The organism is Saccharothrix sp. NRRL B-16314, from assembly GCF_000716595.1.
GTDB lineage: Bacteria > Actinomycetota > Actinomycetes > Mycobacteriales > Pseudonocardiaceae > Actinosynnema.
Map to the genome: position 1 here is coordinate 57,672 of NZ_JNXC01000011.1, position 111,309 is coordinate 168,980.

At 71.6% G+C, this 111,309-nt stretch carries 97 protein-coding genes, 1 pseudogene and 1 riboswitch (1 of these 99 cut by a window edge); of the genes and pseudogenes, 59 read left to right on the forward strand and 39 right to left on the reverse strand.

Annotated elements, in window-relative coordinates:
• Nucleotides 1-579 carry the 5' portion of an MFS transporter gene (locus OQ02_RS18240; protein ID WP_051772487.1) on the reverse strand. It extends 867 nt beyond the left edge of the window, so the window shows 579 of its 1,446 coding nt (coding positions 1-579); its start codon is at nucleotides 577-579; the stop codon falls past the left edge of the window.
• A 156-nt stretch (nucleotides 580-735) separates the two neighbouring features.
• Here OQ02_RS18240 and OQ02_RS18245 point away from each other — a divergent pair, with 156 nt between their 5' ends.
• Entirely contained in the window at nucleotides 736-1,737 is a 1,002-nt protein-coding gene (locus OQ02_RS18245) for a LysR family transcriptional regulator (RefSeq protein ID WP_063747099.1), read from the forward strand.
• On the opposite strand, the gene OQ02_RS18250 is transcribed toward OQ02_RS18245, so the two are convergent.
• On the reverse strand, nucleotides 1,675-2,313 hold the full coding sequence (locus tag OQ02_RS18250; RefSeq protein ID WP_033439677.1) for a ThuA domain-containing protein: 639 nt from the start codon (nucleotides 2,311-2,313) through the stop codon (nucleotides 1,675-1,677). The two genes, OQ02_RS18245 and OQ02_RS18250, sit on opposite strands and share 63 nt — an antisense overlap.
• A 68-nt stretch (nucleotides 2,314-2,381) precedes the next feature.
• Between OQ02_RS18250 and OQ02_RS18255 the strand changes: the two genes are divergently transcribed.
• Entirely contained in the window at nucleotides 2,382-2,678 is a 297-nt protein-coding gene (locus OQ02_RS18255) for an ArsR/SmtB family transcription factor (protein ID WP_033439678.1), read from the forward strand.
• On the forward strand, nucleotides 2,675-3,064 hold the full coding sequence (locus OQ02_RS18260) for a VOC family protein (RefSeq protein ID WP_033439679.1): 390 nt from the start codon (nucleotides 2,675-2,677) through the stop codon (nucleotides 3,062-3,064). The genes OQ02_RS18255 and OQ02_RS18260 overlap by 4 nt, the downstream gene beginning before the upstream one ends.
• 69 nt (nucleotides 3,065-3,133) lie before the next feature.
• Here the strand turns inward: OQ02_RS18260 and OQ02_RS18265 are convergent, their stop codons facing one another.
• Nucleotides 3,134-3,775, reverse strand: a complete 642-nt coding sequence (locus tag OQ02_RS18265; RefSeq protein ID WP_033439680.1) for a TetR family transcriptional regulator — start codon at nucleotides 3,773-3,775, stop codon at nucleotides 3,134-3,136.
• 86 nt (nucleotides 3,776-3,861) lie between these two features.
• On the opposite strand from OQ02_RS18265, the gene OQ02_RS46935 reads away from it, so the two are divergent.
• From OQ02_RS46935 to OQ02_RS18290, 5 genes are all read left to right on the forward strand, one after another.
• On the forward strand, nucleotides 3,862-4,557 hold the full coding sequence (locus OQ02_RS46935) for an MSMEG_6728 family protein (protein WP_063747100.1): 696 nt from the start codon (nucleotides 3,862-3,864) through the stop codon (nucleotides 4,555-4,557).
• A gap of 101 nt (nucleotides 4,558-4,658) precedes the next feature.
• Complete coding sequence (locus OQ02_RS18275; RefSeq protein WP_051772488.1) at nucleotides 4,659-5,138, forward strand: DoxX family protein; 480 nt, start codon at nucleotides 4,659-4,661, stop codon at nucleotides 5,136-5,138.
• A gap of 109 nt (nucleotides 5,139-5,247) precedes the next feature.
• Nucleotides 5,248-6,087, forward strand: coding sequence for an SDR family oxidoreductase (locus OQ02_RS18280; protein WP_051772489.1), 840 nt, complete (start codon nucleotides 5,248-5,250; stop codon nucleotides 6,085-6,087).
• A 134-nt stretch (nucleotides 6,088-6,221) separates the two neighbouring features.
• Nucleotides 6,222-6,650, forward strand: coding sequence for a YciI family protein (locus tag OQ02_RS18285; protein ID WP_033439682.1), 429 nt, complete (start codon nucleotides 6,222-6,224; stop codon nucleotides 6,648-6,650).
• Nucleotides 6,651-6,716: 66 nt separating this feature from the next.
• Nucleotides 6,717-7,958, forward strand: a complete 1,242-nt coding sequence (locus tag OQ02_RS18290) for an RNA polymerase sigma factor (RefSeq protein ID WP_033439683.1) — start codon at nucleotides 6,717-6,719, stop codon at nucleotides 7,956-7,958.
• On the opposite strand, the gene OQ02_RS18295 is transcribed toward OQ02_RS18290, so the two are convergent.
• Nucleotides 7,955-8,413, reverse strand: a complete 459-nt coding sequence (locus OQ02_RS18295) for an SRPBCC family protein (RefSeq protein WP_033439684.1) — start codon at nucleotides 8,411-8,413, stop codon at nucleotides 7,955-7,957. The genes OQ02_RS18290 and OQ02_RS18295 overlap by 4 nt on opposite strands.
• Nucleotides 8,410-8,706, reverse strand: coding sequence for an ArsR/SmtB family transcription factor (locus OQ02_RS18300; RefSeq protein WP_156077122.1), 297 nt, complete (start codon nucleotides 8,704-8,706; stop codon nucleotides 8,410-8,412). Before OQ02_RS18300 ends, OQ02_RS18295 begins: the two co-directional genes overlap by 4 nt.
• A 176-nt stretch (nucleotides 8,707-8,882) precedes the next feature.
• Here OQ02_RS18300 and OQ02_RS18305 point away from each other — a divergent pair, with 176 nt between their 5' ends.
• Nucleotides 8,883-9,260 carry a hypothetical protein gene (locus OQ02_RS18305; protein ID WP_231500098.1) on the forward strand — a complete coding sequence of 126 codons (378 nt, stop codon included), beginning with the start codon at nucleotides 8,883-8,885 and terminating at the stop codon, nucleotides 9,258-9,260.
• A 78-nt stretch (nucleotides 9,261-9,338) separates the two neighbouring features.
• Complete coding sequence (locus OQ02_RS18310; RefSeq protein ID WP_051772490.1) at nucleotides 9,339-10,562, forward strand: MFS transporter; 1,224 nt, start codon at nucleotides 9,339-9,341, stop codon at nucleotides 10,560-10,562.
• A 33-nt stretch (nucleotides 10,563-10,595) separates the two neighbouring features.
• Here the strand turns inward: OQ02_RS18310 and OQ02_RS18315 are convergent, their stop codons facing one another.
• A complete protein-coding gene (locus OQ02_RS18315; RefSeq protein ID WP_156077123.1) occupies nucleotides 10,596-11,261 on the reverse strand; it encodes a helix-turn-helix domain-containing protein in 666 nt (221 codons plus the stop codon).
• Between the two features lie 60 nt (nucleotides 11,262-11,321).
• On the opposite strand from OQ02_RS18315, the gene OQ02_RS18320 reads away from it, so the two are divergent.
• On the forward strand, nucleotides 11,322-12,086 hold the full coding sequence (locus OQ02_RS18320; RefSeq protein ID WP_033439688.1) for an NAD(P)H-binding protein: 765 nt from the start codon (nucleotides 11,322-11,324) through the stop codon (nucleotides 12,084-12,086).
• Between the two features lie 5 nt (nucleotides 12,087-12,091).
• Here the strand turns inward: OQ02_RS18320 and OQ02_RS46715 are convergent, their stop codons facing one another.
• A complete protein-coding gene (locus OQ02_RS46715; RefSeq protein WP_033439689.1) occupies nucleotides 12,092-14,758 on the reverse strand; it encodes an ATP-binding protein in 2,667 nt (888 codons plus the stop codon).
• A gap of 408 nt (nucleotides 14,759-15,166) precedes the next feature.
• On the opposite strand from OQ02_RS46715, the gene OQ02_RS18330 reads away from it, so the two are divergent.
• On the forward strand, nucleotides 15,167-15,688 hold the full coding sequence (locus tag OQ02_RS18330; protein ID WP_156077124.1) for a hypothetical protein: 522 nt from the start codon (nucleotides 15,167-15,169) through the stop codon (nucleotides 15,686-15,688).
• Nucleotides 15,689-15,760: 72 nt separating this feature from the next.
• Nucleotides 15,761-17,020, forward strand: a complete 1,260-nt coding sequence (locus OQ02_RS18335; protein WP_033439691.1) for a PepSY-associated TM helix domain-containing protein — start codon at nucleotides 15,761-15,763, stop codon at nucleotides 17,018-17,020.
• A 223-nt stretch (nucleotides 17,021-17,243) separates the two neighbouring features.
• Here OQ02_RS18335 and OQ02_RS18340 read toward each other — a convergent pair whose 3' ends face one another.
• A complete protein-coding gene (locus OQ02_RS18340; protein ID WP_051772503.1) occupies nucleotides 17,244-18,533 on the reverse strand; it encodes an isocitrate lyase/PEP mutase family protein in 1,290 nt (429 codons plus the stop codon).
• Between the two features lie 64 nt (nucleotides 18,534-18,597).
• Here OQ02_RS18340 and OQ02_RS18345 point away from each other — a divergent pair, with 64 nt between their 5' ends.
• Nucleotides 18,598-19,275, forward strand: coding sequence for a winged helix-turn-helix domain-containing protein (locus OQ02_RS18345; protein WP_033439692.1), 678 nt, complete (start codon nucleotides 18,598-18,600; stop codon nucleotides 19,273-19,275).
• On the opposite strand, the gene OQ02_RS40175 is transcribed toward OQ02_RS18345, so the two are convergent.
• Nucleotides 19,264-20,223, reverse strand: a complete 960-nt coding sequence (locus OQ02_RS40175; protein ID WP_156077125.1) for an alpha/beta fold hydrolase — start codon at nucleotides 20,221-20,223, stop codon at nucleotides 19,264-19,266. The genes OQ02_RS18345 and OQ02_RS40175 overlap by 12 nt on opposite strands.
• A gap of 126 nt (nucleotides 20,224-20,349) precedes the next feature.
• Here OQ02_RS40175 and OQ02_RS18355 point away from each other — a divergent pair, with 126 nt between their 5' ends.
• Nucleotides 20,350-21,339 (forward strand): helix-turn-helix transcriptional regulator, encoded by a 990-nt coding sequence (locus OQ02_RS18355; RefSeq protein ID WP_033439693.1) that lies wholly within the window; start codon nucleotides 20,350-20,352, stop codon nucleotides 21,337-21,339.
• Between the two features lie 16 nt (nucleotides 21,340-21,355).
• Here OQ02_RS18355 and OQ02_RS18360 read toward each other — a convergent pair whose 3' ends face one another.
• Complete coding sequence (locus OQ02_RS18360) at nucleotides 21,356-22,108, reverse strand: PP2C family protein-serine/threonine phosphatase (protein WP_033439694.1); 753 nt, start codon at nucleotides 22,106-22,108, stop codon at nucleotides 21,356-21,358.
• A gap of 55 nt (nucleotides 22,109-22,163) precedes the next feature.
• On the reverse strand, nucleotides 22,164-23,204 hold the full coding sequence (locus OQ02_RS18365; protein ID WP_033439695.1) for an ROK family transcriptional regulator: 1,041 nt from the start codon (nucleotides 23,202-23,204) through the stop codon (nucleotides 22,164-22,166).
• Nucleotides 23,205-23,256: 52 nt separating this feature from the next.
• Here OQ02_RS18365 and OQ02_RS18370 point away from each other — a divergent pair, with 52 nt between their 5' ends.
• Complete coding sequence (locus tag OQ02_RS18370; protein ID WP_033439696.1) at nucleotides 23,257-24,276, forward strand: Gfo/Idh/MocA family protein; 1,020 nt, start codon at nucleotides 23,257-23,259, stop codon at nucleotides 24,274-24,276.
• Nucleotides 24,273-24,737, forward strand: coding sequence for a heme-degrading domain-containing protein (locus tag OQ02_RS18375; protein WP_033439697.1), 465 nt, complete (start codon nucleotides 24,273-24,275; stop codon nucleotides 24,735-24,737). The genes OQ02_RS18370 and OQ02_RS18375 overlap by 4 nt, the downstream gene beginning before the upstream one ends.
• Nucleotides 24,738-24,969: 232 nt before the next feature.
• Here OQ02_RS18375 and OQ02_RS18380 read toward each other — a convergent pair whose 3' ends face one another.
• Complete coding sequence (locus OQ02_RS18380; protein ID WP_033439698.1) at nucleotides 24,970-26,076, reverse strand: serine hydrolase domain-containing protein; 1,107 nt, start codon at nucleotides 26,074-26,076, stop codon at nucleotides 24,970-24,972.
• Between the two features lie 255 nt (nucleotides 26,077-26,331).
• On the opposite strand from OQ02_RS18380, the gene OQ02_RS18385 reads away from it, so the two are divergent.
• Nucleotides 26,332-27,957: a glycosyl hydrolase family 18 protein gene (locus tag OQ02_RS18385; RefSeq protein WP_033439699.1), complete on the forward strand. Its 1,626-nt coding sequence runs from the start codon at nucleotides 26,332-26,334 to the stop codon at nucleotides 27,955-27,957.
• A 213-nt stretch (nucleotides 27,958-28,170) separates the two neighbouring features.
• Here the strand turns inward: OQ02_RS18385 and rfbB are convergent, their stop codons facing one another.
• Entirely contained in the window at nucleotides 28,171-29,166 is a 996-nt protein-coding gene (gene rfbB / locus OQ02_RS18390; RefSeq protein ID WP_033439700.1) for a dTDP-glucose 4,6-dehydratase, read from the reverse strand.
• A 62-nt stretch (nucleotides 29,167-29,228) separates the two neighbouring features.
• The gene (locus OQ02_RS18395) at nucleotides 29,229-30,998 is read right to left on the reverse strand and encodes a M14 family zinc carboxypeptidase (RefSeq protein WP_063747102.1); all 1,770 of its coding nucleotides are present in this window, start codon (nucleotides 30,996-30,998) and stop codon (nucleotides 29,229-29,231) included.
• A gap of 162 nt (nucleotides 30,999-31,160) precedes the next feature.
• On the opposite strand from OQ02_RS18395, the gene OQ02_RS18400 reads away from it, so the two are divergent.
• Both OQ02_RS18400 and OQ02_RS18405 read left to right on the forward strand, forming a co-directional pair.
• Entirely contained in the window at nucleotides 31,161-31,403 is a 243-nt protein-coding gene (locus OQ02_RS18400) for a DUF2630 family protein (protein ID WP_033439701.1), read from the forward strand.
• Nucleotides 31,404-31,516: 113 nt separating this feature from the next.
• Nucleotides 31,517-32,356 carry a MerR family transcriptional regulator gene (locus OQ02_RS18405; RefSeq protein ID WP_033439702.1) on the forward strand — a complete coding sequence of 280 codons (840 nt, stop codon included), beginning with the start codon at nucleotides 31,517-31,519 and terminating at the stop codon, nucleotides 32,354-32,356.
• A 28-nt stretch (nucleotides 32,357-32,384) separates the two neighbouring features.
• On the opposite strand, the gene recD2 is transcribed toward OQ02_RS18405, so the two are convergent.
• Together recD2 and OQ02_RS18415 are read right to left on the reverse strand one after the other, a co-directional pair.
• A complete protein-coding gene (gene recD2, locus OQ02_RS18410; RefSeq protein ID WP_033439703.1) occupies nucleotides 32,385-34,553 on the reverse strand; it encodes an SF1B family DNA helicase RecD2 in 2,169 nt (722 codons plus the stop codon).
• 52 nt (nucleotides 34,554-34,605) lie between these two features.
• On the reverse strand, nucleotides 34,606-34,920 hold the full coding sequence (locus OQ02_RS18415; RefSeq protein WP_156077126.1) for a hypothetical protein: 315 nt from the start codon (nucleotides 34,918-34,920) through the stop codon (nucleotides 34,606-34,608).
• Nucleotides 34,921-35,052: 132 nt separating this feature from the next.
• Between OQ02_RS18415 and OQ02_RS18420 the strand changes: the two genes are divergently transcribed.
• From OQ02_RS18420 to OQ02_RS18440, 5 genes are all read left to right on the forward strand, one after another.
• Nucleotides 35,053-35,727 carry a response regulator transcription factor gene (locus tag OQ02_RS18420; protein WP_033439705.1) on the forward strand — a complete coding sequence of 225 codons (675 nt, stop codon included), beginning with the start codon at nucleotides 35,053-35,055 and terminating at the stop codon, nucleotides 35,725-35,727.
• Nucleotides 35,724-36,743, forward strand: a complete 1,020-nt coding sequence (locus OQ02_RS18425; protein WP_033439706.1) for a sensor histidine kinase — start codon at nucleotides 35,724-35,726, stop codon at nucleotides 36,741-36,743. Before OQ02_RS18420 ends, OQ02_RS18425 begins: the two co-directional genes overlap by 4 nt.
• 154 nt (nucleotides 36,744-36,897) lie before the next feature.
• On the forward strand, nucleotides 36,898-38,235 hold the full coding sequence (locus OQ02_RS18430; RefSeq protein ID WP_081915744.1) for a DUF4153 domain-containing protein: 1,338 nt from the start codon (nucleotides 36,898-36,900) through the stop codon (nucleotides 38,233-38,235).
• A gap of 158 nt (nucleotides 38,236-38,393) precedes the next feature.
• Nucleotides 38,394-39,533 carry a mechanosensitive ion channel family protein gene (locus tag OQ02_RS18435; RefSeq protein ID WP_033439707.1) on the forward strand — a complete coding sequence of 380 codons (1,140 nt, stop codon included), beginning with the start codon at nucleotides 38,394-38,396 and terminating at the stop codon, nucleotides 39,531-39,533.
• Between the two features lie 48 nt (nucleotides 39,534-39,581).
• A complete protein-coding gene (locus tag OQ02_RS18440) occupies nucleotides 39,582-39,989 on the forward strand; it encodes a hypothetical protein (RefSeq protein ID WP_156077127.1) in 408 nt (135 codons plus the stop codon).
• Nucleotides 39,990-40,058: 69 nt separating this feature from the next.
• Here OQ02_RS18440 and OQ02_RS18445 read toward each other — a convergent pair whose 3' ends face one another.
• On the reverse strand, nucleotides 40,059-43,304 hold the full coding sequence (locus tag OQ02_RS18445; protein WP_033439709.1) for a S8 family serine peptidase: 3,246 nt from the start codon (nucleotides 43,302-43,304) through the stop codon (nucleotides 40,059-40,061).
• Nucleotides 43,305-43,561: 257 nt separating this feature from the next.
• Between OQ02_RS18445 and OQ02_RS18450 the strand changes: the two genes are divergently transcribed.
• Nucleotides 43,562-44,392 carry a hypothetical protein gene (locus OQ02_RS18450; RefSeq protein WP_051772493.1) on the forward strand — a complete coding sequence of 277 codons (831 nt, stop codon included), beginning with the start codon at nucleotides 43,562-43,564 and terminating at the stop codon, nucleotides 44,390-44,392.
• Between the two features lie 298 nt (nucleotides 44,393-44,690).
• Here OQ02_RS18450 and OQ02_RS18455 read toward each other — a convergent pair whose 3' ends face one another.
• Nucleotides 44,691-45,164, reverse strand: coding sequence for a cupin domain-containing protein (locus tag OQ02_RS18455; protein WP_033439710.1), 474 nt, complete (start codon nucleotides 45,162-45,164; stop codon nucleotides 44,691-44,693).
• A 70-nt stretch (nucleotides 45,165-45,234) separates the two neighbouring features.
• Here OQ02_RS18455 and OQ02_RS18460 point away from each other — a divergent pair, with 70 nt between their 5' ends.
• Nucleotides 45,235-46,890 carry an FAD-binding dehydrogenase gene (locus OQ02_RS18460; protein ID WP_033439711.1) on the forward strand — a complete coding sequence of 552 codons (1,656 nt, stop codon included), beginning with the start codon at nucleotides 45,235-45,237 and terminating at the stop codon, nucleotides 46,888-46,890.
• 177 nt (nucleotides 46,891-47,067) lie between these two features.
• Nucleotides 47,068-47,730, forward strand: a complete 663-nt coding sequence (locus OQ02_RS41060; RefSeq protein WP_051772494.1) for a hypothetical protein — start codon at nucleotides 47,068-47,070, stop codon at nucleotides 47,728-47,730.
• A gap of 25 nt (nucleotides 47,731-47,755) precedes the next feature.
• Here the strand turns inward: OQ02_RS41060 and OQ02_RS18470 are convergent, their stop codons facing one another.
• Entirely contained in the window at nucleotides 47,756-48,709 is a 954-nt protein-coding gene (locus tag OQ02_RS18470) for a hypothetical protein (RefSeq protein ID WP_156077128.1), read from the reverse strand.
• A gap of 133 nt (nucleotides 48,710-48,842) precedes the next feature.
• Nucleotides 48,843-51,560 (reverse strand): AfsR/SARP family transcriptional regulator, encoded by a 2,718-nt coding sequence (locus OQ02_RS18475; protein WP_033439713.1) that lies wholly within the window; start codon nucleotides 51,558-51,560, stop codon nucleotides 48,843-48,845.
• 236 nt (nucleotides 51,561-51,796) lie between these two features.
• Between OQ02_RS18475 and OQ02_RS41065 the strand changes: the two genes are divergently transcribed.
• The 3 genes from OQ02_RS41065 to OQ02_RS18490 are packed head-to-tail and all read left to right on the forward strand — an operon-like array spanning nucleotide 51,797 to nucleotide 54,593.
• Nucleotides 51,797-52,144 carry a hypothetical protein gene (locus OQ02_RS41065; RefSeq protein ID WP_231500100.1) on the forward strand — a complete coding sequence of 116 codons (348 nt, stop codon included), beginning with the start codon at nucleotides 51,797-51,799 and terminating at the stop codon, nucleotides 52,142-52,144.
• A gap of 14 nt (nucleotides 52,145-52,158) precedes the next feature.
• Nucleotides 52,159-53,841, forward strand: coding sequence for a PPE domain-containing protein (locus OQ02_RS18485; RefSeq protein ID WP_033439714.1), 1,683 nt, complete (start codon nucleotides 52,159-52,161; stop codon nucleotides 53,839-53,841).
• Nucleotides 53,838-54,593, forward strand: coding sequence for an ESX secretion-associated protein EspG (locus OQ02_RS18490; RefSeq protein ID WP_033439715.1), 756 nt, complete (start codon nucleotides 53,838-53,840; stop codon nucleotides 54,591-54,593). The genes OQ02_RS18485 and OQ02_RS18490 overlap by 4 nt, the downstream gene beginning before the upstream one ends.
• 87 nt (nucleotides 54,594-54,680) lie before the next feature.
• Here OQ02_RS18490 and OQ02_RS18495 read toward each other — a convergent pair whose 3' ends face one another.
• A complete protein-coding gene (locus OQ02_RS18495) occupies nucleotides 54,681-55,547 on the reverse strand; it encodes an NAD(P)-dependent oxidoreductase (protein WP_033439716.1) in 867 nt (288 codons plus the stop codon).
• Nucleotides 55,548-55,774: 227 nt separating this feature from the next.
• Here OQ02_RS18495 and OQ02_RS18500 point away from each other — a divergent pair, with 227 nt between their 5' ends.
• Entirely contained in the window at nucleotides 55,775-57,877 is a 2,103-nt protein-coding gene (locus tag OQ02_RS18500; RefSeq protein ID WP_033439717.1) for a putative bifunctional diguanylate cyclase/phosphodiesterase, read from the forward strand.
• A 154-nt stretch (nucleotides 57,878-58,031) separates the two neighbouring features.
• Here the strand turns inward: OQ02_RS18500 and OQ02_RS18505 are convergent, their stop codons facing one another.
• On the reverse strand, nucleotides 58,032-59,261 hold the full coding sequence (locus tag OQ02_RS18505; RefSeq protein ID WP_033439718.1) for a class I SAM-dependent methyltransferase: 1,230 nt from the start codon (nucleotides 59,259-59,261) through the stop codon (nucleotides 58,032-58,034).
• Nucleotides 59,262-59,275: 14 nt separating this feature from the next.
• Entirely contained in the window at nucleotides 59,276-60,661 is a 1,386-nt protein-coding gene (locus OQ02_RS18510) for an FAD-binding oxidoreductase (RefSeq protein WP_231500101.1), read from the reverse strand.
• Between the two features lie 88 nt (nucleotides 60,662-60,749).
• Here OQ02_RS18510 and OQ02_RS18515 point away from each other — a divergent pair, with 88 nt between their 5' ends.
• Nucleotides 60,750-62,342 carry an acyl-CoA dehydrogenase family protein gene (locus OQ02_RS18515; protein WP_033439720.1) on the forward strand — a complete coding sequence of 531 codons (1,593 nt, stop codon included), beginning with the start codon at nucleotides 60,750-60,752 and terminating at the stop codon, nucleotides 62,340-62,342.
• A complete protein-coding gene (locus OQ02_RS18520) occupies nucleotides 62,339-63,094 on the forward strand; it encodes a crotonase/enoyl-CoA hydratase family protein (protein WP_033439721.1) in 756 nt (251 codons plus the stop codon). The genes OQ02_RS18515 and OQ02_RS18520 overlap by 4 nt, the downstream gene beginning before the upstream one ends.
• A 220-nt stretch (nucleotides 63,095-63,314) precedes the next feature.
• On the opposite strand, the gene OQ02_RS18525 is transcribed toward OQ02_RS18520, so the two are convergent.
• The 4 genes from OQ02_RS18525 to OQ02_RS18540 all read right to left on the reverse strand — a co-directional run bounded on the left by OQ02_RS18525 (nucleotide 63,315) and on the right by OQ02_RS18540 (nucleotide 68,942).
• Nucleotides 63,315-64,472 carry an acyl-CoA dehydrogenase family protein gene (locus OQ02_RS18525; protein ID WP_033439722.1) on the reverse strand — a complete coding sequence of 386 codons (1,158 nt, stop codon included), beginning with the start codon at nucleotides 64,470-64,472 and terminating at the stop codon, nucleotides 63,315-63,317.
• A gap of 3 nt (nucleotides 64,473-64,475) precedes the next feature.
• A complete protein-coding gene (locus OQ02_RS18530) occupies nucleotides 64,476-66,392 on the reverse strand; it encodes an acetyl-CoA carboxylase biotin carboxylase subunit (protein WP_033439723.1) in 1,917 nt (638 codons plus the stop codon).
• A 35-nt stretch (nucleotides 66,393-66,427) separates the two neighbouring features.
• Entirely contained in the window at nucleotides 66,428-68,032 is a 1,605-nt protein-coding gene (locus OQ02_RS18535; RefSeq protein ID WP_033439724.1) for a carboxyl transferase domain-containing protein, read from the reverse strand.
• A 121-nt stretch (nucleotides 68,033-68,153) separates the two neighbouring features.
• Nucleotides 68,154-68,942 carry an SGNH/GDSL hydrolase family protein gene (locus OQ02_RS18540; protein WP_033439725.1) on the reverse strand — a complete coding sequence of 263 codons (789 nt, stop codon included), beginning with the start codon at nucleotides 68,940-68,942 and terminating at the stop codon, nucleotides 68,154-68,156.
• 189 nt (nucleotides 68,943-69,131) lie between these two features.
• On the opposite strand from OQ02_RS18540, the gene OQ02_RS18545 reads away from it, so the two are divergent.
• Both OQ02_RS18545 and OQ02_RS18550 read left to right on the forward strand, forming a co-directional pair.
• Nucleotides 69,132-69,707, forward strand: a complete 576-nt coding sequence (locus OQ02_RS18545; protein WP_033439775.1) for an SACE_7040 family transcriptional regulator — start codon at nucleotides 69,132-69,134, stop codon at nucleotides 69,705-69,707.
• A gap of 179 nt (nucleotides 69,708-69,886) precedes the next feature.
• On the forward strand, nucleotides 69,887-72,052 hold the full coding sequence (locus tag OQ02_RS18550; RefSeq protein ID WP_033439726.1) for a phospholipase A2: 2,166 nt from the start codon (nucleotides 69,887-69,889) through the stop codon (nucleotides 72,050-72,052).
• Nucleotides 72,053-72,055: 3 nt separating this feature from the next.
• Here the strand turns inward: OQ02_RS18550 and OQ02_RS47155 are convergent.
• The 4 genes and pseudogenes from OQ02_RS47155 to OQ02_RS18565 all read right to left on the reverse strand — a co-directional run.
• A pseudogene (locus OQ02_RS47155) lies at nucleotides 72,056-72,913 on the reverse strand (acyltransferase family protein); the annotation flags it as partial.
• Entirely contained in the window at nucleotides 72,910-73,599 is a 690-nt protein-coding gene (locus OQ02_RS18555; RefSeq protein WP_033439727.1) for an alpha/beta hydrolase, read from the reverse strand. The pseudogene OQ02_RS47155 and the gene OQ02_RS18555, both read right to left, overlap by 4 nt.
• Nucleotides 73,600-73,651: 52 nt before the next feature.
• A complete protein-coding gene (locus OQ02_RS18560; protein WP_033439728.1) occupies nucleotides 73,652-74,299 on the reverse strand; it encodes a response regulator transcription factor in 648 nt (215 codons plus the stop codon).
• Nucleotides 74,296-75,420 (reverse strand): sensor histidine kinase, encoded by a 1,125-nt coding sequence (locus OQ02_RS18565; protein WP_033439729.1) that lies wholly within the window; start codon nucleotides 75,418-75,420, stop codon nucleotides 74,296-74,298. The genes OQ02_RS18560 and OQ02_RS18565 overlap by 4 nt, the downstream gene beginning before the upstream one ends.
• A gap of 209 nt (nucleotides 75,421-75,629) precedes the next feature.
• Here OQ02_RS18565 and OQ02_RS18570 point away from each other — a divergent pair, with 209 nt between their 5' ends.
• The 9 genes from OQ02_RS18570 (at nucleotide 75,630) to OQ02_RS18610 (ending at nucleotide 84,706) form a co-directional block, all read left to right on the forward strand.
• On the forward strand, nucleotides 75,630-76,130 hold the full coding sequence (locus tag OQ02_RS18570; RefSeq protein WP_033439730.1) for a hypothetical protein: 501 nt from the start codon (nucleotides 75,630-75,632) through the stop codon (nucleotides 76,128-76,130).
• Between the two features lie 130 nt (nucleotides 76,131-76,260).
• Complete coding sequence (locus tag OQ02_RS18575) at nucleotides 76,261-77,823, forward strand: cellulose binding domain-containing protein (RefSeq protein ID WP_197043389.1); 1,563 nt, start codon at nucleotides 76,261-76,263, stop codon at nucleotides 77,821-77,823.
• Nucleotides 77,824-77,965: 142 nt separating this feature from the next.
• A complete protein-coding gene (locus OQ02_RS18580) occupies nucleotides 77,966-78,985 on the forward strand; it encodes a Gfo/Idh/MocA family protein (protein ID WP_033439732.1) in 1,020 nt (339 codons plus the stop codon).
• A gap of 27 nt (nucleotides 78,986-79,012) precedes the next feature.
• Complete coding sequence (gene rdmE / locus OQ02_RS18585; RefSeq protein ID WP_051772498.1) at nucleotides 79,013-80,584, forward strand: aklavinone 12-hydroxylase RdmE; 1,572 nt, start codon at nucleotides 79,013-79,015, stop codon at nucleotides 80,582-80,584.
• Between the two features lie 42 nt (nucleotides 80,585-80,626).
• The gene (locus OQ02_RS18590; RefSeq protein ID WP_033439733.1) at nucleotides 80,627-80,980 is read left to right on the forward strand and encodes an SSI family serine proteinase inhibitor; all 354 of its coding nucleotides are present in this window, start codon (nucleotides 80,627-80,629) and stop codon (nucleotides 80,978-80,980) included.
• A 206-nt stretch (nucleotides 80,981-81,186) separates the two neighbouring features.
• Entirely contained in the window at nucleotides 81,187-83,106 is a 1,920-nt protein-coding gene (locus OQ02_RS18595; RefSeq protein WP_033439734.1) for an ABC1 kinase family protein, read from the forward strand.
• 31 nt (nucleotides 83,107-83,137) lie between these two features.
• A complete protein-coding gene (locus OQ02_RS18600) occupies nucleotides 83,138-83,917 on the forward strand; it encodes a hypothetical protein (protein WP_156077130.1) in 780 nt (259 codons plus the stop codon).
• Nucleotides 83,910-84,224, forward strand: a complete 315-nt coding sequence (locus OQ02_RS18605; protein ID WP_033439736.1) for a winged helix-turn-helix domain-containing protein — start codon at nucleotides 83,910-83,912, stop codon at nucleotides 84,222-84,224. The genes OQ02_RS18600 and OQ02_RS18605 overlap by 8 nt, the downstream gene beginning before the upstream one ends.
• Entirely contained in the window at nucleotides 84,221-84,706 is a 486-nt protein-coding gene (locus tag OQ02_RS18610; protein WP_033439737.1) for a glutathione peroxidase, read from the forward strand. The genes OQ02_RS18605 and OQ02_RS18610 overlap by 4 nt, the downstream gene beginning before the upstream one ends.
• A 212-nt stretch (nucleotides 84,707-84,918) precedes the next feature.
• Here the strand turns inward: OQ02_RS18610 and OQ02_RS18615 are convergent, their stop codons facing one another.
• Together OQ02_RS18615 and gcvH are read right to left on the reverse strand one after the other, a co-directional pair.
• The gene (locus OQ02_RS18615) at nucleotides 84,919-86,283 is read right to left on the reverse strand and encodes an L-serine ammonia-lyase (protein WP_033439738.1); all 1,365 of its coding nucleotides are present in this window, start codon (nucleotides 86,281-86,283) and stop codon (nucleotides 84,919-84,921) included.
• A gap of 2 nt (nucleotides 86,284-86,285) precedes the next feature.
• The gene (gcvH, locus tag OQ02_RS18620; RefSeq protein WP_033439739.1) at nucleotides 86,286-86,666 is read right to left on the reverse strand and encodes a glycine cleavage system protein GcvH; all 381 of its coding nucleotides are present in this window, start codon (nucleotides 86,664-86,666) and stop codon (nucleotides 86,286-86,288) included.
• 128 nt (nucleotides 86,667-86,794) lie between these two features.
• Nucleotides 86,795-86,890, reverse strand: a riboswitch (glycine riboswitch).
• Nucleotides 86,891-87,083: 193 nt separating this feature from the next.
• Here gcvH and ald point away from each other — a divergent pair.
• The 7 genes from ald to OQ02_RS18660 all read left to right on the forward strand — a co-directional run bounded on the left by ald (nucleotide 87,084) and on the right by OQ02_RS18660 (nucleotide 97,488).
• A complete protein-coding gene (gene ald, locus OQ02_RS18625; RefSeq protein WP_033439740.1) occupies nucleotides 87,084-88,190 on the forward strand; it encodes an alanine dehydrogenase in 1,107 nt (368 codons plus the stop codon).
• A 561-nt stretch (nucleotides 88,191-88,751) separates the two neighbouring features.
• Nucleotides 88,752-89,126 carry a hypothetical protein gene (locus tag OQ02_RS18635; protein ID WP_033439778.1) on the forward strand — a complete coding sequence of 125 codons (375 nt, stop codon included), beginning with the start codon at nucleotides 88,752-88,754 and terminating at the stop codon, nucleotides 89,124-89,126.
• A 48-nt stretch (nucleotides 89,127-89,174) separates the two neighbouring features.
• A complete protein-coding gene (locus tag OQ02_RS18640; protein ID WP_033439741.1) occupies nucleotides 89,175-90,452 on the forward strand; it encodes an ABC transporter ATP-binding protein in 1,278 nt (425 codons plus the stop codon).
• Nucleotides 90,452-91,324 carry an ABC transporter permease subunit gene (locus OQ02_RS18645; RefSeq protein ID WP_033439742.1) on the forward strand — a complete coding sequence of 291 codons (873 nt, stop codon included), beginning with the start codon at nucleotides 90,452-90,454 and terminating at the stop codon, nucleotides 91,322-91,324. Before OQ02_RS18640 ends, OQ02_RS18645 begins: the two co-directional genes overlap by 1 nt.
• A 97-nt stretch (nucleotides 91,325-91,421) precedes the next feature.
• Nucleotides 91,422-95,171, forward strand: coding sequence for an ABC transporter ATP-binding protein (locus OQ02_RS18650; protein ID WP_051772501.1), 3,750 nt, complete (start codon nucleotides 91,422-91,424; stop codon nucleotides 95,169-95,171).
• A 67-nt stretch (nucleotides 95,172-95,238) separates the two neighbouring features.
• Nucleotides 95,239-95,871: an acyl-CoA-like ligand-binding transcription factor gene (locus tag OQ02_RS18655; protein ID WP_033439743.1), complete on the forward strand. Its 633-nt coding sequence runs from the start codon at nucleotides 95,239-95,241 to the stop codon at nucleotides 95,869-95,871.
• Nucleotides 95,872-95,961: 90 nt separating this feature from the next.
• On the forward strand, nucleotides 95,962-97,488 hold the full coding sequence (locus tag OQ02_RS18660; protein WP_033439744.1) for an FAD-dependent monooxygenase: 1,527 nt from the start codon (nucleotides 95,962-95,964) through the stop codon (nucleotides 97,486-97,488).
• 75 nt (nucleotides 97,489-97,563) lie between these two features.
• Here OQ02_RS18660 and OQ02_RS18665 read toward each other — a convergent pair whose 3' ends face one another.
• Both OQ02_RS18665 and OQ02_RS18670 read right to left on the reverse strand, forming a co-directional pair.
• Nucleotides 97,564-98,049 carry an SRPBCC family protein gene (locus OQ02_RS18665; protein ID WP_033439745.1) on the reverse strand — a complete coding sequence of 162 codons (486 nt, stop codon included), beginning with the start codon at nucleotides 98,047-98,049 and terminating at the stop codon, nucleotides 97,564-97,566.
• On the reverse strand, nucleotides 98,046-98,411 hold the full coding sequence (locus tag OQ02_RS18670; RefSeq protein WP_033439746.1) for an ArsR/SmtB family transcription factor: 366 nt from the start codon (nucleotides 98,409-98,411) through the stop codon (nucleotides 98,046-98,048). Before OQ02_RS18670 ends, OQ02_RS18665 begins: the two co-directional genes overlap by 4 nt.
• A gap of 365 nt (nucleotides 98,412-98,776) precedes the next feature.
• Between OQ02_RS18670 and OQ02_RS18675 the strand changes: the two genes are divergently transcribed.
• The 4 genes from OQ02_RS18675 to OQ02_RS18690 all read left to right on the forward strand — a co-directional run bounded on the left by OQ02_RS18675 (nucleotide 98,777) and on the right by OQ02_RS18690 (nucleotide 104,522).
• Nucleotides 98,777-102,493: a multifunctional oxoglutarate decarboxylase/oxoglutarate dehydrogenase thiamine pyrophosphate-binding subunit/dihydrolipoyllysine-residue succinyltransferase subunit gene (locus OQ02_RS18675; protein WP_081915746.1), complete on the forward strand. Its 3,717-nt coding sequence runs from the start codon at nucleotides 98,777-98,779 to the stop codon at nucleotides 102,491-102,493.
• 72 nt (nucleotides 102,494-102,565) lie between these two features.
• Nucleotides 102,566-102,745, forward strand: a complete 180-nt coding sequence (locus OQ02_RS18680) for a DUF6104 family protein (protein ID WP_033439748.1) — start codon at nucleotides 102,566-102,568, stop codon at nucleotides 102,743-102,745.
• A 96-nt stretch (nucleotides 102,746-102,841) separates the two neighbouring features.
• The gene (locus OQ02_RS46940) at nucleotides 102,842-103,615 is read left to right on the forward strand and encodes a metalloregulator ArsR/SmtB family transcription factor (RefSeq protein ID WP_331281537.1); all 774 of its coding nucleotides are present in this window, start codon (nucleotides 102,842-102,844) and stop codon (nucleotides 103,613-103,615) included.
• 310 nt (nucleotides 103,616-103,925) lie between these two features.
• Nucleotides 103,926-104,522 carry a hypothetical protein gene (locus tag OQ02_RS18690; RefSeq protein WP_033439749.1) on the forward strand — a complete coding sequence of 199 codons (597 nt, stop codon included), beginning with the start codon at nucleotides 103,926-103,928 and terminating at the stop codon, nucleotides 104,520-104,522.
• Between the two features lie 234 nt (nucleotides 104,523-104,756).
• Here the strand turns inward: OQ02_RS18690 and OQ02_RS18695 are convergent, their stop codons facing one another.
• Entirely contained in the window at nucleotides 104,757-105,749 is a 993-nt protein-coding gene (locus OQ02_RS18695) for an aldo/keto reductase (RefSeq protein ID WP_033439750.1), read from the reverse strand.
• Nucleotides 105,750-105,911: 162 nt separating this feature from the next.
• On the opposite strand from OQ02_RS18695, the gene OQ02_RS18700 reads away from it, so the two are divergent.
• Nucleotides 105,912-107,300 (forward strand): O-antigen ligase family protein, encoded by a 1,389-nt coding sequence (locus OQ02_RS18700; protein ID WP_197043390.1) that lies wholly within the window; start codon nucleotides 105,912-105,914, stop codon nucleotides 107,298-107,300.
• Complete coding sequence (locus tag OQ02_RS18705) at nucleotides 107,297-107,746, forward strand: hypothetical protein (RefSeq protein WP_033439752.1); 450 nt, start codon at nucleotides 107,297-107,299, stop codon at nucleotides 107,744-107,746. Before OQ02_RS18700 ends, OQ02_RS18705 begins: the two co-directional genes overlap by 4 nt.
• Before the next feature lie 42 nt (nucleotides 107,747-107,788).
• Here OQ02_RS18705 and OQ02_RS18710 read toward each other — a convergent pair whose 3' ends face one another.
• Entirely contained in the window at nucleotides 107,789-108,685 is an 897-nt protein-coding gene (locus OQ02_RS18710) for a LysR family transcriptional regulator (RefSeq protein WP_033439753.1), read from the reverse strand.
• Between the two features lie 71 nt (nucleotides 108,686-108,756).
• On the opposite strand from OQ02_RS18710, the gene OQ02_RS18715 reads away from it, so the two are divergent.
• Nucleotides 108,757-109,659: a dihydrodipicolinate synthase family protein gene (locus OQ02_RS18715; RefSeq protein ID WP_033439781.1), complete on the forward strand. Its 903-nt coding sequence runs from the start codon at nucleotides 108,757-108,759 to the stop codon at nucleotides 109,657-109,659.
• Here OQ02_RS18715 and hutI read toward each other — a convergent pair.
• Nucleotides 109,619-110,767 (reverse strand): imidazolonepropionase, encoded by a 1,149-nt coding sequence (gene hutI / locus OQ02_RS18720; RefSeq protein ID WP_033439754.1) that lies wholly within the window; start codon nucleotides 110,765-110,767, stop codon nucleotides 109,619-109,621. The two genes, OQ02_RS18715 and hutI, sit on opposite strands and share 41 nt — an antisense overlap.
• Nucleotides 110,768-111,083: 316 nt before the next feature.
• The coding region (locus OQ02_RS47160; RefSeq protein WP_197043391.1) for an HNH endonuclease signature motif containing protein at nucleotides 111,084-111,309 on the reverse strand (226 nt) is incomplete at its 5' end.

Genomic DNA, 111,309 nt, shown 5'->3' on the forward strand with positions numbered 1-111,309 from the left:
CGCGAGCACGAGCGCGAGAACGCCGAGCGGCACGGTGACGAGGAAGATCGCGCGCCAGCCGAAGGCCGCGATCAGGACACCGCCGAGTGACGGCCCGAGCGCCGTGCCGACGGCCGACATGGTGCCGAGCAGCCCCATCACCCGACCGGTGCGGTTCGCGGGCACGGCCTCGCCGACGAACGCCGTGGTCAGCGCCATCATGCACGCGGCACCGGCGCCTTGGAGCGCCCGGCCGGCGATCAGCACCGGCAGGTTCGGGGCGAGACCGCACACCAGCGTCGCGAACGTGAACACGCCGACACCGACCAGCAGCAGCCGACGCCGCCCGGTGAGGTCGCCCAGCCGGCCGACGCCGACGATCGAGGCCGTCAGGACCAGCAGGTAGGCGATCACCACCCACTGGACCTCGTGGAAACCGGCGTCGAACGCCGTCGCCACGGCGGGCAGGCCGATGTTGGCGATGCTGATGCCCAGCGAGGGCAGCAGCACGGACAGCGACAGCGCGGTGAGCACCCAGGCCAGGGCCGGGCGGGGTGCGGGCGGCGCCGGTTCGGCGCTCGGAGGGGTTGTTGGTCTCAAGGCGGTGGCCGCTTCCTGGAGTCGACGCCGGTCGCGCGGTCGGCGCCGGTCGCCACCGAACGTAAGTCGCCCTCGGACCTGGCGGAAGGCGCAAGGATGGCAAGCCACTTGTGCACGGAACGCCATGTCACGGCCGATCCGTGAGATCGTGGGCGCATGGCGCGGCCCGATCTGAACCTGCTGGTCACCCTGGACGTCCTGCTCCAGGAGGGCAGCGTGACGCGGGCGGGGGAACGCCTCGCGCTGAGCCCGTCCGCGATGAGTCGTGCGCTCGCGCGGCTGCGTCGGGCCACCGGTGACCCGCTGCTGGTGCGGGCCGGCCGGGGGTTGGTGCCGACGCCACACGCGTTGGCGCTCCGCGACCGCGTGCGCGGCCTGGTCCAGGGAGCCGAAGAGGTGTTGCGGCCGGCCGAGAAGCTGGACCTGGCGACGTTGGCGCGGACGTTCGCGCTGCGCACCAGCGACGGGTTCGTGGAGAGGTTCGGGCCCGCGCTGGTGGCGGAGGTGGGTCGGGCGGCGCCCGGTGTGCGACTGCGGTTCCTCCGCAAGACCAAGAAGGACGTCGCGCCGCTGCGGGAGGGCGGGGTCGACCTGGAGACCGGTGTCATCGAGCACGCTCCCGCCCCGGACGTGGTGAGCGCGCCCCTGTTCACCGACCGGTTCGTCGGGGTGGTGCGGGACGGGCACCCGCTGGGCACGGGGAAGGTGACGGCGGCCCGGTACGCCGCCGCGCGCCACGTGCACGTCTCACGGCGGGGTCTGGTGGAAGGGCTGGTGGACGAGGCCTTCCACCCGACGGGCCACCGCCGGACGGTCGTGACGGTGGTCGACGGCTTCAGCGCCGCGCTGGCGCTGGCGAACGCGTCCGACCTGGTCGCCACCGTCCCGGACCGCCACACCGCGACCCTGCGGCACGGGATGCGGGCGTTCGAGCTGCCCTTCCAGCCGCCCGAGGTGGTGGTGTCGCTGCTGTGGCACGTCCGGCTCGACGCCGACCCGGCGCACCGGTGGCTGCGCGACCGGGTGCTCGACGTGTGCCGCCCCGACGAACCGGCCGACGTGCGCCCGGACGAACGGGAGGGCGCGGACCGGGCGTCAGCGCGCGGGGCGGGCGGCCCAGAGGAGGCCGCGCTCGACCAGGGTCCGCACGGGCGGTAGGGCCAGGTCGGCCGGGAAGTGGCCGATGGTGCAGGCGAAGACCCGACCCGCGCCCCAGCGCCTCGTCCACACCGCCGGCACGGTCAGTTGCGCGTGCCACGGTGACCCGGCGGCGAACGTGGTGGTCGCGTGGACGTCGTTCAGGTCGTCGGTCAGCACCCAGTACTGCTCGGTGCGCAGCGCGAAGCCGTCGAGGCCTTCCACGATCGGGTGAGTCGAGGTGATCTCGACCCGGTGGTCCACGAAGTCGCCGGGGTGGGCCACGAACTGCCCGCCCACCAACCGCATGTACTCGCGGGAGTGGCGGAACGAGTCGACCAGGCCACCGTGCCAGCCGGCCAGGCCCGTGCCCGAGCGGACCGCCGCGTCCAGGCAGGCGAACTGGTCGTCGGTCAGCTCGCCGTCGCTCCAGCACTGGAGGATCAGGTCGTAGGCGCCCAGATCGGCGTCGTAGACCTCCAGCGACTCGGACACGTCCACCGAGAACCCCTCCGCCCGGAGGAACGGCAGGAACGCGTCGGTCGCCTCCACCGGTGAGTGACCTTCCCAGCCACCGCGAACCACGAGTGCCTTCACGGGACATCACCTTAACGAGACCGCCCGCCGAGTTGACAGGCAAGTCCCCACTTGCCTATAACTGGGCCGTGGACGCAGACCCCGACCTGTTCAAGGCCATCGGTGACGCGACCCGGCGCGTGATCCTCGACGAGCTGACCGAAAAGGACGGTCAGACGCTGTTCGAGATCTGCGGCCGACTGACCATGAAGCACGGCCTCGGCTCGTCGCGCCAGGCCATCTCGCAGCACCTCGCGGTGCTCGAACAGGCCGGCCTGGTGCACACCCGGCGACAGGGCCGGTACAAGTTCCACCACATCGACACGAGCCCGCTGCGCTCGATCGTCGAGCGGTGGCCCATCCACGGAGAGGCACCGAACCCGTGATCCGCATCAACATCACCAGCGTGCTGGTCGACGACCAGGCCAAGGCGCTGGCCTTCTACACCGAGAAGCTCGGCTTCACCAAGAAGACCGACGTGCCCGCCGGTGGGGCCCGCTGGCTCACCGTGACCTCCCCCGCCGACCCCGACGGCGTCGAGCTGCTGCTCGAACCGGACGGCCACCCGGCGGCGCGCCCGTTCAAGGAGGCCCTGGTGGACGACGGCATCCCGTACACCTCGTTCGCCGTGGACGACGTGCACGCCGAGGTCGAGCGGCTCAAGGCGCTGGGCGTCGTGTTCACCCAGGACGCGACCGACATGGGACCGGTGGTCACCGCCGTCCTGGACGACACGTGCGGCAACCTGATCCAGATCGCCGCGATGAAGTAGTCGCCCGTCCGGGCGTCGGCGCCCGACCCCCGACCGCGGGGGTCGGGCAGCCGCCGAGCGCGTGAGCCCTCAGGCGCGCGCGACCAGGCCGGCCAGCTGGTTGACCAGGCCCTCGGTCAGACCCGTGCGGAACAGCTCGTCGGGCGGTGGTGCACCCATCTCGCGCATGACCTGCGCGACCGCGTCGGACGGGTTCGCGTGAGGCCACAGGCCGGCCGTCAGCACCAGCACCACCTGCGCGAAGTGCCGCGCGGCGTCCTCGTCCAGCACCGGCACGCGCGCCCGCACGAGGTCGGCCAGACGGGTGGTGTGCGAGATCGCGCGCTGTTTGAACACGCGCGCGAAGTCGACCGGGATGTTGCGCTCCAAGACCCCGGCCATCCCGCTGATCAGCTCGCACATCAGCCGCCGGCCGTGCAGCGAGGTCGCGATCGCGGTGGCCACCTCGACGGGGTCGGACGTCGACGCGGGCGCGCCTTCGACTTCGTCCAGCCAGGCGCCCCACTCCTCGTCCAGCACCTCCAGGAAGATCGCCTCCCGGCTGTCGAAGTACCGCAGCACGTTCGACTTCGCGAGCCCGACCCGATCGCTCAACTCCCGCAGGCTGATGTCGGCGACGGACCGCTCCCGCAACATCTCGCACGCCGTTTCGAGGATCGTGCGCCGCCGCTGCGCGACCTGCTCCGGCTTCCGGGCGCGCTTGAACTCCACCGCCGCAGGCTAACAACCCACCGGTCTCCTGCCTCCCGATCCGGGAACGGGTGCTTGACCGACGTCACGGCGGGTAAGCGGCTGGGGTGCAGACGTTCCTCCCGTGCGAGACCTTCGCCCGCAGCGCCGCCGTCCTCGACTCACGGCGGCTCGGCAAGCAGCGCGTCGAGACCTTGCAGATCCTGCGCGCCCTCGTGTGGCCCGAGTACGGCTGGAAGCGCCACCCGGCGGTCCTGATGTGGAGCGGCTTCACGCCCGCGCTGGTCGCCTACGGCGTGGCCGTGTGCGACGAGTGGCGACGCCGGGGCCACCGCGACGGCCTGCGCGCCGCGCTCCTCGACTTCACCGGCGGCCGGGAGCCGACGTGGTCGTGGTGCCTCGCCGAGGGCCTGCTCCCGCCCTGGCTCGGCGACCACGACCTGCACCTCAGCCACCGCTCCGCGCTCCTGCGCAAGGACCCCGACCACTACCGCCCGCTGTTCCCCGACGTCCCGGACGACCTCGACTACGTCTGGCCGCCGCCGGTGTTCCCGCTGGACGTCCCCGACACACCGGGGCTGGTCGCGTACCGGCTCGACCGCCCTCCGCTGCCCGACGACCACCCACCGCCGCCGCCGCTCGACCACCGCCCCGGCCCGTCGGTCGCCCGCGCGCCCACCGAGGCCGACCTGGCGGCCATGCGCGCCGAGGCGGCGGACCCGAGGCCGGTCCGGTTCTTCCGCCGCGGCCAACGCCTGCCGCCTCCGACCAGCCGTTTCACCCTCCGGCGACGGCTCCCCTGAAAACTTCCCCGAAGAACTTCCCCGGAAAATCCGGCGGACGTGTCGATCCAGCGGGGCCCCGTTCGACGCAGTGGTAAGACCACCGAGAAGGGGAGCCCGAGATGACCACCACCGACACCCGCCGCGCCGCCGCCACCACCGTCGACACCACCACCAAGCGCAACGACCTGGTCCTCGCCGCTTTCCGCGTCGTCGTGTCGTTCCTGTTCGGGTGCCACGGCCTGATGGGCCTCGGCTTCCTGGGCGGCATCGACGGGCAGGGCACCGCGGTCCCCTTCGGCTCGTGGCCGGGCTGGTACGGCAGCGTCATCGAGCTGGTCGGGGCGGTCCTGGTGCTGGTCGGCCTGGCCGCACGGCCGGCGGCGTTCGTGCTCTCCGGCGTGATGGCCTACGCGTACTTCACCGTGCACCAGCCCGAGGCGCTGCTCCCCGTGCACAACATGGGCGAGCTGGCCGCCGTCTACAGCTGGGTGTTCCTGCTGCTGGCCGCGTTCGGCCCCGGCGCCTTCACGGTCCAGCGCGCGCTGACCGGCCGGCGCGCGTCGACGGGCCGCGCCGCCCGCGAGCACGCCGACCGGTGACCACGCCGAAACCGGGACGACTTCCGATGGCGCGCCTCCACCAGGGAGGTGCGCCATCGGCGTGTCCGGGCACGTGTTCAGCCGCCGGCGCAGTGGGCACCCTCCCGGCATGGTGGAGCCCCCAGTCCGGTACCCAGGCCTGACCGACGACGTCCGACCCACCCCCGACCACGGTGAAGCGACCTACCGCGGCACGGGGCGACTGATCGACAAGAAAGCCGTCATCACCGGCGGCGACTCGGGCATCGGCCGGGCCGTCGCCCTCGCCTTCGCCCGTGAAGGCGCGGACGTGCTCATCTCCTACCTCGAAGCCGAGGAGAAGGACGCCCGCGACACCGCCCGGCTGATCGAGGACGCGGGCCGCACCGCCGTCACCGTGCCCGGCGACCTGGTGGAGGAGTCCCGGTGCTCGGACGTCGTGGCCCGCGCGGTCGAGGAGTTCGGCCGCGTCGACGTCCTGGTCAGCAACGCGGCCTACCAGATGGCGCAGGACGGCGGCCTGCTCGACATCACCACCGAGCAGTTCGACCGCGTCATGAAGACGAACGTGTACGCGATGTTCTGGCTGTGCAAGGCGGCCGTCCCGCACATGCCCGAGGGCTCCTCGATCATCACCACGTCGTCCATCCAGGGCTTCCAGCCCTCGTACCAGCTCCTCGACTACGCCACCACCAAGGCCGCGATCGTGAACTTCACCAAGGGCCTGGCGCAGAACCTGGTCGACCGGAAGATCCGGGTGAACTCGGTCGCGCCCGGTCCCGTGTGGACACCGCTCATCCCGGCCACCATGCCGCCGGAGAAGGTGGAGGACTTCGGCGAGCAGTCGCCGATGGGCCGCGCCGGGCAGCCCGCCGAGCTGGCGCCGCTCTACGTCTTCCTCGCCTCGTCCGATTCCAGCTACATCACCGGCGAGGTCATCGGCGTCACCGGCGGCTCCCCCATCACCTGAAACCGCTGGTCGACGGCCTGCGGAAAAATCTCGGAGAAAAGCCGGCCCGCGTGTCGATCCGCGTACCCCTCCGTTCGTCGCGTCAGTACGGGCCACGATGGACCGGCCACGACGAACCGACAGGGAGTACCGAGATGCGTTTCATGGTGATCGTGAAGGCCAACGAGGACAGCGAGGCCGGTGTCCAGCCGAGCGAGGAGATGCTCAAGCAGATGGGCGCCTTCAACGAGGAGCTGGTGAAGGCCGGCGTGATGCTCGCGGGCGAGGGCCTGCACCCCAGCTCCAAGGGCGCGCGCGTCCACTTCTCCGGTGACAAGCGGACGGTCGTCGACGGCCCGTTCACCGAGACCAAGGAGCTCATCGCGGGCTTCTGGCTGCTGGAGGTCAAGTCGCTGGAGGAGGCCGTCGAATGGGTGAAGCGGGTGCCGAACCCGACCGGCGAGGAGTCCCAGATCGAGATCCGGCAGGTCTTCACGGAGGACGACTTCGTGAACGCGTCGGAGGAGATGAAGGAGCGCGAGCGTCAGCTGCGCGCCGAGACCGAGGCCCGCGCCAACGGCTGAGGGCTCCGGGGGGAGCCGTTCCCGCTTGCCGACGCGCATCGGTAGCTGGTCTGATGCCAGACCGTGATGGCTACCGATGCGCGGCGTGCGGTCGAAGCGGTGTGGCGGATCGAGTCCGCCCGCCTGATCGCCGGGCTCGCGCGAATGGTGCGGGACGTCGGGCTGGCCGAGGAGCTGGCCCAGGACGCGATGGTCAGCGCGCTGGAGCAGTGGCCTGAGCACGGCATCCCGCGCAACCCCGGCGCGTGGCTGATGACCGCCGCGAAGAACCGGGCCGTCGACCTGATCCGCCGCAGGCAGAACTACCAGCGCAAGCTGGAGGAGATCGGCCGCGACACCGGGGGCGACCACGTGCCGGACGCCGCCGACCGGGTCGGTGAGATCGACGACGACCTGCTGCGGCTGGTGTTCACCGCGTGCCACCCGGTGCTGTCCACCGAGGCGCAGGTGGCGTTGACGCTGCGCATGCTGGGCGGGCTGACCACCGACGAGATCGCGCGCGCGTTCCTGGTTCCCGAGCCGACCGTGGCGCAGCGGATCGTGCGGGCGAAGAAGGCGCTGGCCAAGGCCGGTGTGCCGTTCGAGGTGCCGGCGGAGGACGAGCGGGACGCCCGGCTGTCGTCCGTGCTCGGCGTGATCTACCTGATCTTCAACGAGGGCTACTCGGCCACCGCGGGCGACGACTGGATGCGTCCGGCGCTGTGCGAGGACGCGCTCCGGCTGGCCCGCGTGCTGGCCGGCCTGATGCCGCGCGAACCCGAGGTGCACGGGCTGGTGGCGCTGCTGGAGATCCAGGCGTCCCGGGCGAAGGCCCGGGTCGGGCCGGGCGGCGAGCCCGTGCTGCTGCTGGAGCAGAACCGGGCGCGCTGGGACCAGCTGCTGATCCGCCGCGGCCTGGCGGCGTTGGCGAAGGCCGAGTCGTTGGGCGGCGCGGGCGGCCCTTACGCGGTGCAGGCGGCGATCGTCGCGTGCCACGCGCGTGCCCGCGTGCCGGAGGACACCGACTGGACCAAAATCGCCGGCCTGTACGAGGCGCTGTCGCTGGTCGCGCCGTCCCCGATCGTGGAGCTGAACCACGCGGTGGCGATCGGGATGGCGTTCGGGCCGGAGGTCGGGCTGGAACTGGTGGACGAGCTGGTGCGCGAGCCCGCGCTGAAGGGGTACCACCTGCTGCCGAGCGTGCGCGGCGACCTGCTGGCCAAGCTGGGTCGGCACGCCGAGGCGCGGGTGGAGTTCGAGCGGGCGGCCGGGCTCACCCGCAACGAACGGGAGCGCAAGCTGCTGCTCGACCGGGCCGCCGCCTGCTAGGAGCGCGCCGGGTCGAGCACGCGAGCGAGCTTGTCGAGGAGTTCGACGGTGCCCTGTTCGCGGTACTGGACCTTGTCGTGCCCGTCGAGGAACGCGCCGGACTCGGTGTAGACGAGCCGCGTGCCGTGGCCGGCGGGCTCGAACTCGACCGTCGCCACGGACACCGAGATGCGGGTGTCGTCCATGTGCATCTCGTAGGTCGTGACGATCCGCTCGTCCGGCACGATGTCCTGGTAGCGGGCCGCGTAGTGGAACTCCTTGCCGCCCGGCTGCCCGCCGCTGACCCGCTCCTCGCCGCCGACGCGGAAGTCCTGCTCCAGCGGCTTGCTCACCCACTCGTCCTGGCCGACGAACCAGCGCGCCTTCGCCTCGGGCGTCGACCAGGCCGCGAAGACCTTGGCGGGCGGTGCGTCGTAGGTGCGCTCCAACGTGAACGTCGCGTGTTCCACGGTCATGGCTGCTCCTTGAGGTAGTCGTCGAGCCGGTCGAGCCGGCGTTCCCAGGTCGTGCGGCGCTCGGTGATCCACTGCTCGGCCTGGCGCAGGGCCGTCGGCACGATGTGGCACGTCCGCACCCGTCCGACCTTCTCGCTCCGCACCAGGCCACTGGCCTCCAGCACCTGGAGGTGCTGCACCACGGCCGGGAGTGACATCTCCAACGGCTCGGCCAGCTCGCTGACCGACGCGGGGCCCAGGGTCAACCGCTCGACCATGGTCCGCCGACTCGGATCGGCGAGCGCGTGGAACATTTGGTTAAGCACCTTCTTAAGTATCCGCGCCCACGCCGGGTTGTCAACCGGGGCCGACAGGTCCGCCGCGACGCCGGACCGGGTCCTGCGGGTGAAAACCCGCTCGGCACGCGGACAGGGCGCGGGTACCGTCCGGGACCGGTCGACGGGTGATCAGGATCGGGGAGGTGGAGTCGGTGGCGCGCAAGACCCCGCAGGAGAAGAAGCGGCTGAGCTACGCCAAGGACTGCCGCAACGCGTACGGGGAGAACGACAAGAGCTCGCGCAAGAACATCCCGCGCAGCAGGCAGCGCGCGCACCGGGCCGACCGGCGGCGTGCCGACCAGGCCCTGCGCGCGGCGGTGGGCCCGGCGGACGAGGTGCGCGCCGACGGCGCCGAGCAGGCCGTCCGGACGCTGCGGCCCGCGTGGTTCCGGAAGTGCCCCGACGCGCCGCTGGGCGAGGTCGTGGAGAGCCGGTTGCGGCGGCGTGCGGCGTGCGGCATGGGCCAGGAAGCGCGGTCCGAGGCCCGTCTGGGGCGGCTGCACCGGCACCGGCGCCCGCTCCGCGCCTGACCGGAGGCGCACCCCGACGGGCAGCCGCTCGACCGGTGCGCACCCGGATCTGGGAAGGTGGATCACGGGGGGCACCGCATGAGCGACCGCGCGATCGAACTGTCACGCCACGGGGACTTCGTCCGCTTCTGGACCGCCGGCACGGTGTCCCTCGCGGGCACCCACGTCACCACGCTGGCGCTGCAGACCGTGGCCATCCTGACGCTGGGAGCGTCACTCACCGAAACGGGCGTGCTCGCGGCGTCCCGCTGGCTGCCCTACCTCTTGTTCGGCCTGGTCGCGGGGGTCGTGGTGGACCGCCGCCGCAGGCTGCCGATGCTCATCGGCACGGACCTCGCCCGCGCCGTCGTGCTCGCGCTGATCCCGCTGACGGCCTTCACCGGCACCCTGACCCTGCCGCTGCTGTTCGCCCTGGTGGCGGTCTTCGGGACGTTGTCCCTCTTCCACGACGCGGCGCACCAGTCGTTCCTGCCCCTGCTCGTGCCCACCGCACGGCTCACCGAGGCCAACGCCCGGCTGGAGCAGTCCGGAGCGGTCGCACAGGGCTTGGGCCCGCTCGTCGGCGGCGCACTGGTCAAGCTGATCGGCGGGCCGCTCGCGATCCTGGTCGACGCCGTCTCCTACCTCGTCTCCGGCCTGGTGCTGGCCACCGTCCGCACGCGCGAACAGCTGCCCGAGGCGCCGAAGCGGGACCTGCGCGCCGAGATGCGGGAAGGGCTCCGGTGGGTCTACGGCCACGAGGTGTTGCGGCCACTCGCCCTCGCCTCGCACACCTGGTTCTTGTTCACCGCGATGGTCACACCCGTCTTCTCCTTCCTGATGCTCAACGAACTCGGCTTCGACGCGCTCGACCTGGGCATCACGTACGCCATCGGCGGGGTCGGCGGAGTGCTCGGCGCGTCGGTGTCCAGCCACGCGGGACGGCGGTTCGGCGTCGGCCCGGTGATCGTGGCCGCCCGCTGGCTGACCCCGGTGGCCTACGCGCTGGTCCCGTTCGCCACGGCGAGCGCCACCGGGTTCACCCTGCTGTGCGCGGCGCAGTTCCTGTTCTGGCTGTCGGCCACCTTGGACGGCGCGGTGGAGATGGGCTACCGGCAGACCATCACGCCGGCCCGGCTCCTGGGCCGGACGAGCGCCACCATGCGGTCGGTCAACCGGGCCTCGCTCATGGCCGGCGCGCTGGCGGGCGGCGTCCTCGCCGAGTGGCTCGGCATCGGGACCGCGCTGTGGATCGCGGTGGTCGGCCTGGTCGGGCAGGCCGTCGGCATGACGTTCTCCGCCGTCCGCCACGCCCGTCTCTGACCTCGGCCCGCGACCCCTGGCAGGACGCGCTCCCTAGCAGGACGTCGCGGCCGGCAGCTTCCCCGCCACGTACGCACCGGGCGGCACGCCCATCGTGGCGCGGAACTCCGAGGTCAGGTGGGCCTGGTCGTAGTAGCCGAGCTCGGCGGCCAGCCGCGCCCACTCGCCGCGCCTGCCCCGCGCCACCACCCGCCGCACCCGGTCCACCCGGGCGAACTGCTTGGGCGACAACCCGACCGCCCTGGTGAACAACGTCCGCAGGTGCCGCTCGCTGACGTCCAGCGCCCGCGCCGTGTCCGCGACGCCGTGCGTCCGCAGCAGCCGCGCCGCCGCGTGCACCAGGTCCGACCGCGCCGGATCGGCCGACGCGAGCCGGCCCAGCAGCACGGACGTCAGCTCGACCTCGTCGGCCACCGACCGGCCCCACACCTCGCTCAGCGGCACGACCCGGCCGGCCAGCGCGTCCACCGGCACGTCCAGCACGGCCTGCGCCCGCCCCGGCGTCAGCCGCACGACGGTCCGCTCCGCCGACCGCCACCGGTAGTACCGGGCGCGGTCCTGTGGCCCGACGACCACCGCGCCCTTGCTCTCCGTGCACATCACCAACGTGGTGGCCGTGTCCGGTTCGAGGACGTACGTGTCCCCCTCGAACGACTGGCTGCCGATCGCGCTGACCCAGGGCCGCAGACGCTGTTCCACGTCCACGACAACCGCCGAAACTTCCAAGACCTTCCCGACCCGGCGAACCAGACTCGTCGCATGTTCCTGATCACGGGTGCCACCGGCACCGTCGGCCGCGAAGTAGTCCGCCTCCTCACCGACCGCGAGGTCCGTTTCCGCGCCATGTCGCGCACGCCCACCGGCGACCAGGTCCACGGCGACCACACCGATCCGGCGTCCCTGGACCGGGCCGTCGAGGGCGTGGACGCAGTGTTCCTGCTCGGTCCGGGCACCCCGGACGTGGCCGCCTACGACCTGGCCGTGCTCGACGCCGCGAAGCGCGCGGGCGTGGGCAAGGTGGTGAAGCTGTCCGCCATCCCGGTCGGCCCGGTCGCCGAGTGGCACCGCCCCGGCGAGGAGGCGACCCGCGCGTTCGCGTCGTGGACGTTGTTGCGGCCCACCGTGTTCGCGTCGAACTCGCTCCAGTGGGCACCGCTGATCGAGGCCGGCGAACCGGTCCCGAACCCGATGGGGCGGATCAAGCTCGGCGTCGTCGACCCGCGAGACCTGGCCGAGGTCGCGGTGGAGGCCCTGCTCGGCGACCACCACGGCCGGTCGTACACGCTCACCGGACCGGAGCTGCTCGGCATCCCCGACCAAGCGGCCGTGCTGTCGGAAGTCCTGGGTCGCACCTTGTCCACAGTGGACGTTCCACTGGAGACGCTGCCCGAGGCGTACGCGGAGGGCCTGCGCGCGATCCGCGCCGAGGACGTGTCGGTCCTGTCACCCGACATCGCGGACGTGCTGGGCCGACCGGCGCGCACGTACGCCACCTGGGCCCGCGAGCGCTACCCGCGGCCCTGACCCGGCTAACCGGAGGCACCCAGGTGCGTGACCGCCTCACGGGCGATGTCGGTCCGCGACCGGACTCCCAGCTTGGCCAACACGTGTGACACGTGCGTGGCCACCGTGCGGCCCGAGAGGAACAGCCGTTCTCCGATCTGCCGGTTCGACAACCCGGTCACCACGAACTCGGTGACCTTCAGCTCCATCGGGGTGAGGCTCTCCCACCCGTGCGTGGCCCGCCGGTGCTTGGCGTGCGGGCCACGCCGGATGCCGCGCTCCCGCAACCGGGCCAGCAACCGGGTCGTGTCCCACTCGGCGCCCAGCTCCGCGTGCACGTCCACCGCGTGGCTCATCGCCGCCCGAGCCGAAGACCGGTCACCCGACGCCGCGAACAGCTCCGCCGCACCCGACAAAGCCTTGGCCCGGAACAACATCCGCCCCGCGACCCGGTACTCCTCGGCCGCGTGCAGCAGCCCCACCGGGTCCGCCGACACCACTGCCGCGCAGTACGCCGCGGACGCACGCCGGTGCGGCACGTCCAGCTCCGCCGCCAGCACCTCCGCGTGCGCGACCGCGGCGGACGCGTCCTCACCCAGCTCCACCGCCAGCCGCACGAAGTCCGGCAACAGGTCTTCCGCCGACTCCCACCCGGTCAGCACCGACCACGCCTCGCGCACCCGGCCGGCCTGCTCCAGCGACAGGCTCACCGCCAGCGCCAACGGCCCGATCACGTGCCCGTCCAGGCCCGTGCCCGCCGCCTCCAGGTGCCGCCGCGCACCCTCCGCGTCGCCCCGGTGCAGGTGGATCAGCGCCGCGACCCCGTGGTCGCACCGGGACACCATCGGGTGCTTGAGGTCGTCGGCCAGCAGGTCGACGTCGACCAGCGCCTCGTCCCACCGGCCCGCGTCCAGCAACAGCTGCCCCAGCGCGCTCTGCGCCTGCGCGAGCCGCACGAGGTTGCCGACGTGGTCGGCGGCGGCGCAGACCACCTGGGCCGACGCGATGGCCTCCGCGCCCCGGTCCAGCTCCCCCAGCGTCACGGCCTGGTTGACCTGGAGCAGCAACCGCAGGTCGGACGCCGCCGGCTCGCCCATGGCCACCGCCAGCGCCCGGTCGAACAGCGGCAGCGCGTCGGCCATCCGACCGCGGACCATCGCCACGATCGTGCGGACGTGCAGCGCCCAGCTCGTGGCCCACCGGTCGCCGTCGACCAGCGCGGCCAGCGCGAGCCGTTCGGCGGCGTCGAGGTCACCGATGTCCCAGTGCGCGCGGGCGGCCAGCACGAGCAGCCGCGCCCGGTCCGACGAAGTCAGCTCGGGTGCCGCGAGCGCGCGCTCCACCTCCACCAACGTCTCCGCCGAACGCCCCGTCATGCTGCGGCACTGCGCCAACGTCCAGTGCAGGTCGACGAGCGTCCCGTGCTCCAGTCCGGCCAACGCCACGGCCTCGGCGCCGTGGTGGTCACCCAGCCGGAACCGCGCCTCGGCCAGGTGCGCCAGCAGCACCCCGCGCCGCGACCCGACGTTCGGCGCCGCGATCACCCGGCCGAACAGGTCCACGGCGGCCTCGGGCGCGTGCGCGACGAGCACCGAGCCGTGCGCGACCAGCCACTGCGCCACCCAGTCCGGCACCCGGTCGTCGGCGGCGAGCAGCTGCCGCGTCACCCGGTCGACACCCGCGCCGGTGTCGACCAGCGAACGGGCCGCCTCGACGTGCCACGCGCCGCGCGCCGCTTCGGGCACCTCGTCGTACAAAGCCGTGCGCACCAACGGATGCCGGAACGACAGGCCGGCCGTGCCGTCCACCAGCACGCCCGCCAGGGTCGCCTCCTGCAACGCGGGCAGCAGTTCGACCACCCGCATCCCCAGCACCGCGGCCAGGTCCGCGACCGGGAACTCCACGCCGAGCAACGCGGCGGCCACGAGCACCCGCCGCACCTCCGCGCCGAGGAACCCGATCCGGTCCGCGATCGCGGCCGACAACGACGGCGGCACACCGGAGTCGGTCAACCGCGCGACGCCGTCCGCGCCCACCTCGACCGCACCGCCGCGCAACAGCGCCTCGACCAGTTCCACCAGGTAGAGGGGGTTGCCACCGGCGTCCTCGGCCAGCCGGGCCAGCGCCTCGTCGGGTGTGCCGCCGGCCAGTCCACCGGTCAGCTCGACCACGGCCGCCCGCCCGAGGCGCGGCACCGATAATCGGGCCACGCCCTTGCGCAGCGCGGCCAGGTCGTCCCGGCGCGGCAGCGGTCGCAGCACGCCGATCAGCAGCAGCGGCAGTTGCGGCACGAGCCCCGCCAGTCGCCGCCACACCGCGACGCTGGCCTCGTCCGCCCACTGGAGGTCGTCCAGCACCAGCACCACCGGTCCGGTCGCGCACAGGTCGTCCACCCGCGCCAGCAGGCGTTCGGCGGTGACCGCGGCGCTCTCGGACCGGCCCGCGGCCAGCGCGTCGAGCAACGGGAGCAGCGGAAGGGGTCGACCCAGCTCGTCGCCCGCGCCCCGGCACACCCGGAAGCCGCGGGCCGCCGCCGCGTCGCACGCCGCGCGGACCAGCGCCGTCTTGCCGATGCCCGGCTCACCCTCCACGAGCAGCGCGGTGCCCCGCCCCAGGGACAGGTCGTCCACCAACCCCAGCAGGCGGCCGGTCTCCCGCTCGCGTCCCGCGAGGTGCAGTGTGACGGCGCTCACACTTTGAGAATACGACGCTAAGAGCAGGTTAACAAGATGTTAACTGACGGCGAATTAACCTGATCGTCGCACAGTTCTCCGTTTGTTCACACCGATTCCGCCCCGGTCACCTTCGAGGCAATGCCACGGTAATCGCCGGAATTCCCGACACCGCCCACCTGGAGAACGCATGCGAAACGCGCGAGTGCTCGTCGCCGCCCTGCTGGTCGCCGTCTTCACCACCGCAGCACAGGTGTCCACCAGCCCGTTCGGCGGAATGCCGTACAACTGAGCGGCACTATTCCACGCGGGTTGTGCGAATAACGCGCAATAGGGGACGCCCGGACAACGGCGTCCGGCGCCCCACCGCACCGACACCGCCATTCGCACCCTCCTTCCGGGCCGCTCCCGCCGCTAGGCTGCGAAACCGTGGCACCGGCCCCGACCCGAGGCGCCGCACGCGTGGTGCGCTGCGGTGTGGTCGGGCTGGCCACCGGCCTGCTGGCCGTCCTGGCGCACGCGAGCGGCGGCGGCCACGTCCCGTCCCTCCCGCACGTGCTGGTGTTCGCGCTGGCCATCGCGTGGACGTGCGTGCCGCTGACCGACCGGCAGCTCGGGCTGACCGAACTGCTCGGCCTGGTCGGCGTGGTGCAGGTGGCCGCGCACGTGTTCCTGGGCGTGCTGTCGTCGCACCCGCGTGACGTGCCGCCGGCGCCGTCCATGGCGCTGACCCACCTCGCGGCCACGGCCATCGTCGTCGCGGCCCTGGCGGGCTTCGAACAGGCCGTGTTCCGCCTGGCCGCCGTCCTCGCGTCCGTCCTGCCGCGCAGGCTCAGCCCACCGCCGGCGATAGCGCCGCTGCGCATCCCGATCGCCGCCCACGCGCCGCAGCCGCTGTCGGAGGTCCTGCGCCGCCGGACGCTGCCCCGCCGCGGCCCGCCCCACTCCTAGGTAGCCACATCCCCCACCACCGTCCCGAGTCAGGGGACCGGTGGCGTCTCCCCATACCTAGGAGTTCTCGCCATGACCGATTCCTGGCGCGGCCTCGTGCTGCGCTTCCACTTCTACGCGGGCGTGCTCGTCGGCCCGTTCGTGCTGATCGCCACCCTGACCGGAGTCCTCTACGCCGCGACGCCCCAGCTGGAGTCGTGGCTCTACGCCGACCAGCTGCGCGTGCCCCTGTCCACGTCGTCGGTGCCGTTGGCCGACCAGGTCGAGGCCGCCGTCGCGACGCGGCCCGACGACGAGGTGGTGGCCGTCCGCCCGGCACCGGAGCCCGGTGCGACGACCCGGGTCCTGTTCGCGAGCGACGGTGACGCCCGGCCGACGGTGTTCGTGGACCCGGCCGACGGCACCGTGGTCGGTGACCTGATGACCTACGGCACCACCGGCGTCCTGCCGTTGCGCACCACGATCGACGAGATCCACCGCAACCTCCTGCTCGGTGAACCCGGCCGGCTCTACAGCGAGCTGGCCGCGTCCTGGCTGTGGGCGGTCGCGCTGGGCGGCGTGTTCCTGTGGTTCAGCCGCCGGCGCACCCAGCGGACCAAGCCGACGACCCGGCGGCACGCCCGGCTCGGCCTGTGGGTGCTGGTCGGCGCGCTGGTCCTGTCCGCGACCGGGTTGACCTGGTCGACCTACGCCGGCGAGAACGTCGCGGACCTGCGCAAGGCTTTGGGCTGGACCACGCCTTCACTCGGTGCGGGCGACCACGCCGGGCACGGCGGCACGACGTCGTCGGTCTCACCGTCCGATGTGGACGCCGTGCTGGCGACCGCGCGGGCGGCGGGCATCGACGCGGGCAACGTGGAGATCGTCCTGCCCGCGTCCGCCCACGCGCCGTGGACGGTGACCGAGGTCGAACGCGGGTGGCCGTCGCAGGTCGACGCGGTGGCCGTCTCGGGCGGCGCGGTCGTGGACCAGGTGCGGTTCGCCGACTACCCCCTCGCGGCGAAGCTCAGCCGGTGGGGCATCGACGCGCACATGGGCGTCCTGTTCGGCTGGCCGAACCAACTGCTGCTGCTGGCCTTCGGGCTCGGCCTGGTGGCGCTGGTGGTCCTCGGCTACCGGATGTGGTGGCTGCGCCGCCCGACCACCGGTTTCGGCCGGCCGGTGCCGCGCGGCCAGTGGCGGAAGGTGCCGCGCGGTCAGCTGGTCGTGGTGCTGATCGTCGCGGCGGGCGTCGGCTGGTTCGTGCCGCTGCTCGGCCTGAGCCTGGTGGCGTTCCTGCTGGTGGACGTGCTGGTGAGCCGACGGCGCGCGAAGGTCGCGGAGCCGGTTTAACCGCGTGACGGTCGAGCCGGGTGCGGGTTGGCCTTGACCACGCGCTGTGGTCGACACCCGTTACCGCTCCCGGCTCGGCCGCTCGCCCGCCTCGTGGTGGGCCGGGCGCTGCCCGCCGACACCGTGCCGATCTACCCGCTGCACGCTTTGCGGATCTGGTCGATCGTCGGGGCGGGCGCCTGGTCTCGTGCTGCGGGGCGTCGCGCCAGTGCCGGCGCTGTCCCTAGTCCGTCAGTGACTGGACGTCGTCGTACGTCGGGATGCCCGGCGGGACCGGAACGCCGTCGCGCACGGCCAGGGCGGTCCGGACGACTTCGCCGAGCGCGGCGCGGAACAGCAGTGAGCCGGTGCTGACGCGGCGGACGCCCAGCTCCTTCAACTTCCGGACGTCCAGCTGTGCCAACAGGTTCAGGGGCACGGGGACGGCCGCGACGACGTCGGAGATGTCGCGTTCGTCGGCGAGACCGGGCACGAAGACCCCGTCGGCGCCCGCGTCCACGTAGCGCAGGGCCCGGTCGACGGTGGTGTGCCGGTCGACGCCCAGCCAGTGCGTGTCGACGCGGGCGTTGACGAACAGGCCGGGTGCGGCGTCCTTGAACGCCCGCACGATCGCCGCCTGCTCGGCGGGATCGGCGAGGCCCGCGCCGCGCCCGTCCTCGACGTTCACCCCGGCCACCCCCAGCTCCCACAGCTCGGCCGCCAACGACCGCACGTCCCCGCCGAACCCGGCCTCGACGTCCACCGTGACCGGAACGGGCAGCCGCACCAGCGTCCGGGCCAGCGCCACCGTCTCCTCCCGCGCCGCGCCGGTCGCGTCCAGGATGCCGTGCGCCGCCGCGACGCCCAGGCTGGTCGTGCCGACGGCCGCGAACCCGGCCCGCACCAACGCCGCCGCCGACGCGAAGTCCCACGCGTTCGGCAGCACCAGGAAGTCGTCGTGCAACCGGTGGAACGCCCGCGCACCCTCGACCAACGCCCGCGCGTGCGCCTGCCCCGGGCACTCATGCCGCCCGGCGCCGAACCACGCGTCGGTCAGGTCCACTTCGACCACCGACCCGTCCGGCGCGACCCGCCGCGTCACCGGCACCGGCGGTTCCGTCCCGGCGATCAACGCCCGCGTCGCGTCGCACGCCTGCACCAGCAACCCGATCCGGTTGGCCGTCTCCTCGTCCCACACCCCGCCGCACGCGGCCACCAGCCGGGCCACCGCCTCGTCGGCCTCAGCCGTCACGTCGACGTGCGGCTGGTAGCACCGGGCCACCACCGCCACGTCACCGGCGACCGACCGGGGCAACCCCAGCGCCTCGGCCAGCACCGCCACCGGCATCCCCTGCCGCCGCAACGACCGGGGATCCACAGTGGACAGGGTCCGCTCCACGAACGCGCGCCGCCGCTCGCGGTCCGCGCCCTCGCTGAACCGCACCACCCCGGCCCGCAGCCAGGCCACGCCCGACCTGGCCGCGGGCACCGGCGTCACTGCGTACGACTCGTCAAGCAGCACCTCGGAAGTCATGCGGCCAACGTAAGGCCGGATCACTTCGGCGCACGCCGAACCGTCGTCGGCGCACAATGGGTGCATGGCAGCCGACGAACTGGCGGACCTCGCCGCGTTGCTGGCCGACCGCAGCCGGGCCCGGTTCCTGCTCGCGCTCATGGACGGCAAGGCGTGGACGTCCGGCGAACTGGCCGACGCCGCCGGTGTCGCGCCGTCCACGGCCAGCGAGCACCTGACCCGGCTCGTGCACGGTGGTCTGCTGGTCGAACGCCGCCAAGGCCGCCACCGCTACGTCCAGCTCGCCGGCCCGAAGCAGGCGCGGCTGCTCGAAGAACTCCTCGGCTACCTCGGGCCGACCGCACCGGCCGGACCGACGCTCCGCGCGTCCGCCGCCGACCAGGCCCTCAGGCGCGGCCGGACGTGCTACGACCACCTCGCCGGACGGCTGGGCGTGGCCATCACCGACGCCATGACGGCCCGCGGCCTGCTCACCGACGAGCTCGCGATCACCGACGACGGCCTGGCGTGGCTCGGGGACGAGCTCGCGTTCACCCCGCCCGGCAGCCGCCGCCCGATCGCCAGGGCGTGCCTGGACTGGACCGAGCGCCGCTCCCACCTCGCGGGCACGGCCGGCGCGCACGTCTGCGCGTGCCTCCACGAACGGGACTGGGTGCGCCGGATCGGCACGGGCCGCGCCGTCCGCCTCACCCCGACCGGTGCGACGGCCCTGCACGACCTGCTCGGCGTGCTACCGCCCTAGCCGAGCGCCGTCCGCCCGCTGGTCCAGCCACTTCAGAATCGCCTGGTTCGTCTCGTCCGGCATTTCCTGCTGGATCCAGTGACCGCAGTCCAGGCTGGTGATTTCCACGTTGGGCACGAACTCCGTCAGTCGTTCAGCCCTCAGGACCGCGTCGCGGTCGCCGTAGATCATGAGCGCGGGCTGCCGGACGACCGGGTCCACGTCGGCCAGCAGACGCCAGTTGCGGTCGAGGTTCCGGTACCAGTTGATGCTGCTCGTGAAACCGGTCGACTCGAAGGCGGAGACGAAGACGGCCAGTTCGCCGTCGCTCATGACGGGCTCGCCGAGGGGTGTCCCCGCCCTGGCGAGATCGATCATCGCCATGCCCGGCTGAGGCGGTTTCGGGGGCTCGTTCTTCCGGAACAGGTTGCGCAGGAACTGTGCCGCGTGCTCGTCGAGCACGGCGTCTGCGACGCCCGGCTGCCGGTTGAAGTGGACGAAGTAGAAGTCGGGGCCGAGCACGGCCTCCATGGACTCGATCCAGGGCGTCTCTCCGCGCTCCTGGTAGGGCAGGCTCAGTGCTACCACGCCGTTCACCCGGCTCGGGTGCAGCAGGGTCAGGCCCCAGACGACGAACGCGCCCCAGTCGTGGCCGACGAAGGTGGCGTCCTCGTAGCCGTAGTGGTCGAGGAGGGCGACGAGGTCACCCGACAGGTGCTCGATGTCGTAGTCGGCCACTCCGGTCGGACGGGACGAGTTCCCGTAGCCCCGCTGGTTCGGGACGATGACGTGGTAGCCCGCCGCGGCCAGGGCAGGCACCTGGTGGCGCCAGGAGAAGGCGTGCTCCGGCCAGCCGTGGCAGAGCACGATCGGCTTTCCCGCGTTCTCCCGGCCCGCTTCGAAGACCTCGAGCTCCACACCGTTGACGGAGACGAGGGTGGGTTCGGGGAAGTCGGTCGGATCGGACATTGCATTTCCTCTCGGTCGTCGGGGACGTCAGCGCCGGCGCGGCCGATGGCCGTTCCGGTCGTGTCGCCATCGTGCCGAGCGAAACAGGCCACCCCATGACCGGTTTTCTGTGGGATTGTCGGCGGTGTGCGAGCCGACCGGCTGATGGCCATCCTCCTGCTGCTGCAACAGCGCGAGCAGCTGACGGCGGCGGAGGTCGCCCGGGAGCTGGAGGTGTCCGAGCGCACCGCCCGCCGCGACTTCGACGCCCTGTCCACGGCCGGGGTGCCGGTGTACTCCATCCAGGGCCGGGGCGGCGGCTGGCGGCTCGTGGGCGGCGCCCGCACCGACCTGTCCGGGTTGACCGCGGGTGAGGCCCGCGCCCTGTTCCTGGTCGCCGGCCCGGCCTCGACCGCGACGCCGGCCGTGAAAGCAGCGCTGCGCAAGCTCGTCCGCGCCCTGCCGGAGCCGTTCCGGTTGCAGGCCGAGGCCGCGGCGTCGTCGTTGGTCATGGACCCGCAGCGGTGGGGGTCGAGCCGGATCGAGCACCGGCCGCCGCCTCGCTTCCTCGACGACCTCCAGGACGCGGTGATCCGCCGAGTCCAGGTGCGGCTCGGCTACGTCGACGGCAACGGCGCCGAAACCGAGCGCACCGTCCACCCGCTGGGCATCGTCGCCAAGGGTCCGTCGTGGTACCTCGTCTGCAACACCGAGGCAGGCAGGCGGACTTTCCGGATCGACCGCGTGTCGTCCGCCGACCCGACCGGCGACCCCGTGCACCGACCCGACGACTTCGACCTCGCCGCGAGCTGGCGCGAGATCGCCGACGAGGTCGACCGCAGGCGGACGCCCCTCGAGATCCAGGCGATCTGCGCACCCGACGGGTTGGCCCGGCTCCGGATGGTGCTCCGCGACCGGCTGGAGGTCGGAGGGTCCACGACCGACGGCCGCATCGAGGTCGTGATCCGCGGCTACAACGAGTACGCGCTCGCCGGCGAGCTCGCCGGGCTGGTCGAATGGCTCGAGGTGACCGGCCCTGCGGGTGTGCGGGACTACCTGGCCTCGATCGGCACCGCACTCGTCGAGCGGTACGGCCGCGGCCTGCCCGTCGCCGACCTCCTGCCGAACAGGCCGTAGCCGCGCGTCGGCCGCTCTAGTCGCGCGTCAGCCACTTCGGCAGCCACGAGGCGTTCCCCGTCGGCATCACGTCCACCACGACGCAGGTGATGTTGTCCGGCCCGCCACCCGCGTTCGCCGCCTCGATCAACGCGCGCACGGTCTCGTCACCGTCGGCCGTGGCCGTCAGCAGCCGGGCGACGTCCGCGTCGGCCACGACGTCCGACAGGCCGTCCGAGCAGATCAGGTACCGGTCGCCCACCTCGACGTCCTGGAAGAACAGGTCCGGGTCGTGCGCGCTGCCCGCCTGGAGCGCGCGCATGAGCATGGACCGGCCGGGGTGCTCGGCGGCCTGCTCGGCGGCCATCCGACCGTCGTCCACCAGCGCCTGGACCATGGTGTGGTCCCGGGTGACCTGGGTCAGCGCGCCCTCGCGGACGACGTAGCAGCGCGAGTCGCCGATGTGCCCGACCGCGAACCGCTCGCCGTCCCACCACAGCGCGGTGAGCGTGGTGCCCATGCCGCGCATGTCGAAGTTCTCCTCGGCCAGGTCGGTCAGCCGGATGGCGATCTCCCGCGCCGCGCCGGACAGCTCGCCGAGGGGGTCGTCGGCGTCCACGTCGAGGTCGGCCAGCACCGCCACCGCGATCGAACTCGCCACTTCGCCGTACGCGTGACCGCCCATGCCGTCCGCTACGGCGAACAGGCGCTCGTTGACGTACACGGAGTCTTCGTTCGCTTCACGGCGCAGGCCGGGGTCGGTGCCGACGGCGTACCGGAGCGCATACATGCCGCACAGTGAATCACCCGCACGGGTGCCCGTGAGCAGGGCATGTCCAATCCGGTCACCTGGGACGGCCGTAGAACTCGCTCAAGAGCAGCATCGCCGCCCCCGCCGCGACCACGTCGTCACCGAGCGGCGTGATCGACACGTCCACCGGCAGCCACTCGTCCTTGGGCAGTCTGGCCCGCACGCCGTCGAGGTAGGCGGTGGGCTCGGCGAGCACCGCGCGACCGGCCAGGACCACGTGGTCGATGTCGAGCAGCTGCACCAGGTCGGCCACCGCCACGCCCACGATGGACGTGGCCTCGACCAGGTCGCCCTTGGCCGCGGCGAGGTTGTGCAGCGCCTCGATGCACCCGCTCCGGCCGCACACGCACGGCGGGCCGTCGAGCTGGATCGTGGTGTGGCCGTACTCGCCCGCGTTGGTCCGCACGCCCCGGTGCACGCGGCCGTCCAGCAGCATCCCGATGCCCAGGCCCGTGCCGACGAGCACGAGCACCGCGTCACGCAGCTCCTCGCCACGCCGCCACGCCTCGGCGACGACCGCCGTGTTGGTGTCCTTGTCGAGCACGACGGGCAGTCCGAGCCGCTTCTCGGCCATCGCCCGCAGCGGCACGTCGTGCCAAGCGCTCAGGCCGGTCGGGTAGTGCACGACCCCGGTGCGGTGGTCGAGCGGCCCGACGAACCCGATGCCGACGCCGAGCAGCCGTTCGCTGCGCAGGCCGTCCACCAGGCGGTTCAGCTCGGCCACGAACGTCGGCGGGTCGAAGTCGCACGGCAGCGGCGCGACCGCCCGGTCGAGCACGGTGCCCGCCAGGTCGGTGAGCACGACCCGCAGCTCGTCCCGCTCGACCTGGGCGCCGAGGGCGAGCCTGCTGTCCGCGACGAGCTTCAGCAGGGTGCGCGGCTTGCCGACGCCGACGTTCCGGGTGCCCGACTCGACCAGCAGGCCGTCGTCGATGAGCCGGTTCACCACCTTGGACACCGCCTGGGGCGTGAGCCCGCTGCGGTCGGCGAGCTCGACCCGCGTCACCGCGCCGGACCGCGCCAAGCCCAGCACTACCGCGTCGTTGTATCCCCGCAGGAAGCGCAAGTTGGGCACGCGCCCATCATCGCACCTAGCCTTTACTAAACGACGTTGCTTTAATCCCTCCATGCTTCTCCGCACCGGACTGCTCGGCTACGGCATCGCCGGCCGCGTGTTCCACGCACCCCTGATCGCCGCGACGCCGGGCCTGGAACTGACCGCCGTCGTCACCACCGACCCGGACCGGCGGGCGCAGGCGCAGGCCACGTACCCCGGGGTCGCCCTCCCGCACACCGCCGAGGAGCTGTTCGCCCTCGGCCTGGACCTGGTCGTGGTCGCCACGCCGAACCGCACGCACGTGCCGCTGGCGCTGTCGGCGATCGAGGCGGGCCTGCCGGTCGTGGTGGACAAGCCGTTCGCGCCCACGTCCGCCGACGCCCGCCGGGTGCTCCAGGCGGCGCGGTACCGGGGCGTGCCGGTGACGGTGTTCCAGAACCGGCGGTGGGACTCCGACTTCCGCACGATCCGGTCGCTGCTGGCCGACGGCGCGCTGGGCGACGTGACCCGGTTCGAATCCCGGTTCGAGCGCTGGGTGCCGGACGTCTGGGACAACTGGCGCGAGCTGGGCGCGCCCGAGGAGGCCGGCGGGCTGCTGTACGACCTGGGCGCGCACCTGGTCGACCAGGCGATCGAGCTGTTCGGGCCGGTGGCGGCGGTGTACGCGGAACTGGACCGGCGGCGGCCCGGCGTCGAGGTGGACGACGACGTGTTCGTGGCGTTGACGCACCGGGACGGCGTGCGCTCGCACCTGTGGGCCAGTGCCGCCGCCGCGCAGTGCGGGCCGCGGTTCCGGGTGCTCGGGTCGACCGGCGCGTACGTTGCGGACGGCCTTGACCGCCAGGAGGACGCGCTCGCCGCCGGCAAGCCGTTTGACGATTTGTCGACTTCCGGTCGGTTGGGGCTGCTGGACGACGCGGAGGAGGTCGTCGGCCTGCCCGGCGCCTACTCCGAGTTCTACCGGCTGCTGGTCGCCGCGCTCCGCGACGGTGGCCCGCTGCCGGTCGACCCCGAGTCGGCGGTCTTGGCGCTGGAAGTCATCGAGGCGGCGTTCACCTCCGCCCGTACCGGACAGGTGGTGTCGCTGTGAGCTTGCTGGAGACGTTGGCCGAGCAGGAGTCCCGGCTGGTGTTCACGTCGTTCGACAACGACGTGGCGCTGGCGCTGGGCGCGTTCCTGCTGTCGGCCGCCCGCGACCGGTCGTTGCCGGTGACGATCTCGGTGCGGCGCGGGCAGCAACGCCTGTTCCACGCGGCGCTGCCCGGCACGTCCGCGGACAACGACGAGTGGATCGACCGGAAGAGCCGGGTGGTGGACCGCTACGCCCGCAGCTCGTACCGGGTCGGCGAGAGCTTCCGCGCGGAGGGCAAGGCGTTCGAAGTGGACTCCCTGCTGGACCCCCGCCACTACGCCGCGCACGGCGGCGTGTTCCCCGTGATCGTCGCCGGCGTGGGGATGGTGGGCACCGTCGGGGTGTCCGGCCTGCCCCAGGCCGACGACCACGCGTTCGTGGTGGAGCAACTGGAGGCGTTCCTCGCCACCACGGCCTGACCCCGGGCACGCCGGCTGCCGCCCAGCCGGCGCGTCCATCCCCACCCGACGGGCGTCCTGCCCCCGGACGGCCGTCGGAAAGGCGGTGAGGGGCTTCCCACGACCACCCCCGGGAAGCCCTTCGCCGCCTTGGAACCGCTGCCGGGCGTCGCGCCCGCGGAGCGGTGGAGGGGCGGAAACGCCGAACGGGGAGGGCACCCGGTTCGAGTGCCCTCCCCGCCGTTTCACCGCGTCAGCAGAACACCTCGTTCAGCAGCTCGTCGAGGCCCTCGGTCTGCCCCGGGTCGGGGGCGGAGGTCAGGGACGCCGTCAGGCGGGTCTTCGTGTCCGGCGAGCTGAGCATCAGGCTGGAGTAGCCGGGGATGCCGCCGCCGTGGCCCCACACCGTCACACCGCACGGCAGTTCGGTGGCCTCGAAGCCCAGGCCGTACCCCTCGGTGCTCGGCTGCGCCGAGGTCAGCTCCGCCTGCTCGGCGGGACCGAGCAGGCGGCCGTCCAGCAGGGCGTCGACGAACCGGTCGAGGTCGTCCGTCGTGGAGATCATCTCGCCCGCCGCGTACGCGACCGACGGGTTGATCTCGGAGATGTCGACGACCTGCCCGTCCACCCGCACGTACCCGTGCGCGTGCGGACCGGGGATGGCGGCGCGGGTGCCGGGAACGGACGTCCCGCGCAGCCCCAGCGGACGCAGGACGCGCTGCGTCACCGCGACGTCGTACGGCCGTCCGGTGACCTTCTCGACCAGCATCCCGGCGACGACGTAGTTCGTGTTCGAGTAGTTCCAGCCGGTGCCGGGCGCGAAGTCCAGCGGCTTCGCGGTGGACAGCGCCACCAGCTCGGCGGGCGTCCACGTCTTGTAGCGGATGGCCTCGAACCCGGCCGGGTCCAGCGGCAGCGCGGCCGTGTAGTTGTACAGGCCGCTGGTGTGCTGGAGCAGGTGCCGCACGGTGATCTTGTCGCCGTCCGGCAGCAGCCCCGGCAGGTACCGCTGCACCGGCGCGTCGAGGTCGACCTCCCCCTCGCCGACCAGCTGGAGCACGACCGTCGACACGAACGTCTTGGTGATGCTGCCGACCCGGAACCGGCCGTCCGTCGGCACCGGCCGCGGCGAGTCGACCTTCGCCGTGCCCGCGCGGGCGGTGAACTGCTGCCGGCCGTCCGTGACCCGGAGCTGCACCCCCTGCGCGCCGGTGCGGGCCATGTCGTCCAACGCCCGCTGCACGGCCTGCCGGTCGATCCGGTGGTCGGCGGCGACCCCCGGTTCCGCCACCGCCGTGCCCCCGATGCCCACGGCCGCCAGACCCACCACGGCGGCCAGGGCGATTCCCCTCGTGCCCATCAACGTTGTCCTCCCTGTTGACGTTGAGGACACCGAGTCTCGCCGTCCGGCGGGCTCGGCACGTCGGACCCTGGTCTGGGAGATGGCGCGACTTTAGGCTGATCCACCCCTAGTGGTCATCAAGACGCGGAACCGGTTCCGAGACCCCTGCCACTACTCCATTCGAGTGACGAAAATGGTCTAGACCTTGACCGTGAAGTGGTCTGAACCACATGGTGACGTCAACCCTGCACTCCTTTCCTGACGAGGAGCAAGATGTCCAAGATCCGATGGCATGTCACAGCGTTGTTCGTGGCGGTCGCCACGTTGGTGGTGGGACTGGTCGTCGCGCCCGCGGCGAGCGGCGCGGGCGGCGTTTCCGCCACCTTCAGCAAGGGCTCGGACTGGGGCACCGGGTACGAGGGCAAGTACACGATCAAGAACGGCGGCGCGTCCGCCCTCACCTCGTGGACCGTCGAGTTCGACCTGCCCACCGGCCACCGGGTCGGCTCCCTGTGGGACGGCGCGTACACGGCCAGCGGCCAGCACGTGACGGTCAAGAACACGTGGAACGGCAGCGTGGCCGTCGGCGGGACGGTGAGCTTCGGCTTCAACATCGCCTACTCCGGCACCTACTCCGGCCCGGCCAACTGCAAGCTGAACGGCGCGTCGTGCGACGCCGGCGGGACCAACCCGACGACGACCACGACCACCACGACCACCACCACGACGACGACCACGACCACCACGGGTCCGACCACGACCACCAGCAACCCGCCGGTCGGCACGCGCAAGAACCTCGGCTACTTCACCCAGTGGGGCGTCTACGGCCGCCAGTACTTCGTGAAGAACATCCACACCAGCGGTTCCGCCTCGAAGCTGACGCACATCAACTACGCGTTCGGCAACGTGCAGAACGGCCAGTGCACCATCGGTGACTCCTACGCCGACTACGACATGGCTTACACCGCCGCGAACTCCGTCGACGGCGTCGCGGACACGTGGGACGCCGGCGCCCTGCGCGGTTCGTTCAACCAGCTGCGCAAGCTGAAGAAGATGTACCCGCACATCAAGGTGCTGTGGTCGTTCGGCGGCTGGACCTGGTCCGGCGGCTTCGGCCAGGCGTCGCAGAACCCGGCGGCGTTCGCCGAGTCCTGCCACAAGCTCATCGAGGACCCGCGCTGGGCGGACGTGTTCGACGGCATCGACATCGACTGGGAGTACCCGAACGCCTGCGGTCTGACCTGCGACACGACCGGCTTCAGCTCGTTCAAGACGCTCTCCCAGGCGCTGCGCAGCCGGTTCGGCGCCGACTACCTCGTGACGGCCGCCATCACGGCGGACGGTTCGAACGGCGGCAAGATCGACGCGGCCGACTACGGCGGCGCGGCGCAGTACCTCGACTGGTACAACGTCATGACGTACGACTACTTCGGCGCGTTCAACGCGCAGGGTCCGACGGCGCCGCACTCGCCGCTGACCTCGTACCCCGGCATCCCGCAGGCCGGCTTCAACTCCGACGCGGCGATCCAGAAGCTGAAGAGCAAGGGCGTTCCGGCGGCCAAGCTGCTGCTCGGCATCGGGTTCTACGGGCGTGGCTGGACGGGCGTCACGCAGGCTGCTCCGGGCGGCTCGGCGACCGGCGCGGCGCCGGGCACGTACGAGGCGGGCATCGACGACTACAAGGTGCTGAAGACCAAGTGTCCGGCCACCGGCACCGTCGCGGGCACGGCGTACGCGTTCTGCGGCAACCAGTGGTGGAGCTACGACACCCCGGCCACCATCGGCGGCAAGATGACGTACACGAAGAACCAGGGTCTCGGCGGCGCCTTCTTCTGGGCGCTCGACGGTGACACCACCAACGGCGAGCTCATCACCGCGATGGGCAACGGCCTGCGGTAGCACTTCCGGCAGTACCGGCACGCGCACGACGGCCCCTGCGGGCATCCCCGCAGGGGCCGTCGCCCGTCCCGAACGTTGAATTCACCCGTCCCGAACGTAGGACTCACCCGCCCTGAACGTAGGACTCACCCCAACCCCCGCGTGAGTCCTACGTTCGCGTCGCGTGAGTCCTACGTTCGCGTCGCGTGAGTCCTACGTTCGGAACCCCCGAGTTCAACGCTCAGGTGACGGGGTCCAGGCCGTCTCGGACACCGGGCTGCGGTCGCGCAGGGGCTCCCACCAGGCACGGTTGTCCGCGTACCAGCGGATCGTGTCGCGGACGCCGGTGGCGAAGTCCACCCGCGGCTCCCAGCCGAGCTCACGGCGGATCCTGGACGAGTCCAGCAGGTAACGGCGGTCGTGGCCCGGACGGTCCGGCACGGTGGCCTTGCGCGACGACGGCAGGCCCAGCTCGTCCAACACCAGGTCCGCGATCTCCTCGACGCTCGCCTCCACCCCCGTCCCCACGTGGTACGTCTCCCCGACGCGCCCGCGCAGCAGCACGGCCTCGATCGCCCGGCAGTGGTCGAGCACGTGGACCCACTCGCGGCGGTTGTCCTTCGACGCGTAGACCGGCAGGTCACCCCCGTCCAACGCCCGCGTGGTGAACAGCGGCAGCACCTTCTCCGGGAACTGGTTCGGCCCGTAGTTGTTGGCGCAGTTCGTGATCGTCACCGGCAGCCCGAACGTCTCGTGGTACGCCCGCACCGCGTGGTCCGCCCCGGCCTTGCTCGCGTTGTACGGCGTCCGCGGCCGGTACGGCGACTCCTCCGTGAACGCCGACTCGGCGTCCAGCGCCAGGTCCCCGTACACCTCGCACGTCGAGATGTGGTGGAACCGCCGCACGCCCGCCCGCCGCGCCGCCTCCAGCAACGCCTGCGTGCCCATCACGTTGGTCCGGAAGAACCGGGTCGGGTCCAGCACGGCCAGGCTGTTGTGCGACTCGGCCGCGAAGTTCACCACCACGTCGATCCCGGTCAGGTCGAACGACGCGATGTCACCTTGCACGAACGTGATCCGGTCCCGCACGTCGGCGAGGTTCGTCTCCGTCCCGGCGTACGTCAGCGCGTCCAGCGCCACCACCCGGTCGGACGGGTGCTCCCGCACCCAGTGGCGGGTGAAGTGCGATCCGATGAACCCGGCCGCGCCGGTCACGAGAACTGAAGTCATAACGCACGCTACTCACGACGACGGCCCGCGTGCCGGAGCGCGCGGGCCGCCGTGTCAACCGACTAGAGCGTCAGGCTCCAGGAGTTGATGTACCCGGTGTCCGCCGAGTACACGTCCTGGACCCGCAGCTTCCACGCACCGTTGCGCACCTCGGACGAGACGTTCGCGGTGTACGTGGTGTCGATGTTGTCGCCGGAGTCGTTGTTCGACGCCTTCAACCGGTAGGCCGACCCGTCCGGCGCGACCAGGTCGATCACCACGTCACCCCGGTACGTGTGCACGATGTGCACCTCGACCTGCGACGACGACGAGGCGTTGCCCTCGCACCCGGCGATGGTGATGGTGCTGGTGACGGCCGCGCCGTTGTCCGGGATCGTGACGTCGGCGTCGTTGGTGGCCTTCGCGCAGTCGCCCGGCGGGTTGCCGCCGCCGCCGTACGGGTTGGCCGCCTTCTTCGCCGCGTACAGGAGCATCGGCTTGACCTTCGGCCAGAACGTCGACGCCTGGCACGAGTAGGTCGGGAAGAAGCCCGAGCAGGAGCCGGACGACGGCCCGACCTCCCACACGAACGACGCCACGCCCAGGTCGTCGTACACCCAGTCGTCCGTCGCGCCGGCCGCGTTGTACAGCACCTCGCCCGGCTGCCCGTACTGCCAGCCGCCGGCCATCGTCGCCATGTCCCGCGCCATCCCGCGCAGCGCCGCGTCGTTGCCCGTCTTGTACGACGTCGTCCAGCCCCACGGGAACAGCACCAGGTTCGAGTAGCTGTGCATGGAGATGACGACACCGGTCGTGTCGGCGGGCGCGGCGTCGGTGACGCCCGTGCCGCGGCGGTCGCGGTACAGGTTGCGCCACAACGCCTGCAACGCCCGCGTCTCGACCTCGGAGTTCGCCGACGGACCCTTGTACGTCTGGTCGCACGGGTTGGACGACGTGCCCGCGCCACCCCAGTGGGAGTCGGTGTTGCGGTTGAGGTCGATGCCGATCTGCGACGACGACGTGCCGGAGCAGTTCGACCCGTTGGTGGTGTTGGCGTTCTTGCGCTGGTAGCGCGGCGAGTTGCCGCCCTGCTGCACGATGTTCACGCCGTCCGGGTTGGCGATCGGCACGACCCACACCTCGGTGGTGTCGAGCAGCGCGGTGACCTCCGCGTCGACCCCGTAACCGGTGGTCAGGTGGTCGATCCAGCGCCACGCGACGTCACCGGTGGTGAGCTCGCGGGCGTGCAGCTGGCCCATCACGAAGAAGCGGGGCTTCGGCGCGGAGGTGTTCAGCGCGCAGTCGCCGGCGTTCTTCTTGGTGATGCAGACGGCGCGCAGGTCGTAGCCGCCGGCGCCCTGGGTCTTGCGCCAGGAGTCGCCGTAGTCGACCAGCGTGGTCAGGCCCGGGTACTGCTGGCCGACCTGGTCGAGGTGCGACCAGTGGGCGTTGATGGTGCGGTAGCCGCCGTAGTACGTCTCGTTGATGTCCGCCGCGTCGAACGTCGGCGACTGGGACTTCTTGGCCGGCGGCTGCCACTCGGGCGCGGGCAGCACCTCGTCGATGACCGCGGTGAAACCGGCCTGCTTGAGGCCTTGGCCGGTGTCCCGGTCGCCGAGCACGAACAGGTAGTCGCCGTCGCGGTCCTCCAGCACGTCGAAGCCGCGCCCGAGCAGGTTCTGGGCGGCGGCGCCGAGGGGCGCGTGGACCTTGTAGACGTAGGTCGGTCCGGCTTGCACGGCGGCGACTTCGGGTGCGGGACCGGCGGTGCCGGGCGTGCCCCCGGTGACCACCGCCGCCGCCGCGACACCGGCTATGGCCAGCGTCAGCAGTGAACGTCTGGTCGACTTCACGGTTGTTCCTCCTAGGCAGGGTGAATCGGAGGATGGGGTATGGGACCGCCCTTGCACACCCGCCATCCGGCCATACCTGGTGGTTATGGCCTGGGGTTCTGACCTGTGTTTTGACCGATGACGGTGAGGTACCCCGATCTTGGTCCGGATGGAGGAGGAGTCGTGACGGACGAAGAACTAGTCGAGCGCATCGGCCGGCTCGTGGACGAGGAGCACCGGCTGGAGGGCTCGCGCGTCGGCGAGGGCCTCAGCGCGGGTGACGCGCGGCGGCTGCACGATCTCGAAGTCGCCTTGGACCAGACGTGGGACCTGCTCCGACAGCGCCGGGCGCGGCGCGCGGCGGGCATGGACCCGGACGCCGCCAAGCCCCGGCACCCGGACACCGTGGAGGGTTACCGGCAGTAGTCAGGGCCCGACTGCGGCGGGTCGACGCGGATCAGGCCCGGTCGACGGCCCGTGACCAGATCCTTGATCAGGTCCTTGACCCTGCCCTTGGGGCAGCCCGCAGGGTCGTCGCCATGGAGGATGTGCGGGTGGCACGACTACTCGGCATCGGCGAGTTCGCCCGCCGGTCGCGGCTGTCGGTGAAGGCCCTGCGGTTGTACGAGCGCCAAGGCCTGCTGCGTCCCGCCGAGATCGGCGAGGGCAACGGCTACCGGTGGTACCGCGAAGAGCAGCTGGCCGGGGCACGCCTGGTCGCGCTGCTGCGCAGGCTGGACATGCCGCTGGCCGTGGTCACCCGGATCGTCGCCGCGCCCGAGGACCGACGGGCCGACCTGGTCGCGGACTACTGGGCCGAGGTCGAGCACCTGGTGGCCGTGCGGCGCGGGCTGGCCGCGCACCTCCGCGTCGTGTTGTCCGGAGGGAAGGGCTTGTCGGAGATGTACGAGGTCAAGCAGCGAGAAGTGCCCGAACAGGTGGTCTTGACGGAGCAGCGGCACGTGCTCCAGCCGGGGTTGGTGGACTGGATCGGTGACGCGATGACCCGGCTGGAAACGGCGGCGCGGGCGTACGGCGGCATCTCGGCCGCCCCGTTCGTGGTCTACCACGGTGAGGTGAACGAGGACAGCGACGGCCCGGTCGAGGCCTGCGTCCCGATCAACCCGCCGGCCGACTGGGGCGACGGCCCGTCCACCACCGCCTACCGGGTCGAACCGGCGCACCGGGAGGCCTACGTCAGGCTGACGAAAGCCCAAGTGGTGTTCCCGCAGATCCTGTCGGCCTACGACGCCGTCGCCGCGTGGCTGAAGGAGAACGACTTCGCGATCGCGGACTCACCGCGTGAGGTGTACTTCGAGAGCATGGGCGACGCGGGCCCGGACGACGTGGCCTGCGACGTGGCGTTCCCGATGCGCTGACCGCGCCGCGCAGGCCGGCGCCACCGGGTCAGACCAGCTGGGCGAGCCGGTGGTCCAGCGCCGTGTGGCGTCGGCCTGCGCCCACGGTGCGGACCGCCTGCCCGATCGCCTTCCGCGACCCGACCAGCACCACCAGCTTCTTCGCCCGCGTCACCGCCGTGTACAGCAGGTTCCGCTGGAGCATCATCCACGCGCTGGTCGTGATCGGGATGACCACGCACGGGTACTCGCTGCCCTGCGAGCGGTGGATCGTCATCGCGTACGCGTGCGTCAGCTCGTCCAGCTCGCCGAACTCGTAGTCGACGTCCTCGTCCTCGTCGGTCCGCACGGTCAGCTTCTGCTCCACCAAGTCGATCGCCGTGACCACGCCCAGCGTGCCGTTGAAGACGTTCTTGTCGTAGTTGTTGCGCATCTGGGTGACCTTGTCGCCGACCCGGAACACCCGGCCGCCGAACCGGCGTTCCGGCATGTCCGGTTTGGACGGTGTCAAAGCCTCTTGCAGCAGCGCGTTCAGCCCACCAGCCCCCGCCGGACCCCGGTGCATCGGCGCGAGCACCTGCACGTCCGTGCGCGGTTTCAGGCCGAACTTGCGGGGGATGCGGTTGGCGACGACGTCGACCACGAGTGCCGCAGCGTCCTCGGCCTCCTCCACCGGGAACAGGAAGAAGTCCGGCATCCCCTGCACGATGGGGTAGTCACCGCTGTTGATCCGGTGCGCGTTGGTCACCACACCGGACTGCTGCGCCTGCCGGAAGATGTGCGTGAGCCGGACGTTCGGGACCGGGCTGCCGGCCGACAGCACGTCGCGCAGCACCTCGCCGGCGCCGACGGACGGCAGCTGGTCGACGTCGCCGACGAGCAGCAGGTGCGCACCGGGTGCGACGGCCTTCACCAGCTTGTTGGCCAGCAGCAGGTCGAGCATCGACGCCTCGTCCACCACGACGAGGTCCGCGTCGAGCGGCCGGTCGCGGTCGTAGGCGGCGTCACCGCCGGGCTTCAGCTCCAGCAGCCGGTGCACGGTGCTCGCCTCGTGCCCGGTCAGCTCGGTCAACCGCTTGGCCGCACGACCGGTCGGCGCGGCCAGCACGACCTTCGCGCCCTTCGCCGCCGCCAGCTTCACGATCGACCGCACGGTGAAGCTCTTGCCGCACCCCGGCCCACCCGTCAGCACCGCGACCTTGCTCGTCAGGGCCAGCCGGACCGCGTCGCGCTGCTTGTCCTCCAGTGCTGCGCCGAGCCACGCGAAGGCCCGTTCCCAGTCGACCGCCTGGAACGCGGGCATCCGCTCGTCACCGGCCCTGAGCAGCCGCAACAGCTGGTTGGCCAACGAGATCTCGGCCCGGTGGAACGCGACGAGGTAGATGCCGGGCTCGCCGTCCGGCATGATCTCGCGGACCACGCCCTCCTCCGCGACCAGCTCGGCCAGGCACTCGATGACCAGGCCCGCGTCGACCTGGAGGATCTTGATCGCGTCACCGATGAGCTCGTTCTCGGGCAGGTAGCAGTTGCCGTCGCCGGTGGCCTCGGACAGCGTGAACTGGAGCCCGGCCTTCACCCGCTGCGGGCTGTCGTGCGGGATGCCGACGGCCTTGGCGATCACGTCGGCGGTGCGGAAGCCGATGCCCCAGACGTCGTTCGCCAGGCGGTAGGGCTCCTGGCGGACGACGTCGATCGCCTTGTCGTCGTACTGCTTGTAGATGCGCACGGCCAACGACGTCGACACACCGACGCCCTGGAGGAAGACCATGACCTCCTTGATGGCCTTCTGCTCCTCCCACGCGGCGGCGATCAGCTTGGTCCGCTTCGGGCCGAGCTTCGGCACCTCGATGAGGCGCTGCGGCTCGTGCTCGATGACGTCCAGCGCGTCGACGCCGAAGTGGGTGACGATCCGGTCCGCCAGCACCGGGCCGATGCCCTTGATCAGCCCGGAGCCGAGGTAGCGGCGGATGCCCTGGATCGTCGCGGGCAGCACGGTCGTGTAGTCGTCCACGTGGAACTGCTTGCCGTACTGGGGGTGCGAGCCCCACCGGCCGCGCATCCGGATCGACTCGCCGGGCTGCGCGCCGAGCAGCGACCCGACCACGGTGACGAGGTCCGCGGCGCCCCGGCCCGTGTCGACGCGGGCGACGGTGTAGCCGGTCTCCTCGTTGGCGAACGTGATCCGCTCCAGCACCGCTTCCAGGACCGCGTCAGCCACCCGGTCACCCTAGGACGCCGCACCCACGACCCGGCAAGCCGGTCTCATGGCTTCACCGCCACAGCACCGGGCGTCCGCCGTACTCGCCCACCACCACGCCGTGGTCGTTGAGCAGCGTCACCTCGCCGGCCGTGTACCCGGTCGGCAGCGCCATGTCCGTGACGGTGCCGTCGGTGGACCACCGGACCGGGCGGCTGCCCGCCTGCCCGAACGCGGTGCCGTCCGCGTCCACGGCGGCCGGCGTGCTGAACTGGTCGGGCGGTGTCGGCAACTCGGTCAAGGCGGGACCGTCCCAGCGCACGCCGTAGCCGGTCCGGTCGCCGCGCCGGATGCCGCCGACGAGCCGGGCGGTGGGATCGGCGGCCACCACCGGCGCACCACCGGCGCGCCTCCGGCCGCGAGGACGTCTGACCTGCGCCGAGGTTGCCTGCGAATGTCTCCACAGGACGTTCACAACTCGCGCCGTCGACCTCCACGGCTCGCACCTAGAGTCGGCTCCATGACACGCCGCGTTCTGGTGGTCGAGGACGACCTGACCATCGCCGACTCCGTGGCCGCACGGCTGCGGGCCGAGGGGTTCGAGGTCGACCTGGCGCACGACGGGCCGTCCGCCGTCACCCGCGCCCGCGACACCCGGCCGGACCTCGTGGTGCTGGACGTGATGCTGCCGGGGTTCGACGGGCTGGAGGTGTGCCGGCGCATCCAGGCGCAACGGCCCGTGCCGGTGCTCATGCTCACCGCCCGGGGTGACGAGACGGACCTGCTGGTGGGGCTCGCGGTCGGCGCCGACGACTACCTGACCAAGCCGTTCTCCATCCGCGAGCTGGCCGCCCGGGTGCACGCGCTGCTGCGCCGGGTGGAACGGGCGGCGTCGGCCGCGGAGTCCCGGATCACCGTGGCGGACCTGGAGATCGACCTGGCCGAGCGGCGGGTCGTGCGCGGCGGTGCGGAGGCGCACCTGACGCCCACCGAGTTCGAACTGCTGGTGCACCTCGCCGAACGGCCGCGCGCGGTGCAGTCGCGGGAGCGGTTGCTGAGCGAGGTGTGGGGGTGGTCGGACGGCACCGGGACGCGGACCGTGGACAGCCACATCAAGGCGTTGCGGCGGAAGCTGGGGACGGACCTGATCCGGACCGTGCACGGCATCGGCTACGCGTTGGAGGTACCCAGATGAGCCTGCGGTCGGCGTTCCTGACCACGGTGGAGTTGCTGCCGCGCCCGCTGGACCCGGTGCGCTCGATCAAGCTGAAGCTCGGCATCCTGGTGGTGTCGGCGACGGCGGCCGGGTTCACGTACTTCCGGCTGCGGATCGGGTGGCTGGCGCCGGGCACGACGTACGGCGCGATCGCGATCATGCTGGTGACGTCGCAGATCCTCGCGCACGGGATGACCAGGCCGTTGCGGGAGATGACGGCGGCGGTGCGGGCGATGAGGGCGGGCGACTACAGCCGGCGGGTGCGGGCGACGGCGCGGGACGAGGTCGGCGAGCTGGCCGGAGCGTTCAACCAGATGGCGGCAGACCTCGGTGCGGCGGACCAGCAGCGGCGGGAGCTGATCGCGAACGTGTCGCACGAGTTGCGGACGCCGATCACGGCTCTGCAGAGCGTGCTGGAGAACGTGGTGGACGGGGTCGCGCAGCCCGATGCGGCGACCATGCGGACGGCGTTGGCGCAGACCGAGCGGTTGAGCCGGTTGGTGACGGAACTGCTCGACCTGTCGCGGATCGACGCGGGTGCGCACAAGCTGGACAAGGCTTCGTTCGCCTTGGCGCCGTTGCTGGCGGACGTCGTGGCCGAGGCTTCGGTGGCCGCCCGGGGGGTGCGGTTCACCGTCGACGTCTCACCGCCCGATGCCACGGTTTACGCCGACGAGGCGCGGTTGGCCCAGGTCGTCGCGAACCTCCTGGACAACGCCGCCCGGCACGGCCCGGCGGGTGGCGAGGTGCGCATTTCTGCTTCTGTCGGCGCCGATCTGGTGCTCGAAGTCGCCGACGACGGACCGGGAATCGCGCCACAGGACCGTGAACGGGTCTTCGAGCGCTTCACCCGTGGTGAGCGGGCGGTCGGCGGCGGCACCGGGCTGGGCCTGAACATCGCCCGCTGGGTGGTCGACCTGCACGGCGGCACCATCGCCGTCGTCGACGGCCCCGGCTGCCGGATCCGGGCCACCCTCCCCGCCCACCTCCCGTGAGTCCTACGTTCCCGTCCCGTGAGTCCTACGTTCGGAACGCGTGAGTCCTACCTTCGCGTCCCGTGAGTCCTACGTTCAGAACACCCGAATTCAACGCTCAGAACACCGCCGCACACTCGGCGGGCGATGGCGCATGCCCTGGAGGCAACACCCGATGTCACCCAACCGCGTACTGCTCACCGGTGCCGCCGCCGGAATCGGTGCGGCCGTTCTCCTCCCCGACGGGCCGGGCCTCGGCTGGGCGCTCACCGCCGCCGTCGTCTTCGCCCTCGTCCGGAAGGTCAGACCGGTGTGGGCGGTGCTTTCGGTGGCGCTGTTCGCCGTCGGTGCGTTCGTCGCGGCGGAATGGCTCTTCATGCTCTGCGCGATGGCCGGGTGCGCCGCCGGTTCACTCGCGGTCGCCGGGGGGCGGACCGCGCGTGGCCTGGTGTTCGGCGCCGGAGCGGTGCCGGTCGCGGCCGTGAGGGCACTGCCGTGGCTGGCACGCGGCGTGAAGGAACGGGGAACGCCGCCGATGGCACGCCCCATCGTGGTGACGGTCGGCCTGCTGCTGGTGTTCGTCCCGCTGCTCGCCGGGGCCGACGCGACGTTCGCCGACCTGCTCGGCTCCGTCATCCCCGACGAGTCGTCCGGCCGGCCGCTCGTGCTGTTCCTGGCGGTCGGCCTCGGCACGGTCGGCGCGTGCTACCTGCTGGTCTCGCCCCTCGACCTGGACGGAACGGCCGCCCTGCCCCGCACGGTCGCGCGACGTGACTGGGTGCTGCCCGTGGGTGCGTTGGTGGTGCTGTTCGCCGCGTTCGTGGCCGTGCAGATCACGACCCTCTTCGCGGGCGACGAGCACGTGATCACCACCGCCGACCTCACGTACGCCGACCACGCGCGCAGCGGCTTCTGGCAGCTGCTCACCGTCACGGTGCTGACCCTGGGCGTGATCGCCGTCGTCGCCCGACTGGCCCAGCTCGACTCGCCCACCGACCGCCAGTGGCTGCGCGTGCTGCTGGGTGCGCTCAGCGTGCTGACGCTGGTGATCGTCGCGTCCGCCCTCACGCGCATGTGGCTCTACCAGCAGGCTTACGGGTTCACCGTCCTCCGCGTCCTCGTGTCGGCGTGCGAGCTGTGGCTCGGCCTGGTCTACGTGCTGGTGCTCGCCGCGGGCGTGCGGCTGGAGGGCGGGTGGCTGGCGCGTGCCGTCGTGGGCACCGGGTTCGCCGCGCTCCTCGGGCTGGCCGCGCTCAACCCGGACCGGTTCATCGCCGAGCGCAACATCGAGCGCTGGCACGTCACCCAGAAGATCGACGTCTGGTACCTGAGCAGGCTGTCCGACGACGCCGTGCCCGCCCTCGCGACGCTCCCGCCGGACCTGCGTGACTGCGCGTTGGAGTTCCGTCGCGTCCCGGCTGACGACTGGCGTGCGTGGAACCTCGGGCGGCAGAACGCCCGGAGCACCCTCGCCGAGGTCGAGCGCCGCGGGTGCCCGCGTTCTGAGCGTTGAACTCACCCGTTCCGAACGTAGGACTCACGGGGCGCGAACGTAGGACTCACGGGGCGTGAACGTAGGACTCACGCGGCGGGAGGGGTGGGGAGCGGGCGGGATGGGTACGGACGGGGGAACGCCTGTACCCGGAAGAGTGGATTTGGAGGTGCCCGTCCGTGCTCGCAGCCGTCATCACGTTCACCGGGTCGCTGCTCGTCGCACTGCTCGCCGTCACGCTCGTCCACCGGGTGGTCCGCCGCATCGGCCGGCGGTCCGCCCTGTTCGCGGGCCTCGCCCGGCACGCGCACAAGCCCGCGGTGGTCATGGCGGTCCTGGTGGCGGTGCAGTTCTCGCTGAGCGTGTCGGCCCACGGCGACTGGCGGTCGACCGCCCTGCACGCCACGGGGATAGCGCTGATCCTCGCCGGCGCGTGGCTGCTCGCCGCGCTGCTGGTGGTGATCGAGGACGCGACGCTGGCGCGCATCCGGGTCGACGTGTCGGACAACCGCCACGCCCGCCGCGTGCACACGCAGATCACGTTGGTGCGCAGGGTGACCGTGGTGGTCGTCAGCGTCCTGGCCGCCGCCGCCGTGCTGATGACGTTCCCGGGCGCGCGTGCCGCCGGGACGAGCCTGCTGGCGTCCGCCGGCGTCATCGGCGCCATCGCCGCACTAGCGGCGCAGTCCTTGCTGGGCAACGTCTTCGCCGGCGTCCAGATCGCGTTCAGCGACGCGTTGAGGCTGGACGACGTGGTGATCGTGGAGGACCAGTGGGGCCGGATCGAGGACATCACGCTCACCTACGTGGTCGTGCACCTGTGGGACGACCGGCGGCTGATCCTGCCCACCGCCTACTTCCTCAAGTCCCCGTTCGAGAACTGGACGCGCACCCAGTCGGCGCTGCTGGGCACGGTGGAGATGGACCTCGACTGGACCGTGCCGGTGGAGGAGCTGCGGCAGGAGCTCAGGCACGCGCTGGAGGGCAGCGACCTGTGGGACGGCCGGGTCTGCGTGATGCAGGTGACGGACGCGGTCGGGTCGTTCGTGCGGGTCCGCGCCCTGGTGAGCGCGTCGGACGCGGGCCGGCTGTGGGACCTGCGGTGCTTGGCGCGCGAGCACCTGGTCGGCTGGCTGCGGGCGCACCACCCCGGCTCGTTGCCGCAGGTCAGGGTGCGTGACCTGCCCCGGGCCGCGGACCGCGGACCGGTGTCGCAGGCGCAGGAGCCGTCCGACAACCGGGTGTTCGGTGAGAGCGCCGACGGTGAAGAGCGGGTGCAGGCGTTCAGCGGACCCGATCAGGCCGTGCAACCGCGCTGACCTCGCCTTCCGTCCTGGTGGTGACAGGATCGCCACGTGGGAGGGTGCATGCGGAGACTCGTACTACCCGTGCTGGTGGGGCTGGTGCTGGCGGGCTGTGGCGCCCGGCCGGACACCGGTGCGCAGCCCGTCCACACGGTTCCGGCCCCGACCAGCGCGACCTCGGAGGTCCAGGTGTCGCCGAAGCTCAGCCCCCAGGGCAGGGAAGTGCTGGAACGGGCCGAACGCTCCGGCGCGAAGACCGTGGTGCTGACCCTCGCCACCGAGCGGGGCAAGACCGACCAGGTGGCGGCCGACCTGGGCCGCCTGGGCGGCACCGTGGAGGCCACCGACGCCACCATCGGCTACGTCCGCGTGTCCGTCCCGGTCGACCTGGCGGAGCGGGTGACGACGATCGACGGCATCAGCCGGGTTGACGTCGACGAGCCGCTGTCCCACATCGACCCGACCCCGTAGGACGCCCGCAAAAGGCTCGTGGCCACTCCCGCGACGAGCGGAAGTGGCCACGAGGTCTTTCGGGTGGCGTCAGGCCACGTTCTGCACGATCACCGCGCTGCGGCCGACGGTCACGCCGTCCGCCGTCTGCACGGTCAGCTCACCGCGCAGCACGCGACCGGCACCGGCCTGGCCGGCGGCCGTCACCGTGCCCGGCACCGTCCAGGTCTCACCGGCGGTGCGCTCGGCGTCGGCGTCGGTCACGTCGACCGAGCCGAGGCCCGGAGCGGTGTACAGGTCGATGTAGTCGTACTCCGTGGTGCCCGCGGGCACCTCGTAGCCGTCCACCCGCACCTGCCACGCGCCCGCGGCCGGGTTGTTGATCGTGACGGACTCCTCCGAGTCGCCGTCCGCCGTCTGCCCGGCCAGCACGCAGGTGCCGGTCGTGCAGTTGTAGACGAACAGGTCGAGGTCGGCGGACACGTCACTGGTCTTGCCGATCGTCGCGCGCAGCGACGTGGAGCCCGGCGCCACGACCAGGTCGTACGCCTGGACCGTGGCGTCCGCGATCGACGGGCGCGAGATCCGGGCGCTGGCCAGCGGACCGCCGACGAGCTTGCCGGTGAACGTGGCCAGCGAGTTGGCCACCGCGTACTCGCGGCTGATCGGCGTGCCGACCGTGGCCGACGCGATGGTGTCCGGGTTCGGGCTGATCGTCGTGCCGAGGACGGACGCGGACACCGAGAACGGCGCCGAGTCGGCGTCCGAGGTGCGACGCCCTTCCAGCACGATCTCCCACACGCCCGGCGTCGGGTTGCTCACCGTGCGGCTGGTCGCCGTGCCGCCGGAGCAGCCTGCGCCCGCGTCGGGGTTGTAGCAGTTGGTCGACGACGTGGTGTCGAACGGCACGCCGTACGGGTCGTAGCGCAGGAACCGGACCTGGCCCTTGCCCGCCTCGGTGCCACCGGCCGCCATGTCGACCTTCAGCGCGCTGGTGCCCGCCGGCACGTTCACGAAGAAGCTCTGCGACTGGTTGCGCGCGATCGAGCCGGTCTTGGTCACGGCGAACTTGCCCGCCGCGGTGAAGTCGTCCGCCGCGAACACGGTGTTCAGGGTGAACACGTCGACGCCGCGGGTGGCCGAGTTGTCGAGCTTCAGCACGGCCGAGTGCGCGCCCGCCGTGGTCGGCTTGACCTTGACGTCGAACTTCACCGGCGTGTTCAGCGGCAGGCTGACCGAGGACTTGGACGAGAACGTGCCGTCGTTGCCCTGCCACTTCACGCTGAAGCCTTGGTTGCCGGCCGGACCCGTGGTGCGGGTCAGGGTGTAGGTGCGCGTGTACTCGCGACCCACGGCGACGCCCTCGCGGTCGTGGATGCCGACACCCGTGTTCGGGGTGGCCAGCAGGCCCGACAGCGCGGTGTTCACGGTCACCGACGTGGTGACGGCCTGCGTGTCCGGGTGCGCGTTGAGCTGCACCCACGCGCGCTTGGTGTCGAAGAGACCCGCGCCCTGCTCGTAGGCCTGGAGCGTGCTGACCCACTTGGCGCCGGTCTGGATGGCGTTGCGCAGCGCCGCGACGGGCGGGCGCTCGCCGTTGTGCTCGGCCTTGTACGCGCTGACGAGCAGCGCGGCGGCGCCGGCGGCCTGCGGGGAGGCCATCGACGTGCCGTTGAACATGGCGTAGCCCGCGGGCAGGGCGAAGGTGCCGGCCAGCGGGCCGGGAGCCTGCCACTGCGGCGTGGTGGAGATCGCCGAGCCGGGCGCGACGATGTTCGGCTTGAAGCCGCCGTCCTCGCGCGGACCGCGCGACGAGAAGCCGTGCAGGCTCTCGCGCTGCTGCGTCACCGAGCCGTAGTTGGACAGCCAGGTGTCGGCGGTGATGTACGAGCCGACGCTCATCGCGTCCGTGCTCACCGACGGGTCGCCGACGGTGTTCGCGCCCGCGCCGCTGTTGCCGGCGGAGATGAACACCTGCACGTTGTACTCGGCGATGGTGCGGTCGTAGAGCTTCGCGCGGGCGTTGTTGCCGTCGTTGAGCGCCGGCAGGCCGCCGATCGAGATGTTGACGACGTCGGCGCCGTTGCGGGCCGCGTACAGCAGGCCGTCGATCAGGCCGCTGCTGGTGCACGACGGGGTCGACAGGCAGACCTTGACGCCCATCAGCTTCGCGCCGGGGGCCGCGCCGGCCATCCTGCCGCCGAACATCTTGTTCGCCGCGGTGATGCCCGCGACGTGCGTGCCGTGCGCGGCGGCCGACATGCCGATGTTGACCCACGCGGTGGCGCCGGCGTCGTAGTTCGACTTGTCGGTCTGCACCACGAACGCCACGGTGTCGAGCACCGGGGTGGCCGGGTTGTCGGTGCCGAAGTGGCCGACGTCCTTCTTGTACTTGTAGTCGATCATCGCGGCCTGGTCGGTGAAGTCGCCGTCACCGTCCACGTCCACGCGGACTTCCTTGGTGGTGACGTCCTGGAGCACGCCGAACGCGTCCACGCGGTCACCGTCGCGGTTGATGTCACCGCCGGTCTCGCTGTTGGCCAGGCCGAGGTCGCCCGACGTCTCGCGGAACAGGCCGAAGCTGTACGGGCCGCCGGTGGCGGGTGCCGTGTAGGTCACGCCGGCGTTGGTGAACGCGCCGTTGTAGCGGCCGGTGAGCTGGAGCCACGTGCCGTCACCGGAGTTGGTGGCGTTCGCGTTGTACCAGTCGACGATCTTGCGCTCGCCGGTCGTGGTGGTCGCGAGGGCCGGGTGGTCCAGGTCGACGCCGGTGTCCATGATCGCGATCGTGGTGCCGCGGCCGTCCCAGCGGGGGTACTGCGAGGTGAACTGCGCGGCCTTGGTGTCCTGCGTCGGCATGTACGGGTTCGTCTTGGGCGTCGACGCGTCCGGGGCCGGCTGCGGCAGCGGGGACGTCGTGCCCTCGGGACGCGGGTTGTCCAGGACGACGAGGCCGTCCACGTCCACCGCGTGCACCGACGAGAGCTTGGCGGCCTGCTCGGCCTTGTCCCGCGGCACCGAGACCTTGAGGTAGTCGACGTCACGCTCGGTGGTCTCCACCACGCCGCCCAGGCCCTTGAGGTCGTTGGCGGCGGAGTCGAGCTTGCCCTCTTCGGCGGCGACCAGGAGCGTGACGTTCGACTGCCCGGCCTTCGCGGCCTCGGCGACGCGCTCCCGGTCCTGCTTGTCGAGTTGCTTGTCGGCGGGCGCGGGCGCGGATGGTGCTTCCTGCGCGACGGCCGATCCGGCGACGACGCCGAACCCGGTGGTGCCCAGCACAGCGGCCAGCAAGGCCGCACTGGTGCGGTGTCTCCACCGGCTTCCTGGTTTGATCACAGCGGCAAACCCTTCGTGGGGAAAGATTGGCGCAAGCACATCTCCCCGACCACCGGGTGACAATCGGACGAACGGCCGCAATGACAAGTCCACATTGGACTGATCGGGCTATTGCGCAAACGCGCGAGAAGTGCCGCACAGTTCCGGAACGGGTGCGACTACTCCAGTCAAGAGCCGACCGGCCGGAATGTCAAACACTGTCAACGGTGAACCGCCCGGAAGGACGGGAAATCCGTAACAAATCGCACATCAACGCGATGGCGAGCACACTGGACGACATCGTGGACACCGAGCCGATCGACCGGATAGCCGACGAGCTGTACGCCCTGCCGCCGGCGGACTTCGTCGCGGCCAGGGACACCCACGTGCGCATCGCCACCGAGCACGGGGACAAGGCGTTGGCCAAGCAGATCACGGCGCTGCGCAAGCCGACCTCGTCCGCGTGGGCGCTGAACCTGCTCGCCCGCGAGGCCGCGTCCGACCTCACCGAGGCGGTCGCCCTGGGTGACGAACTGCGTGCCGCGCAGGAGGAGTTGCGCGGCAGTGCGCTGCGACAGCTCGGCGCGAGGCGGCGGGCGGTGCTGAGCGCCCTCGTGCGGCGGGTGGAGACGTTGGCGAAGGACGCCGGTCAGCCGCTCGGGTCGGACGCCGTGCAGCAGGTGCGCACCACGTTGGCGGCGGCGTTGGCGGATGCGGTGCTGGCGGCGCGGATCAAGGCCGGTCGACTGGTCAAGCCGGTCGAGCTGTCCGGCTTCGGGCCGTTGAGCGAGCACGCCGTTCCGGTGCGCGACGACCTGGCTCCACGCCGTGAGCAGCGGCGGGAACGGCAGCTGGCGCGGGCGCGGGACGACATCAGCGCCGCGCAGGCCGACGTGAAGAAGGCGGACACGGCGGTGACGGAGGCCGCGCAGGCGCTGGCCGAGCGCGAGGAGCACAGCGCCACGCTCCGCGCCGAGCTGCGCCGGGCGCAGCAGGCCGAGCAGGAGGCGTCGACGCGGCTGGCGCGGGCCGAGCGCCGTGCCGTGACCGCCCGGGAGAAGCTCGCGGGCGCCGAGACCCGGATGACCGAACTGCGCGGCGACGCCTGACACCACCCGATCGACCGCGCACCGTCACGGCCGGTGCTGACGCTCCGTAGTGATGCCTGCCACGCCGGGGTCTTCCGGGGAACACCTACCGGAAACCACCCGTTCCACTATTGGTCGGCAAGAGCGGACGCCGCACCGGACGTCAGGCCCGCGGACACCTCCCCCGATCCGCGCGGCACCTCTCCCCCGAGACGTTGCCTGGTGCGCCCGCGCTCGCCGACCGCCGTCGGCCGAACGGTTTCCCCCGACCGGACGGCCGACGGCTTTTACTTGGGCCGCGGCAATGCGTAGCCGCAGCTCAGACCATGTACTGGTCGTGCCGGGCGTAGAATTCGGCCCACTCCTCCCGGCTCAGCTGCCGGCCGGAATCGAGGATCTCCGCGAGTCCCCGGAAGAACTTCTCCCGCGGTGGGGCGGGCGCGAACAGGATCAACATCGACGCGGGTTCGTCGGTCTCGTTGCGGAAAGCGTGGACACCGCCTTCCGGCACGTACAGGAAATCACCCTCGGCGGCGTTCACCCACGTCTCGCCGTTGAACAGGCTGACCACTCCGGAGGTCACGTAGAACGACTCCGAGAAGGTCTTGTGGAAGTGCGGGGCGGCGCCGCCCGCGCGCGGCTTCATCCGCCAGTCGAACAGGCCGAACTGGTTGCGCGTGACGTCGCCGGGCGCGACCAGCCGTGCCTGGCTCAGCGGCCGGTCGATGTTCGGCACCTCCGCGACCGGCCGCCAGACCGCGCTGACCTCGCCGACGTCTCCCGTGTACGTCACCGTGACACTCCCTAAAGTGAATTTTCTTCAGCTCTCGTCCACCACGTGCACTTCGATCTAGACTCGCCCGATGGCACATGACGCGGATGTCATCGTCGTCGGCGCGGGTCTGGCGGGTCTCGTCGCCACCGCCGAGCTGGTCGACGCGGGACGCAAGGTCATCCTGCTCGACCAGGAGCCGGAGGCGGCGTTCGGCGGGCAGGCGTTCTGGTCGTTCGGCGGGTTGTTCCTGGTGGACAGCCCGGAGCAGCGGCGGCTGAAGGTCAAGGACTCGGCGGAGCTCGCGCTGCAGGACTGGCTGGGCTCGGCCGCGTTCGACCGGGAGTGCGACCACTGGCCGCGTCAGTGGGCCGAGGCCTACGTGAACTTCGCGGCCGGTGAGAAGCGGGCGTGGCTGCACGCGATGGGCGTGCGCTGGTTCCCGCTCGTGCAGTGGGCCGAGCGCGGCGGGTACCTGGCCGACGGCCACGGCAACTCGGTGCCGCGGTTCCACGTCACCTGGGGCACCGGGCCGGGCATCGTCGCGCCGTTCGAGCGGCGGGTGCGCGAAGGCGTGGAGCGCGGGCTCGTGCGGCTGGCGTTCCGGCACCGCGTCACGGGGCTGACCATGACGGGCGGTGCGGTCGACGGCGTGCGCGGCTCCGTGCTGGAGGACAGCGCGGTCGAGCGCGGCGTGGCCAGTTCGCGCACCGTCGTCTCGGACTTCGAGCTGCGGGCGCAGGCGGTCGTCGTCACGTCCGGCGGCATCGGGGCGAACCACGAGATGGTGCGCCGCAACTGGCCCGCGCGCCTCGGCACGCCGCCCGCGCACATGCTGTCCGGTGTGCCCGACCACGTCGACGGCGAGATGCTGAAGGTCGTGCAGGACACCGGCGGCGAGATCATCAACGAAGACCGCATGTGGCACTACCCCGAGGGCATCGCCAACTACGCGCCGATCTGGAGCAGGCACGGCATCCGCATCCTGCCCGGACCGTCGTCGTTGTGGCTGGACGCCACCGGGCAGCGGCTGCCGATCCCGCTGTTCCCCGGCTTCGACGCGCTGGGCGCGTTGGAGCACATCGTGAAGACCGGGCACGGGTATTCGTGGTTCGTGCTGAACCAGCGGATCATCGGCAAGGAGTTCGCGCTGTCCGGGTCGGAGCAGAACCCCGACCTGACCGGCAAGGACGTCCGCGCGGTGCTGAAGCGCGCGCTGCCGGGTGCCGTCGCGCCGGTGGAGGAGTTCGCCAAGCGGTCGGAGGAGTTCATCTTCGGCCGCACGGCCGCCGAGCTGGCCGCCGGGATGAACGAGCTGGCCGGCACGTCCCTGATCGACCCCGCGGCCCTGCACCGCACCATCGTCGAGCGCGACCGGCAGGTGATCTCGGGGCTGGGCAAGGACATGCAGATCAACGCCATGCGCGAGGCCCGCAAGTTCGTCACCGACAAGCTGATCCGCGTGGTCGAACCCCACCCGCTCCTGGACCCGAAGGCCGGACCCCTGATCGCCGTCCGGCTCTCGGTGCTGACCCGCAAGACCCTGGGCGGCCTGCACACCGACCTGTCGGGCCGGGTGCTGACCTCCGACGGCTCGCCACTGCCGGGCGTCTACGCCGCCGGTGAGGCGTCCGGCTTCGGCGGCGGCGGCGTCCACGGCTACCGCGCCCTCGAAGGCACGTTCCTGGGCGGCTGCCTCTTCTCCGGCCGAGTAGCCGGCCGCGCCGCCGCCGGGGCGGTGGGCTGAGGCTGGACAATTCCAGGCCAGAAAGTGGTCAATCCCCGCGCCGGGCACTCCGCTGAGAGCGGTCGGACTAACGTAGTCCACTTCGGACGGCCCCCAGGGATTCCCATGAACGTTTGCCGCAGGTGTGGCGCGGGCCAACGCGCCGACCTCCGTCACTGCACGACGTGCGGTGCGGACATGACGACCGGCTGGTCGGGGCCGGCCGACCGGCGGACCCGCTCCGGCGATCCGGGCCTCCCGATGCCGTTCGTGGTCACCGCCCTGGTCGTGGTCTCGATGATGATCGTGGTCACGGCCGTGCTCGGGGTGCGCTACGCGAACCGTCGAGTGGTCGGCATCGCGACGGCGGAGGAGGGTGGCGTCACCGCCTCCGCGGTGGCGCCGTCGACGACGGAAACGGCGACGAGTCACTCCACGACGACGACCACCATGCCGCCCGTCCCCACGCTCTCCCCCGACGAGTTCGCGCGCGAACTGCTGAACGCGCAGGTCGCCACCGACCGGGCGGCGGTCGAGTCCCTCGTGGACTGGTGGGTCCCCCAGCTGTCCTCGAAGCGGCTCGGGCTCGTGGTGCACGGGGTGCGGTTCACCCACGAGGAGATCTGGGCGGACTTCCGGCAGACCCGGAACCGGTACCCCACCGCGCTGCTGCTGTCCTCCGCGGACTTCGTCAGCTTCGACAGCGACGACTTCTGGGTGACCGTGGTGCCCTACACCCACGCCTCCGGAGCGGAGGCGAACAGGTGGTGCGACCGGGAGCGCATCGGCCCGGACGATTGCTTCGCCAAGCGCCTCACCCACACCGGCACGTCCGCCGGCACGACCGTGCTGCGCCGCTGACCCACCGACCCGCCGACCGGGCCGCTCAGGCGCCGCGCGCCACCGGTCGCCACCGGATCCCGTAGGCGAAGCCGGAACGCAGGTCCGCGAACGTGACGCGCACCTCGTGCACGGCGTCGACCGCCACCTCGTCGCCCACCACCTCCGGGTGGTCCGCCGCCCCCCGGACCAGGCTCACCGAGGTGGGCACGTGCTCGACGGGGAACCGCACCCGCAACTCGAAGGACTCGCACCGGCGCTCCGGGCGGTAGAGGTAGTGCGACCGGATGCCGCCGGCGCCGCAAGCGCGGACGACCAGGCCGCACTCGTGCCGCTGACCTGCGGAGAGCGGCTGCGGGAGGCGCAGGTCGAGCAGGAGGCGGCCGTCCCGGACGCGCTGTTCGCCGATCACCTCGGCCCCGAAGAGCGAGACGGCCCGCAGGTCGGCCCCGTCACCGGCCGGCCCGAGCGCGGGCGGTGTGGCCGCCACCCGGACGTGGTCGCCGATGTCGCCCTCGGCCACGATCGTCCGCCGCTCCACGCACTCGGGCTCCGGCACGTCGAGGCGGACCAGGGCCTCCAGCCGCTCGACGTGCCAGTCGCCGTCCTCGCCTCCGGGCGGCGGCCCGGACCGGGCCACGGCGTTCTCCGCGAACAGGTCGATCGCCTCCTCGACACGTCGCCGGATCGTGCGGACGTCGCGGTGGAACTCGTCGGCGAGCGACCGCTCCCGATCTCCCAGGAACTTCCCGGCCACGTCGACGTCCAGCGCGAGTGCGCCGACGAACACCGCACGCAGGTCGAACGGCAGCCCTTCGCTCGAATCGCGCAACGTCGCGCGCACCTTCTCCCGGACGGCGGCGTGCGGGTCGGTCTCCTCGACGCCGCACAGCGCTCGCAGGGCCGGCCCGACCTCGTCCCCGAGGCGCACCGCCTGGACCCCGCGACCACGGCGGAGCCTGCGCAGGTCGGCCGCGAGTTCGGCCGGGGAGATCTCCATGCGGCTCTCCGTCCGGGCCGGGTGATCGACGTCCACCGTGTCGCCCCGTCCCCCAGTGTCGGCGCGTCCGGCCGCACGCGCGCTGCCCTCACCCGATAGGGCTACGCGGAGCCCGTGGTCAGCGGGCGGACCGTCAGCGGGCGAACGACAGCTTGCGGGCCAGGTCGTCGGCGTCGGGGAGGCGCAGGTCGTGGTAGAGGCGCTGGGCGGCCTGCCAGTGTGGCCGGGCGGCGGTGGGGCCTTCGGACTGCTCCAGGACGTCACCGATCGCCCGGTGGCACAGGGCTTCCTGGTAGTGGTCGCCCAGACGCGCCGCCAGGGCCAGCCCGGCGCGGTACGACTCCAGGGCCTCGTCGGCACGACCCAGCTGCTGCGACGCGGTGCCAACGGTGTGGAGCGCGGCCGTGTGTGCCTTGGACGGCGCCGACGGGAACAACGTCAGGGCCTCGGTCGCGTGGCGTAACGCCTCCTCCGGCTGGTGCTTGCGCAGCAGCACGTTCGCCAGGTTGTTCTGGATGCTCGCCTGCGACCGGCGGTCACCCACCTCCCGCGCCACGTCCAGCGCCTCCAGGATCACCTCCTGCGCCCGGTCCAGCCGGTCGTCGGCCATCAGGCAGTAGCCGAGGTTCGCCAACGCCGCCAGCTCCAGGTGCCGGTCGCCCTCCGCCAACGCCGCCGCCCGCGTGCACGCCTCGACCGCCTCGTCGATCCGCCCCAGGTCCGCCAACGTCGAACCCAGCCGCAGCAGGAACGTCGCCTCGGCGTGCGCGTCGCCCAACGACCGCGCCGCGGCCAACCCGATGCGGCACAACGCCAGCCGGTCCATCCGGTTCCCCCGCCGGAAGTGGAACGCGTCCAGGCACAGCGCCAGCTGCCACGTCCGCTCCCGGTGCCCGCCGTTCACCGCCATGTCCAGCGCCAGCCCCAGGTTCGCCTCCTCCAGCGTGAACCAGTCCAACGCCGTCGCGTGCGACAGCAGCTCCGGGAACGAGGACGGCGGGTGCTCGGCGGGCCCGAACGGCCGGACGTGGTCGGACAGGTGCGCCCGCGCCCGGTCCGCGACGTGCAGGTAGTAGTCGAGCAGCCGGTGCGCCGCCAGCTCCACCTCCGACTCGGTGGCCGCCAGGTGGTGCGTGAACAGCCGCACCAGGTCGTGCCGCGAGTACCGGTCGGGCGTCGACTCGTGCAACAGGTTCGCGTACGCCAGGGTCCGCAGGTGCGTCCGGGCGCTGACCACGTTGATGTCCAGCAACGCCGCCGCCGTGTAGCTGTCCAGGTCCGTCCCGGGGTGCAGCCCGAGCCGCCGGAACAGCCGCGCCGCGCCCTCGGGCAGTTCCCGGTAGCTCACCGCCAACGCCGCGTGCACCCCGCGCCCCGCCTCCGGCAGCGACAACGCGGACAGCCGGCCCTGCTCGTCGCGCAGCTCGTCCACGAGCGACTGGATCGTCCACCGCGGCCGTGACGCCAGCCGTGCGCCCGCGATCCGCAACGCCAGCGGCAGCCGGTCGCACTGCTCCACCAGCTCGGCCACCGCGTCCGGCTCCTGCTCGATCCGCTGACGCCCGAGCAGTGCGGCCAGCAGGTCTTCCGCACTCGACTCCGGCAACGTCGGCACGTGCAGCGACGACGCGCCCTCCGTCACCACCAGGTCGTCCAGGCGGTGCCGGCTCGTCACCAGCACCAGGCACCGCGACGACCCGGGCAGCAACGGCCGCACCTGCTCGGCCGACCGGGCGTTGTCGAGGAACACCAGCACCCGGCGCCCGGCCAGCAGCGACCGGTACTGCGAGGCCTGGTCCTCCAGGCTCACCGCGATCTCCGAGTCGGTCAGCCCCAGCGCCCGCAGGAACCCGATCAACGCCGTCCGCGGGTCCAGCGGCTCGGTCTCGTCGAACCCGCGCAGGTTCACGAACAGCTGCCCGTCCGGGAAGTCGCCGGCCACCCGGTGCGCCCAGCGCAGCGCCAACGCCGTCTTGCCCACCCCGGCGGGACCGACCAGCAGCCCGATCGCCGAGTCCTGCCCGCTCAGGCTCTCACCGAGGTCCGACAGTTCCGACTCACGCCCGACGAACCCGCGGTGCTCACGCGGCAGCTGCGCGGGCGCGCGACCCACCGGCGCGGACGGCGCGGTGTCCCCCGCCAGCACGGTCCGGTACGCGTCCCGCAGCTCCGGCCCCGGGTCGACGCCCAGCTCCTCGGCCAGCCGTTCCCGCGTGCGGTGGAACAGCGCCAGCGCCTCGGCCTGCCGCCCGGTCCAGTGCAGCGCCAGCACCAGCCGCGACACCAGCGCCTCGCGCAACGGGTTCGCGTCCACCGCGTCCCGCAGCCCCGTCACCGCCTCGTCCGCCCGGTCCAGCCGCGACAGCCTGGTCGCCAGCTCCTGCACGGCCACCAGCCGCAGCTCCTCCAGCCGCGCCGACACCGCCTCGCGCAGGTGGTCGCCCGGCACGTCCGCGAGCACCGGCCCGCGCCACAGCGCCAACGCGTCCCGCAGCAGCTCGACCGCCGCGTCGTCCGCCGCGTCACGTGCGGTCGCCAGCAGGTCCTCGAACCGGAACACGTCGACGGCGTCGCGCTCACCGGTCAGCACGTAGCCGGGCGCACGGGTGACGAGCGCGACACCACCGGTCAGGACCTTGCGCAGCTGGGCGATATGTCCTTGGAGGGCGGCTTTCGCCTGCGGCGGCGGTGAGCCGTCCCACACCAGGTCGAGGAGCCGGTCGCCGGACACCACCCGGTTGAGTTCGAGGGCGAGCGCGGCGAGCACCGTCCGCCGCTTGGCCGCACCCAGCCGAACCGCATCCCCACCTGCGTAAACCAGCTCAACGGGGCCGAGCAGGTTCACCCGCATCTGAAGCCCTTTCGGCGTTGTCACCGTGTAGTCGCAGAGTTTCCCACAGTGCTGGGCCTGGTCCGGAGGCCTGCGCGGGAGGTCACGTTGGGGCGGCGTTGGCCGGGCGTTGGAGGACACCGCGAAGGTGGGTGCCGTCCATCAGGCCGCCTTCGCGAGGGATACCGATGTACATCGCCGAAACCGGGGATGCAGTGGCCCCGCCCCAGGACGTCCCGACCGTGAACGGTCAGGTCGTGGCACTCCAGGAAACCGTGAACAGCGGCCAGGTGTCGCTCGACCCCGTCACCGGCGAAGAGCTGCGCAAGATGCTCGTCGAGCAGATGGACCTGGTCGACTCGTGGCTGGAGCGCGCCGGCCGGCTGGCCCGTCCCGCGCCGCTGGGCGCCAACCCCGTCGGCGACCGGATGGCGCACAAGTTCGAGGCACGCGCGGACGGCGACCCGCGCTCGTTCGTCGCCGTGATGACCGCCTACCGCGAGGTCTTGCAGCAGACGCACGATTCCGTGCAGTCCGCGATCCGCAACTTCATCGCCATCGACGAGGAGCACGGCTCCGAGTTCGTCCGGCTGAGCGCGAACTGAGAGGGGCGTCGACGATGGCGGAGCAGGGACAGCGGACGCACCTGGAGCGGTTGCGCGAGCAGGACGTCGACCTGGTGCTGACCGACGCGCAGAACTGGGCGTCCCGGTCGCACCGCGAGCTGTACGAGGCGGTGCACAACAACAACGACCCCGGCCAGACCGGCGAGATCGGCTCGGAGTGGGGCCAGTTCGGCACCGAGCTCACCGAGTCCGCGCGGCTCATCAACGAGCGGGTCGCGGTCAGCGAGGCCGGGTGGACCGGCGCGGCGGCGGACGCGGCGCGGCTCGCGATCAAGGGCTTGGCCGACTGGGTGACGCACACCGCCGAGACCGCGGTCGAGGTCGGCAAGCGGGTGCAGGACCAGAGCCAGATCATGGAGAACGCGCGGGCGAGCATGCCCGAGCCGGTCGAGTTCGACTGGAACCAGGCCACAGGGACGTTCGCGGCGGGCGGCATCGTCGGGTTGGCGTCGTCCGCCACCGACATGCAGGCCGCCAACGACAAGGCGCGGGCCATGCACGAGCACGCCGTGACGGTCATGAGCACGATGGAGAACGAGTCGCGTGCGGTCGACCAGACCACGCCGCGGTTCACCGCGCCGTTCAACCCCGTCACCGGTCGGACCGAGGAGCCGCCGGCGATGCTGATGCGGGCTCTGGCCGTGGAAGGCGTGAGCGGCGCGAGTGGTGGCGCCGTCGCCGGTGTCGTCGAGGCCGGCAGCACCACGCCCGCGAGCTTCGCGGCCACGTCGCAGCAACTCCGGCAGGCCGAGATGGCGCAGCCGACGTCGTCCGCGCAGGCGGGCTCGTACTCGCCGTCGGGTACGGCCACTGCTTCGGCCCCCGCCGCTTACACCGCCCCGTCCGCCTACACGGGTCCGGCCGGTTCGTACGCCGGACCGTCCGGTTCGTACGCGGCCGGTGGCGTCGGGGCGTACGCGAGCGGCAGCCCCGCGTCCCCCGGCATGGCGCCGAGTCCGGCGATGTACCGGCCCGAGGGCACCACGGCTGCCGCGGCGGCGGCCCAGGTCCCGGTGGCCAACCCGTACACGCCACCGGCCGGCTCGACCTACACGCCGTCCGGCGGCAGCCCCGGCTACACCCCTCCCGGCAGCGGTTACGTGCCGCCGTACCAGCCCGCCGACCGGAACGCCGTGCCGCGCCAGGGCGGTGGCACCCTCCCTCCGGGCGTGAAGCCGCCGACCTACATCCCGGCCGGCGCACCCGGCACGCCACCGTTGCCCAACAGCGGTGTCAACAGCGGCGGCGGTACCAGCACTGGCGGCGGCGCGGGCCGGATGCCGGTGGGCGGTATGCCTCCGGGCGGTTTCGGCGGCGCTCCCGGTTTCGGCGGTGGTCCCGGCTTCGGTCCGACGGGCTCCGGTGGCGCGGGCGGCACCGGTGGGTCGATGGCCGCGGGTGGTTCGACGGGCGCGGTCGGCGGACCGGGTGCTCCCGGCGCCCGTGGCGCGATGCCGGTCGGCGGGTTCGGCCCCGGTGGCGCGGGTGCGTCCGGGATGCCGATGGCCGGCGCACCGGCGGGCGCACCGGCCGGTGGCCAGCAGGGTGAGGACAAGGAGCACCGGACCGCCGCGTACCTCCGCGGTGAGGACATCTTCGAGGTGCCGGGCGAGAACCTGCCGCCGTCGGTGATCGGTGGCGCGAAGTCGCGCAAGAAGGGCGGCGACCAGCCGTGATCGAGCCCGAGTTCCTGCTCACGCCGCGGCAGCTCGACGTGCTGTGGCACGACCTCGACCTCGGCCGGCTGCCGTACCCGCTGGACGTGCCGAGCCAAGGCGCCACGGAGGAGGAGCGCCGGCGGCTGCGGGAGGAGGTGCTCGCGGAGTACGGCGAGCCCGACCCCCGGCTGGTGGCGCTGCTCCGGCTGCTCGGTGACCACGAGGTGGCGGTGGACGCGGTCGCCCACATCGACCGCGCGGTGCGGGCGGTGGCCGTGTCCGACGGCGAGCGGGCCGCGTTGGCGCTGATCGACAGCGGTTCGGTCGGTGTGCTGGAGATCCGGCCCACCGCGCTGGCCCGGTCGATCGTGGACGTGCTGCCGGACGGGTCGGCGGGGCCGGGGAGCGCGTTGTCGCTGCGGATGGAGACGTTGACCGCGGCGGCGCAGGACGAGCCGGAGGACGACGAGGACGACCCGTGGGGCGGCGGGGAGCTGGACGAGCGGGAGGCGTTGCAGAAGGCCGGGCTGTCGCGCGAGGACGCGACGGCGGTCAGCGAGCTGGCCGGCAACCGGGTCGCCGGTGGCCAGTTCGGCGTCACCGTCGGCTCCGGCTACCGGCGGGACCGGGCGGGCACGCTGATCACGTGGTTCGACACCCACCAGGGCCGCTACCTGATGGTGCACGAGAACGGCTGGCTCAGCCTCGCGCCGACCGACAACGACCGCATCGCCACCCGGATCGCCTCGGTCCTCTCCTCCGCAACCTGACCCCCTCCGAGAGTCCTACGTTCAGAACGCGTGAGTCCTACCTCCAGAACACCCGTCTCCTACGTTCAGAACCCCCGAATTCAACGCTCAGGACGCCGGGGACGACCGGAACCGCTCGACCAGCCGCGAGTAGCTGTCGTCCCCGTGCCCGTCCTCGACCACCGCGCGCACCATCCGCAACGTGTACGACGGGAACTCGTCGTCGATCCCCCGGTCACGGCTCTCCCGCACGAGGTCCGCCACGGCGGGCAGGTGGTGCTTCAACGCCCCGAACGGCACCGCGTACTCGCCCCGGTCCACCTCGCCCGCCAACGACGGCAGGTACGCGAGCAGCCCGCTCAACGACGCCCCAGCGTGCTCCAGGAACCGCTTCACCTCGACGCCCTCGCTCGCCAGCAACGCCGACGCGTGCAGGAACCCGTTGAGCGTGCCCCACATCGTGTCGTTCACGGCCAACCCGAACAGCGCGGGCGTCCCCGGGTCGTCACCGAGGTAGGTCCCACGCCCGCCCAGCAACGACAGCACCTCGCGATGACGCCCGTACGCCGCCTCGTCACCGCCGTAGAACACGACCGAGTCCGCGTGCCCGATCGCCGGCGCGATGGTCATGATCTGGCCGTGCACGTACGAGCCGCCGCGCTCGGCCACCCACGCCGCCACGTCACGCGCCTCGCCGGACGTCCCGTCGGTCAGGTTGACCACCGCACGTCCGTCCAGTGATCCCGCCGACGCCAGGATCGCGCGCACGGCATCGTTCCCCTTGACGTTCACCACCACCAGGTCGCTCGCCGCGACGGCCTCCGGCACGGAACCCGCGCTCACCGCGCCCTCCGCCACCAACCCGTCGGCCTTGCCCGCCGTGCGGTTCCACACCGTGGTCCGCTGCCCACCCGCCAGGAACGCGGCTGCCAGCGCGGACCCCATCTCTCCCAGACCCAGCACAGTCACAGTCATGGCACCGACGCTAAAACCTCAGGTTTACTAGAGGTCAACCGATGTCTTGATCACGCCCCCGCCACGGCCGAAGGCCGGTAGGCTCACTGCGCCCCAACGGTCCACCCTTACACCATTCGAGTGACAATGGGCCGGAATTCCCACGTCGGAGTACCACTGCGCTCGCTTCGGACGATACGACGGCGACAGGGCGGCCCATCGAGATTGGTCAGCAGAGCTGAATGGAAATGGTCGAACAGGCAGGCACGGCGCGACTCGGCGACGACCCGCGTGAATCCCCCGACACCCGGTTCGCGCGCGGTTGGGCCGCCGCCATCACCCCCACCGTCCCGTCGGCCGCCGACTTGCCGCGCGGGCGGCTGGAGGAGTTGCTCGCCGGGTTCGCCGTGGACCTGCGCACCGCGCTCCGGCACGATCGCCCCACGTCCGCGCGCCGGGTCGGCCGCGGCCTGGTCGAGCACGGCCTGGTGTCCGCCGAGACGGTGGAGCGGACGATCGCGTTCGTCGGAGAACACCTGCCGACCGACCCGCTCACCGAGAACAAACACCTGATCGCCGTACTCGGAGCCCTTGCCGCCGGATTCAGTGACGCTCTGCGCACCCATACCGCCCAGCAGAGTGGGATAAAGTCCACCCGATCAGGCGAATCAGTCGCACGATCGGACGAAGCGAAGTTCCGGGCCGTATTCCAGACAACGGCGCTCGCCATCGCGGTCTCCGACATGAACGGCCTCATCCTCGACTGCAACGAGGCGTTGCTCGCCATGCTCGACCGCACCACCGACGAACTGGTCGGAACGGTCGCCCGCGACCTGGTGCACCCGGACGAACGCGACATGATCTCGCGCGTCGCCCAGCAGTTGGCGACCGGGCGCGGGCACGTGCGGGCGGAGACGCGGCTGGTCCGGGCGGACGGCGAGGTCGTCGACGTGCTCGTCGCGCTCGCCATGCTGCGCGACGACGACGGCGCGCCCGCCTTCTACGTGACGATGATCGAGAGCCTGGACGAGGTCCGCGCGCTCCAGGCCCAGCTGGTCCGGCAGAGCCTGCACGACATGCTGACCGGCCTCGCGAACCGGACGCAGTTCGTCGGCTGGCTGGAGGGCGTGGCCGGTTCCAAGGGGCCCGCGACGCTCGCGCTGGTCGTGTTCGACCTCGACGGGTTCCGGGTGGTCAACGACGCGTTCGGGCACGACGTCGGCAACCTCGTCCTGACCACCGTCGCCCGGCACCTGCGCTCGGTGTTCGACGGGATCGGGCAGCTGGCGCGGATCGGCCCGGACGAGTTCGGCGTGCTGATCCGCGACCCGGCCGACGTGCCGACCGTGGTCGCGCTCGCCGAGTCCGCCGTCGACCTGCTCGCCGAACCGGTGTGGGTGGGTGAAGACGGCATCGGCGTGACGGCCAGCGTCGGCATCGTCGTGCAGGCCGCGCGCGGTGCGGACGCGGTCGAGCTGCTGCGCTGCGTCGACCTGACCGTGCGGTGGGCCAAGGACGACGGCAAGGCGCAGTGGGCGCTCTACGACCACGGCCGTGACCAGCGTGAACGTGCGCGGATGCGGTTGGCGGCGTCCATCTCCGGCGGGTTGGAGCAGGGCGACTTCCGGGTCGACTACGAGCCGGTGCACTCGCTGGCGGACGGGTCGCTGCTGGCCGTCGAGGCGCGGTTGCGGTGGAACCACCCGACCGAAGGGCTGCTGGACCCGCAGACGTTGGTGTCGCTGTCGACGTGCACCGGGATGGTGGCGCGGCTCGGCGAGTGGGCGATCGGGCAGGCCTGCGCCGACGCCGGCCGTTGGCACGCGGAGTTCGGGTCCGCCGCGCCCGTGCTGAGCATGGACCTGAGCGCGCGGCAGTGCCAGGAGCCGGAACTGGTGGCGACCGTGCGGCGGGCGTTGCGGGAGAGCGGGTTACCGGCCGGGATGCTCCAGTTCGAGCTCGGCGAGCAGCTGCCCGCGTTGATCAGCGACGACCAGGTGGACGAGTTGACGTTCCTGGCCGACCACGGGGTGCGGCTGGTGCTCGACCAGGTCGGCGGCGGCAACGTGCCGGTGGACCGGTTGCGGCGGATCCCGTTGAGCGGGGTGAAGTTCCAGGGTTCGCCGGTGTACGGGCTGGCGGAGGGCGCGAACCGGATCGACGAGAGCGCGGCCGTGACGCTGCTCAGCTGGACGCGGACGTTGGACGTTCCCGTGTACGCGGCGGGTGTGCGCACGGAGTTCGAGGCGCGGCGGTTGGCGGAGCTGGGCGTGACGGGGGCGCAGGGGCCGCTGTACGGGTCGTCGTGGCTGACGTTCGACGAGGTGTCGGCGCTGCTCGGCCGGCCGTGATCCTTGCTCCAGCGTGGTCCGGCCGGCCGCTCAGGCCGCTCGCAGGGTCCAGGTCATTTGTTCCGAGCGTTGAACTCGGGTGTTCTGAGCGTTGAACTCGGGGGTTCCGAACGTAGGACACGGGGGTTCTGAACGTAGGACTCACGCGGGGGGTTTACCAGGTTGGGCGCAGCGGCATGTGGGACGTGGTGCCGTCGAGCTTGACGCCCAGCACCTGGTGCAGCTGGATGTTGTTCCGCTCGAACCCCAGCCTCGACGCGGCCAGGTACAGGCGCCACACCCTCGCCCGGCCCAACCCCACCTCGGCCACCGCCTCGTCCCAGTGCTCTTCGAGGTTCGCGCACCACGCCGCCAGCGTCATGGCGTAGTGCTCCCGCAGGTTCTCCTCGTGCCGCACCTCGAACCCGGTGTCGTGCATCAACGACACGATGTGCCCCGGCCCGACCAGCTCGCCGTCCGGGAACACGTACCGGTTGATGAACCCGCCGGTCCGCGCCGGCTGCTTGTTGTCCGGCCGGGTGATGCAGTGGTTCAACATCCGCCCACCCGGCCGAACCTTCCGGTGCAGCGCGCGGAAGTACGCGGGCAGCTTGACCTTGCCGATGTGCTCGGTCAGGCCGATCGAGCTGACCGCGTCGAACCCGTCCTCGCGCACGTCCCGGTAGTCGAGGTAGCGCACCTCGGCCAGGTCGGACAGCCCGGCCTCCACGATCGCCTTCTGCGCCCACTCCGCCTGGTTGCGCGACAGCGTCACGCCCAGCGCGCGGACGCCGTACTCGCGCGCCGCGTGCATGACCATGCCGCCCCAGCCGCAGCCGACGTCGAGCAGCCGCATCCCCGGCTCCAGCCCGAGCTTGCGCGCCACCAGGTCGTGCTTGGCGAACTGCGCCTGCTCCAAAGTGGACTCGGCGGTCGGGTACACCGCGCACGTGTAAGCCATGGACGGCCCGAGGACCCACTCGTAGAACGCGTTCGACACGTCGTAGTGGTGCGCGATCGCCTCGCGGTCACGCGCCTTCGAGTGCCGCAGGCCGTGCAGCCGCCGCTCCTGCGCCGGCACCTCCACCCGCGTGCGCAGCCGGGTCCGCCCGAGGGTCGCCAGCAACTCCACCCGCTCGCCCCACGGCACCTCCCGCAGCGACATCTCCGACAGGTGCCGCAGCGCCCCGTACACGTCGCCGATGATCTCCAAGTGCCCGGTCACGTACGCGCGCGCCAGACCGAGCTCGCCCGGCGCCGACGCCAGGTACGACAACGCTTCCGGCGTGCGCACCTCGATGCCCACAGTCGCGTCGGCCGGCCCCGCCTCGCTGCCGTCGTACGCGCTGAACCGCACGGACGCGTCGCTCCCGACCGCCCGCTGGAACACCTCCGCCAACCGCATGGCCCCGGCTCCCTTCACCTACGGAGAACACACTTGGCGTACAGATCGGGCAGCCTGCCCGCCGGGTCGTACCGCTCCTTCAACTCCTGGTACGTCGGGCCGTTGTAGTTGGCCCAGAACTCCTCTTCGCGGTAGTACGAGTCGGAGTACAGCGACTTGTGCCCGCCCAGCTCGGTGACCTTGTCCTCGATCACCCTGTTCCGGCTGCCCTGCCGCTCGTCCGGCCGCAGCGACACCGTCGACCAGAAGCCGACGTTCACGTACAGCACGTCCGGGTCCATCGGGTACAGCGGCCAGGCGCCGTCGCGGCTCCGCAGCCGCACCGGGCACAGCCACACCGGGCTGATGCCGATCTCCCGGTGGAAGAAGTCCAGGAACTCGGCGAGCCGGTCGACCGGGATCTCCACGTCCTGGATGACCGGCTCCTGCACCGCCTTGCTCAGCCGGTCGGACAGCTTGTGCCGCCGGTCCCAAGCCACGACCTTGCGGTACACGTCCGACCGCAGGTACCGCTTGGGCACCAGCCGCCGCACCACCGGGTGCTGCACGCCGAACGCCCGCGAGCACCAGAACCAGTCGGTGTCCCACCGCCACAGGTAGTCCTTGACGGTCAGGTAGTCGGTCCGCCGCCGCTGGATGGACCGGTAGTAGACGTGGTTGCCGGTGTAGTCCGACGTCCACGGCGCGGTGTCGGCCCAGGTGCCGAGCGTCAGGTACTGCTCGCCGCCGGAGAACACCGTGCCGTCCACGAAGTCGACCGGTTCGCCCTGGTAGGAGCGTTCCGCGCAGACCGCGGCGATCATCTCGGCGCACTGATCGGCGGCACCGAACGGCACGTGCCGCAGCTTCACGTACGGCCGCACCGGTTCGAGTTCGATCTCCAGCCGCAACGCGTAGCCGAGCGTGCCGTACGAGTTCGGGAAGCCCCGGAAGAGACCGCCGTGCGCGTCGTCGCCCGGATCGGTCACCACGACCTCACCGTCGCCGGTCATCACTTCCAGCTCGCGCACCGACTCGTGCGGCAGGCCGTTGCGGAACGAGCTCGACTCGATGCCGAGGCCGGCCACCGCGCCGCCCAGCGTGATCGTCTTGAGCTGCGGCACGACCAGCGGCATCAGGCCGTGCGGCAGGGTGGCGTCCACCAGGTTCTCGTAGGTCGTCATGCCCTGCACCTGCGCGGTGCGGGCGTCCGGGTCGACCGACAGCACCCGGTCGAACCGGGCGACGTCGAGTCCGCCCGACTGGTCGGCGCGGAAGCGGAAGAGGTTCGACGTCGACTTGGCGAGGCGCACCGGAGCGCCCGCGGGGATGGCCGCGTACTGGCCGCGCAACGCGGCGACCGCCCGCCCGTGATCGGATTCCCGGCTCTGCCGGGAGTGGTCCTGCACGTGATCCCTCACGAGTGCGACGTTAGGCCGCCGTCGCTTGATCAGCACCCCCAAAATTCACCTACAAGCAAGTTACCGGCGGGTAGTACGCTGAGTGGTTATGACCCACGCCACGCACGAGGTGACCAACCAGGTCCCGCCGCTGGAAGGCCACGACGTCTCCGCCGACCCGGCGCTGCTGGACGGCCTGCACCGCGGCGGTGCGGAGTGGGCCGAGCCGGAACTGCGCGCGCTCGGCGTGCTCGCGGGCACCGCGCACGTCCAGGACCTCGGTCGGCAGGCGAACGCGCACCCGCCCGTCCTGCACACGCACGACCGGTACGGGCACCGGATCGACGAGGTCGAGTTCCACCCGGCCTGGCACGAGCTGATGGCGACAGCGGTCTCCAGCGGCCTGCACGCGGCGGCGTGGCGGGACGACCGGCCGGGCGCACACGTCGCCCGCGCGGCCAAGTTCTTCGTGTGGAGCCAGGCCGAGGCGGGGCACGGGTGCCCGATCTCGATGACGTACGCCGCCGTGCCCGCGTTGCGCCGGACGCCCGAGCTGGCCGCGCGGTACGAGCCGCTGCTGGCGTCCCCCGAGTACGACTTCGGGCTGCGCGCGCCGTTGACCAAGCGCGGGTTGATCGCGGGCATGTCGATGACCGAGAAGCAGGGCGGCTCGGACGTGCGGGCGAACACCACGCGGGCCGTGCCGCAGGGTGACCACTACGCGCTGACCGGGCACAAGTGGTTCACGTCCGCGCCGATGTCCGACCTGTTCCTCACCCTGGCGCAGACGCAGGGCGGCCTGTCGTGCTTCCTGGTGCCGCGCGTGCTGCCGGACGGCACGCGGAACGCGCTGTTCCTGCAGCGGCTGAAGGACAAGCTGGGCAACAAGTCCAACGCGTCGGCGGAGCTGGAGTACGACGGCGCGGTCGGCTGGCTGGTCGGCGAGGAGGGACGGGGCGTGCGGACCATCATCGAGATGGTCAACACGACCCGGCTGGACTGCGTGCTCGGCTCGGCGTCCGGGATGCGGCTCGGGTTGACCCAGGCCACGCACCACGCCGCGCACCGCAAGGCGTTCGGGGCGTACCTGGTCGACCAGCCCGCGATGCGCAACGTGCTGGCCGACCTGGCCGTGGAGTCGGAGGCGGCGACGACGGTGGCGCTGTGGCTGGCCGGCACCCGCAGTCGGCTGGGGTTGGCGGTGTCGAAGTACTGGGTGTGCAAGCGCGGTCCGGCGCACGCCGCGGAGGCGTTGGAGTGCTTGGGCGGCAACGGTTACATCGAGGACTCCGGGCTGCCGCGGCTGTTCCGGGAGTCGCCGTTGATGTCGATCTGGGAGGGCTCGGGCAACGTCGCCGCCCTGGACGCGTTGCGCGCTCTCGGGCGTTCCCCCGAGGCGGTGGAGGAGTTCTTCGGCGAGCTGGACGCGGCCCGTGGCTCGGACCGGCGGCTGGACGCGGCGGTGGACGGGATCAAGGCCGAGCTGACGGACCTCGGTGACCTCGAAGTGCGGGCGCGACGGCTGGTGGAGCGGATGGCGTTGGCGTTGCAGGGTTCGCTGCTGGTGCGCCACGGGCACCCGGCGGTGGCCGACGCGTTCTGCGCGTCCCGGCTGTCCGGCGACTGGGGCGTGGCGTTCGGCACCCTGCCGCGCGGCGTGGACTTCGGCGCGATCATCGAGCGGGGGTTGCCGAAGCTGTGAGTTCCGTACGGGTGGAGCGCTCCGGGCCGGTGTTCACGGTCCTGCTGAACCGGCCCGCGGTGCGCAACGCGGTGGACGGCCCGACGGCGCACACGTTGACCGAGGTGTTCCGGGAGTTCGACGAGGACCCGACCGCGGCGGTGGCCGTGCTGCACGGCGAGGGCGGCACGTTCTGCTCGGGCGCCGACCTGAAGGCGCTGGGTTCCGCCCAGAGCAACGACCCCGGGTCGCCGTCCGGCCCGATGGGCCCGACCCGGTTGCGCCTGTCCAAGCCGGTGATCGCCGCCGTCTCCGGCCACGCGGTCGCGGGCGGCTTGGAACTGGCGCTGTGGTGCGACCTCCGGGTCGCCGACGAGGACGCGGTGCTCGGCGTGTTCTGCCGGCGCTGGGGCGTGCCGCTGATCGACGGCGGCACGGTGCGGCTGCCGCGCCTGATCGGCACGTCCCGCGCCCTGGACCTGATCCTGACCGGCCGGGCGGTGGCCGCCGACGAGGCGCTGGCGATCGGCCTGGTCAACCGGGTGGTGCCGACCGGCACGTCCCGGTCGGCCGCCGAGGCGCTGGCGCTGGAGATCGCCGCGTTCCCGCAGCTCTGCCTCCGCGAGGACCGCTTGTCGGTGCTCGAACAGGAAGGCCTGTCGGAGCAGGACGCCCTGGCCAACGAGCTGGCGCACGGCCTGACCTCGCTGCGCGAGGTGGAGCGGGGCCTGCGCCGCTTCCACTCCGGCGAAGGACGCCACGGCCGCTTCTGACCCGGCGGCGTGCCCGGTGTCGGGTCGGGCCGGTGTCGGGTAGGCGGTATGGCCGACGACCCCGACCTCGACCTGGTCGAGGACGAGCTGAGCCCCGGCGAGGGCTTCACCGGCATCGAGGACACCGTCAACCGCACCGCCCGGGGTTTCGTCCGGGGCACCGGCCGACCCGCGGCCCGGCGCGCCGGGTCCGTGCCGCCGGCACGGACCCGGCCGTCGTCTAGCTCGTCAGGCCGAGTTCCCGCGCGATCAGCATCTTCTGGACCTCGCTGGTGCCCTCGCCGATCTCCAGGATCTTGGCGTCGCGGTAGAACCGGCCCACCGGGAACTCGTTCATGAAGCCGTACCCGCCGAAGATCTGGGTCGCCTCACGCGCGTTGTCCATCGCCGCCTCGGACGACACCAGCTTGGCGATCGCCGCCTCGCGCTTGAACGGCTCGCCGCGCAGCATCTTCGCCGCCGCCTGGTAGTACGCCAACCGCGAGGTGTGCGTGCGGGCCTCCATCTCGGCGATCTTGAACTGGATCGCCTGGTAGGAGCCGATCTTGTGGCCGAACGCCTCGCGCTCGCCCACGTACCGCAGGCACTCGTCCACGCACCCCTGCGCCAGCCCGACGCCGATGGCCGCGATCGCCACCCGGCCTTCGTCCAACGTCTGGAGGAACTGCGCGTAGCCGCGCCCGCGCTCGCCCACCAGGTTCGCCACCGGCACCCGGCAGTCCTGGAACGACAGCTCACGCGTGTCCGACGCGTTCCAGCCGACCTTGGAGTACTTGCGCGACACCGAGAACCCCGGCGTGCCGCTCGGCACGATGATCGCCGAGATCTCCGGCTTGCCGTTCTCCCGCTGCCCGGTGATCGCCGCCACCGTCACCAAGCCGGTGATGTCGGTGCCCGAGTTGGTGATGAACGCCTTGGTCCCGTTGATCACCCACTCGTCGCCGTCGAGCCGCGCGGTGGTGCGCAGCGCGCCCGCGTCCGACCCGCCGCCGGGCTCGGTCAGCCCGAACGCGCCCAGCACGGAGCCGGAGCACATCTGGGGCAGCCAAGCGGCCTTCTGCTCGGCCGAGCCGAAGCGGTACAGCGGCATCGAACCGAGCGAGACCCCGGCCTCCACCGTGATGGCCACGGACGAGTCGACCCGCGCCAGCTCCTCCAACGCCAGGCACAACGCGAAGTAGTCGCCGCCCATGCCGCCGAACTCCTCCGGGAACGGCAGGCCGAACAGGCCCATCCGCCCCATCTTGGCGACGATCTCGTACGGGAACTCCTCGCGCTCGTAGAACCCGCCGATGACCGGCGCGACCTCCTCGCGGGCGAACTCCTCGACGGTCTTGCGCAGCGCCTCGTATTCCTCGTCAAGGCGGAAGTCCAACATCGTTCACTCCTCGTGGGGCACGACGACGGCCAGGGGTTGGTCCAGCGCGACCTGTTGGCCCGCCTGGACCCGCACTTCGGTGAGCACGCCGGCCACGGGTGCCGTGACGGTGTGCTCCATCTTCATCGCTTCGACCACGAACAACGGCTGGCCGGCGGTCACGTGCTCGCCTTGGGCGGCGCGCACCACCAGCACCGTGCCGGGCATCGGGCTGGTCACCGGCCCACCGCTGCCCGCCGCCGACGACGACTCGACCTCCGACGGCAGGGTCTCGGTCAGCGCCCACGCCCGCCCGTCCGCGCCGAGCCACAGCACGTTGCCCTCTCGGGCCATCGCATACCGCCGACCGCCGACGGTCAGCGATGCACCGTCGACAGAAGCCTTGAGGCGCAACGGTTCTTTGTCCGCGATCGACACCTCGTCACCGCGCACGCGGACCTCGACGCCGTCGATCAGCCACTTGGTCCACGCGTGCTCGCCCACCCGCCAGCCGCCGGACTTCTCCCACGGGTCGTCACCGCGCACCGCGAGCTGCCGCTCCAACGCCGCCGCCGCCAACACCTCGTCCGGCACGTCGTGGCGCACCAGCGACTCCAGCTTGCGCTCCACCAGCCCGGTGTCCAGCGCGCCCGCCCTAACGTCCGGATCGGCCAGCAGCGCCCGCAGGAACGGGATGTTCGTCGTCACGCCGAGCACGACCATCCGCCCCAGGGCGGAGTCCAACCGGCGCAACGCCTCCTCGCGCGACGACCCGTGCGCGATCACCTTGGCCAGCATCGGGTCGTAGTCGCTGCCGACCGCCAACCCGACCGCCAGCGCCGAGTCCACCCGCACGTCCGACGGCTCGTGCAGCGCCAGCACCGTGCCACCGGTCGGCAGGAACCCGCGCGCCGGGTCCTCGGCGTAGACCCGGGCCTCCACGGCGTGCCTCGTCAGCTCCACGTCGTCGAGCCCGAGGTGTTCACCGGACGCCACCCGCAGCTGCCACTCGACCAGGTCCACGCCCGTCGCGAGCTCGGTGACGGGGTGCTCGACCTGGAGCCGGGTGTTCATCTCCATGAAGAAGTAGTCGCCGGACGCGCCGTCCACGATGAACTCGACGGTGCCCGCGCCGACGTACCCGACGGCCTTCGCCGCCTCGACCGCCGCCGTGCCCATGGCGTCCCGCATCTCCGGCGAGACGAGCGGTGACGGCGCCTCTTCGATGATCTTCTGGTGCCGCCGCTGGAGGCTGCACTCACGCTCGCCGAGGTGCACCGCGCGGCCGTGCGCGTCGGCCATCACCTGGATCTCGATGTGCCGCGGGTTGCCGATGAACCGCTCGATCAGCAGCGCGTCGTCGCCGAACGACCCGCGCGCCTCCCGCCGGGCCGACTCGATGGCGTCCCGCAGGCCGTCGCCGGACTCCACCAGCCGCATGCCCTTGCCGCCACCGCCGGCGGACGGCTTCAGCAGCACCGGGAACCCGATCTCGTCGGCGGCGGCCACCAGGTCGTCGTCGGTCATCCCGACCTCGGTCCGCCCCGGCACCACCGGCACACCGGCCGCCGCGACGGTCAGCTTGGCCCGGATCTTGTCGCCCATGGCCTCGATCGCCTCGGCGGGCGGGCCGATGAACACCAGCCCCGCCTTGTCGCACGCCCGCGCGAACTCGGCGTTCTCCGCGAGGAACCCGTACCCCGGGTGCACGGCCTGCGCGCCGCTCGACACCGCGGCCTCGATGATCCGCTCGATCGACAGGTAGCTCTCCCGCGCCGACGCGGGCCCGATCCGCACCGCCACGTCCGCCTGCCGCACGTGCAGCGCGTCGACGTCCGCGTCGCTGTAGACGGCGACCGACCTGATCCCGAACCGGCGCAGCGCGCGGATCACCCGCACCGCGATCTCACCGCGGTTCGCCACCAGCACGCTGTCGAACATCCCCTGGCGGGTACCTTCCTGGCGGGACATCGCACTCACATCCGGAAGACGCCGTAGGAAACCGGCTCGATCGGGGCGTTGGCCGCCGTGGACAGGGACAAGCCGAGCACCATGCGCGTGTCGAGCGGGTCGATCACGCCGTCGTCCCACAGCCGGGCCGTGGAGTAGTACGGGTTGCCCTGGTCCTCGTACTGCTGCCGGATCGGGGCCTTGAACGCCTCTTCGTCCTCGGCGGACCACGCGTCGCCGAGCTGGTCGCGCCGCACCGTCGCCAGCACCGAAGCGGCCTGCTCACCGCCCATCACCGAGATCCGCGCGTTGGGCCACATCCACAGGAACCGGGGCGAGTACGCCCGCCCGCACATCGAGTAGTTGCCCGCGCCGAACGACCCGCCGATGACCACGGTGAACTTCGGCACCCGCGCGCACGCCACCGCCGTCACCATCTTCGCGCCGTGCTTGGCGATGCCCGCCGCCTCGTACTCCCGGCCCACCATGAACCCGCTGATGTTCTGCAGGAACACCAGCGGCACGCTGCGCTGGTCGCACAGCTGGATGAAGTGCGCGCCCTTCAACGCCGACTCGCCGAACAGCACGCCGTTGTTGGCGACGATGCCGACCGGGTGGCCGTGGATGCGGGCGAACCCCGTGACCAGCGTCGTGCCGTACTCCTTCTTGAACTCCTGGAACCGGCTGCCGTCCACGATCCGCGCGATCACCTCGCGCACGTCGTACGGCGTGCGGCTGTCGGTCGGCACCACCCCGTACAGCTCGGCCGTGTCGACGGCGGGCTCGACGGACGGCTCGACCTGCCACGGCCGCGGCGCGCGGGGGCCGAGCGTGCTGACGATCGAGCGGACGATCCGCAGCGCGTGCGCGTCGTCCTCCGCCAGGTGGTCGGTGACGCCGGACGTGCGCGAGTGCAGCTCGCCGCCGCCCAGCTCCTCCGCCGTGACGACCTCGCCGGTCGCGGCCTTCACCAGCGGCGGGCCGCCGAGGAAGATCGTGCCCTGGCCGCGCACGATGACCGCTTCGTCCGACATCGCGGGCACGTACGCGCCGCCCGCCGTGCACGATCCGAGCACGGCGGCGATCTGCGGGATGCCCCGGCTGGACATGGTGGCCTGGTTGAAGAAGATCCGGCCGAAGTGCTCGCGGTCCGGGAACACCTCGTCCTGCCTGGGCAGGAACGCGCCGCCGGAGTCGACCAGGTAGACGCACGGCAGGTTGTTCTGCAACGCCACCTCTTGGGCGCGCAGGTGCTTCTTGACCGTCATCGGGTAGTACGTGCCGCCCTTGACGGTGGCGTCGTTGGCGACGACGACGACCTCGCGGCCGGAGACGCGGCCGACGCCCGTGATGACGCCCGCGGCGGGCGCTTCGTCGCCGTACATGCCGTCGGCGGCGAGCGGCGAGAGTTCGAGGAACGGCGAACCGGGGTCGAGCAGCGTGTCCACCCGGTCGCGGGGCAGCAGCTTGCCGCGCTCGACGTGCCGGGTACGCGCCTTCTCCGGACCGCCGAGAGCGGCGGTGCCGAGCTTGGCGCGCAGGTCGTGCACGAGCCGGGTGTGGTCGTCGTGGTAGCGCCGGAAGGCGTCGGCCGACTTGTCGGCCGTGCTGCGCAGCACCGGGGCGTCCATCGGGCTCCTCGCGGTTAGCAGTCGTTAACCCGAGGAGATGTTAGCGCTTGTTAACGCCGGCTCACAAGCCGGAGGGGGCCGCGGGTGCGGCCCCCTCCGGGTCACGTCGAACCTGCGGGGCTCAGCCCGTGACGGCGTTGAGCTGCGGCAGGTAGCCGAGGCGCTGGCCGTTGCGGTTCGGGTGGTAGGACTCCTCCACCGGCCAGGACAGGCTGTTCAGCCACCAGTCCGACGAGCAGATCTCGTGCCCGGTGAACGCGCCGCGCAGGTCCCGGTAGGAGAACGCCTTGGCGCCCGCCCGTGCGGAGATGACCTGGTGCAGCGTGTCGGAGGCCGAGTTGATGGCCGAGCGCTTGGTGTCGCTCAGGCCGACCGAGCAGCTGCCCGGCACCTTGTACAGGCGCGGGTAGCCGAGCACGACGACCTGGGCGGACGGCGCGCGGCTGCGGATCTGGGTGTAGACGTTGTCGAGCAGGCCCGGCAGGGTGTTCGTGGCGTAGGCCTTCGCCTGGTTGACCCGGTTGACGCAGGTCGAGTCGGAGCCGAAGGTGCAGGTGGTGATCACGTCGGTGAACCCGGCGTCGTTCCCACCGATCGAGATGCTGACCAGGGACGTCGACGAGGTCAGCGAGGCGACCTGGTTGTTGAGCACGTCACCGGTCCGCGCGCCGGAGCAGGCGACGAACTTGAACGACGCCGGCGCGTGCGACGCGGCCCAGAGGGCCGGGTAGCTGTACGGGCTGCGTTTGCAGCCACCGGAGTCGCCGTAGTACGAGCCGGTGCCCGTTCCGGACGAGTAGGAGTCGCCGAGCGCGACGTAGTTGGCGCCGGCGGCTTCGGCGGGCACGACGAGTGCGAGCGAAGCGGCTAACGCCAGCGCGGCGGTGGACAAGATTCGGACAAGGCGCATCGGAGCCTCCCGGAGGGAAACAACGCAGGGTGATGCGGAACACGTCAAGTGTTACCAGCAGGTAAGGTGGATTAAGAAGAGTGGGTCAAGAGTTAACTACGTGTTCTGCGGTCCGGTTGGTGATCTTCCGCCGGCCATGAGGTTAACGGCCGTTTACGTGCGCCGGGCGTGCCGTTTAAGATGAGCGGCGTGCCAGCCGAGACAGCGAAGCAGAACCGCCGGGACCAGATCCTGGCCGCCGCCGCCGAGCTGTTCGCGAGGCACGGCTTCCACGGCGTCGGAATCGACGACATCGGTGCTGCGGTGGGGATTTCCGGGCCGGCGCTGTACCGGCACTTCCGCAGCAAGGACGCGATGCTGGGCGAGATGTTGACGTCCATCAGCGAACGGCTGCTGGAAGGCGGGCAGGCCAGGGTCGCCGAGTCCGGTGGGCCGGAGCACGCACTTCGGGAACTGATCCGGTGGCACGTCGATTTCGCCCTGGACGACCCCGCGTTGATCACCGTGCAGATTCGCAACCTGGCCAACCTGACCGACCCGGACCGGCGGCGGGTGCGTGCGCTCCAACGCCGTTACGTCGAGGTGTGGGTGGAGATGATCCGCAAGACGTCTCCGGAGGTCGACGAACCAACCGCCCGCGCCGCCGCGCACGCCGTCTTCGGGTTGATCAACTCGACCCCGCACAGCGCCCACCTGGACCGCGATCAGATGGCCGCGCTGCTCTCGCAGATGGCCTTGGCGTCCCTGTCCGGCGCACTCCCGTAGCCCCTCCGCAGCACGCCCCGGCGCGCTCCCGTAGTCGGCCCAGCCCACTCCCGCAGGCCGACCCAGCCCACTCCCGTAGTCCGAATGCCCGAACCTCGCGTTCCGAGCGTTGAATTCAGGGGTTCCGAACGTAGGACACACGCGTTCTGAACGTAGGACTCGCGTAACCTCGGCTGCCGATGAGTGACGTCGCGGTGAACAAAGCCGGAGGGTGGCCGGGGCTCCGGTTGCTCGCCCGCCTGCCCGTCTGGTTCAAGTTCCCGCTGGTCGCCGTGGCCGTGTTCGTGTGCGGGGTGATCGCGTCCCGCCCGGCGGGAGCGACCGACACGACCCCGCTGACCGGCGACATCGCCACCGCGGCCCGAGCGGTCGAGGTGATGGCGAACCCCACCGGCGGCAACCCGCTCACCGCGTTCCCGCTCGACTTCAACCGGGTGGCGAACCGCCGCCCGGTGCTGGTCACCGCCCCCGACGGCACCACCCGCGCGGTCGACCCGAACGGCGGGTGCTCCGGTCCCGCGGGCGACACCGAGTGGGATTTCGGCACCGGCTGCAAGGCGCACGACCTCGGCTACGACCTCCTCCGCTACGCCGAGCAGAAGGGCCGCCCGCTCGGCCAGGACGCCCGCAAGGCCCTGGACACCCGCCTCGCCCGGGACATGCACGCCCAGTGCGACGCCAACCCGCGCGGCCACGCCACCCGGTGCCACGCCACCGCGCAGCTCTACGCCGCCGGCCTGGGGTTCAACTCCTGGCGGCAGCGCTGGGGCCCGCCCGGCCACGAACCGGTCCTCGCCTGGGGCTTCGGCAGCGCCGTCGTCGTCTTCCTGCTGCTCGCCCGCCTACCCCGCCGACCGGAACGCGATCGGGAACGGGAACAAGAACGCGAACCCGCGCCGCGACCACGCGTGACGAACGACCGCTACGCCACGTTCCTGCGGCTGGGCGCGCTGGGCCTGGTGATCATCAGCCAGTCCGTGCTCACCGTGCTGCACTGGGCGGGCGTGAGCGCGAACTGGCTGTGGCTGCTCACCTGGGCCCTGCAAGCCATCCCGGTCTTCTACTTCGCGGGCGGCCACGCGAACCTCACCAGCTGGCACGCCGTGCAGGCCGACCACGGTGGCTACGGCCGCTACCTGTCCGCCCGCATCTCCTGGCTGCTCCGCCCGGTGCTCGCGTTCGTGCTGGCCTGGCTGGTCCTCCCGCTGCCCCTCGAACTGCTCGACGTGGACAAGTCGAGGGTGGAGATGTTCGGCAGGCTGATCGCCCACCCGCTGTGGTTCCTCGGCCTCTACCTGGTCGCGGTCGCCGCCACCCCGGTCATGGCCTGGCTGCACCGCAACGCCCGCCTGGTCACGCCGGTCGCCCTGGTCGTCGCGATGATCCTGGTCGACCTGGCCCGCATCGCCTTCCAGTGGCGCACCGGCGGGTACCTCAACCTGGTGCTGGGCGCGCTGCTGCTCCAGCAGCTCGGCTTCCACTACGCCGACGGCAGCCTGCACCGGATCTCGCGCAAGGTGCTCACCGCCCTCGCCCTGACCGCCGTGCCCGCACTACTCGCGCTGATCACGTTCGGCGGCTACCCGCGCACGATGATGTCGCTGCCGGGTGAGGGCGGTTCGAACCTCAGCCCGCCCACCGTCTGCCTGCTGGTCCTCGGCCTGGCCCAGATCTGCCTGGTCCTGCTGCTCCGGCCGCGCGTCACGGCCTGGCTCGAAGGCCACCGCCAGTGGAGCGTGGTCGAGTTCGCCCGGACCACCCCGATGACCGTCTACCTCGGCTACCTCACCGTGCTGGCCACCGTGATCGGCCTGCTCGGCCTGCTCGACGCCCCCACCGCGTACGACTGGATCGCCGCCCGCCCACGCTGGCTGGCCGTCCTCGTGCTGCTCCTCCTGCCGGTCCTCCTGGCGTTCCACCGCTTCGAGCGCAACGCCGCGCCGATCCGCTGCCACACCCGCGAGACCCACCGCACCCGGCTCGCCGTCACCCTCGGCGCGGGTTACGGCGCGCTGGGCGTCCTCGGCTTCGTCGTCACCGGTTTCGCGGGCGCGGGCGGCACCCTGGTCGTGTTCAAGGTCGACCCGCTGCATAACCTGATCCACCTGCTGCTCGCCTGGTACCTCCTGCACTCCGCCCGCGCCGGCACCTGCCACGACCGCCGGCCCTGGCTGCTCACCGCGCTGGCCTGCGTGCCGCCGCTGCTGGTCCTGGAGCCGACGGCCGCGATGGTCGCCCTGCACGGCGCGACGATCGTGGCCGCCCTGCTCGCGGCGATACCGAAGCAGGACCAGGCACGCACCGCCGAACACGGGCAGCCACGTCCCGCGCTCCAACACCCATAGCGCGTCCGACGGCAGCGTGTGCAGACCGCGCAACGAGCCGAACACCGACCCCACCAACGTCACCACCAGCAACGCGCTCTGGTGCACCAGGAAGATCGGCAGCGCACGGGCGTTCACCGCACGGGCCCGGAACGACGGCCGCAGCACCAGCACCAACCCCACCTGAGCCAACGCCAACGCCAGCGCGGCGGCCGACGGCGGCGACAGGTTCGACTCCGCCGCTCCGGGCACCCCGACCGCGCTCACCGGGTAACCCGCGTGCAGCAACAACGCGAACGCCCCGGCGCCGACCACGAACAGCGCCACACCCCACGACCGCCGCTGCCCGCGTCGAGCGACGAGCACCCCGATCTGCCACGGCGCCCACCACACCGCGACCACGTTCACCCACCCGACGTCCAACGCCACCAGGCACACCGCGTACACCACGCCCCACCACCCCAGCCGCAGCAGCAGGGGCGTGAACGCCGACAACACGACGTAAACGGCGAGGAACCACAACGGCGTGACGACGAGGTACCCGACGGTCCACACGGTCTGCTGCGGCAAGCCGCGCAAGGACAGTCCAAAGAGGACAGCGGCCCACGCGCCGAGCAGCACCGCCACCGGCAGCACGAGCTTCCGCGCCCGCAACCACCAAGGCGCGGCGGACCGCGCCGCACCGAACCCGCCGACGAAGAAGAACAGCCCCAGCGTCTGGAGCACCCAGCTGACCGGCGCGAGCTCGGGCATCCACCGCAACGGGCTGTCCACCACCAGCCCGTCACCGGTCAGCACGACGGCCGTCACCAGCCAGTGCCCCGACACCACCCCGACGACGGCGACCGCCCGCGTCGCGTCGATCACCGGATCGCGCGTCACGGCGCCTCGCCCACGGCGATCCGGCCGAGCGCGCGCAACGACGCCGTGCCCTCCCGGAAGTACCCGTCGTGCCCGATGTCGCCGACGTCGAACACCCCGGCCCCGAACTCAGGGTCGACGGGGTCCGCCCCGTGCCCGAGATCCCCGAGCCGGACCGGGGGCAGCCACCTCGTCCAATCACGCCCACCGCGAGCGGCCCACACCCGCGTCGACCCCGCCGAACCCACCGAGTCGGCCGAGTCCACCCGGACGCCGGGCGAACCGAGGAACACCACGTCGTCGACCGACGGCCGGGCCAGCGCGCACACCACCGACCCGTAGCTGTGGCACAGCAGGTGAACGGACCCGGGCAGGGTCCGCACGTGCTCCCCCAACGCGACCGCACCGGCTCGGGCCAACCGCCCACCCGCCGCGTCCACGCCCAACCCGGACGGCGTCCGGTACCCGAGCCAGGCCACCACCGCGACGTCGTCCCGCCCGACGGACGCGTGCAGCGATCGGGCCATCCGCCCCACCGTGACGTCGAACCGCTCACCGTCCACATCGGACCCCGGCACGATCACCGCGACGTGCGCGGCCCGCGCCAGGTCCCCGTAGACGGCGATCTCGGGGACGAACGCGGGCAGGTCGCCGCCTGGCGTGACCAGGACCAGCAACGCGGCCACCACTGCGATCTTCTTCGGCATGGCACCGAAACTAGGAAGACCACGCCACCGGAATCGTCACCCCGGAGTGCCGCTACCCCGGTACCACCAGGCCCGACTCGTAAGCCGCGATCACCGCCTGCGCGCGGTCGCGCAGCGCGAGCTTCATCAGGACCCGGCTCACGTGCGTCTTCACGGTCTGCTCGGCCAGCACCAGGTGCGCGGCGATCTCGCCGTTCGACAGGCCCTGCGCGATCAGCCGCAGCACCTCGGTCTCCCGGTCGGTCAACGCGCCCAGCGCGGCCGGCTTCACCACCCGGACCGGCTGCGCCTTCACGAAGTCCTCGATGAGCCGCTTGGTCACCGACGGCGCCAGCAACGCGTCCCCCCGCGCCACCACCCGCACCGCGGCCAGCAACTCGCTCGCCGGGGCGTGCTTCAGCAGGAAGCCGCTCGCACCCGCCCGCAACGCCTCGTAGACGTAGTCGTCCAGGTCGAACGTGGTCAGCACGAGCACCTTCACCGGGTCGCCGGCCAGCAGGCGGGTCGCCGTCAGCCCGTCCATCTCCGGCATCCGCACGTCCATGAGCACCACGTCGGGCCCCAGCCGACGCACCTCGCTGACCGCCGCGACGCCGTCGCCCGCCGACCCGACCACGGTGATGTCGTCCTGGGCGTCCAACAACGCGGAGAAGCCCTCCCGGACCATCTCCTGGTCGTCCGCCACCAGCACCCGGATCACCGCGGCACCACCGGAACCACCGCACGCACTTCGAATCCCCCGTCCGCCGTGGGTCCGGCCGACATCGACCCGCCGTGCACCGCCACCCGTTCGCCCATGCCCCTCAACCCGTTCCCCCCGCCGCCGCCCAGCGACGGCCCGCCGGCGGTGTTCCGCACGACCACCCGCAACTCCTCGTCCACCAGGTCGACCGACACCGACGTCGTCGAGCCGGGCGCGTGCCGACCGGCGTTCGTCAGCGCCTCCTGCACGATCCGGTACACCGTCAACCCGACCGCCTCCGGCACCTCGACCCCGGCCACGGACGCACCGGGGTGCAACGCCCGGATGTCAGCCAACCCGGGCTGCGGCGCCCGGTCCGGCCGCTGGTCCTCGGCCCGCAGCACACCCAGCAGCTGCTGCATGTCGGTGATCGCCGCCCGTGCCGCCGCACCCAGCTCCTCGAACTCGCGCCGCCCCGCCTCGGGCAGGTCGGTGATCCGGTAGGGAGCCGTCTCGCACCGCACCACCACCAGCGACATGTGGTGGGCGACCACGTCGTGCATCTCACGGGCGATCCGGGCCCGCTCGACCAGCGCGGCCTTCTCGTCCCGCTCCTCGTGGAACCGCCGCTCGGCCCGCCCGCGCGAGCCGACCGCGTACCCCACCAGGAGCACCAGGAACAGGAAGCCGACCAGCGGCAGCAGGTACTCGGACCAGCCCGGACCGGTGACGAGCGCGGCCACCCCGGCCGTGAGCACGCCGACGACCAGCACCACCCGACCGCGGTGGATCATCCCGACGGCCAGCAGCACCGGCAGGTACCAGCACCACTGCCAGGCGCTGAAGATCGACGGTTCGGTGTACAGCAGCATCCGGGTGGCCACGAGGCCGGCCGTGGCCACCCGCCAGGCGGCGAGCGTCGACCGCAGCAGCAAAGCGAAGCTGCCGGCGGCGAGGGCGAACAGCAGCGGCCACCAGCCGTCCGGGTCGGCCAGGGCGACGTACTGGGAGCTGACCCCGATCGCGATCACCAGGCCGTAGACCAGCACCGACACGGTGACGACGTGCCGGTACCGGAAGCCTTCGAAGACCCGCGTGCGGTCGCGGAGCAGCACGACCTGGAGGAGAGTGCGGATCACGGCCCCGATGCTAGGCCGCGGGCCGGGCCCGCACATGCCACCGCAGGCTGACATACCCGGGTAGCGCCGGACCGGAATCGCACCCATACCCGAGACCGCACCCACCGGACAAGCCGTTGCGGCAGGCGAACGCCACCAGGTAGGCAATACGGCATAGCCGCGAAAACGGCAGACCTGTGCGCCCCTACTCCGTGTTGGAAGATGGCTGAATGCACCCGCAGCAAGATCCGGATCGCTGGTCACGGCTCCAGGCCGTGGCCGGCGAAGCCCTGGCCGCTGCCAAGGTCGGCGAAGACGCTGTCGCGGTCGACCTGGTCACGGGCTTCCTCAGCGGCTCGCCCGAGGGCAACGAGGAGATCCGGGAGCTGGTCCTCCTGCTGTTCTCCGAGTGCAGCGCCATGGTCGCCGCCCTCGGCTCCGGCGGCGCGACACCGGTGAAGATGCAGGTCTTCGACGAGGACGGGCAGGAGGTGCCGATCGACGACGCGGACCCGCCCGTCCGCACCGCGATCCGCACGCTGCTGGCCGAGGTGCACGGTGACCAGGAGGCGGCGGCCGAGCAGATCGAGATCGCGCTGGCCAACGGACAGCCCCAGGAACTGGCCACGGTCGTCCTCCAGGCCCTGCGCTGGACGGTGAAGCTGGCGGTCGAGTGCGAGCTGCGCGACCTGCCCGTAGCACCTTGGATCGCCACCGCCCTGGACGAATAGTCCGGATTGCGGCGATCTGCGACCCGCGAACAGTAAAGACCCTTGCCAATTCACGTGGTCTAGACCGACCTCCCCAGTGGGCGCGATTCACCCTGCCGATCCCGCCGAGGAGGACCCCTTCATGTCCCTCATGCCGATACGACTGACCACCCTGCTGGCCGCGAGCGCACTGACCATCGGTTCCCTGGTCGTCGGCCCGGCCGCGTCCGCGGCGCCGGGCGTCACCGCGACCTTCGCCAAGACCCAGGACTGGGGCACCGGCTTCGAGGCCAAGTTCACCGTCGCCAACGGCGGTCCCGGCGCCATCACGTCGTGGCGCGTCGAGTTCGACCTGCCCGCGGGCACCGCGCTCGGCTCGTACTGGGACGCCTTGGTCACCCGCACGGGCGATCACTACGTGGCGACGAACCGCGAGTACAACGGCACGGTCGGCGTCAACGCGTCCGCGAGCTTCGGCTTCGTCGGCACGGGCTCCGGCGCCCCGCTCAACTGCACCGTCAACGGCAACCCCTGCACCGGTGGCGGCGGCGGTGACACCACCGCCCCGAGCGCCCCCGGCGCCCTCCGCGTCACCGGCACCACCAGCAACTCGGTCTCACTGGCCTGGACGGCGTCCACGGACAACGTCGGCGTCACCGCGTACGACGTCCACCGGGGCACCGCCGCGGTCACCACGGTCACCGGCACCACCGCGACGGTCACCGGCCTGACCGCCTCCACCGCGTACACCTTCACGGTCCGGGCACGTGACGCGGCGTCGAACACCTCGGGTCCGTCCAACCAGGTCTCCGCGACCACCCAACCGGGCACGAACCCGCCGCCCATCGGCCGTGGCGCGCCGTACCTCTTCCTGGGCTGGGGCAACCCGCCCGCGCCGGCCACGATCATGAGCGCGACCGGCGTCAAGTGGTTCACCATGGCCTTCGTGCTGTCCTCCGGCGGCTGCACCCCTGCGTGGGACGGCAACCGCCCGCTGACCGGCGGCGTCGACGCCCAGGCGATCCAGCAGATCCGCGCGGCGGGCGGTGACGTCGTGCCGTCGTTCGGCGGCTGGAGCGGGAACAAGCTCGGCCCGAACTGCTCGACCCCGCAAGCGCTTGCGGGCGCCTACCAGCAGGTCATCGACGCCTACGGGCTCAAGGCGATCGACATCGACATCGAGAACACCGACGAGTTCGAGAACGCGACGGTGCAGGACCGCGTCCTGGAGGCCCTGAAGATCGTCAAGCAGAACAACCCGGGCATCCAGACGATCATCACCTTCGGCACCGCGACCACCGGGCCCAACTTCTGGGGCAACCGGCTGGTCGAGCGGGCCGGTGCGATCGGCGCGGGCATCGACGTCTTCACGATCATGCCGTTCGACTTCGGCAGCTCGGACATCGGCGCCGACACGATCAACGCCGCCACCGGCCTCAAGAACAAGCTGAAGACCACTTTCGGGTGGTCCGACGCCGAGGCGTTCCGGCACGTGGGCATCTCCGGCATGAACGGCCTCTCCGACCAGCGCGAGCTGACCACCGCCGAGACCTGGACTCGGCTCCGGGACTGGTCCAAGGCCAACGGCCTGGCCCGCTTCGCCTTCTGGGCGGTGAACCGCGACCGCGGCGGCTGCGACGGCCAGGTCTCGTCCCAGTGCAGCGGCATCCCCCAGGCCGACTGGGAGTTCACCCGCATCACCGCCGGTTTCTGACCCCTCCACCCACGCTCCGCACAGCGCACTGCTCGTGGCCGACGAGGCCCGATCCGACCCGGGACCAGGTGCCCGTGCCGGATCGGGCCGGCCACGCCCGCACAGGTCACCACGATCCAGCCGGGCACCTAGGGTTCCGGCCATGCGCACAGCACTAGTCGGTTACGGCCTGGGCGGAGCCGCCTTCCACGCCCCCTTCGTCTCCACCACCCCCGGCCTGACCCTGGCCGCCATCGTCACCGCCAACCCGGACCGCCGGGCCGAAGCGGCATCCCGCTACCCCGACGCCGAGCTGATCCCGTCCCTCGACGACGTGTGGCGGCGAGCGGACGAGTTCGACCTCGTGGTGATCACCACCCCGAACCGCTTCCACGCCGAGCACGCCCGCACGGCGCTGGAGCACGGCCTGAACGCCGTCGTCGACAAGCCGTTCGCCGCGTCCGCCGCGGAAGCGCGGGACCTGTCCGACCTCGCGGCGTCACGCGGCCTCCTCCTGGCCCCCTTCCACAACCGCCGCTGGGACGGCGACTTCCGCACCGTCGCCCGACTCCTGACCGAGGGCGCCCTCGGCGACGTCCACCGCTTCGAGTCGCGGTTCGAGCGCTGGCGGCCGGAGGTCAAGGACAGCTGGAAGGAATCCGGCGACCCCGCCGACCTGGGCAGCATCGCGTTCGACCTGGGCACGCACCTGGTGGACCAGGCGGTCGCGCTGTTCGGCCGCCCGACCACCGTCTACGCCGAGATCCGCACCCTGCGCCCGCACGCGAGCGCGCACGACGACGCGTTCATCGCCCTGACCCACCCGGCCGGCGTCGTCTCCCACCTGTGGGCCTCGGCCCTGGCCGCGTCGCAGGGCCCCCGCTTCCGCGTGCTCGGCAACCGCGCCGCCTACGTGAAGTACGGCATGGACCCCCAAGAGGAAGCACTGAAGGCGGGCGAGGTCCCCGGCGGCGAGGCCTGGGGCGAGGACCCCGTGGACCAGTGGGGTCTGCTGGACGAGGAGCCCGTGCGCACCGAACCCGGCTCGTACCAGCACTTCTACGCCGCCGTCGCCGCCGGTGCCGCGCCCGTCCCGGTCACCGACGCGATCACCGGCCTGGAGGTCCTCGAAGCGGCGTTCGAGTCGGCGCGCACCGGCTCCACCATCCCCCTTGCCGGATAAGTCTCTTAGTGACTAAGATTCTTAGTCATGGAAGACAGGCGAGTGCGGGTACTGGTAGTCGGAGCAGGGCTGGGCGGCTTGTCCGCCACCCTGTTCCTCGCGCAGCAAGGCATCGAGTTGCTCGGCATCTCCAAGCACAGGGGCACGTCACCCCACCCGAAGGCGACCGGCCAGACCCAACGCACGATGGAGCTGTTCCGCCGGGCCGGCGTGGCCGAAGAGGTACTTGCCGGGGCCGCCGGTCTGGGCGGCGGCCTGGTGATCAAGGTCGCGGAGAGCCTGCGGGGCCGGGTGTTCCACACGATCGTGCAGGAGGACGACGACTGGGTGACCGACCTCAGCCCGGAACGCCCCGCGATGGCGAGCCAGGACCACGTCGAGCCCGTGCTCCTGCACCGGGCCCGCGAACTGGGCGCGGAAGTCCTGTTCGAGACCGAACTGGTCTCCTTCGAGCAGGACCCGGACGGCGTGACCGCCACCCTGCGGACCCGCGCGACCGGCCACGAGTGGACGGTCCGGGCGGACTACCTGGTGGCTGCCGACGGCCACCGCGGCACCGTGCGCGAGGCGCTGGGCATCGCCCGGCAGGGGCGCGGACCCTTGTCGCACCAGATCGGCGTGGTGTTCGACGCGGACCTGAGCCTGCACATCGCCCCCGACAAGCTCACCCTCTACTACCTCCGGAACCCGAGCTTCACCGGCGCGTTCGTGGCCACGAACACCGAGCGGCGCAACGTGTTCACCATCGAGTACGACCCGGCGCGCGAATCACTGGCCGACTACCCACCCCAGCGCTGCGCCGAACTGCTCCGGATCGCCGCGGACGCGCCGGACCTCGACCCCGAGATCCTGGAGATCACCGCGTGGGAGATGGCCGCGTGGCTCAGCGACCGGTTCCGCTCGGGCCGGGTGTTCCTGGTCGGCGACGCCGCGAAGGTGACGCCACCGACCGGCGGCCTCGGCGGCAACACCGCGGTCGGCGACGGCCACGACATCGCGTGGAAGCTGGCCGCCGTGCTGAAGGGCGAGGCGGGCGAAGCCCTGCTGGACAGCTACGAAGCCGAACGGCGGCCGTACGCGAAGCTCGTGGTCAACGGGTCGTTCGCCAACTACGTGCCGCGGTTCGCACCGCACCTGGCGGGCCCCGACGTGCCGGACGAGATCGACCACCTGCACCTGACCCTCGGCTACCGCTGCCGATCCGGCGCCGTCCTGATCGACGACACCGACCCGTCCCCGATGGAGGACCCCGCCGACCCCAGCGGCCGTCCGGGCTTCCGCGCACCGCACGTCACGGTCGACCACGACGGCACGAAGAAGTCCACTGTGGACCTGTTCGCCACCTGGACCCTCCTCACCCTCAACGAGTCCTGGAAAGCGGACGTCCCGTCCTTGAGCGTCCCCGACGTCGCGGACCCGACCGGCGAACTGGCCGGGCGCTACGGCATCGGCGCCGAGGGCGCGAGCCTCGTCCGCCCCGACGGCGTGATCGCGTGGCGCACCGCCAGTCCCCCGACCGACCCCGCCCGCCAACTGGCCACCGTCCTCGCCACCCTCAACTCCCTCCCCACCAACCATGACCACCACACGATCAGGTGAGTTCCCTGGAGCGAGTGGTGCCGGGCGGCCAGGCTGAGGAGCATGGCACCACTCCCTCTGCTCGCAGCGTTGGCCGCCCTGGTCCCCGCCGCAGCCGCACCCGAGTCGACCTTCGTGCTCAGCACGTTTCGCGGTGACACCATCCAGACGGCCACCTTGACGTGCGATCCCGCCGGAGGCCTGCACCCCAGCCCCGACGCGGCCTGCCTCGCGCTCTCCGATGTGGACGGCCAGTTCTCCGGCCTGTCGACCGGAGAGGCGCTCTGCACCCTGGAGTACGACCCGGTGATCGTCCGGGCCTCCGGCACGTGGCGCGGTGAGGCCCGCGTGTTCGAGGCGGAGTTCCCCAACCCGTGCGTGATGCGCGCCGAAACGGGCCCTGTGTTCGACTTCTAGCGGAACACCCGCGGCGGGGCCCACGACACCGCCGCCGAAGTCATGGGCCCCACCACGGGGTTCCTGGAGGTCCGAGGACCTCCGTTGCCGACGGTAGGGACTCCACTCCGCATCGTCAACAATCTTCACATTCGTGAAACGCGGGAACCGCCCACCGTCTCAGCAGGCCCGATCTATCCTCCGGCCGACCGCTTTGGGGGATGGCAATGGGTGATTTCCTGCTGTACACGGTGGGCGTTCCGCTGACGTTCCTGTTCCTGGTGCTGGGCATCGCGTTGGCCGCCCGGCGCATCCTCGGGCTGCACGTCGGCCTGGCCCGCACCACGCTCGCGTGCCTGGTCGGCCTGTCGATGAGCGAGGTGGCGCTGAGCGCGATGCCGACGCCGGAGGCGACGCCCGCCCTGGCCACGGTGCAGATCGGCATCTCGCTCCTGCTGATGATCGCCCTGCTGACCTTCGCCGAGATCGTGGTGCCGACCGGCTCGGTCCCACCGCCCACCGAGTGGTGGCGCGCGCTGCGGGGACGCGTGAGCCGGGCGCGCCGGTACTCGCGGATCACCGCGATCGCGTTCCGCCACGGCCTTGGCCCGTACCTGCGAGGGCGGGAGCGCACCGACACCCGCCTCGCGCGGTCGCTGCGCCTCGCGCTCGAAGAGGGCGGCGTCACGTTCGTCAAGCTGGGCCAGGTGCTCTCGACCCGGCCCGACCTGCTGCCGGCGGACGTCATCGCCGAGCTGACGTCGTTGCAGGACAACGTCCCCGCCGCGCCGTGGCCCGCCGTGCGCGAGGTGCTGGTGGCCGAGCTGGGGCAGCCGCCGGAGGACGTGTTCGCGGAGTTCGACGAGCAGCCGCTGGCCGCCGCGTCCGTGGCCCAGGTGCACCGCGCCCGCCTGAAGTCCGGCGAGGACGTCGTGGTGAAGGTGCAGCGCCCGGACGTGCGGCGGGTCGCCGAGGGCGATCTGGACATCGTGGACCGACTCGCGTCGACGCTGCACGACAGGACCCGGTGGGGCAAGGCGATCGGCGTGCGCGACCTGGCCGCCGGGTTCTCCACCGCGTTGCGCGAGGAGCTGGACTTCCGGGTCGAGGCGCGCAACCTCGCCACCGTGCGCGCGACGTCCGCGGACTCCGACATCGTGTTCCCCGCCGTGCACGACGAGCTCTGCACGTCGCGCGTCCTGGTCATGGGGCGGCTGGACGGCGTGCCGATCCGGTCGGCGCCGCTGGAGTCGGCCGACCGCGGCGTGCTGGCCCGGTCGCTGCTGGACGTGCTGCTCCGGCAGGTGATGGTCAGCGGTGTCTTCCACGCCGACCCGCACCCCGGCAACATCATGCTGCTGCGCGACGGCCGGCTCGGGATGCTGGACTTCGGTTCGGTCGGCCGGCTCGACGCGCAGCTGCGGTCGGCGCTGGGCAAGATGCTGCTGGCCATCGACCACAGCGACCCGGCGGGCCTGCGGGACGCGTTGCTGGAGCTGGTGGCCCGGCCGGAAGAGATCGACGAACAGCAGTTGGAGCGCGCGCTCGGGCAGTTCATGGCACGGCACCTGAGCACCGGGACGCGGCCGGACGTGGAGATGTTCGGCGACCTGTTCAAGCTGGTCTACCGGTACGGGTTGAGCGTCCCGCCGGAGATCGCGGCGGTGTTCCGGGCGTTGGCGACGGTGGAGGGGACGCTGGCCGCGCTGTCGCCGGGGTTCGACATCGTGGCCGAGTCGCGGGCGTTCGCGGACAAGCAGTTCAGCGCGCACCTCACGCCGGAGTCGTTGCGGCGCACGGTGACCGAGGAGCTGCACTCGATGCTGCCCATGCTGCGCCGCCTGCCGCGGCGGGCCGAGCGGATCTCCAGCGCGTTGGAGCAGGGTCGGCTCGGGTTGAGCGTGCGGCTGTTCGCGGACGACCGGGACCGGCAGTTCATCGTGTCGCTGCTGCACCAGGTGATGCTGACCGTGCTGGGCGCGACGGCGGGGCTGATGGCGGCGCTGCTGCTGGGCGCGGACGGCGGGCCGCAGGCGGGTCCGGGCGTCTCGCTGTTCCAGGTGTTCGGCTACAACCTGCTGGTCATCAGCGTGCTGCTGGGGCTGCGGGTCGTGGTCACCATCTTCCGGCCGCGCGACCGACCTTGACACTTCAGGTTTGCAATGCAAACCTGACTGCGTGGCAGACCTCCTGGGGGACTTGGACGAACTGCGCCGCCGGGCGCGGAAAGACCGACATGCCTACCCGTTCCCGGTGCTGTACTTCGGCGTCGCCTCGTTCCTCGCGATACCGCTCTACCAGCCGTGGGGCCCGGAGGCGCTCCGCCGGGTGTCCGCGCCCACGTGGAACCCCTTGACCTCGCTCGGCACGAACGACGCCCTGCGGTACCCGTTGGCGCTCGGCCTGTACTGGCTGACCGTGCTCGTCGTCGGCGCCCTGGCGACCGCGTGGTGGTACCGCAGGCGGGGCCGCCGGGTCGGCATCGAGACGTCCACCGGCGGCTACCTCGCGGCGGTGGGAATCGGTGTCGGTGCGCCGCTGGTCAGCGAGGGCCTGTACTGGTACCTGCCGATGACGCCGCTCGGCCACTGGCAGCCGGGTCCGGCCACCGGCATCGGCCTGGTGGTGATCGCGGCGGCCACGGTGCTGTGGCGTCGGCGGGCACCCCGCGTCGTCACGGTGGCGGCGGCGGTGCTCGGCACGGCGGTGCTCCAGTACGCCCAGGGCTGGGTCGGGCAGTTCATCGTGATCGGTCTCGGCCTGGTGGTGCTGGCGGCGGTGGAGCGCAGCACCCGGTTCACCACCATCACAGCGGCCTACCTCGTCGCCGTGTGCCTGTCCGCCGGTTTCACGCCGGTCCAGAGCGTCCCGACGACCCTGTGGACGATGGCCGGTGTGGTCCTGCTGCCGGGATTTGTGCTCGTCGTGGGAGGTCTGGTGGGGTTGCGGCGTGAGTGAGCACCCGACCGCGTCGCTCGACGACGTGGTGCACCAGAAGCACCGGCTGGGGATCTTGACGGTCGCGGCCGAGGCGAAGCGCGTCGAGTTCGGGTACCTGCGGTCGACGTTGGAGCTCACGGCGGGGAACCTGTCGCGGCACATCACGGTGCTGGAGCAGGCCGGGCTGATCGCGGTGGAGAAGGGGTACGACGGCAAACGGCCCAGGACGTGGGTGAGCGTGACTTCGGTGGGGCGAACCGCGTTGGCGGCGGAGATGAGTGCGCTGCGCGCGCTCGTGGAGCGCCACGTAGCCTCGGGCTCATGAGCATCCACGACATCCCCGTGCACACCCTGTCCGGCGAGCCGTCGAGCCTGGGTTCGTTGGCGGGCAAGGCGTTGCTGGTGGTGAACGTCGCGTCCAAGTGCGGTTTGACGCCGCAGTACAAGGGGCTGGAGCGACTCCAGGAGCGGTACGCGGAGCAGGGGTTCTCCGTGGTCGGGTTCCCGTGCAACCAGTTCGCCGGTCAGGAGCCGGGCACGGCGGAGGAGATCGCCACCTTCTGCTCCACCACGTACGGCGTGACGTTCCCGCTGTTCGAGAAGATCGACGTGAACGGCCCCGGGCGGCACCCCCTGTACGCGGAGCTGACCGCGGTCGCCGACGCCGACGGCGCGGCGGGTGACGTGCAGTGGAACTTCGAGAAGTTCCTGGTCGCGCCCACCGGCGAGATCGCGGCCCGCTTCCGGCCCGCCACCGACCCGGAGGACGAGACCGTGGTGAAGGCGATCGAGTCCGTCCTGCCCTGACCGTTCCGGACCTTGGACGAAGCGGGAGGCAGCCCCGACCGTGGGCCACCTCCCGCACCCGTCAACCGTTGGAACGGCGGCCGAGTCGACCGGGCGACCTGCACCCGAGCTGCCCGAACCCACTCCGGCACGACACCTGGTCCACCCACACCACGGCAACGGGCCCCACCCCTCGTCACGCGGGTGGAGCCCGTCACTTCAGCCGGCAGACGTCAGCACTCGATGACGTTCACGGCGAGGCCGCCGCGCGCCGTCTCCTTGTACTTGTCCTTCATGTCCTTGCCGGTCTCGCGCATGGTCTTGATGACCTTGTCCAGCGACACGAAGTGCGAGCCGTCGCCGCGCAACGCCATCCGGGCCGCCGTGATCGCCTTGATGGCCGCCAGCGCGTTCCGCTCGATGCAGGGGATCTGCACCAACCCGCCGATCGGGTCGCACGTCAGCCCCAGGTTGTGCTCCATCGCGATCTCGGCCGCGTTCTCGACCTGCTCGGGCGTTCCGCCGAGCACCTCGGCCAGACCGGCCGCCGCCATGGAGCACGCCGAGCCGACCTCACCCTGGCAGCCGACCTCGGCGCCCGAGATCGACGCGTTCTCCTTGAACAGCACGCCGACCGCACCCGCCGTCAACAGGAACCGCACCACGCCGTCGTCGGACGCGCCCGGGACGAACCGCGTGTAGTAGTGCAGCACCGCCGGCACGATCCCGGCCGCGCCGTTGGTCGGCGCGGTCACCACGCGACCACCAGCGGCGTTCTCCTCGTTCACCGCCAGCGCGAACAGCGTCACCCAGTCCATCACCCGCAGCGGATCGGTGGCGTAGTGCTCGGCCGCCAGGGACTGCCGCATCTCCGCCGCGCGCCGCCGGACCTTCAGACCTCCCGGCAGCACGCCGGTCTCGTTGCACCCGCGCTCGACGCACGCCTGCATGACGCTCCAGATGTGCAGCAGCCCCGACCGCACCGAAGCGTCGCTCCGCCACGACAACTCGTTGGCCAGCATCACTTCGCTGATCGACGACCCGGTCTCCCTGGTCCGCGCCAGCAGCTCGTCACCGGTCCGGAACGGGTGCGCGACCGGCGTCTCGTCAGGCTTGATCCGGTCGGTCCCGGTGGCCGTGTCGTCCACCACGAACCCGCCGCCGACCGAGTAGTACACCGCCGAGTCGACCAGGGCGTCTCCCGCGTGCGCGGTGAAGCTCATGCCGTTGGGGTGCAACGGCAACGACTTGCGCCGGTGCATGACCAGGTCGGCGTTCTCGGTGAACGCGATGTCCCGCTCGCCACCCAGCCGCAGCCGCCCGGTGACCCGGATCTCCTCCACCCGCCGGTCGGCCTCCACCGGGTCGACGTCCTCCGGCCGGTGGCCCTCCAGCCCGAGCAGCACCGCCTTCGGGCTCCCGTGCCCGTGCCCGGTCGCGCCGAGCGACCCGAACAGCTCCACGTGCACCCGGTCGACCCCGGCCAGGACCGGACCCAGCCGGGCCGCGAACATCGCCGCCGCCCGCATCGGGCCGACGGTGTGCGAACTGGACGGTCCGATCCCGACCGAGAACAGGTCGAACACGCTGATCGCCATGCTCAGTCCCCGGTCAGTTCCGCGTACTTCGCGGCGGTGAGCAGCCCGGTCGCGTCCTCGACGGCCACCTTGAACAGCCAACCGCGGCCGTACGGGTCGTTGTTGATCAACGACGGGTCGGCGACGGCCTCGGCGTTGACCGCCACGACCTCGCCGCTGACCGGCGCGTACAGGTCGCTCACCGACTTGGTCGACTCCAGCTCGCCGCACACGTCGCCGGACTTCACGCGCGAGCCGGGTTCGGGCAGCTCGACGAACACGATGTCGCCGAGCGACTCCGCCGCGTACGAGGTGATGCCGATCGCCACGGGCTCCTGGGTACCCGGCGTCCAGTCCACCCATTCGTGTTCTGGCGTGTACAGCAAGTTCTCCGGAAAGGTCATCGCAGCGCTCCCTGGGTGAGGTTCGGATCCCCACTCTGTCCTGGGACCTGAGAGCTTCGCCGGCCGACCGTCGAACCGATCCCGGCTTGCACCGTGGGTGCGCGCAGAAGCACGCTTTCCAGAGTCGCCTCACCCGAGCGGTTCTCGCTGCCTGAGAGTGTGCGGGGTTGCTTGCTCCTTCGGCGCCTCGGCACGAACACCGAGGTCTCTCCCGCGCGGGTTCCGGCGCTCGACAACGCGCCGCGGCCGATGTTCAGTTGGTGTGCGCACGCTAAGCCCCACCCGGACGGGTGTCAACGCGAGGCGGAGCTTGTTCACACAGCACAACCGGGTACCCGGCCGTTAGTGCCGGCAGCACGATGACACTGAAACCCCGGTACCGGACCTTGGGTGTAACAAAGCCTGAAGGAGCCCACCGTGCGGATCGCCGTTCCCCGCGAGATCAAGAACCACGAATACCGTGTCGCGCTGACCCCGGCGGGTGCCCACGAGCTGACCCAGCGCGGTCACGACGTGGTGGTCGAAACCGGAGCGGGCCTCGGCTCGGCCATCACCGACGAGGAGTACCTGGCCGCCGGCGCGAAGGTCCTGGCCACCGCGGACGACGTGTGGGCCGAGGGCGACCTGGTGCTCAAGGTGAAGGAGCCCGTCGCGTCGGAGTACCGGCAGCTGCGCAAGGGCCAGGTCCTGTTCACCTACCTGCACCTGGCCGCCGACCGGCCGTTGACGCAGGCGCTGCTGGACTCCGGCACGACCGCGATCGCCTACGAGACGGTGCAGACCGCGAACGGCGCGCTGCCGCTGCTGGCCCCGATGTCCGAGGTCGCGGGCCGCCTCGCGCCGCAGGTGGGCGCGTTCGCGCTGATGAAGCCCTCCGGTGGGCGCGGCGTGCTGCCCGGCGGCGTGCCCGGCGTGCACCCGGCGCGCGTGGTCGTCATCGGTGGTGGCGTGGCGGGCCTGAACGCCGCCGCGATCGCCGTCGGCATGGGCGCGGACGTGCAGATCCTGGACACGAACGTGGACCGGCTGCGCCACATCGACGCGATCTACCAGGGCCGCCTGCGCACCGTCACGTCGAACCGCTACTCGGTCGAGCAGGCCGTCCGCGAGGCCGACCTGGTGATCGGCGCGGTGCTGGTGCCCGGCGCGAAGGCGCCGAAGCTGGTGTCCAACCACCTGGTGTCGGAGATGAAGCCCGGCTCGGTGCTGGTGGACATCGCGATCGACCAGGGCGGCTGCTTCGCCGACTCGCGGCCGACCACGCACGCCGACCCGACGTACCAGGTGCACGACTCGGTCTTCTACTGCGTCGCCAACATGCCGGGCGCGGTGCCGCGCACCTCCACCTACGCGCTGACCAACGTGACGCTGCCGTACGCCGTGGCGCTGGCCGACCGGGGCTGGCAGGCGGCGCTGCGCGCGGACCCGTCGTTGACGCCGGGCATGAACGCGCACGAAGGCCTCTTGACCAACTTGCCGGTCGCCGAGGCGCACGGCATGCCCTACACCGCGCTCGAACTCTGAACGGCTGAACACCGGGCGACGATCCCGCCACGACCCGGCCAACGCAGAGGGCCCCGCTCACAGCACGTGAGCGGGGCCCTTCGGCGATAAGACGGCCCGCTCAACCAGCCTGGGGGTCACTGGGAGCGGGCCGCGCCACCAATCTTAGCCGGGAACCACGTTCCCTGCCCAGCGACCCCACCGATTCGGCCGACATTTCCCCCTCACTTGGCAACCGACCGTGCCCGTTCTCAAGCAAACGAGTGAATTCGCGTCGTAACAGGTAAGTCACGACGACCGGTCGACCGATGCACTGGACGGGAGCTCCGCAGCTACGCAGCGGGGTCGTCCACCAGCGCGGCGCTCTGCCGCGCCACCCCCGATCGGAGTGCAGATGGCTGAACCCCAGGGTTGGATCGACTGCCACGACCCGTTCGGACGGGACCGGTCGATGACCGTTCTCGTCGAGAACGACCGAGTTCTGCTGGTCGCCCCGCCGGGCGAGTCGGCTGTGATGTCTGTCACACAGACGCGGCGGTTGCGCCGTCTGCTCGACCAAGCCGCCGACAGGATGTGACCCGCGTGGACGAGGCACTGCGGGCCGCCGTGCTGCGCCGGCTGGCGCGGCTGGACGAGGTCGTCGAGAGCGGTGAGGCGGAGGCGCTCGTGCCGCTGGCGCGGGCCGAGATCCACCGCCTGGCCGACGGTTGGCGCCTGCTGTTGACCGTGCACCAACCGGATCCGGACGGTCGCTGCGGCGCGTGCCCCGGCATCCTGCGGCACAAGAAGTGGCCGTGCCAGGTGTGGAACATGGCCCACCAGCACCTCATCGGCGAGGGCGTGCCGCACCGCGAACGCCGCCGTCCGCTGCGCCCGCTGCGCCGCCCGAACGACGCCGGGACGGCGGCCGGTGCGCCGGCGTCCGGACCGAAACCCCGACATGCCCTACCCGAGTGAACCGCCTAAGGCAGGATGACGCCCGGTAGGAGTAATCGGGAGGGACGCGTGCACGACGGCACAGGCCGCATCGTGGTGCAGAACTTGACCAAGCAGTTCGGTCCGGTCGCAGCGGTGCAGAATCTCAGCTTCACGGTGGAACCGGGTTCGGTTACCGGGTTCCTCGGCCCCAACGGATCGGGCAAGACGACGACGCTGCGCATGCTGCTCGGCCTGGTGACCCCGACCGTGGGCACCGGACTGATCAACGGCACCACGTTCGCGCAGCTCGGGAACCCGGCCAGGGTGGTCGGCGCGGTGCTGGAGGCGCAGGGCTTCCACCCGAAGCGCACGGCCCGCAACCACCTCCGGGTCTACGCCGCGGCGATCGGCGTGCCGGACTCGCGCGCCGAGCAGGTGCTCCAGCTCGTCGGCCTCGGCGCCGCGGGTTCGCGCAAGGCGGGCGGTTTCTCGCTGGGCATGAAGCAGCGCCTGGCCCTGGCCACCGCGCTGCTCGGCGACCCGCAGATCCTGGTGCTGGACGAGCCGGCCAACGGGTTGGACCCGGAGGGCATCGCGTGGCTGCGGTCGTTCCTCCAGTCCTACGCGCGCAGCGGGCGGACGGTGCTGATCTCCAGCCACCTGCTGGCCGAGATCGAGCAGACGGTCGACCAGGTGGTGATCATCAGCCGCGGCCAGACGATGTACTACGGGCCGCTGGACAACCTGCGCGACCAGCAGCAGGGCCGGGTGCTCGTGCAGCCGTCCGACACCGCCGGGCTGGTCGCGGCCCTGCGCGAGGACGGGATCAACGCGATCGAGCAGCTGCCGGACGGTCGCATCGCGATCACCGGCGTGGAGTCCAAGCAGGTCGCGGACATCGCGCTGAAGGCGGGCGTGTCGATCTACGGCATCCAGGAGGAGAAGGCCGACCTCGAACGGCTGTTCTTCCAGCTCACCAACGGCCAGTACGCGGCGCCGGGCCAGAACCAGTACACCCAGCAGCCGCCGCCCGGCTACCAGCAGCCCGGCTACCAGCCCGGTTACCAGCAGCAGGGGTACCAGCAGCCGGGTCCGGGCTACCAGCAGCAGGCGTACCAGCAGCAGCAGCCCGGCTACCAGCAGCAGCCCGGTCACCAGACCCCGCCGCAGGGGGCGTACCTCCAGCCGCCGTCGGGGTACGAGCAGCAGTACCAGCAGCCCCCGCAGGCCCCGCCGGCCCCGCAGGCCCCGCAGGGCTACGAACCACCGCAGGGCTACGAACCACCGCCGGGACAGCAGCAGCCGCCGCAGGACAACCCGTACGGTCAGCAGCACGGTCAGAGCGGCCTCGGGGGCGGTGCGTGATGGGCAACCTCATCAAGGCTGAGTTCCGCAAGACGACCACCACCGGTCTCTGGTGGGGTCTGATGATCCCGACCGTGCTGATGGCACTGGGCTGGTCGCTGGGCACCGGCGCGATCTTCACCAGCGTCGGCGACGTCATGAGCAGCGCGGAAGCCGAAGACCTGACCACGATGCTCGGGGTCGACCCGTCGCAGTGGCAGCTGTCGGTGTTCGGGATGACCCGCAGCATCAACGTGGCCACGATCTTCCCGATGATCTTCGGTGGGCTGGCGATCTCGAACGAGATCAACCGCAGGACCATCACCACCACGTTCCTCACCGCGCCGACCAGGGTCTCCGCGCTGCTCGCGAAGATGGTCGTCTACGTCGCGTGGGGCGCGATCTTCGGCGTCGCGATCGTGGCGTCGGTGAGCATCGGCATCGGCCTCACCTCGGACTCCAGCAACCTGCCCGACGCGGGCGGCTGGCTCGCGCTGGCCGGTGTCGGCATCCTGTCGTCGATCCTGATGACGATGTTCGGCGTGGGCGTCGGCGCGCTGATGACCAGCGTCGTCGGCACCACCGTGGTGCTGCTGCTGTACATGCTGATCGTGGAGAACGGCCTGCACTTCGTGCTGGCCTCGCAGGACCTGCCGGAGATCATCGGCTTCCTGCCCAACGGCGCCGTGAACGGGTTGACGGGTTCGGTGGCGGCATCGCTGTTCCTGTCGAACGCGGGCGTGGTGCCGGACGAACTGGTGGAGGTCGTGCGGGCCTTCGCGGGCGCGCTGGGCGCGTTCGACTGGTGGCTGAGCGGCCTGATCTTCCTGGTGTGGACGGGGCTGTTCTTCGTCGGCGGCTGGGCCGCCACGCAGCGCAAGGACATCACCTGATCGCATGGTCCTGAACGCCTGAACGAAGGCCGTCCCGAAGTCCGGGGCGGCCTTCGTCACATCTCGGGGCCCGGAGCTGTCGGAGGTCCGTCCTAATGTGGATCCCGTGACCAAGACCGACGGCTGGATCCGCAGACTCGCCTCCGCGTGCTGGAAGCACCGTGCGCTCGTGGTGTGGTCGATCCTGGCCGCGGTCGTGGGTGTCGGCCTCCAGGCCGTCGGCCCCCTGCTGATCAAGGTCGCGGTGGACGACGCCGTTGCCGGCCGCACGGACCGGTTGACGTGGCTCGCGGTCGCGCTCGTCGGCCTGGAGCTGCTCACGTTCGGCACGGCGTTCGTGCGCCGGTTCCTGGGCGGGCGGCTCGCCGTCGACGTCCAGCACGACCTGCGCCAGGGCGTGTTCGGCGCGGTGCAGCGGTTGGACGGGCCGAAGCAGGACGCGATGCGCACCGGCCAGGTGGTGTCCCGGTCGATCACCGACCTGCAGCTGGTCAACAGCCTGCTCTCCATGACACCGCTCGCGTTCGGCACGGTCGTGTTCGCGGTGGCGGCCATCGTGGCGATGTTCTGGCTGTCGCCGCTGCTGACCGTGATCGCGCTGGTGATCGTGCCCGCGGTCGGGGTGGTCGCGGCGCGCACCAGGCTGACGCTGTTCCCGGCGACGTGGTCCGCGCAGCAGCGCGCGGCGGACGTGGCGCAGCACGTCGAGGAGACGGTCACCGGTGTGCGCGTGGTCAAGGGCTTCGGCCAGGAGGCCCGGGAGATCGGCAGGCTGGAGTCGCGGGCGAAGCTGCTGTTCGCCGAGCGGATGCGCGCGGCCCGGCTCACCGCCCGCCCGTCCGCGACGCTGACCGCCCTGCCGTACCTGGGGCAGGTGGCCGTGCTGGCGCTGGGCGGTTGGCTGGCGCTGCGCGGCGAGGTCACGCTGGGCACGTTCCTGGCGTTCGCGACCTACGTGGCGACGCTGGTCGGCCCGACCCGGCTGCTGTCGAGCCTGATGGTGACGGCCCAGCTGGCCAGGGCGGGCGTGGAGCGGGTGTACGAGCTGATCGACTCGCAGCCCGACGTGGTGGACGGCGACCGCGACGTCCCGGCCGGGCCGGTGGCGGTGGAGCTGCGGGACGTGACGTTCGGGTACACGCGCAGCGAGCCCGTGCTGTCGCAGGTGTCCCTCCGGGTGGAGCCGGGCGAGACCCTGGCGATCGTCGGCACGGCGGGCTCGGGCAAGTCGACGGTCTCGCTGCTCCTGCCCCGGTTCTACGACGTGCACGAGGGCGCCGTGTCCGTGGGCGGCGTCGACGTCCGGGAGCTGCGGCTCTCGTCGTTGCGGCGGACCGTGGGGACGGTGTTCGAGGAGGCGTTCCTGTTCTCCGACACCGTCCGGGCGAACATCGCGTACGGCCTTCCGGACGCCTCCGACGAGCAGGTGCACGCGGCAGCGCGGGCGGCCGAGGCGCACGGGTTCATCGAGGCCCTGCCGAACGGCTACGACACCGTCGTCGGCGAGCGCGGCCTGACGCTGTCCGGCGGTCAGCGCCAACGCGTGGCCCTGGCCCGCGCGCTCCTGTCCGACCCTCGGGTCCTGGTCCTGGACGACGCGACATCGGCCGTCGACACCGCCACCGAAGCGGCGATCCACCGCACGCTGGCCGCCGTCACGGCCGAGCGCACCACGCTCCTGGTCGCGCACCGCCGGTCGTCGCTGACGCTGGCCGACCGCATCGCCGTGCTGGACGCGGGCCGCGTGGTCGACGTCGGCACCCACGCCGAGCTGCACGAGCGCTGCCGCCTCTACCGCGAGCTGCTGGCCGGCCCGGGTGAGGCGATCGAGCACGTCGACCCCCGCGCCGACGCCCGCCTGGAACCGGGCCCCGACGGCACCACCCCCGAGCTGTGGCCCGAGTCCGACGAGGACGAGCTGGCCGTGCGCGCGGCGAACCGCGCGGTGGGCAGCGCACCCAAGGTGGCCAGGGGCGGGGGCGGCACCTCGGCCCTGCTGGGCGGCACCCCGCCCACCCCGGAACTGATGGACCGCGTCCACGCCCTGCCGCCCGCGCTGGACGTCCCCGACCTGCGCGGCGAGGACCCGCGCGCACCCGACCCCGGTTTCCGCCTGCTCACCCTCCTGCGCCCGGTCCGCTGGGCGATGCTCGGCGTGGCGGGCCTCCTGCTGGTCGACACGACGCTCGCGGTCGCGGCGCCGAGCCTGGTCCGGCTGGGCATCGACCAGGGCGTGGTCGGCGGCGAGGTCGGCCGGCTCTGGACCGCGGTCGCGATCAGCTTCGCGCTGGTGGTCCTCGGCTGGGTGTCCGCCGCCGCGGGCACGGTCGTCACCTCCAGGGTCGGCGAGCGCCTGCTGTACCTGCTGCGCGTGCGCAGCTACGCCCACCTGCAACGACTGGGCCTCGACTACTACGAGCGCGAGATGGCCGGCCGGATCATGACCCGGATGACCACCGACGTGGACGCCCTGTCCAGCTTCCTCCAGACCGGCCTGACCACGTTCGCGATCAGCGTCCTGACCGTCGTCGGGATCGCCGCGGCGCTGGTGATCACCGATCCCGGTCTCGCCCTGGTCGCCCTGGGCGTCCTCCCGATCCTCTTCGTCGCGACGGTGATCTTCCAGCGGCTCTCGTCGGCCGCCTACGGGGAGGCGCGGGAGCGCATCAGCGCCGTCAACGCCGACCTCCAGGAGAACGTCTCGGGCCTGCGCGTGTCCCAGGCGTACACCCGCGAGGCGCGGTCCGCGGAGGCGTTCGCCGAGCGCAGCAACGCCTACCGCCGTTCCCGCATCCGGGCGCAGCGGTACATCGCCACGTACTTCCCGTTCCTGTCCCTGCTGTCCGGCGTGGCGCAGGCCGGCGTCCTCGTGGTCGGCGCTTACCGGGTCGCGGAGGGCACCCTGTCCCCCGGCGTGCTGCTGGCGTTCGTGCTGTACCTGGGCCTGTTCTTCTCGCCGCTGTACCAGCTGTCCGGCGTGTTCGACGGCTACCAGCAGGCCAGGGTCGGCCTGAGCCGCATCGGCGACCTGCTCCGCACCCCCACCACCGTCCCACCGGCCGCGGACCCGGTCGGCGTGACGGCGCTGCGCGGCGAGGTGGAGCTGCGCGACGTGACGTTCCGGTACCAGGGCACCACCCGGCCGGCGGTCGAGCGGATCTCCCTGCACGTCAGGCCGGGCGAGACCGTGGCACTGGTGGGCGCCACCGGCGCCGGCAAGTCGACCCTGGTGAAGCTGGTGGCGAGGTTCTACGACGCCACCGAGGGCACGGTGTTGATCGACGGCGTGGACGTGCGCGACTACGACCTGTCGGCCCTGCGCCAGCGCCTCGGCATCGTCCCGCAGGAGGCGCACCTGTTCGGCGGCGACATCGCCGAGAACGTCGCCTACGGCAACCCCGAGGCCACCCGTGCCGAGGTCGAAGCGGCCGTCCGCGCGGTGGGCGCCATGCCGGTGGTCGCCTCCCTTCCCGCCGCGTTCCACCAGCAGGTGGGCGAACGGGGCCAGGGCCTGTCCGCGGGCCAACGCCAACTCGTGGCCCTCGCCCGCGCCGAACTGGTCCAGCCGGCCCTCCTCCTGCTGGACGAGGCCACCGCCGCCCTGGACCCGGCAACCGAGTCCGCGGTCCTGGAGGCCAGTGACCACCTGGCCGGCGCGCGAACCACGTTCGTGGTGGCCCACCGCCTGGCCACCGCGGCACGCGCGGACCGGATCGTGGTCCTCGACGACGGTCGGATCGTGGAGCAGGGCACCCACGCCGAGCTGCTGGGGGCGAACGGCCACTACGCCCGCCTCTGGTCCCACGGCGCCGACCTCGACAAACCGGAGCTGACCACCACCCACTGACCACGGGCCCTCAAAGTTGCCGGCTTGGAAAGTTTGCAGAGTCGGAAAGTTTCGCTACGCTGATGCCATGGCGACGGACGAGGGCGGGCTGCGCGAGCGCAAGAAGCGGGAGACGCGGTTCGCGTTGAGCCAGGCCGCCATCCGGCTCACCATCGAGCGCGGGTGGAACAACGTCACGGTGGAGGACATCGCCGTCGCGGCGAACGTGTCCGAGCGGACGTTCCGCAACTACTTCGCCAACAAGGCCGAGGCGATCGTCGCCACGCACGTCGAGCGTGGCCGGCGCACGGCCGAAGCACTGCGGGAACGCCCGGCCGGCGAACCGCTCTGGGACGCGCTCGTTAACGCCGTGGTCGCGCAGTTCGAACCGCCGCCCGGCCACGACGGCGCAGTGCAGGACGGCCACGGCACGGTGCCCGACGGCTACGCCGCGGCGCTCCAGCGGCTGCTCGCCGAGCCGGCCGTCCAGTACGAGGTGTTCCGCGCCCACACCACGGCGCAGGACGAGCTGACCGCCGCCGTCGCCGACCGGACGGGCACCGACGCGGGCGACCTCTACCCGCAGACCGTCGCCGCGGTGATCAGCGCCGGGATCGGCACCGCGCTGACCCGGTGGAGCCGCAACCCCACGGGATCGATCGGAACGCTGCTCCGCGAGGTCTTCGACTCGATCCGCGCCGGGCTGCCCGACCCGCGCTGACCCGCACCCGCGACCCACCACGCCCGCTCGACGGGCTGATCAGCCATGCCCGAAAAACCCGGAACAGACCGGAGCAGAGGAGTGACGACCATGGACGTGGTCATCGTCGGCGGCGGACCGAACGGCCTGATGCTCGCCTGCGAGCTGGCCCTGGGCGGCGTGCGCCCGGTCGTGCTGGAGCGACTGCTCGAACCCGGCACGGAGCCGAGGTCGAACGGGCTGGTCGGGCAGGTCGTCCGCATGGTCGACCGCCGCGGCCTGTTCGAGCGGCTCAGCGGACAGCCCGGCCCGCCGCAGCCCAACAAGAGCTACTTCATGTTCGCCGCGATGCCGCTCGACCTCGGGCTCCTCGCGGACAGTCCCCTCTACGCCCTCCCGGTGCCCGAGTCGGACACCGTGCGGGTCCTGGAGGAACGCGCGAACGAACTGGGCGTCGAGATCCGCCGCGGCCACGAGTTCACCGGCCTCGTGCAGGACGGTGCCGGCGTCACCCTCACCGTCGACGGTCCCGAGGGCGCCTACGAGCTGCGCACCCGGTACCTCGTCGGAGCCGACAGCGCGCACAGCCCCGTCCGCAAGGCCGCCGGCATCGCGTTCCCCGGTGTCACCCACGACCGGGCCACCACCCGCTCCGCGCACGCCACCGTGCCGCCGGAGTGGATCGACCCGGCGAGCGGCGCGCTGGACGTGCCCGGCCACGGTCCCGTGCTGCCGTTCCTGCCCGTCCGGACCACCCACGGCGGCTTCACGTACGCGCCGCTCCCCGGCCGGCCGCCGCTGGTCGCCACCACCGAGTGGGACGAGCCGGAGACCGAGGAGCCGATGACCCTCGACGAGCTGCGTGCCAGCGTGCGCCGGGTGCTGGGCGTGGACGTGCCCCTCGGCCCGCCACCCGGCGCGGGCCCGCACGTGCTGCGCAGGCTCAACGGCGGCAACACGCGGGTCGCCGAGCGGTACCGCGAAGGCCGGGTGTTCCTGGTCGGCGACGCCGCGCACGTCTTCGCCGCGGGCGGCACCGGGCTCAACACCGGCATGCAGGACGCGATCAACCTGGGCTGGAAGCTGGCGGCGGCGGTCAACGGCACGGCCGGAGGTGCGGGCGACCTGCTCGACACCTACGAGGCCGAGCGCCGCCCGGTCGCCGAGCGGGCGATCACCTACTCGCAGGCGCAGGCCGCACTGCTGTCGCCCGGCGAGGACGTCACCGGCCTGCGGCGGGTGTTCGGCGAGCTGCTGACCCGACCGGACGTCGTGCGGGTGTTCGCCGACCTGGTCGCCGGCTCGGACGTCCGCTACCCGGTCGGCGACGGCGCACACCCCCTGGCCGGCCTGCCCGCACCCGACCTGGACCTGCACGGGCCGGACGGCACCGTCCGCCTCGCCGAGCTGGTCCGGGCGGCCCGGCCGCTGCTGGTCGACCTCACCGCGGCCGGCGACCTGCGCGCCGACGGCGTCGAGGTGGTGCGCGCCAAGGCGGACACCGACGTCACCGCGCTCCTGCTCCGCCCGGACTCCTACGTGGCGTGGGCGTCGAGCGACGCGCGCCCGGACCGGGACGGGCTGCGGGACGTCGTGGAGCGGTGGTTCCCGCGCACGACGCCGCCCCGCAGCCGGTGAGGTCTGCGGGGCGAGCGGGACGGCCAGCGGGACAAGGGACCTCAGGCGTCGGCGGTCCTCAGGCGTCGGCGGTCCTCAGGCATCGGCGAGCAGGTCGTCCAACTGCTCGTACCCCTCGGCCACGCCGGTCTCCATCCCGCTGGCCATGGCCGCGTCCCGACCCTCGGTCGTCTCGAACACGCTGATCGCGTGCAGGCGCGTCCGACCGCCACCCAGGTCCTCGAACGTCAGCGTCTCCAGGCAGACGCCGTCGGGGAAGCCCTCGAAGGTGAACGTCTGCACGATCCGCTCACCGGGCCGCACCTCGTGGAACGAGCCGAAGAACCGGTACTCCTCGTCCCCGCGGGTGTGCGCGTACCGGTACGCCCCACCGGTCGTCGCGTCCCACCGGTCGACCTTCATCGTCACCGAGCGCGGGCCCAGCCACTTCACCACCAGCTCGGGGTCGACGTGCGCCCGGAACACCGCGTCCACCGGCGCGTCGAACTCGCGGGTGATGTGGATCGTCGGCAGGGCCGGGTCGGCGCTGATCGTGGTCTCGGGGTGCGTGGTCGTGGTCATGATGCCTCTCCTTCGCTTCGGGTCTTCGCTTGATCGGGTTCGCCGACCGCCATCTCGGCCAGCACGGCGTCGAGCCGCTGGTAGCGCTGTTCCGCCTCCAGCCGATAGCGCTCGATCCACTTCGTCATCAGGTCGAACACCTCCGCCTCGAGGTGGACGGGCCGCCGCTGCGCCTGCTTGCTGCGACTGACGAGACCGGCGTCCTCCAGGACCTTGAGGTGCTTCGACACGGCCTGCACGGTCACGGCGTACGGCTCCGCCAACTCGTTGACGGTCGCGTCGCCCACCGCCAGCCGCGCCACCATGTCGCGCCGGATCGGGTCGGCCAGAGCCGAGAACACCCGCGACAACCGGTCGTCCACCGCTTCCGCCTCTCCCTTACTCAACCTCTCGGTTGAACACAACCCTACGAAGCCACTCCAGCGAAGTCAACCAAAAAGTTGAACACGCAGGTCAGAACGCCGCGTTCAGCCCTCTGAACCCCTCACACCGCCACCCCGGCCGCAGTGCGCACAACTACTCCAAGTCGAGGCCGACCGGGACACTTCCGGGGCTTAACCTCAAGCCATGCTCAAGCACCCATGACGGGACCGGTGACCTGATCGATCCTGTGAGGGAACACTCCTTGCCCGCCCCCTCCTGTGTGTGAACTGCACCGGACGGGGGACTAGCCTGACCATGAGTGAGTCATTACCAAGAGCGAGATGGATAGAGGCGAGCGCCAGCCGTGTCCAGCAGCAGTCCTGCTTCACAGTTCGGCCCCAATGAGTGGCTGGTCGAGGAGATGTACGAGCAGTTCCTCGCCGACCCGTCGTCGGTAGACCCGGCCTGGCACGACTTCTTCGCCGACTACAAGTCGACGCAGCGGTCGGGCAACGGGGTCGCGACGACGGCCGCGGAGAACGGCACCACGACCGCCACCAAGCCGGCCCCGGCCCAGCAGGCCCCGCAGCAGCCGAACAGGTCGGCGCCCGCCGCATCGACCACCGCTCAGCAGCAGCCGCCGCAGCCGACACCGTCGAAGAGCACAGCGCCGGCCCAGAAGCCCGCGAGCAAGCCCGCTCCCGCCGAGGCCGCCAAGGCCGCGCCGGTGCAGCCGGCCCAGGGCCAGGAGCAGAAGCAGCTCCGCGGCGCCTCCGCCGCCATCGCGAAGAACATGGAGCTGTCGCTCACCGTTCCGACCGCGACGAGCGTGCGCGCCGTGCCCGCGAAGCTGCTGGCCGACAACCGCATCGTGATCAACAACCACCTCAAGCGCACCCGCGGTGGGAAGGTCTCCTTCACCCACCTGATCGGGTACGCGGTGGTCCGGGCGCTCCAGGCGTACCCGAACATGAACCGGCACTACGCCGCGGTCGACGGCAAGCCGTTCGTGGTCACCCCCGAGCACGTGAACTTCGGCCTGGCGATCGACCTGCCCGGCAAGGACGGCTCGCGCACGCTCGTCGTCGCGTCCATCAAGGGCTGCGAGAACATGACGTTCACGCAGTTCTGGCAGGCCTACGAGGACCTGATCCGCAAGGCGCGGACGGGCTCGTTGACCACCGAGGACTTCTCCGGCACCACGATCTCGCTGACCAACCCCGGCACGATCGGCACCAACCACTCGGTGCCGCGCCTGCAGGCGGGCCAGGGCACGATCATCGGCGTCGGCGCGATGGAGTACCCGGCGCACTTCCAGGGCACCAGCGAGCAGGCCCTCACGGACATGGGCGTCAGCAAGGTCATCACGCTGACCTCCACCTACGACCACCGCGTCATCCAGGGCGCCGAGTCGGGCGAGTTCCTGCGCCGCATCCACCAGCTGCTGCTGGGCGAGGACGGCTTCTACGACGACGTCTTCACGTCGCTGCGGCTGCCGTACGAGCCGATCCGCTGGGTCGCCGACATCCCCGAGGGCGCGGTCGACAAGACGGCCCGGGTCATCGAGCTGATCGACGCGTTCCGCACCCGCGGCCACCTGATGGCCGACACGGACCCGCTGAACTACCGGCAGCGCAGCCACCAGGACCTCGACGTCCTGTCGCACGGCCTGACCCTGTGGGACCTCGACCGGGAGTTCCCGGTCGGCGGGTTCGCGGCCCGGGAGCGGATGCGGCTGCGCGACATCCTCGGCGTGCTGCGCAACTCGTACTGCCGCACCGTCGGCGTCGAGTACATGCACATCCTCGACCCGGAGGAGCGCCTCTGGATCCAGGAGCGCGTCGAGGTGCCGCACGAGAAGCCGCCGGCCACCGTGCAGAAGTACATCCTGTCGAAGCTCAACGCCGCCGAGGCGTTCGAGACCTTCCTCCAGACCAAGTACGTCGGCCAGAAGCGGTTCTCGCTCGAAGGCGGCGAGACGGTCATCCCGCTGCTGGACGCGGTGCTGGACAAGGCCGCCGAGCACGAGATCGACGAGGTCGTCATCGGCATGCCGCACCGCGGCCGGCTGAACGTGCTGGCGAACATCGTCGGCAAGCCGATCTCGCAGATCTTCCGCGAGTTCGAGGGCAACCTCGACCCCGGTCAGGCGCACGGCTCCGGTGACGTCAAGTACCACCTGGGCGCCGAGGGCAAGTACTTCCGGATGTTCGGCGACGGCGAGACGAAGGTGTCGCTGACCGCGAACCCGTCGCACCTCGAAGCCGTGGACCCGGTGCTCGAAGGCATCGTCCGGGCCAAGCAGGACATGCTCGACAAGGGCGGCGAGGGCTTCACCGTGCTGCCGGTCGCGCTGCACGGCGACGCCGCGTTCGCGGGCCAGGGCGTGGTCGCCGAGACGCTGAACCTGGCGCTGGTGCGCGGTTACCGCACCGGCGGCACGGTGCACGTCGTGGTGAACAACCAGGTCGGCTTCACCACCGCGCCCGAGCACTCGCGCTCGTCGAAGTACTCGACCGACGTGGCGAAGATGATCGGCTCGCCGGTGTTCCACGTGAACGGCGACGACCCGGAGGCGTGCTACTGGGTCGCCAAGCTGGCCGTGGACTACCGGCAGCGGTTCAACAAGGACGTCGTGATCGACATGGTGTGCTACCGCCGCCGCGGTCACAACGAGGGCGACGACCCCTCGATGACGCAGCCGGCGATGTACGACGTGATCGACACCAAGCGGTCGGTGCGCAAGACCTACACCGAGTCCCTGATCGGCCGCGGCGACATCTCCGTCGAAGAGGCCGAGAAGGCGCTGCAGGACTTCTCGTCGCAGCTGGAGCACGTGTTCAACGAGGTCAGGGAGCTGGAGAAGCACCCGATCAAGACCTCGCCGTCGATCGAGGCGGAGCAGCAGATCCCGGCCAAGCTGCCCACCGGGATCGACCGGTCGATCATCGAGAAGATCGCCGACGCGCACGTGAACCTGCCCGAGGGCTTCACCCCGCACCCGCGGGTCAAGCCGGTGCTGGAGCGGCGCGCCAAGATGGCCCGCGAGGGTGGCATCGACTGGGCGTTCGCCGAGCTGCTGGCGTTCGGGTCGCTGGTGCTGGAGGGCCGCACGGTCCGGCTGGCGGGCCAGGACTCGCGGCGCGGCACGTTCGTGCAGCGGCACGCCACGCTGGTGGACCGGAAGAAGTCCGAGGAGTACACGCCGCTGCAGAACCTGGCCGAGAGCCAGGGCAAGTTCATGGTGTACGACTCGGTGCTGTCCGAGTTCGCGGCGCTGGGCTTCGAGTACGGGTACTCGGTGGCCAACCCGGACGCGCTGGTGCTGTGGGAGGCGCAGTTCGGCGACTTCGTCAACGGCGCGCAGCCGATCATCGACGAGTTCATCTCGTCCGGTGAGGCGAAGTGGGGCCAGCTGTCCGACGTGGTGCTGCTGCTGCCGCACGGCCACGAGGGCCAGGGCCCGGACCACACGTCCGGCCGGATCGAGCGGTTCCTCCAGCTGTGCGCGGAGGGCTCGATGACGATCGCGGTGCCGTCCACGCCGGCGAACTACTTCCACCTGCTGCGGCGGCACGCGCTGGACGGCGTCAACCGCCCGCTGGTGGTGTTCACGCCCAAGTCGATGCTCCGCCTGAAGACCGCGACCAGCCCGGTCGAGGACTTCGTCGAGGACCGGTTCCAGTCGGTGATCGACGACAAGACCGGCCTGGACCAGAGCGCGGTGCGCAAGGTCCTGCTGTGCAGCGGCAAGATCTACTACGAGCTGGCCGCCGAGCAGGAGAAGCGTGCCGCCAAGGACGTCGCCGTGCTGCGGGTGGAACAGCTCTACCCGGTGCCCGCGCGCAAGCTGACCGAGGCGCTGGACCGCTACCCGAACGCCACCGAGGTCCGCTGGGTCCAGGAGGAGCCGGCGAACCAGGGTGCGTGGCCGTTCTTCGGGTTGGCGCTGCCGGAGTTGCTGCCGGAGCGGTTCGCCGTGAAGCGCGTCTCGCGCCGTCCGATGGCCGCGCCGTCGGCGGGTTCGTCCAAGGTGCACGAGCTGGAGCAGCGCGAGCTGATCGCGAAGGCGTTCGAGTAGGAACTGGTGGATCGCGCCGAGCCGTCGAGACCTCCGGGTGTCGGCGGCTCGGCCGTCTGTGGAGGAAAGACCGTGTACTTCACCGATCGTGGCATCGAGGAACTGGAAACCCGCCGGGGCGAGGAGGAAGTGAGCTTCGCCTGGCTGGCCGACAAGCTGCGTGCCTTCGTCGACGCCAACCCCGACTTCGAGACCGCCGTCGAGCGGCTGGCCACCTACCTGGCCAGGGACGACGAGGACTTCGAGGACTGACCTGCGCGCAAGCCCCCCGTGCCGCCGTGTTGACAGCCGAACCAGGTAAGTAGAAACTAACCGTTAGTGGCAACTTACGAACTTGATGGATGGGGCGTGCTCGGCGATCGCACCCGGCGTGCGATCTTCGAGCGGGTCGCCGACCGCGCGCAGACGGTCGGCGAACTGGCCGCCGGGATGCCGGTCAGCAGGCCGGCGGTGTCGCAGCACCTCAAGGTGCTCAAGGACGCCGGCCTGGTGGTCGACCAGCCGGTCGGCAACCGCCGCATCTATCGGGTCGACCCGGACGGGCTGGCCGCGTTCCGCGCGCAGCTCGACGGGTTCTGGACCAGGACCTTGGCGGCCTACAAGCGGTCCGCCGAGGACTTCGACACGGGAGGCCCGATGACGACGCAGGCAGAACAGGCGACGGTGCGGTCCGACATCGTCGTGGAGGCGCCGCTGGAGCGCGCGTTCGCGGTGTTCACCGAGCGGTTCGGTGATTTCAAGCCGGTGGAGCACAACATCCTCGGGGTGGAACTGGCCGAGACGGTCTTCGAACGCCGGGTGGGCGGCCACATCTACGACCGCGCGGTGGACGGCAGCGAGTGCCGCTGGGCGCGCGTGCTGGTCTACGAGCCGCCGCACCGGGTGGTGTTCAGCTGGGACCTCGACCCTCGCTGGCAGGTCGAATCCGACCCGGACCGGACCAGCGAGGTCGACGTGCGGTTCATCGCCGAAACGGCGGGGCGCACGCGGGTGGAACTGGAGCACCGCCACATCGACCGGCACGGCGAGGGCTGGCACAGCGTCAGCGACGGTGTCGGCAGCGAGGGCGGCTGGCCGCTGTACCTGCGGCGCTTCGCCGGGCTGTTCGACCAGGAAGCCTGACCACACCGCCTTGTCGCGTCACCCCGGGACTGTCGGCGGACGGCCGTCGGCTGCCGCTCGCCGGTGAGACGGTTGACCAGCCGGCCGAACCCTGGCCGGTCAACCGTCTCGCTCGGGCCGGGGGCGGGAAGAGCTCGTCCAGGGCGATCTCCGTCGACAGCTCGGCCGTTCGTGGACTTCGAGACCGCTGTCGAGCGGCAGGCCACCTACCTGGCCCGGGACGACGAGGACCGACTCCACAGTTCCGGTGTCGGGCTGTCGGACGCCGAGAGGATGATGTGGGCCACTCATCGTCCTGAGAGGGCCCTGGTTGATCACCGACCCGACTACCCGCCGCGCGTTCACCGACGAGTCCTACCGCGAAGCGAGTGGGGACGACAAAGGGTTCTACGTGCTGGCGTCAGCGGTCTTCGAGCCCGGCGAACACCTGGAAGCGCGTGAAGTGCTGCTGGGCCTGCGAGGCGACCGCAGCACGGCGAAGTTGCACTGGAACGAGATGGACAGGCACCAGAAGCGAACAGCGGCACAGCGGCTGGCAGACGTCGAAGGCATGCACCTCGTCGCGATCGGCTCACCGCTCCCCGTCAAACGGCAGGAACGAGCACGGGTGGCTTGTCTGAGGCTGATGGTGCGCGAACTGCACACCTACGGGGTTTGCGAGCTGCTGATCGAATCTCGGACGAACGAACTCGACAAGCGCGATGTCGCCACGGTCAGCGGCGCACGCTACGACCTGCCCAAGGGCACGCGTTTCAGGGTGGAGCACCAAGCCGGCGCCAAAGAGCCGTTGTTCTGGGCTGCGGACATCATCGCCGGCGCGGTGCGTGCTCATCTGATGGGGGACAGCAGCTACCAGGACATACTCTCGGAGCGCCTGTACGAGGTGTTCGTCGACACCGGTTGCTGACGACGCCACGGACGACTCCGGACATGCGTAAGGCCAGGGTCCCGGTCTGCCCCAGGTGCACCTGGCCTTGCGACTCGCCTGAGCACCCACGGTGCCAGACTCCGAGGTGGATGCTACTCGCCGGTGAGACGGTTGACCAGCCGGCCGAACCCCGACTGGTCAACCGTCTCGCCTGGTCAGGCCGATTCTGTCAGCGAGTTGCGCACACCCGATCGATGACGCCCCCCGGTGAGATCACCAGGCGTACGCCTCCGGAGCGGGCTTGCTGCCGTTCGGGCCGGGTGCCGGGAAGAGCTCGTCCAGCTTGGCCAGCACGTCGGCGTCCAGCTCGATCTCGGTCGACCGCAGCGAGCCGTCCAGCTGCCCGGCGGTGCGCGGCCCGATGATCGGCGCCGTCACGCCTTCCTGGTGCAGCAGCCACGCCACGCCGACGTGCGCCGGGTCCTCACCCAGGTCCGCCGACAGCTTCTCGTACGCCTCGATCGCGTCCCGGTGCTTCTCCAGCGCCTCCAGGCTGCGACCGGAGTTGCCGCGTGACCCACCGCCCTCGCGCTGCTTGCGCAGCACACCACCGAGCAGACCACCGCCCAGCGGCGACCACGGGATGACGCCGAGGCCGTAGTGCCGTGCCGCGGGCAGCACTTCCAGCTCCGCGAAGCGGTTCACCAGGTTGTAGATCGACTGCTCGCTGACCAGACCGAGGAAGTGCCGGCTGCGCGCGGCCTCCTGCGCCTGGGCGATGTGCCACCCGGCGAAGTTGGACGACCCGAAGTAGACCACCTTCCCCTGCTGCCGCAGCACCGAGAACGCCTCCCAGATCTCGTCCCACGGGGTGTTGCGATCCACGTGGTGCATCTGGAGCAGGTCGATGTGGTCGGTCTGCAACCGCGCCAGCGACGCGTCCGCCGCCCGCCGGATGTGCAGCGCGGACAGCCGGCCCTCGTTCGGCCAGTCCCCCATGTCCCCGTACAGCTTGGTGGCGAGCACCGTCTTCTCCCGCCGCCCACCGCCCTGGGCGAACCACCGGCCGATGATGTTCTCGGTGATGCCCTCGCCCCGCTCCCACCCGTAGACGTCGGCGGTGTCGAAGAAGTTGATGCCGTGCTCGTGCGCCCGGTCCATGATCGCGTGGCTGTCGGCCTCGGACGTTTCCGGTCCGAAGTTCATCGTGCCCAGGCACAAGCGGGACACGGACAGGCCGGAGCGGCCGAGTTGGGTGTACTCCATACGCCCACCCTGCCCGAACCCGAGCGGCACGACCACCCGGGCGTCCGAGGGGTGGTCACGTTCCGCAAACCGCTCCGCAGCAAGGGTTCCCGCGGTTAAGATCCGCGCCTGCACCACGCACAGGCCTCGAGCGCTGTGCGTGAAAGGCTTGGGGAGGCCTGCGTGGGGGGAGCCTTGCCGAACGACGTCGTGCCACGGGACGGGACGTCCCTGCCGAACGCCGTGCTGCTCCTCCTCGCCGCCATCGCGGCCTCCGTCGTCGCCCAAGGCGGCTACTACCTGCCCGGACGGCTCCTGCCCACCGCACTGGTCGCGTTCGCCCTGGTCCTGGCCCTGCGCCACCGACCGGTCCGCCCCGGCGTCCTGCCACCGGCCTGCCTCGCGTTCGCCGCGTGGGCCGTGCTGCGGGCCGTCCTCGGCGCCGCGAACGCGCTGCCCACGGTCGCGGCGGTCGTTTGCCTGGCCGCCGCGGCGTTCGTGGCCCAGCGCGCCGACGCGCGGCAACGCAACCTGTGCGCCTCGGTGGTCGTCGGCGTCGGCGCCCTGGTGGCGCTGACCGGCTGGGCCGCCGTGGTGTGGCGGATACCGTCGTGGTCGGTGGTCGCCGAAGGCCTGGTCCGCGCGGCGTCGACGCTCACCTACCCCAACGCCGCCGCAGCCCTCGTCGCCGCGCTCGCCGTCCTCGCACTCGCCCTGAACGCCGCCCACCCGGACTCGTTGCCACTGGCCGGTGCGGCGTACGCGCTGCTGGTGGGTGTGGGCGCGACGCTGAGCCGTGCCGGTCTGCTCGCACTGGCGGCCGGACTGGTGGCCCTGGCCGTGTTCGGCGGCACCCGCGCGACCCTGCGGCACGCCGGTCCGGCCGGGCTCGGCGCGCTGATCGCCCTCGCCGCCCTCGCACCGTCCTTCCCGGCGGGACAACCGGCCCGAACCGGCCTGGCGGTGCTCGGGCTCGTCGGCGGCCTGGCGGTCGCGCTCGGCCTCAGTCGGGCGAACGCGAGGGGCCGGGTGTTCGGCGTGGTGGTCGGGTTCGCCGCCGCCGCGCTGGTCCCGCTCTTCGTCTACCGCCGTGGCCTGGGAACGATGCTGGCAGGCCGGATCTCCACCAGTTCACCGGACCGCAGCGGTGCCACGCGGGCCGCGCTGGACCTCGTCGCCGCGCAGCCGTGGACCGGGGTGGGACCGGGCCGCGGGTGGTTCGTGTTCACCGCGCCCGACGGCTCCCGCGTCATGCGGTACGTCCACAACGAATACCTCCAGGTGCTGGTCGAACTGGGCGCGATCGGCCTGGTCCTCCTGCTGCTGGCGCTGGTGGCACTGGCCGTCGAGGTCTGGCGTGGCCGCACGAGGACGCCCCTGTGGGCCGGGGCCGCCGCCGCGCTGGTCGTGCTGCTCGTCCACAGCGGGTTCGACTTCCTGTGGCACCTGCCCGTGATCGTGCTGACCGCCGGGCTGCTCACCGGCCTGGCCGCGTCGCCGCTCCACCACTACCGACCCGCTGCCGAAACACCCGTGGACGCAGCAGCCCCAACCGCAAAGGAGCAACTGTGAAGCTCTCCGCACTCCGAAACGTCCGTCCGGCCAAGGCCGCCGCGGTCCTCGCCGTGGTCGCGGGCGCGATCTTCGCGTCCGTGCTGCCGTCCAGCGCCGACGTGAGCGCCCAGTCCCCGTCCCAGTCGGGCGTCCGCCTCCAGTCACCGGCTGAACGACTCGCGCGCGGTGCGGCGGTCAGAGTCGAGTTGCTGGTGACGTGCCCGGCCTCCAGCTGGGCGAGTTCCATCGGCGTCCGGCTCAGCCAGCGCGTCGGCTCCGACGTCGCGTCCGGCTACGGGTACACGAGCTTCACCTGCACCGGCGGCCTCCAGTCCGTCTCGGTCACCGTGCAGGCGGAGCAGAACGCGTTCCGGGCGAGCCTCGCCTACGCCTCGGCCAACCTCAGCGGCAGCGGCAGCAACACGGTCTACGACGACCGCGAGATCGAGATCGTCAACCCGTGACACCGCGGGGTGGGGCTCGCCGGTCCGGTGCACCCCACCCCGTCAGGCCCGGTACGCGCCGGTCGCCGCCTCCAGCGCGGTGACGCACGCGGCGACGGCCGGATGTGCTCCGGCACCGCGCCGGTAGGCGATGCGGGTGCGCCGGTGGACGTCGAGCGGGAGCAGCCGGACGTCCGCGGGCGGGTGCGTCGCACCGAGTTCCGGAACCAGCGCGACACCCTGGCCGGCCGCGACGAGGGCGAGCACGGCGGTGAAGTCGTCGGCGTGGTGGCGAACCCTCGGCGTGAACCCGGCCGTCTGGCAGACCCTCAGCGCCACGGTGTGGCAGAGCGTGCCGGGGCTGCCCACTATCCACGCGGCCTCCCGGGCGTCGTCGACCGGATCGCCCGCCCTGTCGACCACTTCGTCCGCGGGCACGGCGAGGAACACCGTCTCGTCCAGCAGCGGCACCGAATCCACGCCGGGGTCGGGCTCGACCGGTGCGATGTCGTAGTCGTGCCACAGCGCCACGTCCAGGCGTCGATCGCGCAGCGCGTCCGGCATGTCGACGGGGTCCAGCTCGGTGACCATGAGGTCGAGCGTCGGGTGGTCACGCCCCAACGCGACGAGTGCGGCCGGCAGCAACGTGGGCACGGCGCTGGGGAACGCTCCGATGCGCACGGTCCCGGACAGGCCGGTGCGTGCGGCGGCCAACGTGGCGGACGCGGCTTCCAGAGCGGCGAGGACGGTCTCGGCGTGGTGGACCAGCGCCGTGCCGGCGGGTGTGAGGCTGACGCTCCGGCCGGTGTGCTCGAGCAGCGGCACGCCCGCTTCCCGTTGCAGCGCGGCGAGTTGCTGGGACACGGCGGACGGCGTGTAGGCGTGCGCCTGGGCCACCGCCGCGATGGTGCCCAAGCGGGCCAGGTCGCGGAGGAGCCGGAGGCGGCGGACGTCGAGCATCAGTTCAGCTTACGGTTCTGTTGAGAAATGTGCGCTGGTCCTTCACGGTCTGGGCGGGCAGGGTGCGGTTCATGACGCTCACCGGTTTGTACGTCCCGCTGATCACGCCGTTCGACCGTTCCGGGGCGGTGGCCGTGGACGCGCTGGAAGCCCTGGCCAACGAGGTGTTGGACGCCGGGGCACGCGGTGTGGTCGCGCTGGGCACCACGGCGGAGGTGTCGTCGCTCACCGCCGCCGAACAGCAGCTGGTGATCGACGTGGCGGCCGGGGTGTGCCGGGCGCGCCAGGCCCGGTTGGTGGTCGGCGCGAACACCCCGCAGGCGCTGGAAGCGCTGGGCGACCGGGACGTCGTGGGGGCGCTCCACGTGGCGGCGCTGAGCGTGGTGCCACCGTTCGTGCGCCCCGGCGAGGACGGCGTGGTCGCCCACTTCACCCGACTCGCCGCCGACAGCCCCGTGCCGCTGGTCGTCTACGACATCCCGTACCGGACGGGCCAGTACCTGTCGGAGGCCACGCTGCGCCGCCTGGCCGCCGTGCCCGGTGTGGTGGGCTTGAAGTACGCGCCGGGCGGCATCAACGCCGACACCATCGGGCTGTTCGCCGACAAGCCGTCCGACCTGGCGATCCTCGGCGGTGACGACACGTTCATCTCGCCGCTGCTGGCGTTGGGGGCCGACGGGGGCATCCTCGCCAGCGCGCACCTGGCCACGGCCGAGTTCGTCCGGCTGATCGACGCCTGGCACTCGGGCGACGTCACCACGGCCCGCATGGTCGGCGGTCGTCTGGGGGTCTTGTCGGCCGCGCTGTTCGCCGAGCCGAACCCGACCGTGACCAAGGCCGTGCTGCACGCGCAGGGCCGCATCCCGACCCCTGACGTCCGCCTACCGCTGCTGCCCGCTCACCCGGACACCACGTCGGCGGCTCTGGACGCGCTCACCGCTGCCGAACGCCCGCTCGCCACACAGCGCGGGTGAGCGGCACGCCCGGTCGGTAGGCGAGGTGGGTGGTCGACGGCGCGTCGAGGACGTGGACGTCGGCCCTGGCGCCCGGGGACAGGTGGCCGACGTCGTTGCGCCGCAGGGCTTTCGCGCCGTTCAGGGTCGCGGCGGTGACGGCTTCCTCGATGGTCATGCGCATCTGGAGCACTGCCGTCGTTATGCAATACGCCATCGAGGTGGTGTACGAGCTGCCGGGGTTGCAGTTGCTGGCGAGGGCGACCGTCGCACCCGCGTCGAGGAGCCGGCGGGCGGGCGGCAGGGATTGGCGCGTCGACAGGTCGCACGCCGGGAGCAGGGTGGCGACGGTGGACGAGCCGGCCAGCGCGTCGACGTCGGCGGAGGACAGGTAGGTGCAGTGGTCGACGCTCGCCGCGCCCACCTCGACCGCCAGCCGCACGCCCGGTCCCTCGCCCAACTGGTTGCCGTGGACCCGGAGCCCGAGGCCCTTGGCACGGGAGGCTTCCAGCACGGCCCGCGACTGGTCTTCGTCGAACGCGCCCTGCTCGCAGAACACGTCCGCCCACCGCACGTGCGGCGCGACGGCGTCGAGCATGTCGCCGATCACCAACGCCACGTACTCGTCGGCGTCCGCGCCCGGCGGCACCAGGTGCGCACCCAGGAAGGTGACTTCATCGGCCACCCCGGCGGCGATCCGCGCCGATCGCACTTCGTCCACGACATTCAGCCCATAACCGGTCTTGGTCTCGATCGTGGTCGTGCCCTGCGACACGGCCTCCGCGATGTGCCGTCGCAGGTTGTCTTCGACCTCCCGATCCGAAGCGGCCCGAGTCGCCCCGACCGTCACCGCGATACCGCCCGCGGTGTACGACGTACCGGCCATGCGGGCTTCGAACTCGGCGGTCCGGTCACCGGCGAACAGCAGGTGGGTGTGGCTGTCCACCCACCCGGGCAGGACGGCGCGGCCTTCGACGTCGACCCGCGCGTCGGCGGCGGGCGCGGAGGTCGCGGGACCGACCCAGGCGACCAGACCGTCGGTGAAGACGAGCGCGGCGTCGGTCAGGCGACCCAGCTCGGGGTCCTTGGTCGTCAACTCACCGATGCCGGTGATGAGGGTGCTCGTCACGACCGCACGAACCTGAGCCAAGCGACAGCGGGGAACGCCAACGAACCGGCCTCGGTGCTGCCTTGGTTACCACCACCGCTGCGGCTGCTCTTCCGCCACTCCGCGCCGGTGAAGTCCACAGTGGACAAGGGGCCGCCTCTCATTCGCACTCGGTGAGGACCTGCTCGACCAAGGCGACCGAATCCGCCGAGCCGAGCGCCCGGTCGAGCAGACGGTCGAACAGCAGCCTAGCCCGACCCAACTTCCCGGGAATCCCGTCACCTGATCAGGCGAGTACGTGGATGTTCAGTTGTCCGGTCCGGTCCGGTCGTGGTGTTCAGGCGGCGAGGGGCACCGGTGGTCGGTGGAGCAGGTTTTGTCGGGGCCTTTGGGCGGGGTCCACGTGACGCGGCGGGATGAACGCCGGAACACCACCGGTCATCGTGATCCGCCAACGCGAGTGATGCACCAGGGAATGATGCGTGCGGCACAGGAGAACGAGGTTGCCCAGATCCGTGGCACCTCCTTCCGCCCAAAATGTGACGTGGTGCGCGTCGCACCAC

Bases quoted from the DNA above. Each gene is read 5' to 3' on its own strand.
- OQ02_RS18695 (WP_033439750.1), bottom strand. From the start codon at position 105,749: ATGGAGTACACCCAACTCGGCCGCTCCGGCCTGTCCGTGTCCCGCTTG.
- OQ02_RS18595 (WP_033439734.1), top strand. From the start codon at position 81,187: ATGGGTGATTTCCTGCTGTACACGGTGGGCGTTCCGCTGACGTTCCTG.
- OQ02_RS18295 (WP_033439684.1), bottom strand. From the start codon at position 8,413: ATGACCGTGGAACACGCGACGTTCACGTTGGAGCGCACCTACGACGCA.
- OQ02_RS18495 (WP_033439716.1), bottom strand. From the start codon at position 55,547: ATGACTGTGACTGTGCTGGGTCTGGGAGAGATGGGGTCCGCGCTGGCA.
- OQ02_RS18535 (WP_033439724.1), bottom strand. From the start codon at position 68,032: ATGGACGCCCCGGTGCTGCGCAGCACGGCCGACAAGTCGGCCGACGCC.
- OQ02_RS18280 (WP_051772489.1), top strand. From the start codon at position 5,248: ATGGTGGAGCCCCCAGTCCGGTACCCAGGCCTGACCGACGACGTCCGA.
- OQ02_RS18430 (WP_081915744.1), top strand. From the start codon at position 36,898: ATGTCACCCAACCGCGTACTGCTCACCGGTGCCGCCGCCGGAATCGGT.
- OQ02_RS18570 (WP_033439730.1), top strand. From the start codon at position 75,630: ATGCACCCGCAGCAAGATCCGGATCGCTGGTCACGGCTCCAGGCCGTG.
- OQ02_RS18405 (WP_033439702.1), top strand. From the start codon at position 31,517: ATGGAGGATGTGCGGGTGGCACGACTACTCGGCATCGGCGAGTTCGCC.
- OQ02_RS18665 (WP_033439745.1), bottom strand. From the start codon at position 98,049: ATGACCACGACCACGCACCCCGAGACCACGATCAGCGCCGACCCGGCC.
- OQ02_RS18320 (WP_033439688.1), top strand. From the start codon at position 11,322: ATGTTCCTGATCACGGGTGCCACCGGCACCGTCGGCCGCGAAGTAGTC.
- OQ02_RS18655 (WP_033439743.1), top strand. From the start codon at position 95,239: ATGGCGACGGACGAGGGCGGGCTGCGCGAGCGCAAGAAGCGGGAGACG.
- gcvH (WP_033439739.1), bottom strand. From the start codon at position 86,666: ATGACCTTTCCGGAGAACTTGCTGTACACGCCAGAACACGAATGGGTG.
- OQ02_RS18540 (WP_033439725.1), bottom strand. From the start codon at position 68,942: ATGCGCCTTGTCCGAATCTTGTCCACCGCCGCGCTGGCGTTAGCCGCT.
- OQ02_RS18370 (WP_033439696.1), top strand. From the start codon at position 23,257: ATGCTTCTCCGCACCGGACTGCTCGGCTACGGCATCGCCGGCCGCGTG.
- OQ02_RS18515 (WP_033439720.1), top strand. From the start codon at position 60,750: ATGACCCACGCCACGCACGAGGTGACCAACCAGGTCCCGCCGCTGGAA.
- OQ02_RS18275 (WP_051772488.1), top strand. From the start codon at position 4,659: ATGACCACCACCGACACCCGCCGCGCCGCCGCCACCACCGTCGACACC.
- OQ02_RS18340 (WP_051772503.1), bottom strand. From the start codon at position 18,533: ATGACTTCCGAGGTGCTGCTTGACGAGTCGTACGCAGTGACGCCGGTG.
- OQ02_RS18300 (WP_156077122.1), bottom strand. From the start codon at position 8,706: ATGTTCCACGCGCTCGCCGATCCGAGTCGGCGGACCATGGTCGAGCGG.
- OQ02_RS18385 (WP_033439699.1), top strand. From the start codon at position 26,332: ATGTCCAAGATCCGATGGCATGTCACAGCGTTGTTCGTGGCGGTCGCC.
- OQ02_RS18335 (WP_033439691.1), top strand. From the start codon at position 15,761: ATGACCGATTCCTGGCGCGGCCTCGTGCTGCGCTTCCACTTCTACGCG.
- OQ02_RS41060 (WP_051772494.1), top strand. From the start codon at position 47,068: ATGACGACCGGCTGGTCGGGGCCGGCCGACCGGCGGACCCGCTCCGGC.
- OQ02_RS18505 (WP_033439718.1), bottom strand. From the start codon at position 59,261: ATGCGGTTGGCGGAGGTGTTCCAGCGGGCGGTCGGGAGCGACGCGTCC.
- OQ02_RS18420 (WP_033439705.1), top strand. From the start codon at position 35,053: ATGACACGCCGCGTTCTGGTGGTCGAGGACGACCTGACCATCGCCGAC.
- OQ02_RS18345 (WP_033439692.1), top strand. From the start codon at position 18,598: ATGGCAGCCGACGAACTGGCGGACCTCGCCGCGTTGCTGGCCGACCGC.
- OQ02_RS18500 (WP_033439717.1), top strand. From the start codon at position 55,775: ATGGTCGAACAGGCAGGCACGGCGCGACTCGGCGACGACCCGCGTGAA.
- OQ02_RS18485 (WP_033439714.1), top strand. From the start codon at position 52,159: ATGGCGGAGCAGGGACAGCGGACGCACCTGGAGCGGTTGCGCGAGCAG.
- OQ02_RS18715 (WP_033439781.1), top strand. From the start codon at position 108,757: ATGACGCTCACCGGTTTGTACGTCCCGCTGATCACGCCGTTCGACCGT.
- OQ02_RS18470 (WP_156077128.1), bottom strand. From the start codon at position 48,709: ATGGAGATCTCCCCGGCCGAACTCGCGGCCGACCTGCGCAGGCTCCGC.
- OQ02_RS18450 (WP_051772493.1), top strand. From the start codon at position 43,562: ATGGCGAGCACACTGGACGACATCGTGGACACCGAGCCGATCGACCGG.
- OQ02_RS18530 (WP_033439723.1), bottom strand. From the start codon at position 66,392: ATGTTCGACAGCGTGCTGGTGGCGAACCGCGGTGAGATCGCGGTGCGG.
- OQ02_RS18550 (WP_033439726.1), top strand. From the start codon at position 69,887: ATGAGTGACGTCGCGGTGAACAAAGCCGGAGGGTGGCCGGGGCTCCGG.
- OQ02_RS18590 (WP_033439733.1), top strand. From the start codon at position 80,627: ATGGCACCACTCCCTCTGCTCGCAGCGTTGGCCGCCCTGGTCCCCGCC.
- OQ02_RS18245 (WP_063747099.1), top strand. From the start codon at position 736: ATGGCGCGGCCCGATCTGAACCTGCTGGTCACCCTGGACGTCCTGCTC.
- OQ02_RS18475 (WP_033439713.1), bottom strand. From the start codon at position 51,560: ATGCGGGTGAACCTGCTCGGCCCCGTTGAGCTGGTTTACGCAGGTGGG.
- OQ02_RS18610 (WP_033439737.1), top strand. From the start codon at position 84,221: ATGAGCATCCACGACATCCCCGTGCACACCCTGTCCGGCGAGCCGTCG.
- OQ02_RS18440 (WP_156077127.1), top strand. From the start codon at position 39,582: ATGCGGAGACTCGTACTACCCGTGCTGGTGGGGCTGGTGCTGGCGGGC.
- OQ02_RS18710 (WP_033439753.1), bottom strand. From the start codon at position 108,685: ATGCTCGACGTCCGCCGCCTCCGGCTCCTCCGCGACCTGGCCCGCTTG.
- OQ02_RS18575 (WP_197043389.1), top strand. From the start codon at position 76,261: ATGCCGATACGACTGACCACCCTGCTGGCCGCGAGCGCACTGACCATC.
- OQ02_RS18285 (WP_033439682.1), top strand. From the start codon at position 6,222: ATGCGTTTCATGGTGATCGTGAAGGCCAACGAGGACAGCGAGGCCGGT.
- OQ02_RS18525 (WP_033439722.1), bottom strand. From the start codon at position 64,472: ATGTTGGACTTCCGCCTTGACGAGGAATACGAGGCGCTGCGCAAGACC.
- OQ02_RS18580 (WP_033439732.1), top strand. From the start codon at position 77,966: ATGCGCACAGCACTAGTCGGTTACGGCCTGGGCGGAGCCGCCTTCCAC.
- OQ02_RS18660 (WP_033439744.1), top strand. From the start codon at position 95,962: ATGGACGTGGTCATCGTCGGCGGCGGACCGAACGGCCTGATGCTCGCC.
- OQ02_RS18425 (WP_033439706.1), top strand. From the start codon at position 35,724: ATGAGCCTGCGGTCGGCGTTCCTGACCACGGTGGAGTTGCTGCCGCGC.
- OQ02_RS18555 (WP_033439727.1), bottom strand. From the start codon at position 73,599: ATGCCGAAGAAGATCGCAGTGGTGGCCGCGTTGCTGGTCCTGGTCACG.
- OQ02_RS18290 (WP_033439683.1), top strand. From the start codon at position 6,717: ATGGCTACCGATGCGCGGCGTGCGGTCGAAGCGGTGTGGCGGATCGAG.
- OQ02_RS18360 (WP_033439694.1), bottom strand. From the start codon at position 22,108: ATGTATGCGCTCCGGTACGCCGTCGGCACCGACCCCGGCCTGCGCCGT.
- rdmE (WP_051772498.1), top strand. From the start codon at position 79,013: ATGGAAGACAGGCGAGTGCGGGTACTGGTAGTCGGAGCAGGGCTGGGC.
- OQ02_RS18645 (WP_033439742.1), top strand. From the start codon at position 90,452: ATGGGCAACCTCATCAAGGCTGAGTTCCGCAAGACGACCACCACCGGT.
- OQ02_RS18380 (WP_033439698.1), bottom strand. From the start codon at position 26,076: ATGGGCACGAGGGGAATCGCCCTGGCCGCCGTGGTGGGTCTGGCGGCC.
- OQ02_RS40175 (WP_156077125.1), bottom strand. From the start codon at position 20,223: ATGTCCGATCCGACCGACTTCCCCGAACCCACCCTCGTCTCCGTCAAC.
- rfbB (WP_033439700.1), bottom strand. From the start codon at position 29,166: ATGACTTCAGTTCTCGTGACCGGCGCGGCCGGGTTCATCGGATCGCAC.
- OQ02_RS18310 (WP_051772490.1), top strand. From the start codon at position 9,339: ATGAGCGACCGCGCGATCGAACTGTCACGCCACGGGGACTTCGTCCGC.
- OQ02_RS18615 (WP_033439738.1), bottom strand. From the start codon at position 86,283: ATGGCGATCAGCGTGTTCGACCTGTTCTCGGTCGGGATCGGACCGTCC.
- OQ02_RS18460 (WP_033439711.1), top strand. From the start codon at position 45,235: ATGGCACATGACGCGGATGTCATCGTCGTCGGCGCGGGTCTGGCGGGT.